Source organism: Bacillus sp. FJAT-27445, from assembly GCF_001510665.1.
Taxonomy (GTDB): Bacteria; Bacillota; Bacilli; order Bacillales; family Cytobacillaceae; genus Bacillus_D.
Map to the genome: position 1 here is coordinate 57,384 of NZ_LMTI01000006.1, position 92,450 is coordinate 149,833.

Below are 92,450 nucleotides of genomic sequence, written 5' to 3' on the forward strand. Positions count from 1 at the left end.
GAACTCTTTCTTGTTGAAGGGGCCTGTTTCCGAGGAGGTGCCACAGCTTAAGGCAGAAGGGAAGAACCTAGTCGTTAACGGCGGTCCCGGCCTCGGTTCCACCCTGGCACAACTAGGCTTGGTCGATGAGTATCACTTCCTGGTACAGCCAATCGTTGCCGGACGTGGCCCCCGATTATTGGGGGGAGTTCGTGATCGACTGAATCTGAAGCTGAGCGGGACCAAATCCTTCGACTCCGGCGTCGTGCTGCTCCGCTATACGCCCGTTCGTTGACTGCTTGGCTGACTGCCAGACGAATACGTACGAGCTCGAGACGAAGCCGGCAAACATTTGTCGGCTGCTTCGTCTATGCTCATTGCGTTGATACAAGATTTAACGCTTTTATGTTGTATCCCGCCAAGACAAAGAGGAAAAGACAAGTTATTTAATAGAGATATAAAAATGAGGGAATAATTTTCAGTGGGCTTATCCAATAAGGATTAAACCCACTTTTTCTTACTCGATCGGAATCCGGATTAAGGTTCTGTGTACCTTGAGACCTACGTGCAATTTCCACGTAAAATGCTATAGAGGCCTCTCTGATAGAAAGGATACATATCATTCAGCTCCATAATATGAGTTTGAATTGGGACACCATACATTAAAGCAAGTAATTGAACGACAACGTCAGTGTATCTGGAGGAGTGGATGGACGGTATCTCCGAAAGATAGTAGGTAAATACCTCTTGTAAGTTCAGGGGCTTGACCTTTTGCTCGAATGCTTTTGCATTAAATAAGTAATATTCATAAGATGAAAGCTCAATAGCGGCAGGTTTCTCGGTGAGCTTACTATAATAATGGATGAGGGAAACCATGATTTTTTTGCCAGGTACAAAATCTTCGCAAATCGATTGAAAAACGTGATACAAACCTTCCTCTCCCGAATAACGTTTGCAGTGGATTTCAAAGCTTCTGTCATAAAGCCATTTTCGTACAAAATAGTCCAGCACTTGTTCCTTGTAATGGAAGTAGTTAAAAAACGTCACTTTGGTCGTATTGACGTTCGTACACAATTCATCAACGGTAATATCATTTAGATTTTTATATTCCAGAAGCCTTAGCATTTCTTCAAGTATCGAAACTTTCAAAAGTGCAGCCTTTTTTTCCCTAACCCCGAAATGTTCCACGAATAGATTCCTTCTTTCTTCGTTTTCTTATCCAGGACACACAGCTTATGATGAAAATTATGATGGTCAGAGTATAAAAAAGTGAAGTAGCCATGCTCTTCGTAATCGTAAAGGCACTTCCCGCATATACAATACCTCTGGGAACCGCCGATTGATAGGTAAGCATTACAAATATCAAGATGTTTTCCAGGTAATCACAGATCATGGCAATCAAAGGGAGGGACAATACAATTTTTGAAAAAGAGGAATGGATGGTTGGAGCTGAATTCCCGGTCAACTTATGGGAAAAGCGGATAAGCAAACCGAACAAACACAATCCGGCCAGGCAGTTTAGCAACGGAAAGAAAAAATCCAGCGGTAATTGCACATGCGTATACACGTTATACCCTTCCTCAGACAGCCGGGATAGAAATTTAACCGCATACGTAAAACTATAGCCCAACGGCTTAACATCAAATATCATTAAGCCGCCAGCTTCCTTAACAATCCTAGGGATGGAATGCGTCTGCATGACCAGGAAAATGGCTTGTGAACTAATTAAAAACATAAGCCACATCTTAATAGTTACGCCTTCAAGTTTACGGATCAAGGAAGTACCTCCTCAACATATTTTTACCCAAGTAAATTAATTAACTGGAGTTAATTAAATTTTACGCTGAGGTTAATTCCCTGTCACCATATTCTGTTCGGCAAATACCGACAAAAGAGGTTTTACTATTGAAAGGGGTCCTGATTTTAGAAAAGTGCCCTGATGGTTCAGGACACCTTCCATTCATGACAAGCATTGCTTTTCCCCGGTCAGGGAGAAGTGTCTGTATACAATATTTGAAAAAGAATAGGGATAAAAGAACTTTCAAAGATTATTCACAGGCAGTTAAGTGTATTGCAAATATAATGGGTTTAAAAGTGGTGAATGTGGTAAAAATGATGAAAAAAACTTCCGGTATTGTATCAAGGAAAAGAATATTTTTTTGGTGGTTAAGTAAGAATTTGGATATAGCGAGTGATTCCACAAAAGGCTTGATAAACAAATTTGAATTAGTTTATATTTCCGAATTGACATTACTATTTGATGTATCCGAAGAGAATTGTTCAACAACTAAGAATCAATACGCATAATTTACAAACCGATGGTCGGTATGTTAAGGTGAATGTATTCAAAATAAAACTGATTTTACTACTCCGGAGGGTTGATATTGAAACAAGATGAACGAAGACTGCAAACAACTAGGCTTCTGCTTGAAACGACTAAAGAGCTGATACGGGAAAAAGGATGCAATTCAATTACTATGAAGGACATCATGAACAGATCGGGTTTGTCAAAGGGGGCTATTTTCCACTATGTGAAGAGCAAAGACGAACTTTTTGTGTGGGTATTGCAGGAGCGCTTGGAAGAGACGAACCAACATTTTATGAACGAAGTGGAGCAAGGACGCCGATCATTTGATGAGCCATATCAAAAAATATTTGAAAGTATTTCGGCTTATGCAAATGCGGACGTGACGAACAAAGCGCTGATGTATTTACTTGGAAAGGAGGACCAGCCGGTTATTGCGGAAGCACTCAAGCAGTATTATGAACGAGCTGTATTCTTATCCAGACAGTGGATCGAGACCGGTCAAAGTCATGGTGTTATTTCAGATTTGGTCGATGCAGGCAAAACAGCAGAAATGTTCGTTCTTCTAACAATCGGTTTGCGTGTCCAATCCACGATTCCATCCGTTACTTCTGTTTTTAGGGCCCAAGAATTCTCGTCGTTTATTATCGATATTTTAAAATCCCGGTAAAGGGAGCAGAAGGGATGATAGTATGAGCTTGTGGTTAACGTTGCATCTGATTGGAGTGTTATTATTCGTTGGAAATATCATTACAGCAGCCTTTTGGAAGATAAGGGCGGATTTGACCAAAGATTCGGTTGTAATTCATAGTGCAGTCAAAAACGTCCTGCTGGCCGATTATATATTTACGATTCCGGGTCTTGCCCTCATCATCGTCTCGGGCATTTTAATGGCTACACGGGCGGGAATGCCAATGGCGGGATTTAATTGGCTTATGTTGTCGCTCATATTATTCGCTATAACCGGGATCATCTGGGCCGTTATTCTTATACCGATGCAGCTTAAAATGATACGATACAGTGCGGAATGCATCGAAAGCGGCACAATCTCCAAGGACTATCAGGATGCTTCTCGCACGTGGACCGTCTTCGGCATCGCCGCTACGCTGTTGCCGCTCGTCATATTATACCTTATGGTAACAAAAGGTTTCTAAAAGGGAGAGATTGAGGTGGTACCATTTTATGTGCTTGTCGCCGCTTTTCTTATGTTCAAGGCCATTGGCTTGATTGGAGTACCCTATTTCGAAGGCTGGCATACCTCGCTTCAAGGAGCAGTAGCCTTGATGTTGCTGCTTACCGCATCCGCTCATTGGGGGCCAAGGCGCAATGATTTAATTAGTATGGTTCCGCCGGCGTTTCCTAGACCGGATTGGATAGTTACAGCTACGGGACTATTTGAAATTGCAGGAGCTATCGGTATAATGTTTCAGCCTACCTCCAAGGTAGCGTCTTTAGGATTGGCGGTGTTGCTGCTAGTAATGTTTCCAGCAAATATACGGGCGGCCAGAGAAAAATTAACGATCGGAGGGCGGCCTGTACCTAAACTGATCCCCCGAACTATACTTCAAATTGTTTTTCTTACAGCCGTCCTTTTGGCAGGTTGAACTTACGGTTTCATTCGGAAACCCGTTAAAAAAAGACTATTTGGTTTGTTTTTTCAAAATACTGAAGTAACTAAGGAGGGAATTACATGCTTATATTATTTTTGGCTGGTTTCATTTTTATAGTTTCGTTAGTTGCAATTGTTTGGAAACTCACTACAAAAAGCCAAACTCCTAAAAAATATCCGGTGGATATCACACCAGATTTCCCTTATGAGAATGTAAGTTTTAAAAGTGGTAAGGATCAAGTAACGGGGTGGTTTATCCCAGCAAAATCGAGTGAACAAAAAAGCCCTCTAATTATTTTGGTTCATGGGTGGGGGTCTAACCGGGCAAAAATGAAGCGATATGTAAAGCCTCTTTACGAACAGGGATACGCCTTATTGCTATTTGATGTAAGAAGTCATGGAGAAAGCGATAATGTTAAGGCCCCTACAGTGAAAATTTTCCGGGATGACGTCATCGCTGCGGTCCATTATGCTAAATCAAGAAATGAAATTGATCCTAATCTGATTGGCATTTTAGCTCATTCGTTTGGTGGTTTTGGTAGTGTATTAGCAATAAAAGATGACATTGGAATAAAAGCAGTGGTGGCTGATTCTATTCCTGTCCAATTCAGTACGATCATGAAGGCAGCATTAAAGAGCTATAAGCTGCCCTATTACCCATTAGGACCAATAATAGCTAAAATAATGTTTTTTAGAGCGGGAATAACAAGAAAGGAGATAAAGGAGTTTGATGTACCTCAAGCTCTCAAAAGTACAAAATCAGCTGTTCTTCTGATTCACTCGAGTAAGGATGACTATATTCCTTCTTCTGAATTAGATTATATTGTGAGACATGTAGATGTTCCGCATATTTATGTGGAAAGTCAAGGTCATCGAAACTCAGAAACAGATCCACAATATTGGAAGCAGTTACTACCATTCTTTAAGGAGAACTTAATGGTTTAACAAGATTGAAAAGAATCCTATATAACGAATTAATATGTACTACAAATCGTCGAAGAATACATTACTTATTCTAACAATATACGTATTCAAACGAAACTAAACAGTCAATGGCCGAATGGTGTTATATGCCATACATAAGGCTTTTTGTGGAGTCATAGGATCGGTCAATCAATTATTTTGCAATATGTTGCGGAAGCCGATTTTCGTGTTATTATTAATCTATGAATATTCCAATTTTATCCACTAAACTGTATTTCCCTATGCCACGGACTAATGTTATCCTCAGACCGCGCCTAATCGAGCGATTGAATGAGGGTCTGGACCGCAAGCTGACCCTCATCTCTGCCTCAGCTGGCTTTGGCAAGACTACGCTGGTCAGTCAATGGATCACCGGTTGTGAGCGAACTGTTGCATGGCTGTCGCTTGACGAAGGGGATGAAGACTCTACGCGCTTCTTAACTCACATTGTCGCTGCATTGCAGACGATTGCGGAGAATATTGGAAAGGGCGTAGTTAGTTCCCTCAACTCGACGCAGCAACCGTCAACGGAATCGATTCTGACGGCACTGCTTAATGAAATCACAACCATCCCGTACAAATTTGTGCTTGTTCTTGACGACTATCATGTTATTGATTCCAAACGAATAGATGATTGCCTAAACTTCCTACTTGAGCATCTCCCGCCACAGATGCACCTGGTCATCACTACCCGTGAAGATCCGCAGTTTCACCTAGGCCGGTTACGTGCCCGGGGTCACTTGACCGAGTTGCGTGCAACCGATTTACGCTTTACTCCCAATGAAGCGGCCACGTTCCTCAATCAGTTGATGGACCTAAAACTTTCAACCGAAGAAATTACTGCGCTGGAAACCCGTACAGAAGGCTGGATTACTGGTCTTCAGTTGGCAGCACTCTCGATGCAGGGGCGCAAGGACATACCAGCATTCATACGGGCATTCGCTGGAGACAATCGGTATATATTGGACTATCTAGTCGAAGAGGTTCTACAACGGCAGCCTAATCATGTTCGGAGTTTTTTACTACAGACCTCCATTCTCAACCGGTTAAATGGTCCTTTGTGCGATGCCGTTACTGGGCAAAAAGAAGGTAACACAATGTTGGAGACTCTGCTAAGAGGTAATTTTTTTGTCGTTCCTCTGGATGACAGTCGTCACTGGTATCGCTATCATCATCTCTTTGCCGAAGTTCTCATTGCACATTTGAGAGAGGAGCAGCCTGGTATAGTAGCTACGCTGCATCGGCGCGCAAGTTCGTGGTATGAGCAACATGGCTCGGTAGCCGATGCAATCCGCCACGCACTGGCCGCTGAGGATTTCGCTCGGGCGGCGGACCTAGTTGAGCTAGCATGGCCAGAAATGCGCAGGAGTAAACAGATTGGAACGTTGCGAAGCTGGATGAAGGCATTACCCGAAGATCTGTTCCGCTTCAGGCCTGTACTCAGTGTTGCATATGCGTGGGCGTTACTGGCTTGCGGTGAGTTAGAGGCCGTTGAGGGCCGACTGCAATCTGCAGAACTCTGGTTGGAAACGACAACGGACATCCTTGAGGGAAGGGAAGCCCCATTGGCAGAGGTGGTCTTTATGGACGAAGAGGAATTTCGTGGTCTGCCAGGTACAATTGCCGTGCTGCGTGCAGGACTTGCTCAGGTGTTGGGTGATGTAACCGGCGCTATAAAATACGCCCAACAGGTGCTCGACCTAGTACCGGAGGATGACCAACTTCGCCGTGGTGCGGCAACTGCGATCCTGGGACTCACCTCTTGGACGAACGGGGATCTCGAAACAGCGTACCGGATGTTTGCTGGTGGGATGGTAAGAGTACAGCAGAGCGGGAACATCTCTGACGTTATCGGGGGCACAATCGCTCTGGCTGATATACGGGTTGCACAAGGTCGGCTCCTTCAGGCGATGAGTATCTATGAGCGGGGCTTGCAACTCGCTATGAAACAGGGTAATCCCGTACTTCGGGGAATGGCAGACATGTACGTGGGAATGAGTGAGCTCTACTATGAGCATAACGATTTACATGAAGCTACGCAGTATCTACTTAAAAGTAAGGAGCAGGGCGAGCAGACTGGATTCCAGCAAAACGGGTTTCGCTGGTGCGTCGCAATGGCACGAATACGGGAAGCTCAAGGAGATCTGGACGATGCGCTCGATCTGCTTCATAAGGCAGAGAACCTGTATATGAGTGATTTTTTCCCAAATGTGCGTCCTGTAGCAGCGTTGAAAGCACGGGTGTGGGTGGCGCAGGGTAGATTGGATAAAGCCCTCGACTGGGCGCGGGAACAGGGCCTGACCGTAGAGGATGAGCTTTACTACCTGCGTGAATTCGAGCACATTACTTTGGCTAGAATGCTCCTGGCCAGATATAAGAGCGACAGGCAAGACCCTTCCATATTTGAGGCCTTAGGATTCCTGGAACGCCTCCTCCATGCAGCGGAAGAGGGAGGGAGGATGGGGAGCGCCATTGAAATCCTTATTTTGCAGGCACTTACGCTGCATTATCAAGGCAATCTTCCTGCAGCGCTTTTACCACTTGAACGGGTACTAACTCTTGCCGAGCCAGAGGGCTACGTCCGCATCTTTTTGGATGAAGGTAAACCGATGGCCGCATTGCTGGAAGCTGCGGCGAAACATGGGATCGCTCTGAACTATGTCCGTAGCCTCCTAACAACGCTTGGCGTGGATGAGAGTAAAACGCATGCCGAACAGGTTATGAATGAACCGCTGAGTGAACGTGAACGTGAAGTACTTAGGCTGCTCAGAACCGACCTGAGTGGTCCAGACATTGCCCGTGAACTCATAGTGTCTCTCAATACTTTACGAACCCACACTAAGAACATATATAGCAAGCTTGAGGTGAACAACCGGCGGGCAGCAGTCCGCCGCGCTGAGGAACTCAATTTATTCTAGTAAGCTCAATTATCGCCCCTGGCCCTATCACGAACCACGTGATAGGGCTTTTTTCTTTTCTAACAGCCTCCTGGTGAAAAATCACCACATAAATCACCACATGTAGTGATGCTTTCTCACCACATCAACATGTATCTTTTGGTTAAGAAAGTAATGGGATACATCCACAGAAATGAAATGAAGGAGGATTGAAATGAGTGAAACACGCGAATTATTGCAATATCGAGAGCCTGGAATGTACGAAATTCGCCTCAAGGGACACCTCGATTCCCGGTGGTCTCACAAGTTTGAAAGCATGAGCTTTACCCACAAAACCGATGGAACAACCGTTCTCTCTGGACCGTTGGCCGATCAATCCGAATTACATGGCTTGTTGAGGAAATTGCGTGATCTTGGCCTGTCATTAATTTCAATCAATCAAATGGATTCCAATCAGGCGATCGGGTCAGATGGCAATGCAGGCAAAACAAATTGATAAAAAAAGGAGAGAAACTGATGAAAACAGATCCCAGGACATCAATCATTGAAGGGAACAAGCACAATTACACCAACCAGGGCTTCGAGGCCAGGTTGGAGAACAAAATGAAGGTAACATCGGCGAATCTTATCCGCTGGTCAGGCTTAGCAGCTATGGTGGCAGGTATCCTTTATATTGGCATTCAGCTGATCCATCCACCTGACAATCTTTCGTCAGTGATTACGGGGGCTGGGGCAATGGCATCCTACTTGACCATCGCCATGGCCCTATTGGCTCTTATCGGTACGCTGGGAATCTACGCAAGACAAGTGAGCGAAGCAGGTTGGATTGGTTTAATTGGCTTATTCCTTTTTAGTCTTTTTTGGATAGCCACGACAGTCTTTACATTCGCTGAAGCCTTTATCTTACCATTGGTGGCAGCAGACGCACCAAAGTTTGTGGAGGGCTTCTTGGGGATTTTCAGTGGGTACGAAAGCGAGGTTAACCTTGGATTCCTCCCAGCATTTGGGCGGTTAGGAGCTTTACTGTATATTCTTGGCGGCCTACTGTTTAGTATTGCTACGCTCCGCGCCGGCATCCTGCCTCGATGGGCGGCTGGCGTGCTTGCCTTCGGGGCCTTAGCGCCATTGACAGCATCGTTACTCGGACACCCGCTTGATCGGATATTGGCGGTACCGATGGGACTGGCTCTAATTTTTCTAGGATATGCGCTCTTGTTTGAAAAGCGAAAGAAAATCTAGGCTTCCATCCAGTCACGCCAAACAGAAGTTAAATTAAGTTCGTTGGAAAGTGGAAGAATTGAACAAGTGGCTATACCGCCGCTCATTGCTTCTAGATAGCACTCTATCAATAAACAATGTAACCCGTTCTCTTAAACAAAGCACCACGCAAATTCTTTCAAGGAGTTGAATTTAATAGTGAGTGTCTACGATAAAGATCAAGCCCCCAATGTGCCTGAGCGCAAAGAGCTAGGGAAACCTACATCTCAGAAAATAAAAGCACCTGCAAAAGAAGTTTCGGCAAAGTGGCTCGTCGCTGCACTCCTCTTTCTGAGTGCACCTCCGCTCGCTGCTGGAGTATTCCGCCTATCAGTGCTGGCTAGTGGAGCTGAAATAACGCTGACCAACGAACGGTTCTTTGCGGTGACTTTACCGGTAGTGCTGCATATCTTGTGCTCCATCGTGTATGCGATATTGGGTGCATTCCAATTCGCAACTGGTTTCAGGCGACGTAGGCCTGGTTGGCATCGCGCTACTGGTTTGCTCTTGGTTTTATGCGGACTAATGGTTGGGATTTCAGGACTGTGGATGACCCTGTTCTATCCCCGTGTGGACGGTACTGGTGAGCTGCTGCTTTATATTTTCCGGCTCATGTTTGGGTCGGCCATGGTCGTGTCTATCCTTCTCGGCTTTGCCGCAATCCGGCGAGGGCAGGTGGTTCAGCACGGCGCATGGATGATACGTGGCTATGCGATCGGGCTTGGTGCGGGTACACAGGTGTTGACACTATTGGCTGGGGAAATAATTGCTGGCCCGCCAAGTGAGCTCAGCGAAGCCCTACTGATGGGTGCAGGATGGGTAATTAACCTCATCGTTGCCGAATGGGCAATCCGCAAGAGGTCAGCCCACGAGCTCGCACGACATCAACCGATTCTTCCTATCAGTAAAAAAACTGAAGGAAGCTACTAAAGAGTGAGTTGTTTTCAATTTATTCAATTCATTCGCATGAAACTAATGGAAAATCACGAATTGGAGGAACAATAATGAAGGCGATTGTGTACACAAAGTATGGTCCCCCCGAGGTTCTTCAACTAAAAGAAGTTGAAAAACCTGTTCCTAAAGAAAATGAAATACTGGTTAAGGTAAAGGCGACAACAGTTTCAGTAGCAGATATTCGAACACGTGCTTTTGTAGTTCCACCAGGATTTTGGCTACCTGCTCGAATCGCATTAGGTTTTAGAAAACCGAAAAAAGAAATTTTGGGGATGGAATTAGCAGGTGTAGTCGAATCAGTAGGAAAAGCTGTCAAACTGTTTAAAAAAGGTGATCTTGTTTTTGCAGCATCCCTAGTGGGTTTTGGTGCTTATGCCGAGTATAAGTGTCTACCTGAAGAAGGGCCAGTAACTCTTATACCTTCTAATATATCTTATGAGGAAGCCGCTGCTATCCCAATTGGGGCACGTGCAGCATTATTTCATCTTAGAAAAGCGAACATTGAGAGTGGTCAAAAAGTTCTTATCTATGGTGCTTCAGGAAGTGTAGGAAGTTATGCTGTACAGATTGCCAAACATCTCGGAGCAAAAGTTACAGGGGTTTGCAGTACCACGAATACGGCATTGGTAAAATCTATTGGAGCCGACAAAGTAATTGATTACACGAAGGAAGACTTTTCAAATAAAGGTGAGAGTTACGATGTTATCTTTGACACAGTAGGTAAGAGTTCGTTTTCAGCTTGTATGAGATCGCTAAAAAAGGATGGAACCTATATAAATATTGCTGTAGTATTACCAAATGTTCGAATGCTTTGGACTAAATTGACAAGCAGCAAGAAATTCATTTTTGGTCAAAATTCACCTGAAACTCCAGAAGCACTGGAATACCTAAAAGAACTTGTAGAAACTGGTCAGTTAAAAGTGGTCATTGATAGATACTTTCAGTTTGAGGAGATAGTTGAAGCTCATAGATATGTTGAGAAGGGACATAAGAGGGGAAATGTAGTCATAAAATTTGGGACAAAACAACAATCTTAATACACATAACAAATAATTTGCAAAAAGTATTCTATGATAATGCATCCTGTTTGTTGGGTGGTCATTAATGGAAAAATATATTTTCACATATTCCCTTGAAGAAGGGAGTAAAAATAGCATTTTTTCTAAATTAAGATGGCTGAAATTTGTGAATAACTTTGTCTGGCTGGTTCATTGGTAGGAGAAATCTAGATAGTAGATTTAGGGGGATTATTAGCATGCGTAGACTTGTGAGAAAAAAGATTGTTTCAATTGTTTTGAGTTTGATAGTATTGGTTTCTATTTTTTTTTCATGGCCCGTAACTTCATGGGCTGCGAAGGCACCAATCTCTAAATCGGAAAATACGACCCCTTCAGGAATTCCGATCTCTGGCCTGGAAGGTTTTGTTGACAATTATATGAAAGACTATATTGGAAAAACAACAATAGGGGCCGCAATTGTCATTTTAAAAGATAATCAAATTGTTTTGTCTAAGGGTTATGGGGATGCTGATATTGAAAAAAATATCCCTGTTGATCCCCAGAAAACTGTGTTTGAATGGGGGTCAATCAGTAAACTGTTTGTCTGGACATCTGTTATGCAGCTGGTGGAGCAAGGGAAAATCGATTTAAATGAAGATATTCGCAACTATTTGCCAGAGGGATTTTTGACAAAGCTGAAATATGATTCTCCTATTACAATGTTAGACTTGATGCATCATACTGCTGGATTCGAGGATTATATCTTTGAGTTAGGCTATTCATCACCGGATAAGGTCAAGCCCTTAGAAGAAGGATTAAAGCTGGCCGAACCGGTACAGGTGTATAAACCTGGTGATGTTGTAGCGTATTCTAACTTTGGTGCCTCTCTTGCAGCATATATAGTTGAGCGTCTCACCGGACAGGACTTCTATCAATATGCTTCGGAACATATTTTTTCAAAAATAGGTAGCCGAAATGCCTCAATACATCCGAAGCTTAGTGACAATATGAAGCTCTTAGAGAACAAGGCTACAGGGTACAAACCGAGGGGGCCATCACAATTTAATGAATCCAATCCGTTATATATCTCAATGTATCCCAGTGGTGCAATAAATGGCACTGCGGAAGATTTAGCTAAATTTGCCTCAGCGTTAATGCTGAAGGAAGGGGATTCATCCCCACTTTTTCAAAAAAAAGAGACTTTGGATGAATTCTTAACACAAAGCTACAGTGCTAATAAAAACATTCCCGGTAATGCCCACGGATTTTGGGAATACGCGGGCCAAAAGAGGGGCCTTACACACAGAGGGAATACAGAGGCTTTCTCTAGCAACTTCCATATTGTTCCAGAAGAAAACTTTGCTGTGATTATACTGACAAATCAAACAGGAGAAGTGGATATTCGCTACGGCTTAACGAATGAATTGGTTGGGGAGGAGCCTGTCTCAGTTGCGGTTTCAAATGAAAACATGCCAGATGCCTCAGAACTTGAAGGAACGTATACGCCTGCCCAAAGAACGTATCATGGTTTTCTAAACTTCTATTATGAATTGCTTTCATTAAAAATTACCGCTGTTAGTGATCATGAAATCCAACTGGACGCGTTAGGATCAAGCGCCAATTATATTCAAACAAGTCCTTATGTATATAAAAAAATAAAAGGTCATACGTTATTTTCTACTATTGGGCCCATATACTTTCATGTGAAAAATGGGAAAGTAACGCAAATTTCCGCCTCTACTTCAGATTATTTGCCGGTATCTACAGGGAAATCAACGCCATTTCTGATTATTCATTTAATTTTAGCGATTCTTTGTGTGGTGTATTTAATCATTTCGCCTTTTGTTTTGCTTTTCCAGGAAATCCAGCGGAGAAAAAAGAAACATCCTGCATCACCTCTGCAAAGGTGGAATAGCATTTTAATTTTAACAGGGACAGCAATCGTCATAAACAATTTCGTATTGGTAGCTAGAATGCTTATGGTTAGTTTACGGGGTTATTCGGAAATTGTAGGACATATTATGATAAATTATGGATTAACTGCTCTAGGTGTCGTATCGATTGTCTTTATGCTGGTAAAAGGACAAAAAACGGAGTTAACTAAATCACAAAAATTCTACTATATATTATCAGTGGCCATGTTCCTTATTCTCATCTTCCTGTTGATTGTTTGGCAGTTTTATAGATAGACTTGTTTAATTTGATTGTGAAGGACCTTTACAGTATGCGTGTACGGAGTTATTCATACGGATAATATAAGTGCTTGCAAAGTCGAACCGGAGGATAGTTTTTGATGATTGATAAAATATTTAGTGATTTTCCGAGCTTAGAAACCGCAAGGCTAAAACTTAGAAAGATAACTTTAGATGATGTAGAAGATATGTATTCATACTGTTCTGATGAGGAAGTACCAAAGTATGCTTCTTGGAATGCTCACAGTTCTTTAGCAGAAACAAAGGAGAAAATTGAACGGGTAATAAATCAATGGGAAAATAAGAATTTGGTTCATTGGGGTATCGAATATAAAGAAAACAGAAAATTGATTGGTACCATTGAATTTGTCACATGGGATGCACAACATAAAGTTGCAGAAATCGGATATGCTCTATCTCAGGATTATTGGGGAAAGGGAATCGCCACAGAAGCCGCAAGTGAAGTAATAAAGTTCGGCTTTAACAATATGAACTTAGTTCGTATTCAAGCAAGATGTTACTTAGAAAATATCGGTTCGGCACGCGTAATGGAAAAGGCAAAGATGTCCTTTGAAGGAGTCATTAGAAAAGGGCTGTACGTCAAAGGAAAACATCAAGATTTAAAAATGTATTCAATAATAAGCGAAGAGTTTTTCCTCCTGAATAAAAGATAGTTATATCGAATCAATGATTTGTAAGAGCCGTAGTAAAGAGGGGGATATCCTGACTTACTCCACGGGGTGAGCCCCGTGGGTTCCCACATAAGAAAAATTAATAATTGCTTTTTATACTATAGGGGGGTATAGTAATTTTAAGGAGGGTTAATAAATGCTCAAATATAATGTAGGTATCCTGTTATTTGATTATGTAGATGCTTTAGATTTTACTGGTCCTTATGAAGTTTTTAACTTAACTACTTATAATGATAATGATGTAAAAAAACTCTTCTCTAACAATTTAGAGGATAAACCTTTTATGGTAAGTACAGTTTCTCATGATGGAAAGCAAATAACGGTACATAACGGGTTAAAAGTAAAGCCTGATTATAGTTTTTCTGATGCACCAACATTTGACATCATTATTGTTCCTGGTGGTCCATTAAAAGCATTAAAGTTAGTAGAGAGTAATAAAGAAATAATAACTTGGATTGAAAATTATAAAGACAAAATAGTAGCATCTGTGTGTACTGGAGCATTTTTCTTAGCCCAAGCTGGAATTCTTAACGGAAAAAAAGCGACTACAAATCGGGTAGCTTTAAATTTGTTAGAAAGAAGTTTCCCAGAAGTAGAAGTTATTAAAGGAGTTAAGTATGTAGACGAAGGAAATGTTATTACTTCAGCAGGTATATCCGCAGGAATTCAAATGGCGTTACATGTGGTTAGCAAATTATTTGGCGAAGAGACGGCAAAACGAACTGCTCATACAATTGAATTAGATTAAGTTGAAAATATAAGGGGTTCAATAAGAGATTGATGGGAAAAAGAGTGATTCGTATAATTCATATTAACGCTTTAATATACTTGGTGATAAAAACGTCTAAACCCTTGGTACATATGGGTTTGGACGTTTTTTTATTATATGATAATTAAGGTTAAGAAGGATTAACGCTTTTTGTGTGGTATTTAACAAGATAAGAAAAATATGGATTATCGAATAAACGGAAATAAAGCGTTCTTCTGCTGTAAAAAAAGGACTCAAAAAGATAGGGGGAGTTTAATGTTAAATCGTGTCATTCAACAGTTTGGGCTGCAAATACAATCAATTAACGAGGTTGAGGATTCCCATAGTTCTAATGTCTATAAATGCACTTTGTCTAATGGTGAAAATGTTTTTGTGAAAATTCCATATACCAAGTTGAAATTTCAGCGGGAGTTAGAGGCTTATGAAATATTAAAGGGAAGGGTCTCCATTCCTGAATTGTTGGAGTATTGGCCTGGTGATGAGGAGTGTCCGGGTGCTTTTTTATTAACTGAATTAAAAGGAAAACCGTTGACCCCTGAGACTTCGCACACAGTAGCTTATCAAGTTGGGGTCCTTCAAGCTGGGATGCATTCGATTCAGCCGCCTGCCGGGCAAGAATTAACCGGCATAAAAAATGAATTTGCGAACTGGTCTAATTTTGTTGAACGCCAATTTTATAGTTTTGCTGAAGATGTAAAGTTGGTATTAGATCCGCGACTATACGAACTAGCCATTAAAAAATTCGAGAAAATGAAAAACCAGCTCCCCTCTCCAGATGGACCGAGTTTTGTACATATGGATTTCCGTCCTGCAAATATCATTGTTGATGGCGATAAAGTTTCCGGAATCATAGATTTTGAGAGTGTGCGGTTTGGTTCAACAGAAATTGATTTCACCAAACTGTATCGTGATTATTTAAGTTTCGATACTGCATTGTATAATTCCTATCGAGAAGGTTATAACAGTATCAGACCATTAATTGATCTGGAAACTGTGTTGCCTTTTTATCAGTTTACAGATTCCTTCAATAGTATCGGGTGGTGCAAACGCCGGGGAATTGAGAAGAATGCTTTGTTTTTTGAGAAAAATGTAGCGATTTTAAAGGATTTTTTACTATAAAATCTAGGGTAATTATGCACACTACTCATATTAAAGTAAGATACATACACTCACCGATTTACGGCCTTTTTTATTGAAATTACATTGAGCAGATAGGCATGAAAAACAAAAGTTAGAAAAGAGACATATTTCTTCACAAAATTACCTCCCCTAAAGGATTATAATTTGTTTAAAATTTCCTTTTGAAAAGGGGCGGAAAAATGAATGAAATCGAGGCTTGGTACGATACTGCTTACGACGAGTGGCAAAGGTTAGAGCGTCATAAAATTGAATTTGATATTACCAAACGGTTCCTTGATGATTTTATTAAAGGGGATAATTTAAGCGTTTTTGATATTGGCGGCGGTCCAGGAAGATATGCAATGTATTTGGCGGAAAAGGGTCATAAAGTAACTCTTTTGGATTTATCAAGTAAAAATATTGAAGTTGCAAAAAGGAAATCCTTTGAAAAAGGCATATTTTTAGAAGGGTATATACATGGGAATGCATTAGAATTGGATGAATATCAGGATTCATTCGATCTCATTCTTCTGATGGGACCACTTTATCATTTGACAAAGGAAGCCGACAGGAGAAAGGCTGTAGAAGGGGCTTTGAGACTATTAAAGCCAAACGGGATAATAATTGCCTCATTTATATCGAGTTATGCTCCTATTCAAGATTCACTTTCACACTTATATCCAATTGAATCCGTTCAAGGGTTGCTTGGTTACTTACACTCCGGAGAAAATAAGGATGGAGAAGGCTTTACAACTGCATATTTCATCAATCCTGGGGAAGCTAAAGAATTTATGAAAAGCCATGGTTTGAAGGAGTTAATATTTGCAGGGATTGAGAATATTTTAGGATGTAAGGAAAAAGAAATGAATTTATTGGATGAAAGTGAGTACAGGAAGTGGTTAGAAATTGGTTATCATCTAAGCAGGGATGAAAATCTAATTGGTACAAGCCTGCATCTTTTGTATATTGGACGAAAAGAAATAGTGTAGTGCTAAAACCTATGGGTGAATTACTCCTAGCAGGATGACCGCCCTTTTTATTTCCTTCCTTAGTAAACCAGGTTTAGTTAATTAAGATAGTAACCCCAAAAAAGAGACCCCTTGATTTCTAAAAAATCAAAGGGTCTTATTTAATAGGATTCTAATTATGAGCCTTCTCCAAAGCTAGTTTTGTACCAAAGCCGATCAATATGGTGCCTGTGATTCCTTCAATAATAGTTTGCGTTTTAGGTTTTTTCATAAAAGCACTGATATGATTAATTAAGGAGACGTAAAGCAAAAACCATACGGCGGTCAGGACAGTATATGTGATGCCCATGATTAAAAACGGGACAAAGGTATTGCTGCCAGCATGAACGAATTGAGGCAAAAGGGTCAGAAACATGACAGCCACTTTTGGATTGAGGATATCAGTAAGGAACCCTTGTTTGAAACAAGATGAGTTTTGAAAGCGGCTGTTTGTGTCCATCTCAACACTAGCTGCTTCATCCTTTTTCCTTAAAGACCATAAGGCTTTAACACCCAGATAAATTAGATAAACCGCACCAACGTATTTAAAGGCAGAAAACAACAAGGCCGATTTCACAATGATTGCTGAAATTCCTAATATAGCAGCGGAAGTATGGATAAGAAGGGCAACACAAGTACCGAAAGCTGTTTTAAGGCCACCGATTTTTCCGGCTGAAATGGTGTTTTTGGTAACAATGGCAATATCGGGACCGGGCAAAACAATCAAAAACACACACAGCATCAAAAACATAAAAAAATTATCCATGAAATCAACCCCGATCCAATATAAAATTCTTACTCCGTATTATATAGGAATCGCGTATAGAGTGGAAGCCTGAAACAGGGGACGTACCCACCGTTTCACACCATAGTATTCACTTCAGACTGGGCATTCCTAAACAAGTAAATCCACTTCCAAATACCCAAAACAATATATAATATTCTAATTGAAGGATTAATATGGGTTCGTTAAAAAGGAGTAAGAAGATGCAGCAACTAAAAGTTCATTTTCCAAGTAAGGGTATCATTTTCATGCTTTTCTTCTTGATTGTTCCCGTTGTATTAACAGGGACTAGTGATCAGGCTTTGGAAAATAAGAATGTAATAGATGATATTTTGGTAAAGAAAATACCGGATCTTAATAAAACCGAAATAATATATGTTCAGGCTGATAAAAGTGCGGCTAAAAATGATATGACAGAACAACTACAAAAGGCTCTAAAGCTTGGAGCTGGAAAAGTTATCGTTTTGCCTTATGGCAGCTCATTTAAAATCAGCCGCTTAGTCGTACCCGACAATACCACGATAGTTGGGTATGGATCAAAACTATACAACGATAAAAAACATCAAACGCTTTTGAAAATTGGCAATGGAGTAAAGCTATATGGCATTGAGCTCCAGGGTGCAGGCAATAAAAAAGCAGATGCGAAGGGAGTCGGAATATCGATTCGGGGGGTAAATGCAGCTAATTATGTCCAAAATATTGTTATAGAAGATTGCTTTATTCATGATGTTGGTTTTTATGGTGTTAAGGCTGAATTTGCAGATAATGTACGTATTTCAAATACGGTTATCCGTGATGTTGGATTTGCTGGAGTAGGCGGATTGTCTGTCCGTAATATGCATATTAACAAGAGTCATATAAAATCAATCTCACCAGGAAACAAAGGCAATGCATACGGAGTCTTTTATTCGCGAAAGGGTGCTGAGAGTAACTTAAAGGCACACCCCAGGAGCACAAATAGTTCGGTTACTAACAGCATCATTGAGGACATTCCGTTGTGGGAGGCCCTTGACACCCATGGCGGAGAAAATATTACGTTTAACAATAATACAATACGAAATACAAAGGTTGGAATTGCATTTGTAAACGCGACTGGAAACGGCAAGAAGGAACTGTTTGGTTCCCAGAAATGTACAGCGAAAGGCAATCGGATTGAAGGAACCGGCAAGGGATATGGGATTGTAGTGGCTGGAACACCATCTGATTATAGTAGCGGCTGCACCATCGAAGGAAACCATTTAAAAGAGGCTGGCAAGCAGGGAAATAGTAACTCTGGTGCAATCCAGGCTTCCTATACGAGGGATTTGGTTATAAAAAATAATACATTGGTAAATTCCTACGCAAATGGCATCCACCTTTATACTCATAATAAGCAGTTTTCAATTACTGAAAACAGAGTGGAGGATGTCCAAGATTCCTTGTATAAGGCGCCTTCCGCCATTGCCTTCCGTTCTGGCAATAATGCCGGTACGATTGCTGGAAATAGTCTTATCAAAAAAAATGCAAAATTAAATCGCTACGTATCTATTCGTGGAATCAATATAACCACAAACACAAATATGAACCTGGTCATAGGCAAGAACACGAATAACTATGTTCTTCCTATAGCAGGAGGAACAGGTGACCATGTAAAGTACATTTCAAAATAAACCTCTTACCAGGTTACATTTATAAGCCAGTCTATATAGGGAGTTACCGTAAAAAGGTAGCTACTTTTCTATTGTTATTTTAATTCCAGTAAGTAAGTGTTACATGCGGTTTATTCCTCTTTTTGTTCTTTCCAGATAACACTAGGAGGATAGTTTAAACTAAATATCGAATACTTCTCTATAGGATATATTTAAAGCCGGATTGAAAAGAGAGGTAGCAATGAATAGGTATATCGAAATTAAGGAGGCCATCAACTATATCCAAACGCATCTGTATGATCAAATAACACTCGACAAATTGGCCAGCCATGTATCCTATAGCCCTTATCATTTTAGCAGGATTTTTAAAGAAGAAACTGGCCTTCCGCCTCTATATTTTGTTTCCTCGATGCGTTTGCAGCGGGCAAAGGAGTTATTGCTAAACACTAATATGAACGTCAGGGATATTAGTTTGGAAATCGGACAGCAAAGTTTAGGGACCTTTACGACCAGGTTTACGAAAAGTGTCGGCGTGACTCCCGCCAATTTCCGGAATACCCAGAAGGAAGCGAAAAGCCTGCTGAACACCCTTGAGCGGCTGGATGGAAAAATGAAATTTCAACAACGTGTTGATAGCTCCTTAACCGTAAAAGGCACTGTCACAACAAATGAGGAGTTTGAAGGAGTAATTTTGGTCGGTTTATTTCCAAAGCCCATCCCTGAAGGACTTCCGCTTTATGGTACACTTCTTTTTTCGCTTGGTGAATTTCAGTTTCATAATGTAAAACCCGGACTTTATTATTTGTTCGCAACCTCGGTTCCATGGGGAATGGACGCGCAGTCCTTCCTGATTCCCCATACGACATTAAGGTATAAGCCAACAGGTCCCATATTGGTTAACGGGAATGATCAAGTCCCACACCAGGATTTTCACCTCCGCGCAGCCCAACTAGACGATCCCCCAATACTAATCTCGATTCCCAGATTAATGATCAACTTCCTTCAACGTGTAAAAGACAGCAATCGAAAAGAAATAAGAACATTCTGACGGTGTTAATATGGGTATATAATTGCTCCAACTTTAAATTGAAAGGTGGGTAGAGGTAGACGAAACCCGGAGTCTAATAATGAAGGTAGATTTTTTACTCTAGTGAAGCAAACTCGAAACAGTATAAACACTGTAATGAAGGAGGTTGGAATAATGTTTAACATAGTTGGGCAAATTATGCTTTATGTAAATGACCAGGACGGGGCAGTGAAATTCTGGACGGAAAAGGCTGGATTTGTCGTAAAATCGGACGAGAATAACGGCCAGGGAATGAGGTGGATTGAAATCGCCCCGGCTAATGATGTAGAAACAACCATTGTCCTCCACAACAAGGAACTAATTGCTAAAATGGAGCCTGAAATGAATCTTGGCACCCCTTCATTAATGTTCTTTACTGATAATCTAGACAATTTATATGAGGGCTTATCATCGAAGAACGTTACCGTCGGGGAAATCGTAAATATGCCTTCAGGCAGGGTGTTCAACTTTGCAGATGATGAAAGCAATTATTTCGCTGTAATGGAGAAAACGAAGTAAGCCCAATTTTTGAAAATAATGGAGGGATAAACAGTGGGAGCACAATCAAACCAAATTTTTGTTAACCTGCCAGTGAAAGACCTAAACAAATCGATGGAGTTTTACAAGCAAATTGGTTATGAATTCAACCCTCAATTCACCGATGAAAATGCAGCCTGTATGATTATCGGCGAGAATATCTTTGCAATGTTACTTGTCCATCCCTTCTTCCAATCGTTTACGAAAAGGGAGCTGCCTGATGCAAACGAAACGACGGGAGTGATTATCGCCCTTTCCGCTGAAAACAGGGAACAAGTGAACGAAATAGTCGATAAGGCTATAGCAGCCGGAGGCAAAGAGGCAAGCGAGCCACATGACCAAGGTTTCATGTACTACAGGAGCTATCAGGATCCTGATGGACATTATTGGGAGATCATGTACATGGATCACAATGCCGTTAATGGTTAAGAAGGTTAAAATGAGGAGTGAGGCAGAGGATACGTCCCCTGCTTCATTGCTTTTCTTAAAAAATGAAAGAATCCCCACGACTGCTGGAGATTCTTTTTTATTTATTTAAACTTATCCGGAAATTGCTTCACAACTCCTGCAGATATAGTGTCCGCCATTAGAATAATATGTGAGACCCCGTCGTCAATTGAAACAATTCGTGCGTTCCAATCTTTTACTAAGCTTGCCGATAAATCATTAGTCACGAATTGCAGATGCTTATACAGTAGATTTTTTAGGTCTTGATTTTTCAAGTAGGGGTTGGCGCCGCTAAGGAATGCCGCAATTTGATCAGCATTTCTATACCATACTTTGTTAAGCTGATTCACCAAGGCTTGATTTCCAGTTTTAGCCGCATCTACAATCTTTCCGGCAATAATGATGTGCTCCTTTAGCAAAGTTGTAAGTTTGTTCCCGGCTTCCGTTCCGTATATCGGCTTTATAGCATTGCCGATATCCTCCTGATTCTTCAGAAGCCTGGCCAGTACCTGCTGTTGATCCACTGCTCCTCTTGTTGTGGCGCTAGAAATATAATTGCTTGTCCACAAGACATGATCAATCCAAAGTCTCCTGAATTGATTTTCAAACTCTACTTGGGATTGGCTTATGGTATGTGCCTGCGGTTCAGCGTATGTGCTGATTGGTCCAACCGCCATGTTTAGAGGAAATAACAAAATAGTTACCATCAACAATAATTTCTTCATCAAACCTTCTCCTTCCAGTGTAAAAAAAGTACCCTCTTTATTATTCCTAAATAAGTTCTACTTATCCTGAACCCTGGATTAGTAGGGTAGACTGAATGGAGATTGTTGCTTTGCTATATATGGCTTTGTTCGTGAATGCTGATAAACCGCTTATTACCGCTGATAAAATAGTTCCGTTTGCTGATAAAGTCCTCGCAAATGCTGATAAATGAGCCGCAACCGCTGATAAACAGGTAAAATCCGCTGATAAACAGACCACACCCGCTGATACGCAGCCAGGGTTCCTCTTCGGAGCTTAGCATCCGACCGGGCCTTTTGGTTACCCAACTGCCAGCAAGGCTGAACGGCAAGGCCACTTCCGGGCTTCACCCCGCCAAAGACCCCAAAAACCACAAAAAAACCCTACTTCAACAAACCTCGTTAAAGTAGGGTTTTCTCATTAATAATTACATTCCAGTTGGTGGTGCCTGCATATCATCAATCTCAATCCCGCGCGAGTGCTTTGTCGGGTTCCAGCTCTTATTCTTAAACGTCAACAAGCTCCACACAAACAATGGAATATAGCTCAAGTTAAACAGGAACATGCTGATAAAGCTCCACACAAAGTTGACCTTTTGCAGTGAATCCTTCGAAATCGTAAACGCAACATAGAACAATTGGAACCCGAGCATTGTCACCCAAATATACCACGGCACAATTGGGTTGAACCAGCCTGCATCCATAAAGATGGACAAATATATCACAATACCAGTCAATGTATTAAGCACGATCTTACCAGGGTTCAGCAAGTACAGTACCCCGTCAAACGCCTTAATATCCAACCGGGACACACTTCTCCAAAGCAGCTTCGGCGTATACTTGAAGCACACATCCCAGTGGCCGCGCGCCCAACGTAGACGCTGTACACACGAAGCAACAAAGCTTTGCGGCTTTTCATCAAATACCCGAGCGAAGTGGCACCAATGCGCTTTTACCCCGCGAAGCAGGCATTGCATTGTAAACTCAAGGTCTTCCGTCAACGAACGTGCAGACCAGCCGACTTCATTAAAAAGCTTCGTTTCGACAACGAAACCAGTCCCGCCGACCGCATTCCCAAGACCGATGTGGCTCTTTGCCAGCTGCCAAGCCCTGTTCATGTAAAAATAACTTGCCGCATATGACAGGCTGACCCAGTTGTCGTTCGGGTTTTTCGAATCCAGGTAGCATTGAATCAAGCGGTGGCCCGCATGCAAATGATTGTTCATTTCAGTCAAAAAGTTCGGGGAAACAAGGTTATCCGCGTCAAAAAACGAAATTCCGTCAAAATCCGTTACCAAGCGGTCGCCATACGCATCCACCGCATACTTAATCGCATACGGCTTCCCTTTTGGCTCGCCAGGAAGATAAGTGTGCTCAAGCACATTTGCGCCCAATTCGCGCGCAATCTTCGCGGTATTGTCATCACAGTTATCCGCGATGACGCAAATTTCATACAGCTCTTTCGGATAGTCCAGCGACTTCAGGTTTTTCACAAGCTGCCCAATCACGCTTTCCTCATTATGGGCCGCAACCAATAGAAGGAACCGTTTCGATGGCGCGAATTCCTTTAACTTGTTTGGCTTTTTGAACCCCCAGAAGCTGATTACAAGCCAGTACGTCCAGAAAAATAACAGGATATATTGTAAAGTATCAATGATGTAAGATACCGATGTTGTCATTGTGAACTCCTCTCAACCGTCTTTTCATGTATTTTGCGGGCATTCGCCTTGAACAGTTCGCTTTCCCACCTGTGAAACAAGATTTTCCAGGGAATGACAGGCACTGTTCGCTTTTTTTGCATTGCTGCCGTGAGCACCTTCCAACCAAATGAAAAAAGGTGCAGTGTTTTTTTTATTCGTAAAGGATTTACTAGAATCCGGTAAGCCCATTCCAGGCCCGTTTTTTGAAAAAATAACGGAGCCCGCTTTTCGTTTCCGGAAATCACGTCAAAGCTTCCGCCGACGCCCATCACGACTTTTGCATTCAGCCGGGGCTTATAGGCATGGATGAACGCATCCTGGCTCGGAAAGCCCATGCCGACGAAAAGGAGATCGGGTGCGAAATCATTGATTCGCCGTACAATCCCGTCCTCTTCCTCTTCGGAAAAATAGCCATGATGATAGGCAAACGAAAACTCCGGGAAGCCAGCTGCCAGCTTGCTTGCCGCGGAGTGGACGGTTCGTTCACGGGAACCAAGCAGGAAAACCCGCATTGGTTTGCCCTTATTCGCTTTTAATAGCGACCAAAGCAAATCATAGCCTGTCACACGCTCTTTAAGCGGCGTACCAGCAAGTTTGCTTGCCACCAGAATGCCTGCGCCGTCTGGTGTTAAAAGGTCCGCCTCATTTGCTAAGTGTTTCAACTGTGGATCTCGCAGGACCTTGCCAGCAATTTCAGCATTCACAGTCATCACATGGAAGGGACCAGTGCCGGGGGCCGCCAGTCTTTTGGAAATAAACTCAGTTGTCTCCGAAAAATCCTTGTCGGAAATCTCTAATGAAAAAATCCACGTCAATCGAACGACCCCCTTTACAATCTATTTTTGTTTTGAAAATTCAAACGAATTAGGTCTATTGGACGATGAATAACAAATTACATTATATTACGATATCAAAATAAAAAACAATGGATTTGTTTCCACTCAGGGTAATTACTGTAAAATAAAGCGTTTTCATAATATTTTCCGTAAATTTTCTGTTACAAGGTTGTAAATTTTGTTATACTTAAAAAATAATGTAATGGGAAAGAATGCTCATACACCTCCCGGCAACATGTCTGGGTGGAAAGTATGAATTGCAAGGGTTCAGTTGAAACTAAACCGGAATGCGGGCTACCGTACTGGGGAAAATTTCATTGAGTGGAGAGATGGAGTTGTCAAAAGAGAAGCTGAAGATTATGACTGTTTTCGGAACAAGGCCGGAAGCGATTAAAATGGCGCCACTGGTAAAAGAACTGGAAAGCAATGCGGACATCGAATCAATCGTGACCGTAACGGCGCAACACCGCCAAATGCTCGACCAGGTAATGGACATTTTCAAAATAACCCCGAACCATGACCTTAATATAATGAAGGAACGCCAAACTCTGGCCGGCGTCACGGTGCGCGCATTGGAAGGATTGGATTCCGTTTTTCGGGAAACAAAGCCGGATATGGTGCTTGTCCATGGCGATACATCGACAACATTCGTCGCAAGCCTCGCCGCTTTTTACAATCAAATCCCGATTGGCCATGTCGAAGCGGGCCTAAGGACGTGGGACAAATATTCCCCGTACCCGGAGGAAATGAACAGGCAGCTGACCGGCATGATGGCGGATTTGCACTTTTCGCCGACCCTCCAGTCAAGAAAAAACCTGACAGATGAAAACAAGAATACAGATTACATCTTCGTCACCGGCAATACAGCCATTGATGCATTGAAAACGACTGTAAAAGAATCATACACCCACCCGGTCCTAGAAAAACTGGGTTCCGACAAACTTGTCCTGATGACCGCCCACCGGCGTGAAAATCTTGGCGAACCGATGGAAAACATGTTCCGTGCAATCAGCAGGCTGGTTGCCGAGCATAACGATATCCAGGTCGTCTACCCTATCCATATGAATCCGGTTGTCCGGGAAATCGCGAACAGGATCTTGGGGGACAATCCCCGCATTCATTTAATCGAGCCGCTCGATGTCATTGATTTTCATAATCTTGCGGCGCGGGCGTACCTCATCTTGACTGATTCCGGCGGGGTGCAGGAGGAGGCACCTTCATTGGGAGTGCCAGTCCTCGTGCTGCGTGATACGACCGAGAGGCCTGAAGGAGTGAAGGCAGGCACATTAAAGCTCGCCGGAACGGACGAACTCACTATCTACCGCCTCGCGAATGAATTGCTGTCGGATGAAGAACTCCATCAGCAAATGGCCAAAGCCTCGAACCCGTATGGAGATGGACACGCCTCTGCACGGATCGTCGAAGCGATTCTTTATTATTTCAAGCTAAGGGACCAACGGCCGGAAGACTTTTTTGTAAAAAATGCACAAGCTCAGCCTTTGTAAATTTGCCTGTTGATTTCCGCTCCCGGCGCATGCTGGCGAGCGGGCGAATCCTGGAGCCACGGTGCCATAAGTGCCCTAACCGAATCTGGCTGGGAACTAGCGCCTACCGCTCCAAATCAACAGTCGTATGAAATAAATAAAGCGCTACTAGAGAGAAACAATCTTGCTTCTATGGGGAGAGCATAATTTAATGAAGAAACTACTTATTATCCTTTTAAGTCTCTCTGTGCTTGGCGGGGGTGCGTACTGGTTCGATTCGCAACCGGATAAAGACAGGCACGTCCAGGTAGAAACAAAGCCAGCTGCCGGCCAACCGAAGAAAGAGAAGCCGTATGTGGAGGAGTTTACCGGAGGGGATTTTTATGTCCTTTGGAAAAATGAACAGAAAAGCAAAACGCTCTATCCGGATAATGTAAGCGGTCTAGCTGTGAACGAAACAACCGCCACCTATAAAAACAATTGGAACGGCTACCAGTTCAATTTCCCGAAAGAATGGGAAGTCGACCGGAGGCAGGCTCCCCATTTTACAAGGCTGTTCACAAAGGATTTCCGGATTGACCTGACCGTGCAAAATGTCGACAAAGCCTGGACCTCGCCGCAAGGGTATATTGCAAAAACAATTGAAACGCTAAAGCCGAACATCACCGCCGACCGAAGTTGGTGGCAGCAAGGCTTTGCGGCACGGCAAATCGATTACTCAAGGCCGATCATCACCGGAATCGACCATGACATGAATCAGTACAGCTATTTGTTTTTAACTAGAGGGAACCGCGTGTTTACCTTTCAGTTAAAAACAGACCAGCAAAATTTCGAGGCGATGAAGACGCAGCTGAAAGAAGTCGCCTCCACCCTGAAAATCTATTCTCCTATCCAGATGGACCTGAACACGGCAATCAAAGCGAATCCACCCAATCCGGAGATTCGCCTGAAGCATAAAAAGGATTCGCTCATCATCCCGAAGAATCACTTCGTCATGGGCGCATACTTGCCGAAAACGAGGGATATCGACGGGTTAAATGGCTACCTGCAAAACCCATTGGGGGCGCAAATGTTTTATAAGCCGATTGACAGCGGTTACGATGAATACACGGAAGAGCTGTTGCAGAATGACCGGCTGCCGATTGTCACCCTTTTATATGAAAAAGCAAATTCAAAGGCAAACGCGGATGTCACTGAAGGTATACTGAATGGCTCTTTTGATCAAAATCTGCTCACTTGGGCCAAGGCAGTTAAGAAGCTCCATGGCCCTGTCCTTTTCAGGGTAGGCAATGAAATGAATGGCAGCTGGACGGATTGGTCCCACAAAAACACCTACAATGACCCGGACTTGTATAAGCTGACATTCAGGCATATTGTTGAGTTGTTTAAAAAGAACGGTACAAACAATGCCTACTTCGTCTGGAACCCGAACCATGTCTCATCCCCGTATTTCGAATGGAACGAGGCGCACATGTATTACCCCGGCGACAACTTTGTCGATTTCGTCGGCATGACATCGTATAACTTCGGTAAAACCCAGTGGAACAATTACCAGAGCGTAAAGACGCTATACGATGACCTGTACTGGGAATATTCTCGTTCTTATTATGGAAAGCCGCTGATGATAGGTGAGTTCGGAGCCGTCGAAACAGGCGGCAACAGAGCCGAATGGATCAAATCCGCATTCGAGGCAATCCCACGCTCCTATCCGAATATCAAAATAGCAGTCTGGTTCGACCAGGCACATGGCGAATTTGATTTCCGAATCCGCACCACACCTGCAAGTGCTGAAGCGTTTAAAAATGGGATGGCGCAGCCGGCGGTTGTGAAGGGGTTGAATTATAAGGAACAATAGATAACGAACCACTTCTTTTTCTTTCTGGCTTTTTTCCGCAACCCAATCCTTTAACATAGCCTTCTGTTCAAAAACTCCACTTTGCCAGTCCTGTAAAAGTGGGGTTTTTGAATATCGCAAACTTGTTATGAACTAGAACTAACAGCCAAGGAAAAACAGCGGACAGAAGAACAATGGCTGTCTCTACCGTGCATGGAGACCGATAAACGGCATTTATCCGCTGATAAAAATCAAACTACCGCTGATACGCTGTCTGGCTTTTGCTGCGAAGCATAGCTTTCGAAACTGCCAGCAAGGTGATTGCCTAGCCTGCTGGGCCAATGGGCTTTTATCCGTCAGAAAATTTACCGAATCCAGTTAAACCGGAAACCTCTCGGTTACACCCGAATAAAATACCGTTGGACCGAATCCTTGTACTGTTCGACCGAATCCTGCGAGTGTTAGACCGAAAACTCCGCCTGTTGTTCAAAATATAGAACAAAAGCACCCTCATTAAAGTGGATTTGATCCGCTGGCCAATACCCAGCCATCAATTATCCGGTTATAAACCCTGAAATCAGTTCAAAAAATTAACAAAAATGGTTCCTGAAAGGTAGTATTTGCTAGTAATCCCCTGGTAAAATACCCCTATTGTTAGACAACCGACAGAACTTACTGTACTTACCAAAAGGCTGAACATAAAAATAAAATATAAATGTGAATATAGATTTAACAAGTCCTGAATAAGGAAGAGGAAAACCAAATAGCATTCAAATTGACGGAAAATTCGACACCTTGATTGGACAAGCTTTTCATTTGTGGTCCTTTATACTAAACGAAAACATATAAGGTCGGTGGTCTCAATGGAGAACCCTTCTTTTGCAAAAGGATGTTTTTTTGGAATTTTATTCTCCATACCACTATGGTTAATCGTCATTTTCATCATTTATTGGATAGTCTAAATGAAAAGGAGCAGTCGGATTATCACCGACTGCTCCTTTCATATATACGTTACTTCCCCGTAAAATAATCAATCAAATACTCGCCCCAAAGTGTATGCCCTGCTGCAGTGGGTAGGCTTGTCCGCTGGTCAATGTACGTTTTAATTTCTTCGCTGTTTGGATCCGGCCATTCTTCCCAGTGGTTTAGGTAATCCCACCCTTTTTCTTCAGCAAAGCTTTTCAGTGTTTCAACCTGGGTGAGATAGTATTTTGGTTTAAATATTGGGTTCCCCGGCTGCAGGATGAACGCTGTATCAGGATTTTCCGCCTTTACATCCTCTATAATCTTCGTAATATTGGTTAGCGATTCCTCAATAAAAACTTCGCCATTGTCATTCAGTAGAAGCGGCTCCAGAACGACCATGTCAGGCGCAGCGCTGCTTAGCTCACTCTGCCAATCGGCTGCTAGCGCCTTCCTCGTGCTCGTATTATTTTCAATTACTGTTACTTCAAGATTTTTCTCACCAAAAGTGCTGAGCAATTCGTTTTTAAGCAAAAATGCCCATCCATTCGGATCTTTACCCAATGCATCTGATCCGGCCAGCACGATTTTGAATGGCCTTTTGTCTTCCATCGCATTTCTAAAGCTTTCCCTGCTTTCCGCCGGCCAGTTGATAGTAGCTTTTTCAAACTCCCATACAGCAGATTCAGGCTGTTTGGAAGCAGCGGTATTTTTAGGAGGCTTTACGGCGACGACATTGTTATTACTCTCATCCTCTGTCCCTAAACTATTCCAACGAACATTCCCTGCTATTAAAATAGCAAAGCAGGCGATAGCTAAAAGTGTAACCAAGAAATTTTTCATAAACTTCCCCCGCTAAAATCTATTTGTTTACCCTCTTTTAGGCCGCTTAAACCTATGGAAAATTTACCAATTTTAAAAATATCTTTCTTTTTTCTTAAATAATTGTTAAATTAACATAGTATGGAAAGATAAATTCTGCCAATTTATATTAAAGTATGACAAGAAATGATAAATTTTACAACAAAAAATTTCGAGCTGGGGGAGCAAGATGGAAGAAACAATCAGTTTAAGAGAATTAATGGAGACATTGAAAAAACGCATAAGGCTGATCCTAGGCATCACATTTGCGGCAGTATTCATCAGCGCGCTTGTGAGCTATTTTGTTTTGACGCCAATTTATCAGGCATCGACGCAGATTCTAGTCAATCAGGCCAAAACCGAACAGAATATGTACAATTACAACGAAATTCAAACTAATTTGCAGCTGATCAATACGTACAATGTGATCATTACAACTCCTGCGATCCTTGACTTGGTTGTGAAGGAGCTTAATGGGGAATACACGACGGGCCAGTTGAGTTCCAAAATCAGTGTTGCGAGTGAAAAGCAGTCACAGATTGTCAATATTACAGTCCAGGATGAAAATCCAAAGACAGCCGCGAAAATAGCAAACACAATCGCTATGGTATTCCAGGAACAAATCATTTCAATCATGAATGTCGACAACGTCACCATCCTGTCACCCGCGACGGTAACGGACGGGCAGGCTCCTGTAAAACCAAAACCTTTGCTGAATGTAGCAATCGCACTGATTGTCGGGCTCATGCTTGGTATAGGCTTGGCATTCTTGCTGGAGTACTTTGATAACACAATTAAATCAGAACAGGATGTTGAAAAAGTCCTGGAAATGCCTGTATTAGGGGCAGTCGCCGTCATGGGCGATACAAGGGATCTAGATAGTCGAACAGAACGAAAATTACGGGCTTGAGGTGCTGACTAGTGTTTACGAAAAAAAATAAAAAATCAATGTTTGAGAATAAAAGAAAGCTTGTTACGAAGTTCGATCCCAAATCGCCAATTTCTGAACAGTACCGGACAATCAGGACGAATATCCAATTTTCCTCGGTGGACCAGCAAATCCATACCTTGATGGTGACTTCTTCCGCGCCTGGGGAAGGAAAATCAACAACGATTGCGAATTTGGCGGTGACATTTGCCCAGCAAGGAAAACAAGTGCTCTTAATCGATGCGGATATGCGTAAGCCGACAATGCACTATACGTTTAACGTCTCAAATACAGTCGGATTGACCTCAGTGCTAAGCGGACAGGAAAACCTGAACAAGGCATTGAGGCCATCCGATATTGAAAATCTATACATTTTAACAAGTGGACCAATTCCCCCAAACCCGTCAGAGCTACTAGGGTCTAAAGCTATGAAAGCCTTTTTGGAAAAAGCCAAGGAAGAGTTCGATATGGTCTTATTCGATACTCCACCTGTCCTGGCTGTGACAGATGCGCAAATCTTGTCGAACCAATGCGATGGGACCATTTTGGTGGTTAACAGCGAAAAGACTGAAATAGAGAAAGCTACAAAATCAAAAGAACTGTTGTTAGCAGCCAAGGCAAACTTGCTTGGAGTGGTTTTAAACAACAAAAAATTAGATTCGAAAAACCAATATTATTATTACGGAGCGAAATGACAGGTTTCGACAAATTCCACCCCTTTACTATGTTAATATTTGCAAGTACTATGAAAATATAGGTATTTTTGTAACATAATTGGAAAATAAAACGGGAGGTGTTTTCAATGATTGACATTCATTGTCATATTCTGCCTGGGGTTGACGACGGAGCGAAGTCGATAAGGGAAAGCCTGGAAATGGCGCGAACTGCAGTCAGTGAAGGAATAAAGACAATCGTTGCAACACCTCACCATAAGAACAATCGCTATACAAATCCAAAGCAATCCATTCTTGAACAGGTAAGTGATTTGAACAATCATCTGCAGATGGCTCAGATACCACTAACCGTCCTGCCCGGCCAGGAAGTCAGGGTGTATGGGGAGCTTGTTGAGGACTATGAAAAAAATGAGATTCTAACTCTAGCAGAAACGCACTATCTGTTCTTAGAACTCCCTTCGGATCAAGTCCCAAGATACACGGAAAAACTCGTGTACAACCTGCAAATGGGAGGCCTGACCCCGATCATTGTGCACCCTGAACGGAACCACGAAATCATCGAGCGCCCGGGAATTCTGTATACTCTTGTGAAAAACGGAGTGCTAACGCAGATTACGGCTTCATCCGTTTGTGGGTACTTTGGGAAAAAGATCAAGAATTTCTCCTTCCAATTAATTGAGTCGAATCTGACCCATTTCATTGCATCGGATGCACACAATACCCATTCCCGTGGCTTCAAAATGCAGGAAGCTTATGAGGTGGCAGAAAACAGGTATGGGAAAGAACTGTCCTATATGTTTAAGGAAAACGCTGAATTGCTCCTGCTTGATAAAAACATTTACAAAGAAATTCCCGAGCCAATCAAGAAAAAGAAGATATTCGGCATTTTTTAATCGACATCCAGAATCTACGTAACTTTCAGTATTTGCTGAACGGTGATGCCTCCTGCCCGTTATCCTCGGAGGCACTCGATTATGCAGTGGGAGGCTTTCCTCCTTAGACGCCCGTCGTCGAATGCATGGTGTGAGGACGGGTTAGATGCCCAACTATTTTTATTTATCGGTAGATATCTAATGAAAGAATAGTGTTATGAAAATTACTATTTTTTCATTAGGTATTTATTTTTTTATTTGTATATTAAAAATGCAATAACAAGAAAATGTAATTTTATCTTTACTATAGTATGACAGAATTTGACTTATAAAGAATGAAAGAAGGGTAGCGGGTTGGATAATACGGCTAAATCAAATTCAATTTATTTTGAACAAATGAAGGGTTCAAAAATTGAAATTAATAATGGAACACTCTATAAAATATTAAAAAGAATGATAGATGTAACTGGCGCTATTGTTGGCCTTTCACTACTCAGCATCGTACTTCTGGCAGTAGCTATTTTAATTAAAGTGGAAGATCCTAAAGGTAAGGTTTTCTTTATCCAAAGACGAGTGGGGTTACATGGAACGGAATTTAATATGTATAAATTCCGTTCAATGTGTTCAAATGCTGAAGAAAAGTTAGAGGGGCTTATGAAATACAATGAAATTAGCGGAGCTATGTTTAAAATGAAAAATGATCCTCGTATTACGAAGGTTGGAAGGTTTATTCGAAAGACAAGTATTGACGAACTTCCTCAACTTTTAAATGTACTAAAGGGGGAAATGAGTTTGGTTGGGCCTAGACCCCCACTACCAAGGGAAGTAGCCCAATACGCAGAATATCATATGCAAAGATTGATGGTAATACCAGGTTGTACAGGTCTTTGGCAGATAAGTGGAAGAAATTCCCTTAATTTTGATCAGATGGTTGAACTGGATTTATTTTATATAAAAAAACGCAACACTCTTTTTGATTTGAAAATAATAATAAAGACAATGGGTTCCTTATTAAACACAAAAAATACTTTTTAACGTTTTAGCTTATTTAATTTAAAAATAACGTTTATAGTTTTTTAATATACCCCTCCATCTAATAATACATAAGGGTATAAATTACTAGATAGGTATTTTAAATTAATCCCGTGAAGTTAATTAAAGGAGGAAACGAAATGGGGTATAATATTCTCTTTTTTCCTTGGCGAGACTGGAACAGTATTAAAAGAGAGGGATTTAGAACGCGTGAAGCAAATATCTTAAAAACTCTCATGGATCGACCAGAAGTAGATAAAATATTATGTGTCAATCGGTCTGGAATACCAAAGATTGGTGAATATATATTTAATTTAAAAGATAAGAATAGATATTTTTATGGAAATAAGAAGGAATATTATTATACAGAGGAAGTAATAAGCTCTTCATTCTTCTCGAAGTTAAAAAGAATGGACAATAAGTTATACGTTTTAGAGATGAATTTTCATTTACCTAATCCAAAAGGGAATAAACTAGAAAGGTTTCCCTTTTTCCAAAAGATTCTTCATAAACAAATTAAAGAAGCATTAGTAAAAATAAATATTCATAATTATTGGGTTTGGAATGTAGATTTAACAAGAATCTATACAGCTTCAACATTTAAAAAGGATTTATTAGTGTTCGATGCTATTGATAATTTATTAGAACATGACCAAAAGTCAGAAGAGACGTCTTTTTTAAATCAATGTTATGATATGGTGAACAAAAGAGCTGACATTATTTTTACTGTTTCAAGTGAATTAAAAGAAACACTATTTCTTGAAAGGAAAAATAGTACCTATCATATTCCTAATGGTATAGATCTAAGTATGTATAGCCAAAAATGTGAAAATAAACCTTTTGACCTACCAGACAATAACTCACCTATTATAGGTTATGTTGGGTTGTTACAAGAGCGTTTGGATTTAACTATTTTAGAAAAAATTATAAATGATTTTCCAAACTGTAATTTCGTATTTGTAGGACCAATATTGTCTCCTAAATACTTTAAAGGTTTAAAGCGCTTTACAAATGTCTATTTCCTAGGTCCCAAAAGGCATGAAGAAATAAAAAGTTATCTCCAGTTTTTTGATATCTCTATAATTCCTCATAAAGTAAATAAATTTACAAAATCTATGAACCCCTTAAAATTATATGAATATCTCGCTTCAGGTAACCAAGTAATTACTACCCCAGTTCCTCCTAGTGAGGAGTTTAAAGATGTGATTTATATTGCAAAAAATCCTGCAGAGTTTTCAAGGACAATAAAAAATTGCTTAGAGAAGCCTTTAAGTAATACTTCGAAAAAAAATATACACCGAGTAATTAAAATGCACGACTGGCAGGATAGGGTGGAAAAAATGATGTTAATATTGGAACAGTTTAACAAAATACGTTAGGAAGATAAATATGAATAATAATTCTGTTTGTGTAGTTACAGTAACTTATGGGGAAAGATGGGGGTTGTTGGACAAAATATTAAAAAAATTACAAAATAATAATATGGTGAAAAAGGTTGTTGTTGTTGATAATGGTTCAAAAACTGATATAAAAAAAGCTTGCGAATTAAAAGGTTATAAAAAGGTATTGGTTTTGGAGCTGGGTGAAAACAAAGGTTCTGCATATGGTTTTAAAAAGGGTATTGAAGAAGCCATTATGGTTAAAGAGTGTGAGTTAGTCTGGCTATTAGATGATGATAATATGCCTCATGAAAATACACTTGAAGTATTAATTAACAATTACTTAACTCTAAAGAAAAATCATAATATATTTGCACTTGCTTCTCTAAGAGAAGATCGAAAAGATTATAAGAGTGCAGCGGAAAAAGGTAATACTGCAAACATTTTTCCTAGAAAAAATAGCTTTTATGGCTTTCATATAACAGATATATTTAAAAAAACTTTAAGGAAAATTATTAAACTTAAATCTAAACAACCAGTAAAATGTCCTACTCCTATTATTGATGTCCCTTATGCTCCTTATGGTGGCTTGTTTTTTGAAAAGAGATTAATCAATAAAATTGGATTACCTAATGAGGACTTTTACCTTTACGGTGATGATTACGAGTTTACTTATCGTATTAATAAATTTGGTGGCAACTTATATTTAGTATCAAACAGTACAATTGAAGATATTGATAAATCTTGGTATCTGGAAAAAAGGGGTAATTTTTTACTTTCATTATTATTCAATCCCTCAGATAATAAAATTTATTATAACTTTAGAAACAGAATATTTTTTGAGAAAAAAGACCTGGTAAATAACGGTATAATTTATAATTTGAATAAATTCACTCTTTTGATAATTTTATGTTTTATTTGTTTATTAACTCTAAATAAAAAAAGATATCTCCTAATTAAAAGAGCAATAAGTGATGGAGAAAAAGGTTTTTTAGGCAAAATTTGATGATGAATTAGAAATACACAGAACATATACAGACTTTTTAATAACAAGGGGATCCTTGAAAAATGGTTAATAAATTTTATTTAAATAAAAACATACTTTTTTTAATAGCTGTTTTTTTAGGTTTTATTGGTGGAATCTTGTCAATAAATAATTTTATTTCTATTTTATTGGCAGCTATTTTTATTAGCTTTATTGTTATATTTAGATATCCTGTTGTCGGATTTGTAATGTTTTTATTCTCAATCAACTTGATTCCAGGATATATATATGATTCTTATACTGTTTCCGTAACAAATAATATTAGATTAAATTATTTACCGCTATTATTAGTTCCAATAATCTTTATATTTCTAATTAAGAAAAAAAATGTAGGGATTTTACTCAAAAACAAAGTAGATCTTTATATGATTATTTTTATATTTCTGCTTTCATTAAATGCTTTGTTTAGTGTAGATACTATAAACTCCATAGAATTAGCTATAAATTGGATTTTGGAAATGATTACAGTGTATTTTGGAATAAGAATACTAATTAATGTTAGGAAGGATTTACCGATTATTGCAAATTCAACCATATGGATAAGTTTAGTAGTTTCCAGTTATGGAATTGCAGAATATGTTATTACAGAAAATCCTTTATTCCACAATTACCTGATAGATATGAATTATTTTGATACATTGTATACACCTGGTCTTTCAGAAAGTTACAGAATTTCTTCATTTATGGGTCATCCAGTAGTACTAGGCTTGTTTTTAGTAATATATATTCCTTTTATTTTGCATAAATTAATAAAAACGAAACGAAACTTTAACAGGTGTTTATATGTTTTGGTTTTATTAATTAACCTACTGGCCATATTTTTAACCTATTCAAGATTTTCTTTATTTGTGGCCATATTTATTATATGTGTTTTTTTTATTAATAAAAATAAAAAAATTTTAATAGGAATCCTTTGTCTTTTTATATTTGTTTTTTCTTATGTTCCTGTCGACATAGTTGATAAGGCTTTAGAACGGGTGAGTATTCAAAATATCCTAACATCGGGCTCGTACTTACATCGTTTGTATGCCTATAGTACATCTTTAAGTGCAATGGTTGATAGACCTATATTAGGATATGGATTAGGTCAATATGCGCATGCCTATGAAGATCATAAACAACCTGGGGATGTCTTTTTTCCAGTACCAGATAATACTTATTTACTAATACTGGTTGAATTAGGGATATTTAGTCTTATGTTTTTTGTTGCAATTTGTATTAACGCCATAAAAGCTTTATGGCGTTATAACGAGGAAGATGAAGAATACAGTTGGACCCTGTTCTGTGTTTTAATAGCATTTTTAATGAATGGAATATCATTTGATACTTTTAATTTTCCGGGATTAAGGATTTGGTTTTTTGTAATATTGGCATTGAGTATTAATAATAGTGAATTCAAAAAAAATAAAAGGAAGGTTGTTAATGTTGTATAACCCTAAAGTCAGTATAATAACCCCTACGTATAATCAAGAAAAGCTTATTGGTGATTGTATTAAAAGCGTAATAAATCAAACTTATATTTATTGGGAAATGATTATTATAGATGATGGTTCTACAGATAATACTAAGGGTGTAATTGAACAATATTTGTATGATCCTAGAATAAAATATATTTATCAAGATAATAAAGGTCCAAATTTCTTAGCTGAAAATTATAATAAAGCCTTAAATTGTGCTAGCGGAGAATTAATTGCCATTCTTGAAGGAGATGATTATTGGCCAAAAGAAAAACTTGAGAAGCAGGTTCCAGCTTTTCAAAATAACGAAATTGTCTTAAGTTATGGTGATTATATTATTACTGATATAAAAGGAAAATTAGAACTGCCACACAGATTAGGCCATTTACCAGAAAACATTCGTCACAATACCCCTGTAGGAACAGCCTCTTTGTTTATGTTAAGAGGCGAAGGTGCAACATTTACTTATCCCGTAACAGTTGTTATTCGAAAGGAAACATTACTGGAAATAGGTGGTTTCCTTCAGTGTACTTATGCCCCACTCGTCGATTACTCAACATTTTTGCATTTGGGTTTAAAAGGAAAGTTTCATTATGCAGAGGGCGTAGTTGGTTTTTGGAGAAGGCGTATTACTTCTATTACAAGTACAAAACGCTTATTTATTTACGAAGGAGTAAGACGTTATGGAAAAGAATTTTTTGATTTAAATAAAGAACTTTCCTTATTCAAGAACAGTAATTGGAATGATATTGAAAAATCCTGGAAGAAAGGGATTAATAGAGCTTATATTGAAAAGGGAAGAATGGAATTGTTAAAAGGTGATTGGGATTCCGCAAGAAAAAGTTTTACAAAATTATTAAATTCTCCAAGGACCTTTTTAAAAGGAATAATAGGTATTATAGCCGCCATATTAAAAAAAGACGTTGAACGGATTTTTAAAATGAAGAATGGTTATAGTCTACTTGATTTTAAAGAAGATTAAGGTGAAAAATGATTAAATTCATTAATAATTCAATATGGCTGTTTTTTTCTCAAACAATAGTGAAAATTTCAGCATTTGCTTATGGTATCTACTTAGCTAGAGAACTGAGTATTGAGGATTTTGGAAGATATGCTTTAGCGGTAACTGTATTTTCAATTTTAAACTTAATAATTGATTGTGGAATGTCAGTGTTTACCGTAAGAGAAGTTTCTAAAAGACCAGAATTAGCAAAATCTTTATATAATCAAACATTAAAAATTAGGCTATTTTTAGCTGTATTTATTATTGTGTTAGAAGCTTTGACTTATTTCATCTTCTTTCGGGGGATGGAGAAATATTGGTATATTTTGTTGTACTCTATGTGTCTAATACCATCCGCTTTTAGCCTTACTTCTGCCTCTATATTTAATTCGTTTCAAAAAATGGGGAACGTAGCTAGAATTACTTCCCTAGTAAGTATAATTGAGGTCGGAGTTGGGATTTTTCTCCTGAAAAAAGGTTATGGAATATCCATTGTAATTATGATTTCGTTTTTATCTTTAGTAATTCAGGCTTTATACTTAAGGATTAAAGTAACGAAATTTTTCCCTGAAGATGAGGTAAAAGAACCAAAAAAATGGTACTTTCTATTGCGTAGTAGCCTCCCTTTAATGTCATTATTTGTAATAAATATATTGTATTTTAAAGTGGATATATTAATGATCTCCTTTTATAAAGATGAATCAGCAGTTGGGCTATATAATGCAGTCTACAAAATAATTAATGCATTAATAATAATACCTCAAGTACTAAGTAATTCTTTTTTTCCTTACATTACGTCATTAATTAATAAAAATCCAGACGAATACAAAAGAGCCGTGATAACTTGTTTAAGAATCGTGGTACTGATTGTACTTCCTGTATCAGTGGGTATTCTTTTTGAGTCGCAAAAAATTGTATATTTACTTTTTGGTGAGAAATTTGCTCCTGCTACGAATACCCTAGTTTTATTAGGAGTAGGAATGGTTTTTTTATCAATTAATACAATTATTGGTACTATATTATTGTCTCGGAATTCAAATAGCATAATGATAAAAATTTCAATAATTTCCCTCATCTTAAATGTATTATTAAATGCTAGTTTAATACCTAAATTAGCTATTGAAGGAGCTGCCATTGCAACTTTAACAACGGAAATTTTAAGTACTTTCCTATTTTTATATTTATTAAGAGATTTAAAAATTAAATGGATATTTGAGTTCAAATCGTTATTAATTTCATCGGTGGTATTAGGATTGTTTTTAGTATTTGTAAAATTGCAATCTTTAATATATACCATTGTAATTTCAGCGATTCTTTATGTAGTAACTTTACAAATACTTGGTGAGACCAAGTCGATAATTAATTTTATTTCAAAAAAGGGAAAAACTACTTGATATAAGAGTTAATGATACATTTTATTTAAGGAAGTGGAAATACTTGAAAAATATCTTCATCATAGGATCAAAAGGAATTCCTGCAAAATATGGAGGTTTTGAAACTTTTGTAGATTTCCTAACAAATAAAAAGATAAATAAAGAAATAATGTATCATGTTTCGTGTTTAGGATCTAGTAGAAATGTTTACTATCATAATAATGCTCGCTGCTTTACAGTAAAAGTGCCTAAACTAGGAAGTGCAAGTGCGGTTTTGTATGATTTATTAAGCTTAATAGAATGTATGAATTATATAAAAAAAAATAAATTGAAGGACTGTATTATCTATATATTAGCATGTAGAATAGGACCTTTTTTCTTCTGCTTCACCCATCAATTGAAAAAATTAGGGATAAAAGTATATGTTAACCCGGATGGTCAGGAGTGGAATAGAAGTAAGTGGAATAAAATGATTAAGTTGTATTGGAAGATATCAGAAAAACTTATGATTAAGTATGCGGATTTGATTATATGTGATTCAAAGGGAATTGAAACACATATTAAAAAAAAATATAAAATATACAACCCTAAAACCAAGTATATTGCATATGGAGCAGAATTGGAAAAATCTCCTTTGACAGATAATAATCCAAAGGTAGTAGAGTGGTACCAAAAACATAAAATTTATTTTAATAATTACTATTTAATTGTAGGAAGGTTTGTACCGGAAAATAACTATGAGTTAATAATAAATGAATTCATCAAATCTAAATCTACCAAAGACTTGGTGATAATTTCAAATATAGAAGAAAATAAATTTTATAGTGAACTAGTTTCTCGTACAAAATTTATAAATGATAAAAGAATTAAATTTGTGGGAACTGTTTACGATAAAGAACTAATTAAAAAGATACGAGAAAAAGCATATTGCTATCTTCATGGCCATGAGGTAGGGGGTACTAACCCATCGTTGTTAGAGGCACTGGCTTCAACAAATTTCAACTTGTTATTAAACGTTATTTTTAATAAAGAGGTGGGCAAAGAAGGAGCACTTTATTTCACAAAAGAAGAAGGCTCCTTAGCAAACCTAATAAATACTATTGAAAATTTTTCTACAAGAAAATTTATTAACATTGGAAACAAGGCAAAAAATAGGATAAAACAAAATTATTCTTGGGGGAAAATTATCAAAGATTATGAAAATCTTTTTATGAGATAAATTTACAACGTTATGTAAAGGCAATAAAATAATAGGGAGGTTTTAATATTGAGAGGAATAGTTCTAGCAGGCGGTAGTGGGACCAGACTTTACCCCCTTACTATGGTCACGAGCAAACAATTATTACCTGTTTATGATAAGCCGATGATATATTATCCACTATCAACTTTAATGCTAGCAGGTATTAGAGAAATCTTAATTATTTCTACACCAGAGGATACTCCTCGATTTAAATCATTATTTGGAGATGGCTCACAATTTGGTATAAAACTTGAATATAAAATTCAGCAAAGCCCGGACGGTTTAGCCCAGGCTTTTTTAATTGGCGAAGAATTTATAGGTAATGATTCTGTGGCCATGATTTTGGGGGATAACATTTACTATGGAAGTGGAATGAGAAAAATCCTTCAACGAGCAGCACAGAAAGAAAACGGTGCTACAGTTTTTGGATATCATGTTCAAGATCCAGAGCGCTTTGGGGTTGTTGAATTTGATGAAACAGGAAAGGTTCTGAGTGTGGAGGAAAAACCCGAAATTCCAAAATCTAATTATGCAATTACTGGTTTATACTTTTATGATAGTAAGATTGTGGAGATAGCGAAATCTATTAAACCTTCTACACGAGGAGAGCTAGAAATCACTTCAATTAATGAAGCCTATTTACAATTGGGGGAACTAGAAGTTGAATTACTAGGTAGAGGGTTTACATGGTTAGATACAGGTACCCATCATAGTTTGGTCGAAGCAACTAATTTTGTAAAAACAGTTGAAGAGCATCAGGGAGTAAAAATAGCTGCACTTGAAGAAATAGCATATATTAATGGATGGATTGGGCTTAATGATATACTTGTGTCTGGCGAAAAATTTGCAAAAACAGGATATGGTCAATATTTATTAAAGGTAGCAAATGGAGATATAAAGTATTAATTGGGGGATTAGAGATGAAAGTAACAAATACTTCTTTAACTGGAGTAAAGGTAGTTGAACCTTCTGTTTTCGGAGATCATCGTGGCTGGTTTATGGAAACGTTCAATAATGAAAAATTTAAAGAGGTTGGTATCAATATAAAATTTATTCAGGATAATCAATCGTATTCTGCTGCAAAAGGGACTTTAAGAGGATTGCATTACCAACTAAATCCTAAAGCTCAAACAAAACTTGTTAGATGTATAAGAGGTTCTATTTTTGACGTTGCGGTTGATATTAGGAAAGGTAGCCCCTCATTTGGAAAATGGTTCGGACTAGAATTGAGCGCAGAAAATAAAAAACAATTACTAGTACCCAAAGGTTTTGCCCATGGTTTCATTACCCTGGCTGATGATGTTGAGGTTCAATATAAGGTAGACGAGGTATACGCTCCAGAGTGTGACCGAGGTATTATTTGGAATGATTCAACTATTGGAATCGAGTGGCCGACAGAAATTACTCCGATCCTGTCAGCGAAAGATGAAAATGCTCTAACCCTCAAACAAGCCGCAAATAATTTTACCTATGGAGAGTAGTAAATGAAGATTTTAGTAACGGGTTATACAGGACAATTAGGATATGATGTTGTACGTGAAGGCCTTAATCGAGGGCTGGATATGATTGGTGTAGGCTCAAGGGATTTAGATATAACTGATTGCAAGGCTGTGGAACGGTACATTGAACAAGTCAAACCCAATGCAATTATCCACTGTGCTGCTTATACTGCCGTAGATAAAGCGGAGGATGACAGGGAAAATTGTTGGAATGTGAACGTTAATGGTACAAAGAATCTTTCCCAAGCTGCCAAAAATTCAGATGCAAAGTTTATATATATTAGTACAGATTATGTTTTTAATGGTAAAGGAGAAGAACCTTTTACAGAATCTAATCAACCATATCCCACTGGATTTTATGGACTGACTAAATATGAGGGTGAAAAAATTGTACAGTCTCTTTTATCAGAATGGTTTATTGTAAGGGTCTCCTGGGTTTATGGCTTAAATGGAAATAATTTTGTTAAAACAATGCTAAGGATAGCAGAATCAAGGAAGGAAATAAATGTCGTTGGAGATCAAATAGGTTCACCTACTTATACTATTGATTTATCAAGGTTATTAATTGATATGATTCAAACCAATAAGTTTGGAGTATACCATGCTTCAAATGAAGGATTCTGCAATTGGGCAGAATTCGCCAAGGAAATTTTCCGTCAAACCGGATTACAAGTTAAAGTTAATTCTATTTCAACTGAAGAATATCCTACTAGGGCAGTCAGGCCTAAAAATTCTAGAATGTCCAAATTGAAAATTATTGAAAATGGATTTAAGCCATTGCCAAGGTGGCAGGACTCTCTAAATCATTATTTAAAGCAATTATTAAACGAGGTGAAATGAAGTAATGGCAAAAAAGAAAATATTAGTTACCGGTGGTGCTGGGTTTATTGGAGGTAACTTTGTACAATATATGGTTAATAAATATCCTGAGTATGATATTTATAATCTTGATTTATTAACTTATGCAGGCGATTTAGCAAAGCATAAAGATATCGAGAATAAAGAAAATTATCATTTTGTAAAAGCTGATATTGCAGACAGACAGACAATCATGGCTCTATTTGAAAAAGAGAAGTTTGACTATGTTGCTCACTTCGCTGCTGAAAGCCATGTCGATAGATCAATAATTGATCCGGGAATTTTCGTCAAAACGAATGTACTTGGAACCCAAGTATTGCTAGATGCAGCAAAACTCATCGATGTAACTAAATTTATCCATGTTTCAACCGATGAAGTATATGGTGAACTTGATTTTGATCCAACAACTTACTTTACTGAAGAAACTCCACTACAACCAAACAGTCCTTACAGTGCAAGTAAAGCATCATCAGATTTTTTGGTGAGAGCTTATCATGAAACATTCAACTTGCCAATTAACATTACCCGTTGCTCTAATAACTATGGCCCATTCCACTTCCCGGAAAAGTTGATACCATTAACGATATCTCGTGTTTTAAATGATGAAAAAGTTCCAGTTTACGGTGATGGCAAGAACATTCGTGATTGGCTCCATGTGATTGATCACTGTGCTGCGATTGACATTGTTTTACACGAAGGGGCAAATGGAGAAGTTTATAATGTAGGCGGTAAAAACGAAAGGACAAATTTGGAAGTAGTTAAAACTATTATTAATGCTCTTGGCAAGACAGAAGATTTAATTGAATTTGTTAATGACAGATTAGGTCACGATAAGAGATATGCAATAGATCCCACTAAATTAGAGAATTTAGGTTGGAAACCAACTTTTAATTTTGAAACCGGAATTACTCAAACTATTAATTGGTATATACGTAATAAGTGGTGGTGGGAGCAGATTATTAGTGGAGAATATCAAAAATATTTTGAAAAACAATATACCTTAAGTAATTCCTATTAACCCCTACAAATAAATGATATATGAATACAGTGTTTTATATTGAATAGCTATTTATACTAATGGACTTCATATATTTAGAGGTAAATAGTTAAAATATAAACAAAGTCAATTTGAATGATTTATTTTTTTAAAACTGATAATGGGTTGAGGGTGGAAAAATTGTGAAAATAGCTGTTGCAGGAACTGGATATGTAGGGCTAGTCACAGGTGTTTGTCTTGCTGAACATGGACATCATGTTGAGTGTGTTGATATTGATGGGAATAAAGTTGCGCTTATGAAATCAGGCGTTTCCCCGATTTATGAGCCTGGCCTGGAAGAATTGATGAACAAAAACAGGGAACGATTAACTTTTACTACCAACTATAAAGAGGCATACAGAAAAGCGGATGTCGTTTTTATTGGGGTTGGAACTCCTGAAAAACAGGACGGATCTGCTAATTTAAAGTATGTGTACGAAGTTGCTGAACAAATTGCTCAAAGTGTTGAGCAAGATTGTATCGTTGTAGTGAAGTCAACCGTTCCTATCGGAACAAATGATAAGATAGAGGATTTAATAATAAACAAATTGGATAGAAATGTTCGGGTTTCTGTGGTATCCAATCCTGAATTTTTGTCACAAGGAACGGCTGTTAGGGATACAATGCATGCCTCCCGTATTGTTATAGGCGTGGAAGATGAGTATGCCGGTGAAGTTTTAAAAGAAGTGTATAAGGATTTTAATGTGCCGGTTGTCATTACAAACAGGAAAAGCGCCGAAATGATCAAGTATGCTTCCAATGACTTTTTGGCATTAAAAATATCTTTTATCAATGAAATTGCAAACCTTTGCGAGAGTGTTGGCGCTAATATTGAAGATGTTGCGCTTGGAATGGGCTTGGATAGCAGGATAGGGAATCAATTTCTAAAAGCCGGCATAGGCTATGGAGGTTCTTGTTTCCCTAAGGATACCAAAGCACTGCATTGGCTTGCCAGTTTTCATGATCATGAAATCAAAACCATTAAGGCTGCAATCGACGTAAATGAAAACCAAAAATTAAAACTTGTTAAAAAATCACGAAAGTATTATGACAGTCTAAATGGACTGAATGTTGCTGTTTTAGGCCTTACATTCAAACCAGGTACAGATGATCTACGTGAGGCTCCGACCCTGGTTAATATCCCCTTAATGCTTGAAGATGGGGCGAAAATAAGAGCATGGGATCCAGTAGGTGTTAATAACTTTAAGAAACTTTATCCTGATGAAATCACCTACTGTGATTCCATAGAAGATACTGTGAAAGATGCAGAGATTTGTTTTATTTTTACTGAATGGGATGAAGTGAAGGATTTTAATTTAAATAAATTCGGCCAACTTATGAAACATCCTATTATTCTTGATGGACGAAATTGCTATGACTTAGCCAGTGTCAGGAAATCAAATTTAATTTATGATTCCATTGGAAGGGAAACAATATATAACCTTACAAAAGTTTTGGTTTGATACGTGATTCCATAGTGTTATGACCCTTGTACAAGAGAAAAAAATGTACATGTAATAAATGAAGAAGTGTTCTTGTAAAACTAAAGAATGGTTATTTATTTAAACAAGGGGAAAGGAATCTGCTTCTAAGAAAGGCGATTGTTTTTTCCTTACTTATGGGTTTTATGAATTTATGCTTTCTTGAAAGGCTAGATTAAGATAGTTATCCTTTTTGAGTAATGTAAAGAGAGAATATTAACAAATAATATTATTGACAGGAATACATTGTATAAGATGCGGGTACATTTATAGTAGAAACTTAAAATTGGGTGCCGGAGATATGGTGATGTTTTAAATTGATCTTTTTTATTGGTTTTCTTGCAACCATCTCCACAATGAGTTTGAAGATTGCCGCCAAAAAAGGTGACGCAAGATTGGGATATTATTCAAATAATAAAAAATAGCAGTCCTTTTATGGGCTGCTTTTATTAGACCTTTGTGTTATTTTGCTATAAATACTTTTCATCCTCGGCCCTTGCCCTAACTTTTCTGGCTGGCGTACCATAGGCAACAGAATAAGAATCGATATTTTTAAGAACAGTAGATCCGGCACCTATAACCGTATGCTCACCAATTGTAATATTGTGGATTACATTCGCTCCTAGTGAACCAGTCGAATAGTTCCCCAATGTAACACCACCAGCTAGCGTTGCCCCTGGCGCGATGCTGACAAAGTTCCCAAGCTTGCAATCGTGATCGATGGAGGACTTTGTATTGATTATACAATGGTCGCCAATAGTTGTGTCACTGTTGATGACAGTGTTGGCCATTACGGCAGTTCCTCTGCCAATAGAAACATATTTTCCGATGGCAGCGGAAGGATGGATAGCTCGGATAAATTTAAAGTTTTTATCGATTTTTAAAATATCATTCACCATTTGCCGGCGGGCTCCGTTATCCGCTAAAGCAACAATTCCTCCGATAATGGCATGCGGGTACGTTTTTAACACCGGTAAATCGCCAACAACGTTATAACCCATTACTTCTTCACCAATTTCACGGGCACCATCAACGATGCCGATAATGCGGTAACTGCCCATCCTTTCAAGAATATCAATAATAACCTTACAATGTTTACCTGAACCAAAAACAACAACATTCTTTAATTCTTTTCATTCCTTTTGTAAGATAGATAATTATATCTATAATCTACCAGAGTTGCATAAAAAAGGATAACCATTTTAAGAGAATTTGATTAATTCTTTAGATTTTCCTTGCCCGAAAGTTTAATTAATGTTCTTGTAATTGGCTAGTAATTTGATAAAATAACCAGTAGAAGATACCTAGGTAAAAAGCACTAAATACATACCACATAATTCGTACGAAACGGCAAACCCATTGAAAAATGGCGGCGCAAAGCTATAGGGGCTAAAGTGTGAAAACTATGCCAGCCAGCTTCCGAATATGAATACCTTCCTGCGAATTATGAACTAATGGAGGATCACTATGTGGTTATTAGTTACAGGCATTCTGTGTGGAACTTTCTCAGTCGTTGTCATTATGAGTCTAATGGCAGCCGCTAAAAGAGCCGACTGTCGATACGAACTCTTTCATCAAGAAAAGGGAAATTAAGCAATCCTGATTTGGGGTTGCTTTTTTGTTTCATAATAAAAAGACAGGTGCTAAATAACACCTGTCTTAAATGTTAATTCAATTTGAAGTGTTGCCTTAAAGTTTTAATTGGGTCTTTAGTTCGTTTTGAATAGATTGTCTGACTTCATTAGGAACAATGTAATAATAAATTTTATTGATTTTTGTGCCAGATCCTTTCAACTCCAATTGCTGAACATCTTTACCTGCTGCTTTGTAATTTTTTTGGATTTCGACCATTTCTTCAAATGTAAGGTTGGTTCGTACATTTTTACCTAATGCGCCAAAAATATCTCCGAAGTTCGTTATGCTTTGGAAGGATGCTCCTCTATTAATGACAGCCTGGATGATTTGCCGTTGCCTTGTTTGCCGGCCGAAGTCCCCTCGTGGGTCCTCGTATCTCATTCGAGAAAATTTTAAGGCTGTTTCACCATTTAAATTAATTTCTCCCTTTGGAAAATGTTCACCCTCATAAGTAAAATCCAGTGTGTTGGTTACTTTTACTCCACCGACTGCGTCTACAATATCCTTAAACCCTTCCATATTGATTTGGACGTAATAATCAATCGGGATATCGAGAAAGTGCTCAACGGTATTCATGGCCATTTCAACGCCGCCAAAGGCGTAGGCATGGTTGATTTTGTCCTCTTTTCCTCGGCCAACAATTTCAGTTCGTGTGTCCCTCGGGATGCTGAGCATTTTAACAGATTTGTTGTTCGGGTTAACCGTCAGAACGATCATCGAGTCGGAACGCCCTCTGTCACCTTTCCGTTCATCCACGCCAAGCATAAGGACGGAAAACGGCTGCTGCTTTTTCAAAGTCACCTTTTCATCGCGCTTTTCTGATTTGTCACGATCCAGGGGCTGATGCATCTTATCCACAGTACTTGTTAGTGATCTATACACAGTAAAGGCGTACGTGCCCACTGCTAAAAACAAAATTAATAGACTGATAAATACAATTTTAATCCAACTTTTCTTTTTCTTTTTTTCTGCTCTCATTTTACCCTCCGATGTAAGTTAAGCCTTCTTACAGAATAGCAAAAAATTGGTGCTTTATCTATGAGAATTTCAATTAATTTACAAGGTTCGGCAAATTTTAGCAAAGTGAGGGTTTAGGCTATTAGGATTTGCTAGCTTGCCCTAATCTTATATCTTTTAGATAAGCAGATAGTAGTTAACTGTATTGATGAACCATCCTTAACGAAAGTCCGGGTATTGACGGAATAATTATCTAGGTGTTCGTAGATGTAAAATACCTGCATAACTATCCCAACAGTCTAGTGGTTGGCATCACCTAAAATAATTGAACCCGTGGGACAGACCTGTTCTTTTATTTACTGGTGGAACCATCGGGCACTGATTGCAGCGCGGTGGAAGGAAGGCTCCAGGCCAGCTGATTTCAAAAAAGTCACCGATAAAAAAGCGGAGGAATGGCGTTCTTTTTTCAATCTATGATACATTATAGATTAGCAAAAGGATGGGAGTTTTTTTCAATGACAGAACAGAACAATGCTTTGCCGCCAAAAACGTGTGAGATTGAGCGTCTTATCACAATGGAAAATGACATCAAAAAAGTGCTGGAAGGCAAGAAAACGGCTACGCGCCGTAACGGCCGTTATGCAGATGTAGGCGAAATCATGGAGTTAAAAGGAAAGAAATTCGTTGTGGACAGTGTCTACTCCCAATCACTGGGAGAATTGACAGATGCAGATGCCGAGCGCGAAGGCTTTGAAAATGTAGAAGCGTACAAGCAGTCGATCCTATCTTATCACCCGGGAATGCCATGGCTTCCGCAAATGCGCGTCTGGGTGCATGAATTCAGTCCTGTTGAAGAATAAGAAATGGATTTATTGTACCGAATCATTATTTATCTTCACGTCGCAAGCGTGATTGCGTCAATTGGGCCTTTCTTCATTTTGATGCCCATTGTGAAAAAACTTCCTGATGCTGTGGAGAAAGAGCTGGAGGCCTATTTGGCTTTGTTGAAGTCAGTCGTGCGGCTGTCTAAGCACGCCGGCCATGTACTAATTGGAACAGGAGTGCTGCTCGTCATCCTCGGCCCCTGGACATGGAAAACGCCGTGGATTGTCGGAACCCTGGCGCTGCTGTTCGCCTCCCTCTTTTTCCTGGCACGGGCATTCTCGCCAACACTTCGGGAATTTGCCGAAGAAGATGCAAATAAACTAGCACTTGCCGCAAAACTGAAGCGCACCATCTGGACCTACATCATTTTATTGATGGGGATGCTATGGTTCATGGTCGTGAAGCCGAATTTGTGGTGAAGATGTTGAAAAGCCCGGGCGGGGATTGATGCTCGGGCTTTTACTATTGCTGGAAATGGGGCATTGGTGTCAGATGCCTGAAATAAACGAATGTATATAGGTTGAACGTAATAATTACACTATTTTAATTGAATAAGCTGGTTGATTGAAGCTCAGGCATGTAGACTCCTCGAAAATGCTATCGCATTTCCTTCGTGCAAAGCCCATTCGAGGGAGCTATTTGTCCTGCGGGATTGAGCGACAAGGTTGAGACCCCACAGGCGCATGCGCCGAGGAGGCTCAACTGGCGCCCCGCGGAAAGAGAAATGCCCGGAGAGGAAATCAACCACCCCGTTCACGTTGGATACCAATTTTTATTTCAATTCAACCTATATATGTAATTTGTCCACAGCAGGGCCTGACACTTTTTTTCCTAAAGCTATGACACAAGATCGGCAACTCTCCCGTCTAATCTTACAGGAGGGATAAACATGAAAAAATGGATCATTTTAGGCGGGATTTCGCTGCTGTTTATTGCCGGTCTTTCTTACTTCTTTTCAACGCAATTCAAGGTGGTCAATGCGTGGGAAGGAGAAGGAGAGGCCATTGTCATGGCCAATAAGGTTTGGAGCATTCAGTTTACCGAAAAAGTCGCGAAAGAAAGTCTTCATTCTGATTCAATCTATGTTTTGGATGATCAAGGCAAGAAAATCAAAACAAAACTGTCTCTTAGCGATGATCAAAAAACCATCTATCTTGACCCTCCTAGAGACGGGTATCCTCTTGACGCAAGATTTTACACACTAATTTTTAATAAAGACCTCGAATCTTCGGCAGGGAGAAGCTTGGGAGGGGTTAAATCCTGGAAGTTTGTTGTAAAAGAACGCCTTCCTGTCATAGGATCGAAGGAAAAGTTGAATGGCTATTTTAAAAATCTATTAAAGCAGGAAAAAACTTTGCGCGGCTGGCGGTTTTCGAGAGATACAATGGAGTCGTCCATGAGTGACGCAAAATCATCGGCGGATTCAGCTAATCAGGCAGCCTACTCCGAAACGAACAATCAAGTCCAGGGAGTCGACGAAGCGGACCTTGTCAAATCAGACGGAAAGCATATTTTTCAGACGGAAGAAAATGAAGTTCGCATCATTCAGGCTGCGCCCGAAGAGGATATGAAGCTTTTGTCGAGGATTTCCTATAACGGAGAGTTTATGCCGTACCAGCTTTTTTTACACGAAGAGAAATTGGTCGTCATCGGCCATCAGTATCACACTTTTGCGAAACCATATGAACAAGTGGTTAAGGATTCTAAGATTGCCCCAATGATGCAATCAGCAAAAGTAATCATCTATGATGTGAAAAATCCGGCAAAACCAGTCCAGGTACGGCAGGTTGAGCTGGAGGGAAGCTATGTGTCGGCGCGGAAAGTGGAAGGGATTGTGTATCTGGTCACCAAGCACCATCCTGATTACTGGCTGCTACGCGAAAACGAAGCCATTGATATTCGTCCGAAGTATTCGGATACAGCAACAAAGCCAGCGGAAAAAATCGTCAGTTATGATGAAATCAATTATTTCCCGGAATCCAAAGAGCCTAATTATACAATGATTGCAGCGATCGACCTCAATCATCATGGTAAAAAAGCCGCTGTCACCACCTACCTTGGAAGCGGGGAACAAATGTACATGTCAAAGGAAAATCTCTATCTCGCGATTGCGAATTGGGCCGAGCGTCCGCGGGGGAATTGGACTCAGGTGACGGCACCAGATACAACTATCCATAAGTTTTCGGTCAAAGGGATGGACGTGGAATTTCAGGGGTCGGCATTAGTCCAGGGCACCGTGCTCAATCAGTTTTCAATGGACGAACATGATGGCTATTTCCGGATTGTGACGACAAAGGGATATGCATGGGATGAAAGCAGGCCATCCTCCAATGCTCTCTATATCTTGGATGAAAATCTGAAGCCGGCGGGAAAGCTTGAGTCACTGGCGCGGGGTGAGCGGATTTATTCTGCGAGATTCATGGGCGAGCGCATCTATATGGTTACCTTCAAGGAAACGGACCCGCTTTTCGTCATTGAGGCAAGCAATCCGGCAAAACCAAAAGTGCTGGGAGAACTGAAGATTCCAGGGTTCAGTAACTACCTGCACCCTTATGATGAAAATCATTTGATCGGATTCGGGCATGATACGAAAATCATCGCGGCAAAAGAAGCGGGTGCTCAGCCGCGCATCCTGACTGACGGCGTCAAAATTTCGCTGTTCGATGTTAGTGACATGAGCCATCCAAAAGAGAAATTCACAGAAATCATCGGCGGGAGAGGTACGTATTCACCGCTGAATCATGACCATAAAGCACTGCTGTTCAACAAAGATAAGGGTTTGTTTGCCTTCCCGATTTCCGTTTATCAAAACAGCAAGGCAAATGAATACGATCAAATTTTTGAGTACCAGGGAGCTTATGTATACAGTATCGATCCGGAAAAAGGATTCACGCTTCAGTCGAAAATTACCCATATCAACAGCGAGAAGCCATCTATTTATGAGGAATACGATACAGGGATCAAGCGGCTCTTGTATATCGGTGATACCCTGTTCGCCCTGTCACCGGAAAAAATCACAAGCCATGACCTGAAATCGTACAGAAAGATCGGAACTCTCGGGTTGAGATAATCATGCCATGGGGTTGCCGATTGTTTCTTGGTGATCTCATTATAAAAAATCCATAAAGATTGAATGATTACCCCCTCGTTATAACCGCAGCCGCGGTTATAACGAGGGCTGTTTTTTTGTAGGACGGCGAATGGCGGGTATTTTCTGTTTGGTGTCAAAGGCGGTCATGGTGTATGGGCCAATTTTTCCCCAAAAAGGCAGTTTGATTGGAATGTTGAAAATTGTTGTTGTATGCAGAATTATCCACTTTTTGTATAATGTGATTAGTTCATATTAGAGAATATTGCAATGAATTTAGGGGGAGAAACATGGAAGGTATTACGATTAAAGATGGATTTATAAATATGGATTTTGAGAAGGTTACTGAAATGCTTTCACATGCATTTTGGTGTAAGGGAATAAAAGCTGACGAAGTAATAAAAGGTGCTGAGAATTCCGCATTAGTTGTAGGAGTGTTTGTTGACGATAATCAGATAGGTTATGCGAGAGTGATTTCTGATAAAACAAGATTTGCCTATATTCTTGATGTGTATGTTGATGAAAACTTTAGAAGAAATGGACTTGGCCAAAAAATGATTCATTATATTCTTAGTCACGAAGAATTAAAGGACGTATATCAATGGCTATTAATTACTAAGGATGCTCATGGTGTTTATAGTAAAGTTGGTTTTGATCCTATTTCACGTCCTTTGGATTGGATGGAGATAAGAAAGGACAGACCGATTTAATAGGTCTCTTTGCTGTTTCACATATTATTTTAGGAAGTCACACTTATGGGTAAGGGATCTATTGTGGTTAAAGCGTTCTTGGTTTTACTATTGTTAATATGAAAGTGGGGGAATTATGCAAATTGATTTTAGCCCTTTGAAGCCTTTTATGAATGAATTGCTTCTGAATCTTTTACTAGTACTGTTTCTTCCTTTTCTCCTTGCTCTTTTCTTAAAATTACTACTAATAAAGATGAGAGTACCGAGAAGGGCTTCGGGTACAATTGCCAGTCTTGCAATGCTATATGGAATTTATAGAATGTTTATGTTTGTAACATAGAAGTGATTTATGTGAAAGTAGAAGGGCATTCCCAATTCCGGTATCTTCATATAATTTGAGTATGGGGAGACGGCGAATAGCGGGTATTTTCGTACTAGCTGTCAAAGGCTTGCATGGTGTATGGGCCAATTTTTCCGAAAGACTGAGAGGCCATTATGATATCTCCAAAGATTTCTTATATGATTTACTGTTTATTTCCGGGTAAATTACCGTGTTTCTTCATTACGAAGGGTACAGATTGGTTTAAGCTTGCTTCTTTACCCTAATGCGGATCCATTGAACCTGATTCCTTTGTATGAAATTCATAATTTACAACTAAACTGTTCCTCCTATTTCGAACGTCAAAATATGTAAAATAATTAGAGATTCCAGTCTATTAAAGTTCCTTCGTAAAACTAGTAAACTTATATTGTCTGATATTTCAGACAAATAAATAGTTTTGGAGGGATTCGATGAAGATTAAGAAGAAGGTTCTAGCTATTTCATTATCAGGGCTGATGGCTTTTGGCGGAATTACTGCGGTTGGCCTGCCGGCTAGCGCAGTGGGCAATGGCCCGAGTGCTGGGAATGGGTCCATCCAGACATCGATTTTACATACTTATGACAGTATGGTTTCGTACCTGAAAACCCAGGACGCAAAGCAGGCTGCAATGGAACTTGAAATCATCGGCAAAACGGTGAAGGGCCGGGATATTTACATGGCGAAATATGTTTCCAACCCTGCTAATCCGACCATCCTGTTCCTGACGCAGCAGCATGGCAATGAATAGCTTACAACCGAAGGAGCGTTGGAATTTATCAAGCATTTGGGGACAGGGAAAACAAAGGACGTGCTGAAAAATGTAAACGTTCTCATTATCCCGATGCTGAATGCGGATGGCGCAATGGGCGATGTGAATTTCTCATTAGATAATTACCTTGCAGACGGCGGCCGCCACTTAACCCGTTACAATGCCAATGAAGTGGACTTAAACCGGGAGCATGACAAAGCGATATCTGCAATGGAACCTGAAGTGCGCGCGCTCCATGAAAATGTTTTCCAAAAGTACAAAATTGATTATATGATTGACCTGCACCACCAGGGTACGAGGAGTGAAACGGAAGGAGAACTTGTTTCCGGCTCCATCCTCTATCCGACGAACTCAAATGTCAAACCTGAGGTTCTTGAAAAATCCAAGAAGCTTGGGGCCATTGTCTATAATAAACTTGAAAGCAAGGGCTGGGGACATATCGGCAAATATGTTGGAGGCTCCGAGGAAAGAATCGGACGAAATGGAGCTGCTGTTCGTTACGGTATTTCAACACTCCTTTTTGAAATGCGCGGGATGTCCGACCATTACATTGAATCCTATGCCCTCGGCCAAAAGAGCAATGGCTATCTCATCAAACAAACGGTCGAAACCTTGGATGCAACCGTAAACGCAATAGCCGACGGGTCTATTGAAACAACAGACACAAGCTTCTGGGACACCCTCCCTGAACAAAAGAATAGGGCGTCTGAAGAAGAAGCGGACGAATAGGGAATACAAGGACACGGAACTGTTAAGGATACACAAAGTAAACCCAAACTCACCAACTGGCGGGTTTGGGTTTTTTGATTGTGAAATGAAAACCCAGGGCAGGCCCGCGAAGGCAGAGAGGGGGGTATTGTTTGTTCATTAAATTAGGGGAAGGCGGCTTGGGGGCCGCCTATGTTTGTACCAAATTACTTTTGAAGAAAAGATTGGGTGTTTGTCCGAACAAAGATCATAGCTCCAACAAAAATTTGAATTAATGCCGAAACCAGAGAGTGTATTGCTCGAACAACGCTGCCTGCATTTATTAGTATAGGCCTCAATTATTAAGATTGTTTTAACATGTTATGAAATTTTCTTGTAAAAATGATTAATAAATTCAGGCTTATTTTATGAGTTGCGACTTTTCAGGACTTCCTGGAGGCGGTCAGGGAAGTTGGTGAACATGCCTGTTACGCCCCAGTCCAATAGTTTTTCCATATCGGCTGTTTCGTTAACTGTATATGGATGGATCAGAAGGCCGCTGTCTCGGACCTTTTGTACATAGGCTTCATCAATTTTGCCATAATTCATGCCAAGTCCGATGCTATAAGATTTGTACTCTTCCAGCTCTTCATCTGTCAAAGTCGCTGGCTCTTCGTACCAGAGCAGTTGGACCAATGGAATGGTTGGATCCATTTCGCGGACCATTTTCAGGCTGTCCGCGCTGAATGATTGAACGATGACTTTGCTGGAAGGCACATTTTTCCCTGTCAATTTATACTCGTTCAGGATTTCCACTAGTTTTTCTTCCATGCCAGGGTAAACTTCGGGAGATTTTGTTTCAATGTAATAGCGGGCGCCTGTACCGAATGTTTCAATGACTTCCTGAATGTCGGAACTTTAAGGCCGAAGTACTCAGGCTTAGCATACTCCGGATATTTCTCATTGAACCAGGAACCAGCATCAAGCTGTTTGATTTCCGCGAGCGTAAAGTCTTTTACATGACCGGTTCCGTTGGTTGTACGCTCCAACGTTTCATCATGCATGGCAATCAGTTCGCCATCTTTTGTCATTTGGAGGTCAATTTCTATGTAGTCACCTTTCATTTGCTGGCCGAGCTTGTAGGCAAGAAGCGTATGCTCAGGAGCATTGCCCGATGCACCGCGATGCGCAACATTCAGGATTTTGTTGGGATTAAGAGAAGGCTTAATCAATTCCGCCGCCTGTACCTGGCTCACTACTCCAGTTCCAATACCGATAACTGCCGCAGACATCATGACATTTCTAAAAAAACTTTTCATCAACATTTAAAATCCCTCCATTCATTAGTCACTTAAAGCTTAATAAACGTAAATGAATAGAGTGTGAAGGGGGAATAACAATATCGTTACAAAATTGTAAATAGTGAAAATGTTATTTGTATGCACTGATGTTGGCTGCCTTGGTGTATGGCCAATTTTCTCTCAAAAGGGGGATTAAAAGTCGAACCCGTAAGAACCGCTGCCATGCTTCAATAAGAAGTAAACGCGAATATTTTCCAGTTGCCATCCTCTTTTATCATGGCAAGTTCCGCATCTCTTTGTTCTCCTGAACTAAATATGAGAGTAGCATATATGGTTATCATGTCATTTTCGGCTTTTACTTCTTGCCTTCGGTTGTCAGAAATCATAGCTTATTCTGACAGCCCAACCTGATTTTCGCCTTCGGTTGTCAGAAATCCGGGCTTATTCTGACAACCCACCCTAATTTTCGGCTTCGGTTGTCAGAAATCATGGCTTATTCTGACAGCCCAACCTGATTTTCACCTTCGGTTGTCAGAAATCCGGGCTTATTCTGACAACCCAACCTGATTTTCGGCTTGGGTTGTCAGGAAACATGGCTTATTCTGACAACCCACCCTGATTTTTCGCCTTCTGTTGTCAGAAATCATGGCTTATTCTGACAACCCAACCTGATTTTTGCCTTCGGTTGTCAGAAATCGGGGCTTATTCTGACAACCCAACCTGATTTTCGCAATGGGTTGTCAGGAAACATGGCCTATTCTGACAACGCAACTTGATTTTCGCCCTCGGTTGTCAGGAATCATGGCTTATTCTGACAACCCAACCTGATTTTCGCCTTCGGTTGTCAGAAATCATGGCTTTTTCTGACAACCCAACCTGGTTTTTCGCCTTGGGTTGTCAGAAATCCGGTCTTATTCTGACAACCCAACTTGATTTTCGCCTTCGGTTGTCAGGAAACATGGCTTATTCTGACAACCTAACCTGGTTTTTCGCCTTCGGTTGTCAGAAATCATATCCTCTGGGTATTTACAGTCTGGCTGTTGGGTGGGGAGCCCGGTGTATGGGCCAATTTTTCCAAAAAAAAGCTTTAGTGTAGAAAATGCAGTGGCTTTTGGCCGAAAATAAACAAGAAGGAGTGGGGAATTATATCCTGGCTCCTTCTTTAGTATGGTTTTCTTGTATTAACGCACTTTTCAAAAAACGGTGAATCTAGTATTGTTGGGATATGGGGATGGGTGAAGACTATGCTAAATCTTAGTACACAGAAGAGATTGTTTATCATGTTTTTGGTTGTGGCGTTGATTCCGATGCTGACGCTAGGGGCCATTTCCTATTATCAGTCTTCAAGAGTGGTGAATGGCAAGCTATCAAACTACAATCATTTTGCCGGCGAAAAGATTAAAACGCAGCTTGATCAAATTTTGGAAGATATGTATTTTAGCGCAGCGGAAATCAAGCAGTATTTAGCGGATAATACGTCTGTTAATTTACAGCATGAGGAGCCGCGAACGTATGAGGACTTTAAAGAAGTGGATAATTTGCAGAGGCTTCTGCAGGCGCATAAAAAGTCGAACATCCGCGGTATCTATATCATTACTTCGTCAGGCTATTTCTACGGTGATTACGATTTTAAAATGAAAGAATTTAAGATGCAGGATATTTGGAAAAGGACAATTTGGAGCGGCGACTCGGAAATCGGGATTTATCAGCCGAACCATCTTAAAGATAATCAGGTTGATCATATCCTTGGCTTAATTGTGCCATTGAAGTTTTCCTACGGCGTATTAAATAACAGCTATCTATTAATCGAAACGGATATTGACGATGTATTTCACTTGATGGAGGTGCTAGAGGAGGATCTCCAATCCAGGATAACGATTCGAAATGAGATGGGCCAGCCGCTTTATCATTCAAAAAGTGCGGAGGCAGACACGGTCGACGATATTCTATGGAAAGAGAATACAAACATTAATAATTGGGAGGTTGAGATCCGCGTACCCCGCGACAAGTTTTATGAATCTTCCCAAGTTATATTAAAAATAGTATTTATAGGAGTTTTGATCGCTACTATCCTGGCCCTCATTCTTTCTTATGTCTTTTCCAATCAGTTTTCAAAACGGATTTTTATGCTGAAATGGGCGATTGATGAAGTAAGTAAAGGAATCTTCGACACAAAGTTATTGTCTGACGATAAGAAGGATGAAATTGGAAAACTAGGCAGCCATTTTAACCGGATGGTTGAGAAAATCAAGCAATTGATGGAAGAGGTAAGGGAGAAAGAATCAACCAAGCGCGAAGCTGAAATGAAAGCGATTCATTATCAAATTAATCCGCATCTTCTTTTTAACACGTTAAATACGATCCAATGGAAAGCCCGGATGGATGGGAATGTGGAAATCGGAAAGATGCTCATCCATCTGACGAAAGTGCTGGAAGAAAACTTGAATTCTACGATTGATTTAATTCCGTTAAAAGAAGAGTTAAAGACGCTTCAGCATTTCTTTGCCATTCAAGAATTACGATATGGGAAAAACTTTACCTTTTCATTGAAAATGGACGAGCAGTTTGAAAAAGGGCTGATTCCAAGAATGACCTTGCAGCCGATGCTCGAAAATATTTTTTTCCATGCATTTGAGGATGGGACGGGGACGATTGGCCTCGAGTTTTTAGAGACTCTTTCTTATTTTCGGCTCGTTTTAAAGGACAATGGAAAAGGGATTCCTCCGGAAAAGCTGAGTGCATTATTTACACGGCCAAATGAGAAAAAGCGCGGAGGGATCGGCTTATATAATGTGAAGCAAAAGTTTTATATCCATTATGGGACTGATTTTCACATAAATACGGATTCTGTGGCTGGCGACGGAACCACGATTACGATAACTTGGCCAAAGAGGTGGGTGGATGAGGATGAATACAGCAGCCATAAAAGTATTAATTGTTGATGATGATACGATTGTGCGCCGGGGATTAGCGGCCACGGTCGATTGGGAAAGGTTTGGGATGACTGTGGTCGGCGATGCCCCGAATGGAAAACGGGGCTGGGAGGAATTTTTGCGCCACGAACCGGATGTTGTCATTACCGATATCGTCATGCCGGAGGAGAATGGACTGGAGTTCTCACAGAAAATAAAAGTCAGCAGGCCGCAGACGAAAATTCTGCTGCTCAGCTGCCATAAGGATTTTGATTATGCCCAAGCGGGCTTAAAGCTGGGCGCATCAGGCTATTTATTAAAAACAGCCTTCGATGATGAAGAGCTAAACCAATTTCTGGCCGCTTTTCAAAGCGAACTGTCAGAACCCGCCTCAAAGGAAGAACCAGATTTTTCAGGCCATCCAAAGGTTATTCAACAAGCGATTGAGTATATTGCCAGGAATTTATCAAACCCGATGACCGTAGAAGGCATTGCCGATGACGTAGGAATGAGTAGAAGCCATTTAAGCACGTTATTTAAGAAAAATTTGGGCTGCGGCATCCATTCCTTTATTGAAGAAAAACGTCTCCAGCTTGCAAAACAGCTATTAAAGGGATCTGACATTAATATTCAAGAGGTTGGAGAGCAAATTGGCATTCAGGACGCTAAATATTTCAGCAAATGGTTTAAACGGTGCACCGGCATCCCGCCATCTGATTACCGAATCAAACAAAAAGACGGGAATTAGCTAACAAAAAGACGAATTTTAATAAAACCGGAGAAAATTGCACGAAAATTCAAACAAATAGAAGTGTTTAACCGCTTTCAGGAAAGATACAATGAAAGCGGTTACTTTTTTAATAGTCAAAAAATTAGAAAAGAGGGGTCGTATGAAGAAAAGGAATTTATGTTTTACTCTGCTAATCGCAATCGCTCTCTTGTTGAGCGCGTGCAGTTCGAACACTTCGTCCGGAGCGGAGAAAAAGGACAAAAAAACAGTTTTGCGCTTTGCCACTTGGGATGCAGGGAATACACTGAAAATCCAGGAGGATATCGCAAAAGCTTTTGAAAAAGAAAATAAAGATGTAAAGGTGCAGGTTGAGGCTTACGGAGATGGGTTTGATCAAAAGATTGCCGCCTCATTCGGGGCAAAAAATCCCCCAGATGTGATGTATATGTGGGATTTTACGACATACCACCAATCGCTTGAACCGCTTGATGGATATACAGAGGAAGATTCCGATCTCAACATGGACGATTTTTACGAGGGTCTGTTCAACTATTCAAAAGTGGACGGAAAACTATATGGAATGCCGGCCGGCTTCTCCACAATGGTTGTCTATTATAATAAAAAGCTGTATGACGAGGCGGGGATTTCTTATCCTCAGGATGGCTGGACATGGGACGATTTTCAAGAGAATGCCAAGAAGCTAACGGATAAAAGCAAGAAACAATATGGCTTTGCTGTAACGTCCGAGCCGGATCCGTACGATTTGCAAGGTTTGGTTTGGAGCAACGGCGGCAGCTTTATCTCGGATGACGGCAAGAATATTGATGGAATTATGAATAGTAAAGAAACGGTTGATGCGCTGCAAATGTACGGTGATATGGTGAAGGAGGGAATCGCTGTTTCGACGGGCGGGGCAAATCAACAAAGCGCCAGCGAGATTTTCAAAGCGAACAAACTCGGAATGCTTATCAATGGCGTTTGGTCAGTACAAGGTTATAAAGATGCAAAGGTAGACTTTGGAACGGTGATGATGCCCGCGTTTGGTTCCAAGCCTGTAAAAGGATTGATTAACTCGTCGTCGATTTCAATCGCGAAAGATTCAAAGCAAAAAGAGTTGGCCTGGAAGTTTGTAAAATTCTTCTCTTCCGAAGAGGCAATCAAGATGAGAACAGCAGACCTGCCTGTCCGCAAAAGTGTTGTTGAAGAAACAAAAGTAACGGAAGATCCATTGTATAAGCCATTCTACACCATGCTGGAAAAAGCGGATAATTCACCGGCATTCCTATTAAATAAAAATTGGAACGAGGTTAACCGCAACCTGTCCGCCGCCATAAATGCGGCCATGATTGGACAGGATACAAAGCCATTGCTCGATAAAGCCGTGAAGGATTCGGAGAAATATTTATCTAAATAAATTGGCAAAGGCTCCACAACCACCAAAGTGTTGTGGAGCCTTAAAAAAAGCAGGAGGAGGCATTCGATGAAATCCGGCTTAAGTATTGGCACAGCACCCCCGGCACTTCAGCATAAGAAGAAAATAAAATGGGGCCAATTGGTCCCCTATCTGTTTATTGCACCGTGGATCATTGGCTTTGTTGTGTTTACCATTGGACCGTTATTGTTTTCACTTGTGATTAGTTTTTTTGATTGGCCGATTGTCGGGGAAGTCACATTTGTTGGCCTTTCGAACTACATAACGATGTTTACTGATGACCCGCTGTTTTGGCATTCCTTATGGATCACAGTGAAATATGCGATGATTTTCGTCCCATTGAATATTACTTTGGCCTTATTGTTGGCTGTTTTACTGAATCAAAAGGTAAAGGGCAGCTCGCTTTTTCGGACGTTTTTCTATGTTCCCTCCGTTATTTCCGGCGTTGCGCTGGCGATGATCTGGCGGACGGTTTTTGATGGCGAATACGGTATATTGAACTACTTGCTTTCGTTAATTGGCATTGAGGGGCCAGGATGGCTGAGTGACGCAAAGTGGGCACTCAGTGCGATGGTCATCGCCAGTTTATGGGGCCAGGGGACGATGATGTTGATTTTCCTGGCGGGTTTGAAAAATATTCCCCAGGATTTATACGAGGCAGCAGAAATTGATGGGGCCGGAAAGCTCTATAAATTTTTCAAGATTACCGTTCCCTTGTTATCGCCGACGATTCTTTTCAATTTGATTATGACGATTATCGGAGCGTTTCAAACTTTGACGCTTGCACTTGTATTGACAGGCGGCGGCCCGATGCAGTCGACCTATTTCTATGCAATGTATGTGTACGAGAATGCGTTCAAATATTACAAAATGGGCTATTCATCAGCCAATGCGTGGATCATGTTCCTTATTGTACTGACTTTAACGATGCTGGTCTTTAAATCATCGAGTATGTGGGTGTTTTACGAAAGTGAAGTAAAAAATAAAGAAAAGTAAGGAGGTGCCGATTCCGGATGAAAGGGAAAATGCGTATCCAGAAAATCATTGTATATGGTTTGTTGATTGCCCTGTCGCTCTTATTCCTTTTGCCGTTTTTTTGGATGGTGATGACCGCGCTGAAAGGCCCGGTAGAGCTTGCACAATATCCGCCAAAATTCATTCCTTCCACATGGCATTTCGAGAACTTTGCCAAAGCATGGAACAGCCAGCCATTTAATACTTTCCTGGTGAATAGTTTAATCGTCACGGGGATGACGACCATTGGACAGATTATTTCATCCACCCTTGTCGCGTACGGTTTTGCACGGTTTCAATTTAAAGGGCGGGATACGCTGTTCATTATTTTGCTTGCGACAATGATGATTCCATGGGAAGTAACGATGATCCCGCAATATATGGAATTTAATATGTTTGGCTGGATCAACACGCTGAAGGCATTGATTGTTCCTTCCTGGTTCGGTTCCGCGTTTTATATATTCCTGCTACGGCAATTCATTATGTCGATTCCGAAAGAATTGGATGAAGCGGCAAAAATAGACGGGGCGAATGTGTTCCAAATCTATTACAAAATCTATTTGCCGCTCGTATGGCCCGTCATCGTGCTGATTGCCGTGTTCAATATATTGGGCAGCTGGAATGACTATTTAGGCCCGCTGATTTTCCTGAATGACCAGAGCAAATATACGTTGACGCTTGGTCTGGCGCAGTTTAAAGGAGTTTATGATGTGGATACGAACGGCCTTATGGCGGTTACGTTCCTGATCAGTCTTTTCCCGCTAATTTTGTTCTTTTTTGCACAAAAGAAAATTGTTGAAGGTGTGCAGACTACTGGGTTGAAATAAGTCATTTTTTACAACCTTGAGAAGGAAATGAGGAGTTAATAATGTTGATTTCCGCTCCACTTAGGAAAGCTTCCATGAATAAGCATCGCAGGGACAGGCGTTCTTTGCCTGTCACGAGGCACACGCTTTCCGCGGGGCGTCAGTGGAGCCTCCTCGGCTCAAGCGCCTGTGGGGTCTCCACCTTGCCGCTGCATCCCGCAGGAGTCGGTGCCTTCCGCTCCAATCTAATCGTCAATGGACTGTATTTGCTAGAAAATGCGAACGGAAATTCACTAGTTATCCGCAAAGTTCACTAGTGGGCGTCTGACACCTACTACTTATTGCGAATTTAATAGTAAAGAATCACTAGTCCCTGTCTTAAAATTTGGCGAAAAATTCACTAGTTATTCGCAAAATTCACTAGTGAGGGTCTGACCCCTACTATTTTTTGTAAATTTTAATAGTGAAAAATCACTAGTCCCCGTCTGGCGATTTGGCGGGAAACTTACTAGTTATTCGCAAAATTCACTAGTGAGGGTCTGACCCCTACTATTTTTTGCAAATTTTAATAGTGAAAAATCACTAGTCTCCGTCTGGCAATTTGGCGGGAAACTTACTAGTTAGTCGTAAAATTCACTAGTGAGGGTCTGACCCCTACTATTTTTTGCAAATTTTAATAGCAAAATATCACTAGTCCTCGTCTTAAAATTTGGCGGAAGATTCACTAGTTATTCGCAAAATTCACTAGTGGGCGTCAGACACCTACTACTTATTGCGAATCTTAATAGCAAAATATCACTAGTCAGCTTTGTTAATCCAATCGATTGATTTTGAATGTTAAGAAGGACGTGACTGCATGTTTGATGTAAATAAAATCCCTTTCAGCCGTTATGGTTCTTTTATAACGATTTCACCGAGGCATCGAAGGGACGGTGGTGGGGCGCTTTATATTCGGAATATCCGGAACGGGGACAATGATTTTGGCGAGGTGTTCCGGGTTGATTTGATTCGGGATGGCGAGCCTCTTTCCTATCAGTCTCAAATGTATCCGAGTTTTCTGCGCCTTGAAGCGGACGGCGGCTTTGCGGAATTTTGTATTACGGAAGCGCGGGTTTTGCAAATAAGGAGCGAGGGGGTCGGTGTCAGGCTGACGGGGATTACCGGCGCCTATGATTATGCGGCCCTTGTTGGCGAGAATCGCTGGGAGGTCAATCATTCTTCTCAGGAAATGCGTTATATGCTTACCGCGGTAAAGGGGCGCATTGATATGGATGCCCCGTTCAAGGAGCAGCGCTGTGAAAAAATCATCGTGAATCTTCTTCCGGGACCGTCGGCGGAGATGGAATGTGTGATGGAAGAGTATACGACTGTGTATCGGCCGAGATCCTATGTTTCTTTTTCAAAAGGGCAAGAGATCGTTGAAAAGGAATACGATTCATGGATTCAGGGTGTTCTTCCGGTGCCTGATGAGCATGCGGGTGGACGGGAGCTGGCTGGCTATATTACGTGGTCATGTGTCGTCCCTCCTGAAGGGATGCTGACGAGGCCCGCGATGTACATGTCGAAAAACTGGATGACGAACATTTGGAGCTGGGACCATTGTTTCAATGCGATGGCGCTCGCGAAAAATTCGCCAGAGCTTGCCTGGGAACAGTTCATGATTTTCTTTGACCTGCAGGATGAATCGGGGATGCTTCCGGATTTCGTCAACAATCGCTTTGCATTGTGGAACTTTACGAAGCCTCCGATCCATGGCTGGACATTAAGGCGGATGTACACTCAAAGCGATTATGTGAATGCGGAGAAATTGCAGGAGGTATACGAGCCGCTGGCCAAATGGACGAGTTGGTGGATGACGTATCAGGATAGTGATGGGGATGGCATTCCGCAATACAATCACGGGAATGACAGTGGCTGGGATAACAGCACGATTTTTCGAATGGGACCTCCGGTGGAAAGTCCCGACCTGTCTTCATTCTTAGTATTGCAAATGGAAGTGCTGGCGGAAATCGCAGAGAAACTGGGCCTGGATGTCGAAGCTGAAAGGTGGAGGCAGGAATCCGAGGAACTTTTAACGAGACTGATTGATCATTTCTGGAATGGCGAGCGGTTTGTGGCGAAGAAATCGGGGACCCATGAAGTGATTGAATCAGATAGCCTTGTTCTCTATATCCCTATTATTCTTGGAAAAAGGCTGCCGGCCGGGATTCTGGGAAAATTGGTCGACGGAATCAAAAACAAAGGCTTTTTAACTGAGAATGGCCTGGCGACAGAGCTGCCGTCCAGTCCGTTTTATAAAGAAGATGGCTACTGGCGAGGGCCGATTTGGGCGCCAACGACGATGCTGGTGGTGGATGGACTGCTCTCGGCAGGTGAAAAAGAGCTGGCGCTTGAGATTGCACGGAGATTCTGCAGGATGGCTTCAAAATCCGGGATGGCGGAAAACTATGATGCGTTAACAGGCGCAGGTTTGCGAGACCCGGCATTTACATGGACGTCCAGTGTATTCCTCATGCTCGGCCATCTATTGCAGGAAAATGAGGGAGCTTAGTCAAGGATAAGAGTGGACGATCGTATAACAAAGTCTTACTTGCTGATAAAAGGGTCTCACTTACTGATAAAAGAGTCTCACTTACTGATAAAAGAGTCTTATTTGCTGATAAAAGAGCTGACTTGCTGATAAAACTTACTGATAAAAGAGACTTACTTCATCGGGGTTATTAAGACAGTTTGGAGCACATACACGTCCTGAAACTGTCTTCATCGGGGTTATGAAGACAGTTTGGAGGCCATTTACACTTCGAAACTGTCTTCATCGAGGTTATGAAGACAGTTTGGAGGGCATTTACACTTCGAAACTGACTTCATCGAGGTTATGAAGACAGTTTGGAGCCCATTCACACTTCGAAACTGTCTTACTGCTAAAAGAGCCTCACTTACTGATAAGAGAGCCTTATTTACTGATAAGCCGATTTTACCATCAGAACGCGTTTTTCAATCGAACCAAATTTTGAAGGGGTGGGAAAGCAGTGAATTATGAACAACTATTGGGAATCAAAGATAAGGTGGCGGTGATTACCGGCGGTGCTTCCGGAATCGGGCTGGCGACTGCTGAGCTGTTTGCCGAGGCGGGAGCTGCCGTCGCGGTGCTCGATATTAATGAAGAGCGCGGCGGCCAGGCTGCCAAGGAATTGCGTGACAGAGGGTATAAAGCGGAGTTCTTCAAATGTGATGTCACCTCGGCGGCGGATTGTGAAAGGGCGGCCACCGAGATTGAACAGCAATTTGGCAGAATTGACATTTTGTTCAATAATGCCGGTATAATTCGCAGAAAAACTGTCGTTGAACACACGGAGGAAGATTGGGATTTGGTTCTCAATGTTTCTTTGAAAGGAACGTTTTTACTATCAAAATATGTGATTCCAATTATGGCGAAAAACGGCGGGGGCAGCATCGCCAACACAGGATCTGGCTGGGGCTTAAAGGGCGGTGATCAGGCAGCATCCTATTGCGCGGCAAAAGCCGCTGTTGTGAATTTGACCAAAGCAATGGCCATCGACCATGGAAAACAAAATATCCGTGTGAACTGCGTTTGCCCAGGTGATACGGACACGCCTCTTTTACGGGACGAAGCAAAACAATTGAAATTCGATGAAGCTTCATTCCTTGCTTCTTCTGCAGTTGGGCGGCCACTGGAGAGAATCGGCACACCGCGCGATATTGCAAAAGGGGTGTTATTTTTGGCAAGCGATATGGCTTCCTGGGTGACAGGGACCGTATTAACAGTTGACGGCGGCGGCCTGGCATAAATCAAATGGTAAAGGAGAGAACATGATGAAAAAGGTAGCCCATCCATACATACCGAATACCGTTCCTGAAGTGCAGGAGGAAATGCTAAAGGAGATCGGGGTCCAAACGATTGAGGAGCTCTTTGTCGGAATACCGGAGGAACTGCGTTTTAAAGGGGAATTGACTATTCCCGAAGCGCTCCCGGAATACGAGCTTAAAAAATATGTGGAAGGAATTTTAAACAAAAATAAAACAACCGAGGAGTATCTGAATTTCCTTGGCGCAGGATGCTGGAACCATTTTGTTCCTGCAGTTTGCGACCAGGTGAACACGCGCGCCGAATTTGTGACCGGCTATGCGGGGGATCCGTACGAGGACCACGGCAGGTTCCAGGCATTATTTGAATATCAAAGTTTAATGGCTGAATTGGTTGATATGGATGTAGTGAATGTCCCGACTTTTGATTGGGCGCAGGCCGCGGCGACTTCGATCCGGATGGCCCACCGCATTACTGGAAGGTCCGAAGTGTTGCTGCCGAAAACGATTTCACCTGACCGGTTGAAAATTATTGAAAATTACTGCTCACCCCATATTGCATGCATTCTCGTAGATTACGAAGAAGATTCCGGACAAATCAGCTTAAGCGACCTGGAAGGGAAGCTTTCAGAAAATACCGCGGCGGTCTATTTTGAAAATCCATCGTACCTAGGCTTTATCGAAACGAAGGGCCAGAAGATTAGTAATCTGGCTAAAAGCACCGGGGCGATTACGATTGTCGGCGTCGACCCAAGTTCGCTCGGCGTCCTTGAACCGCCAAGCCATTATGGCGCTGATATCGTCTGCGGCGACCTGCAGCCGCTTGGCATGCATATGAATTATGGCGGAGGCCAGGCCGGCTTTATTGCCACACATGATGATCTAACATTCATTAAGGAATATCCATCGCGGTTATTTGGAATTGCGCCAACCGTTGTAGATGGCGAGTATGGTTTTGGCGATGTGTTTTACGACCGCACATCCTTTGCCCAAAGGGAAAAAGGGAAGGAATCCGTCGGGACACAAACAGCACTTTGGGGGATTACAGCTGGGGTTTACCTGGCGCTTCTTGGCCCGGATGGCATGTATGAGCTTGGAAAATCGATTATGCAAAAATCCCACTATGCGATGGGCGAAATCGGGAACATCCCGAATGTCGCAGCATCCCGTTTTGAATCGGCCAATTTTAAAGAGTTCGTGGTCGATTTTAACCAGACGGGAAAAACAGTCAAAGAAATCAATCAGCATTTACTGGACAATGGAATTTTTGGCGGAAAAGATTTATCGGAAGAATTCCCGGAATTTGGCCAGTGCGCGCTGTTCTGTATCACTGAAATTCATACACAGGCCGATATCGACCGCTTAGTCCAGACAATGAAAGACTTCTTGTAATCTAACCGCAAGTCATAAGCGGAAAAGAAAGGGATGGTGTACGTGGAAAGGATTAAAAGAGGCAAAGTCAGGCAATTCCATCAGGCAAAATGGGATGAGCCCGTTATTTTTGAACTTCATCAAAGCGGCGAACGGGGCGTTTCATTGCCAAGGGTTGAAAGCGGAATTGAAGAAAAAGTAGGGGACGGGGTGTCTAACATTCCTGGGGAAATGGCCAGGAAAAGAAAACCGAATCTTCCGGAAATTTCCCAAAACCGGGTATTGCGCCACTATTTGCGGTTATCGCAGGAAGTGCTGGGCTCAGCGTTCAACGTGGAAATTGGCCAAGGTACATGTACGATTAAATACTCGCCGGAAATTAATGAAGCATTAGGTTCATCCACGAAAATGACAGAGCTCCATCCATTGCAGGATGTCAGTACGGTCCAGGGCGTTCTCGAAATTACCCATAAATTGGACCTCGCCTTAAGAGAGGTTACGGGGATGGACTATTTCTCCTTTCAACCGGGGAGCGGCACCCAGGCATTATTCGCGATGGCATCGATCGTCCGGGCGTACCACGAAGCGAATGGGGAAGCGGACCAGCGCGATGAAATCATCACAACGATCTTTTCCCATCCTTCGCAGGCAGCCACCGCAGCTGTAAAGGGCTATAAAATTATTACGCTTTATCCGGACGAGGACGGGTTTCCGGATCTCGAGAAACTGAAAGCGGCCGTTTCCGAACGAACAGCGGGATTTGTTGTCGCAAACCCTGAAGATACCGGAATTTACAACCCAAGGATTAAAGAGTTTACAAGGATTGTCCATGAAGCGGGCGGGATTTGCTACTATGACCAGGCGAATGCCAATGGACTGCTGGGGATTACAAGGGCAAAGGAAGCTGGGTTTGATATGTGCTTCCTGAACCTTCACAAAACCTTTTCCACGCCGCATGCTTGCGGTGGCCCGGCTACAGGAGCGTTGGGTGTGGTCGACAGGCTGAAAGAATTCTTGCCAGGGCCGATTGTGGAAAAAGACGGCGATGAGTATGTGCTTAATGATCAGCTGAAGCACAGCATCGGTAAGGTCCGTTCCTTCCAGGGCGTTCCGCAGCACGTCCTTCGCGCCTATGCCTGGATTCGCGCGCTTGGGCCGGATGGGCTGAAGGATGTGGCGAAGGTTGCCGTGCTTAACAATAACTATTTGTACCATAAAGTCTTGAAAATTCGAGGTGCCAGCGCGCCATATATCAAAGGGCAAAGATTGGAGCAGGTCCGCTACAGCTGGGAACAACTAACAAAAGACACCGGTGTGGATACCGATGATATCTCCCGCCGGATGGCTGATTTCGCCCATCATTATTGGACGAGCCACCATCCTTATGTGGTGCCGGAGCCGTTCACACTTGAACCGACGGAAACTCCATCAAAGGCCGATTTGGATGAATATATCGCATCATTGACCCATATTGCCGAGGAAGCCTATTCCAATCCGGAGTACGTAAAGTCCGCGCCGCATAACAGCACGACTCATCTTATCAAGGATAATGATGATTTTGATAATCCTGAAAAATGGGCCATCACCTGGCGTTCTTATTTGAAAAAAGCGAAGGCATCGGAGAAGGTTGGTTTTTAAAGTAGATTCAAAAAAATGGTTCTTCACCATAAGTGCTGGTTTTTTTATGAAACTTTTTTATAAGAAGATTGGAGCGGAAGGCACGAAGACTCGTTCGAAAATGCTACGCATTTTCTCCTGCGGTGCATTTTCAAGGAAGAATATTCAACGTCCTGGCGGGAAAAGCTGGCCAGGGGAGACCCCGCAGGCAAGGGTTTCGCCGAGGAGGCTCCCGGACTGCCCGCGGAAAGCGAAGTGCCTGGAGCGCAAATCAACACAAATTCATGATAACCAATTTTTTGTGGTGAAGAACCAAAAAATTGAACCGAAAATGGGGAATGAAACATGAAAAAATCCATGTCCATTATGCTAGTCCTGCTTCTGCTTTTGCTCGCGGCCTGTTCCAATAAATCCGGCGGCGATGAAACGGCATCCGCCGACAGCAAAAATCCAAAAGGCACCATTACGGTTTGGGGTTGGGACGTTGCCGCGGCGACTCTGGAAGCATCGGTTAGAAGCTTTCAGGACAAATACCCCGATGTAAAAGTGAAAGTAGAGGATTTTAACAGCGATGATCTCTACTCCAAGTTGACGGTGGGCCTGGCGGCGCGCGGTTCCGGTCTTCCGGATGTTGTATTAATGGAGGATGAGCGGATTCCGGGGTATATTCATCAGTTTCCGCAAGGATTTCTCAATTTAAGTGAGCTTGGCTACGACAAACATAAAGATTTATTTAATGAGGCGAAGATTGCGGCTGTCCAGGATCCTGATGGAAACATCATTGCCGCCCCGTGGGATATCGGCCCGGCCGGCGTGTTCTATCGTGTTGATCTTTTCAAACAGGCGAATGTCGATCCAAATTCGATCGAAACTTGGGAGGACTATATTGCCGCTGGCGAAAAAATTAAAGCCGCAACCGGTGTAGAGCTGCTTCCAATCGATGTTCCAAATTATGATGGCGTATTTGCGATGATGATGCAGCAGCAGGGAAAGTCCTATTTTAACGAAGATAATAAAGTCAACTTGCAATCCCCTGAGGCGATTAGGTCAATGAAGCTTATCAAGGAAATGTATGACAAAGGATTAGTCCTGCAAAACAATGGCTGGGATGGCATTGTCACGGCAACTGTAAACGGATCGGTCGCGACTGTTCCATACGGGGTCTGGTATGCCGGAACCATCATGGACCAGGCGCCGGAATTGAAAGGGCAGTGGGATGTATTTTATCTTCCAGGCTTTGAGGAAGGCGGAACCCGGTATGCAAACGTAGGGGGTTCCTCATTATTGATTCCCGCATCAACCAAAAACCAATCTGCCGCCTATGCGTTTGTGGATTTCTTTACAACTGACAAAGACGCGCAGCTTTTGGGATTTGAAAAATACGGGCTGTTCCCATCTTTGAAGGACACGTATGACGCGCCGCAATTCACGGATAATAGCGAGTACTTCAATAACAGTCCGATTTTCAAAAAATTTGCTGATATTGTAGACCAGGTGCCAACCGTTTATGTGAACGAAAATCTTGCTAAGGCAAGCAAAGTGACAAGCGATGCCCAGGCAGCCATATTGCTTGAAAATAAATCAGTTGAAGACGCTTTGAAAAATGCCCAAAAACAATTAGAAAACGAAATTAGATAATCAGAATGTTTAGAAATGAGAGAGGGATGTTTCTTCTCTCATTTCCAATCTTTTTAGGAAGGGGACCCTGGGGGATGAAATTACCGATAGTAAAGTCCGTGAAAACAGACGCAGCTCTACAGGCGAAACCAAGAAAGAAATTTATCACTCCTAAAAGTGCCCCATATATTTTTATTGGTCCTGCGTTTCTCTTAACGTTGATATTCACGGTTTATCCGATCATCTCGTCGTTCATTTTAAGCTTTCAAGAAGTACGCGGAGTGGAAAAAACGTTTGTTGGATTTGCAAACTACACCAGGCTTTTCCATGATCCGATTTTTTATAAAGCTTTGACCAATACAGCGCAAATTTTGATTATCCAGGTTCCAATCATGCTATTTACTTCCTTGTTAATCGCTGTCGGACTCCATTCCTCCATGGTTAAGGCAAAGGCGTTTTTCCGAATCTCCTATTTCATGCCGTCAATTACCGCGCTTGTTGCAGCATCGATTGTCTTCATGATTTTGCTGGACGAGCGTTTTGGATTGGTCAACTATGCCCTGTCATTTTTGGGGATTGAGTCCATTCCCTGGCTGACATCGCCTCTTTGGGCCAAGATTTCCGTCATTCTTGTTATGACATGGAGATGGACCGGTTATAATATGGTCATTTTTCTTGCCGGCCTGCAAAACATCCCCGGTGAATTATATGAAGCAGCCAGTATAGACGGCGCCGGGAAGGTAAGACAATTCTTTATGATTACGATTCCTCAGTTAAAGCCAGTATTTATTTTTACGGTCGTAATGTCCACGATTGGCACTTTGCAGCTTTTCGATGAGCCGTTTATTTTGACAAATGGCGGCCCTAACAGCGCCACGATGACGATTACCCTTTATTTATATAACGTCGGCTTTAAATATTTTGAATTTGGATATGCCTCAGCCATCGCCTATGTTCTTGTGCTCATTACCGCGATTATTTCTCTGATTCAGATGAAATTGGTAGGTGACTTCAAAGAATGATCCATTCAAAAAACAATCCGAAAAAAGTTGTCATTTATCTTTTGCTGTTGATTGGCGTGATTTTATCGATTGCTCCATTCTATTGGATGGTGATTGGTTCAACGGTTCAGTCTGGAGAGATTTTTCGTTTTCCGCCTAAACTGGTACCCGGTGATTATCTTTTGAAGAACTTTCAATCGCTGAACAATTCCCTCGGGATTGGACGAATTTTTTGGAACTCTCTATTTATTGCCCTTGTGTACACATTCGCGAGTACGCTGATCAGTGCAATGGCAGGTTATGCATTCGCGAAATTCCAATTTAAAGGAAAGAACGCGTTCTTTTTTGTTATTTTTTGCTCACTGATGATTCCAGGGCAAGTGACACTGATTCCGATGTTTGAAATGATGGTGTCGCTTGATTGGCTAAATACTTATCAGGCAATCATCTTGCCTGGCCTTGCCGCGCCTTTTTCCATTTACTTAATGAGGCAGAATATGAGAGCGGTGCCAAGTTCCCTAATTGAGGCAGCCAGGGTGGATGGCGCTGGGGAACTGAAAATCTTTTTTAGCGTTATTTTACCCGTTACACGGCCAGCGTTGGCAGCGGTCGCCATTTTCCAATTCATGTCGCAATGGAACAGTTTATTATGGCCGCTGATTACCTTAAATTCAAAAGAAATGTTTACGTTGCCTGTCGCCCTTTCAAGCATAATTGGGATGGCGCGTATTGACTATGGACAGTTGATGCTCGGAACAACTTTATCAACGATTCCGATTATGATTTTCTTTCTAATTCTGCAAAAACAATTTATTTCCGGCATCCTTGGCGGGTCCGTAAAAGAATAGCCTTTGAAAGGAGAAAAGAATGAAAAATTTAAAGAGATGGGAAGACATTAAGACTGATGGAATCAACCGGCTGCTTGCCCGGGCACATTTCTTCAGTTATCCGAATATGGAAGCAGCTGTTGCGAATGAACCGGAATCAAGCCGTTTTTATCAGAAGTTGAACGGTACGTGGAGGTTCTTATTCCTGGAGGCGCCTGAATATTCTCCGGAAGGTTTCTTTTTGGATGAATTTGATGCAAGTGCCTGGGATGAGATAGCTGTTCCCGGCAATTGGCAGCTGCAAGGGTATGGGAAGATGCATTATTCCGATCTATGGTATAATTTCCCGATTATTCCGCCGCGTGTGCCAACGGAAAACCCGACCGGAATTTACCGCCGGGAGTTCGAGGTACCTACGGATTTGAACGGGGAACAACTCATTCTCCGCTTCCATGGGGTCGATTCCGCCTATGAAGTGTATGTAAACGGTGAGTTTGCCGGATACAGCAAGGGGGCAAGGGTTCAGGCGGAATTCGATGTCACGGATCTTTGCCGCGCCGGGAGCAACAGTATAGCGGTCCGGGTGTTTCAGTGGTCGGACGGAACGTATTTAGAAGACCAGGATATGTGGTGGCTAAGCGGGATTTTCCGCGATGTTGAACTTTATGCGCGGCCAACTGCGGGAATTTATGATTTTTCCGTAAACACCGAATTGGACGGCGACAATCAGGATGCGGTTTTGTCTGTTTCTGTTAAACTTTCGGAGCATAGTGGCCAGACGATATCGTATGAACTGATCGATTCCGCCGGCGAGCGGGTATTTTTGGAAGAGAAAAAGGGGGATGAAGCTTTCAGCCGTTTGGTTGAAGCCCCGTTAAAGTGGAGTGCGGAAATACCAAACCTTTACCATCTATATATGACGGTAAGGGACCGGGCCGGCGAGACGATTGAGGTGATCCGCCAGCAAGTCGGCTTTCGTTCAATTGTGGTTTCCGGGGAAACATTCCTCGTCAATGGGGTTGCAATTAAGCTCAAGGGTGTCAATCGCCATGATTATAACCCGAAGACGGGCCGGGTTGTGGTAAAAGAAGAAATTGAGCGTGATATTATCACGATGAAGCGCCACAATATTAATGCGATTCGGACGGCCCATTACCCAAACGCTTATTATCTGTATGATCTTTGTGACCAATACGGTATGTATGTAATCGATGAGACCGATCTGGAATGCCATGGCTTTGAATTGACTGGGAAATATGACTGGATCAGCGATGATCCAGAGTGGGAATTGGCTCATGTGTCGCGGATGGAACGGATGATTGCGCGCGACAAAAACCATCCTTGCATTATCATGTGGTCGCTCGGAAATGAATCATCTTTTGGGCATAACTTTCGGGCGATGGCAAAGTTGGCGAAGGAAATGGATCCAACCCGCCTTGTCCATTATGAAGGAGACCGTGAAGCGGAAGTCACCGATGTTTATAGCACCATGTATACATGGCTGGAACGAAACGATGACAGGCTGACGATGGATAAAATCATCGAGAAATCGAAGAAGCCGCATATTCTCTGTGAGTACGCCCATGCGATGGGGAACGGTCCCGGCAATTTAAAGGAATATCAGGATTTGTTTTATAAACACGAGAAGCTTCAAGGCGGATTTATTTGGGAATGGTTTGATCATGGAATTGAAACGGTTGCGGATGATGGCTCTGTGTACTATCGTTACGGAGGCGATTTTGGCGATGATCCAACCAACGGAAATTTCTGCATTGACGGGCTGATTATGCCGGATGGAACGCCATCACCAAGCCTGCTTGAGTATAAAAAGGTGATTGAACCGGTTCAGACGGAGTGTGTGGATATTGAAAAAGGGCTGTTCCGCCTGATTAACCGGTATGATTTCATTGCATTGAATTATTTGGAGTTAACCTGCTCGGTGTTTGAGGATGATAGACTTCTAGACTCATTTGCAGTGGAGCTTCCGGAGGCTGGCGGGCGTGAAAGCGCGGAAATCCGTCTCTCTTTACTGAAGGAATTTGAAAAAATCAACGGTGCAAAGTATTATGTGGTCTTTTCTTACAAACTTAAAGCGGATACACCATGGGCGCCAAAAGGACATGAGCTGGCGAATGCCTCGTTTGAGCTTCCGGGGAAAAACAAGCTTCCCAAGGTGCATGCAGGCGGTGGCTCAGGCCTCCACGTGAATAGGGAAGGCGCGTTCGTAACCGTAAGCGGCAATGGCTTTTCCGTAACCTTTGATCATGTAAAAGGGACCCTCAAAGAGGTTGTCCGCAATGGAAAGGTTCAGCTTGAAAGAGGGCCGCAATTCCAGTTCTGGCGCGCGCCTATTGATAACGATATGTATTTGCTGCCAGATTACCGAACGAAATACTTTATGCATTTGGGCCATGAAATCGTCGAAGAGGTCCATTACGGGTTAAAGGACGGCGTATTCGAGTGGCAGACGGATGCTCTGTTCGGGACAACAAACAGTGCTTGGCATTATAAACTTCACTATTGCTACAGAATTCATGCGGACGGCGATATTGAATTCCGAATTAATGGGATTGCTTCCGGTATGAAAGAAAATGCTCCAGCCATGATTCCACGGCTCGGCGTAAAAATGGTCTTAAATAAGGATTTTGCCTTTGCACAGTGGCGCGGCAGAGGACCGGGAGAAAGCTATGCCGATTCCAAAGAAGCGAATCAATTTGGCGTTTATCAAAAAACGGTAGATGAGCTGTTCACCAATTATGTAAAGCCGCAGGAAAACGGCAACCGCTCTGACTGTGATTGGGTAAGCTTTACCGGCCAAAATAAGAACGGGGTTATTTTCACCACCAATGATAAATTTGATTTCAGTGCATCACGGTATGAAATCAGCGACCTTGAGCATGCGAAACATACGATTGATTTGAAGCCCCGCGATTATGTCGTCCTAAATCTCGACTACAAGCAAAACGGTTTAGGCAGCAACTCCTGCGGCCAAAACCAGCTAAAAAAATACCAGTGCACATTCGAAGACTTCACGCTAGCATTCCGAATGACATTATTCAATGAAGAAGAAATCACGGCCGTCGAACTCGGGCGGTTGGGGTGATTGGAGTGGGTGAAGTGAAGCAGTGAAGCAGGGGACGTGTCCATTGCCTCACTTTGTAAGTGAAGCAGGGGACGTATCCGTTGCCTCACTTTGTAAGTAGCGCGAGTTTCTTCTATTATAATGTGTTTCTATTGGAGCAGGGGAAGGATCTATTGTTCCAATTTGATAAGTAGGGAAACATCGAACAGTTTTCAATAATTCGTGCCTAAATGATTGAGCCCCCGTTACAATCGCTGCCGCGGTTGTAACGGGGGCTTCTTTGTTTTTCTTTTGGTCGGCGAGGGATAGCGAATGGTGGGGTATTTGGTGTCAGTTTGCCGAAAGGCGGGCCTGGTGTATGGGCCGATTTTCCCGAAAAAACCTGCCTGTGAAAAAACAAAAGGCACAACACGGAGGATTTCCGCTTGTGCTTTTTGATTGTGCAATACTTCCGATTTAGCCGAGTAGGCGAAAATCCGGTTTGGTTGTCAGATAAAGCGGAACCGTCCCCTGCTTCTATCTTTTATGGGACTTTTTCTTTTTCTTTTTGCTGGGGAGTTGATGGATTTTTTTGGGCTTGATCTGCCGCAGTTGTTTCCCCATGTATAGTTCTGCAAGAGGATAGAAGGTTTCGAGTTGGTCGATTTCCAAGTCGAAATCTAAATCTCTTTGTTTCTTGGATGTTTCCTCATTTGAGGTGTCGCCGATGTATTCGTTTCGCAATTGAGCGGGAGGGAGCATTGGCACTTCGTCATTTGTGTGCAATGAAATGAGTGCTAATTTATTCAGAGCTGCTGCCAGGATATCCCGCAAAGTGCGTGCTTCTAATTTAGTGTAATCCCTTGCAGCTAATAAAGCGCGATGAAGATGGGCGGCACCTTCCTGAACAAATCCCGCTTCGGTAAGGATGTCTCCCAGTGAGTAATGCGATTCCATTTGGTGGGGATCGATTTCTAGAGACAGTTCGTAGGCACATACTGCCAAATCAGGCCTGTTTCCTTTGTAGTATAGATTCCCGAGCCTGTTCCATAAATAGCTGTCTTCTTTATGCAGGATTTTATTTAGCAAATATTCCTCGCTGTCAGTTGCATATTGGTGGGAACTTCCATCAAAAAGCCTATTTTCTGCAAAAAGATAATCCTTGTTATCGCCTCCCAGTGCCGCGGCTAACCCGAAAGTCATCCTCATCTTGAAAGTATCGGAATAATCCCATGGTCCTCCTGAATTGCACTGGATGCAGCGAAAGTAGCCGGTTAATTGGACAAAATCCAGATTATCTTTCTCTTCAGGTCTATATTTCTTCAGGTTGAATGCCATTGTGCCAATATCGTATTTTGCTTTTTTGCCACAGTTTCGGCAGATTAATGCTTCAATATTTTTTGACAGGAGCGGCTGTATCTCATTCGAGTTTTTTGCAATTAAAGCTGCAGATTCACCTGGAAGTTCTGAAATATTAGGGGTTTGGGAAATCGCCTCCAATTTTCTGCCTGTAGCCACACTAACCAGTAACGGATTGATCATTAATTTAGCCATCGCCTTCACCTTCCATATCTATTTGATATAGTCCAAGTTTAGCATAGTCGGTAAAAGGGAGGAACACGGATGGAGTCTCACGATCAAAGGTCTTCTGGAAGGAATCGCTAGGTGAACTGATAGGGCAGGGAACGGTTCTGCTACTTCTTTCGGGAGTCAGAAACGTCCCCTGCCTCGCTGCTTCCAGAAGGAGACGGCTTATCCCCCTGTATTCGAATGTCGCAAAGTGTTCAATTTTTTACAGCTTACATTGGCTGTGACCGGGAAAGATAGAAATATAGTACAATCTTTGGGGGAATTGGGATGATTCGCGAGTTGGAAGAAGCTGAGGTAAGTTCTGTTATATTTATGCGTGATTATTTACAGTTTTTCTTTGAGGGGGATCGGGGCAGCGGTATGCTTACCGCCTATGTTATGCCGCAACTTTTTGTGACCGGACAGAGAGTTGACAGTACGGTTCCGGGTTACCGGGATTCGTTATGCTCATTTATTAACCGAAAGGTGAAACGGTCCGAACTGGAGGAGTGGAAAATCAAGTTGGTTTTCGATAATGATGACAGGCTTGAGATACCTCTGCAGGAAGCTGATTCAATGGGAATGGAAGCGGCGATGTTACGCTTTGATAATGAGATTTTGATATGGTAGTGGACCATGGGGGTGGGCCATGGGGACGGTTCGGATGGCTTATAAATGCCAGAAGAACCGTCCCGGTGGGTTTAATCGCCACGTGGCGGGAGCAGAGAATTCTTTCAACGGCCGGTTTCGACTTTTTTGATTTTTTCAGTTGTCCAGAGGGCGAGCTGGAGTGTAAGGGCGTCATGAAAGATTTTTGGGTCAAAGCCTGTTTCTTCCTGGATCCTGGAAAGCCTGTAGATGAGCGTGTTCCGGTGGAGGAACATAGCTTCAGCGGTTGCCTGTATATTCAGGTTGTGTTCAAAAAAGGCTTGAAGGGTATCGGCGTATTTTTCTAATGGCTTGCTCATCAGCCTTTTGGAAAATTTATCAGCCTCCGCCAGTTCTGTCTTAAAAATCAGGGCTTTTGATTCCACTTTCGAAAAAGGGATGATTTTTTCTCCTTTGCTGGAAATGTCAAGAGCCAGGTCGCAGTCAAGATAAGCGGTATTGAACTCTGTTAAGTTTTGGAAGGGAGTGCTGTAAGACAATCGGCAAGAAACTTCCATATTCTCCAGTTCAGCTGTAATTTTCTCCACCTTCCGTTCTATATCGGCAGTGGACACTTTCTGAAAGGCAATGAACATGCGATTGATATTGATAAAGCTTATAATTCCCTCTTGATCACTTATTAAGTGTTCAGCTCTTTTGAGAAGTGCCTTGTTTGAAATATTGCGTTCGTTTATTTCGATGACACAGGCTGTAAACGGGGGTTCAAAATGAATCCCAAGCAAAGCCAGTCCGCGATCCACATGGGCAAGGGAAGGGGGGATTTTCAACAACTCCTCGATGATCCTCTCTTTTGTCCGCTGCTTCCACTCCAATTGTGAGGATATAAATTCCTGCTTAATCAGCAGCTCAGTCGTCATTTTGACCAGTCCAGCAAATTCCTGTAGTTCTTCTGGACTCCCCGTTATCCCAATAACTCCGACTACACGCTCCTGAAATTGGATTGGTATATTGATACCCGGCTGGGCTCCTTTCCAGTTTTCTATCTCTTCCTTAGTAAGAGAAACAGTTTCGCCTGTCCGCAGAACGGCAAGGGCACCTTCATGAATATCACCAACCCGAGAACTGGTCCCGGAGGCAATTATCACCCCATTGTCATCCATGATATTGATGTTCCTGTTTAATCGGACGGATGTTTCTTTTACGATTATCGACGCAATTTCTTTGGTTAACATGGGTCCTCCTAAGAAAATTTAGTTGTTCTACACAAAAATTAAGTGAAAATTTAGTTAATTCTTAGCTGTTACAAACGATGTTTCTTGTCGAATGACGCAGTATAATAATAGTAAGAATATTGAAAACGCTTACCACGGAGGATGCTATGAAAATTGTTATTGCGCCAGATTCATTCAAAGGAAGCATGAGTTCAGTAGAAGCTGCGAAAGCAATTGAAGCAGGTCTTTTGCGGGCGTTTCCCGAGGCGGAAACAATTAAACTTCCTGTCGCCGATGGCGGAGAGGGAACGCTGGAAACCCTGATTGCTGCAACAGATGGAACTATTGTCCCAGTGAATGTGACAGGACCATTGGGTGCCGAAGTGGCAGGGGAGTACGGCGTGCTTGGAAATGGGCAAACCTGCGTAATTGAGATGGCTAAAGCATCTGGCCTTTCGCTGGTCCCAGAGCCAGAATTGAATCCTTTGAAAGCGACGACGTACGGGACAGGCCAATTGATAAAGCAGGCGCTCGATGACGGATATAAATCATTCATCCTTGCGTTGGGAGGCTCGGCAACTAATGATGGTGGGGCAGGCATGCTCCAGGCGCTCGGGCTGAAACTGCTCGACAGGAATGGGCAGGAGGTCGGACACGGGGGGACTGAACTCATTAGAGTTGCTACTATTGATTCTACCGGGTTCGATTCCAGAATACAAGAATGCGAGTTTTTGATTGCCTCCGATGTGCAGAACCCTTTCACTGGTCCGGAGGGGGCATCCTATGTTTTTGGCCCGCAAAAGGGTGCAGCGCCAGCCGATGTGGAACTTCTCGATAATTGCCTGCGCAACTTCGCCAATGTCGTCGAAAGGACAACAGGCGTTCAACTTCATGACATGCCGGGAGCTGGGGCTGCCGGAGGTATTGGGGGAGCGTTTCTGGCTTTTTTTCCTGCCAGGATGAAGCGCGGCATTGATGTCGTCATTGAGTATACAGGGCTCACTGAAAGGGTGAAAGGGGCAGATCTTGTCATTACAGGGGAAGGGAGAGTCGATTTTCAGACAGTTTCAGGAAAAACCCCAATGGGAGTGGCCCAGGCCGCTACCTTGCAGGGAGTCCCGACTATCATCCTCGCAGGGTCGGTCGGGACCGGAATTGAAGAGCTATATGAGTATGGAGTTGTGAGTGTCCACAGTATTATAACAAGGCCATTGGAATTACAAGAGGCAATACAATCAGCCAGGGAATTGACAGAATTTGCTTCAGAGCAAGTAGTCCGGTCATTTTTTTATCGTTCATCAAAAACAAATTAAAAGTGGGGGAAAAACGATGAAAATCAAGAAAACGATTGAAAAGGTTCCTGGTGGGTTAATGGTTGTGCCGTTGATGCTAGGGGCATTCCTGAACACGATTGACCAGCTTCATATACCGTTAATCATGGACTTCCTGAAAGGCCTAGGGGTAGCTCAGACAGCTGATGGCAATTATGAATTTCTTCGCATCGGCGGCTTTTCGGAGCAGTTGTTTAAAAATGGCGCTCTGACCCTGATTGCCTTGTTCCTATTTTGTGCGGGGAGCCAGATGAATTTCCATGTCGGCGGGAAGGCACTTAAAAAAGGTGCTATTTTAACGACCTCCAAGTACTTGACTGGTCTAATCATTGGGTTGTTGTTCGGTTATTTCTTCGATCCGTTTAATGGCTTCCTAGGATTGTCGACTATGGCCATCATTGCCGCGATGACGAACGGGAACGGCGGGATGTACGCTGCCTTGACCGGGCAGTATGGGAACCGTTCAGATGTCGGCGCCGTTGCAGTTTTGTCCTTAAATGACGGTCCGTTTTTTACGCTAATGTCACTTGGGCTAATGGGTTCGCAATTCCCAGTCATCGCCTTCATCGCTGTTCTGCTGCCAATTGCAATTGGGATGATTCTGGGGAATCTCGATTCCGATATTCGTGAATTCCTGAAACCAGGTGAAATTCTACCTGTACCATTTTTTGCTTTCGCCCTTGGAGCGGGCATGAACTTTGCAAACTTCTTCAACCCATCCGTAGTCGCTGCCGGCCTGACGCTAGGCATTTTGACAACTATCCTGACAGGTGGAACTGGAATGCTTGTGTTCAAACTTTTCAAAGAAAAAAGTCATATTGCCCCGTGGGCTGAGGCATCGACAGCCGGCAATGCGGTAGGCACACCTGCTGCGATTGCCGCTGCAGCAGCGGTTGCTGCGAGTTCCGGCATGATGAGCGCAGCAGAGGCGGCGAAATTTGCGAGCATCGCGAACATGGCAACCGCTCAGATTTCCATCGCGGTCCTCACCACAGCAATTCTTTGTCCAATTGCAGTCATCATGATTGACCGCTACCAACGAAGACGCGGCATAAATGGGCAGCTCGAAGATTCAGTAGAAAGTTCAGGTGCAGAAAAGGTAATTGCATAACAAGATTGATAGATTTAAAACTGTCCCCTGGGAGCAATCCCAGGGGTTGTCTCATAACCATTCTGTTATAATGTGGTAGAAATGGGTGAGACGGTATGAACTTATCTGTGGCCAAAAGTCTTTTACACTTAAAAAGTGAGGGATTGAAATGAATACGACGTTGTTGTACGGGCAGAGTGGACTGGAAATCGAGGTGCCAGACCATTCTTTTATTGTCGAACCGAATGACCTCCCGGCTTTGGAAGATTACGAGGAGGCTTTAAGGAATGCGATGCGTAACCCAATTGGTTCGCCATCCTTGAAAGAAAGTGTCAAATCTACCGATAAGGTTGCAATTGTCATTAGCGATATTACAAGGCCGACCCCAAATCATATCCTCGTACCCTTCTTGATTGAGGAATTGAACCATGTACCGCTCGAAAACTTTGTGGTTATTAATGGAACTGGAACGCACCGAGATCAGACTAGGGAAGAGTTTGTCCAAATGCTGGGCGAATGGGTCGTTGAGAACATCCGGATCATTAATAATAACTGCCATGATAAGGAGACTCTCGTAAAAGTTGGCCACAGTCGGTTCGGCTGTGATGTTTATTTGAATAAGGACTATGTGGAAGCCGATTTCAGAATTGTTACCGGTTTCATCGAACCTCACTTCTTTGCCGGATTTTCGGGCGGGCCTAAAGGGATTATGCCAGGGATTGCCGGCATTGAAACAATCATGACCTTCCATAACGCCAGGATGATTGGGGATCCTCAATCCACGTGGGGAAATATGGTGAACAACCCTGTTCAGGATATGACGAGAGAAATCAATACCATGTGTAAGCCTCATTTTATGCTGAACGTGACACTAAACAAGGAAAAGGCGATTACCAACGTATTTGCCGGTGAATTGTACGAGGCCCATGACCAGGGCTGCGCCTTTGTAAAAGAGCATGCGATGGTCCGCTGTGAAGAAAGATTCGATGTTGTCATAACCTCTAATTCCGGCTACCCACTCGACCAGAATATGTACCAGGCCGTTAAGGGGATGAGCGCGGCACAGAAAATCGTAAAAAAGGGCGGGGCAATTATCGTCGCTTCCGAATGTTCTGATGGCCTGCCGGACCACGGAAATTATTCGAAAATCTTCGGACTGGCGGACAGCCCGCAAGGATTACTTGATTTAATCAGCGATCCCGAGTTCAAAATGTTCGACCAGTGGCAGGTACAAAAGCAGGCTGTCATCCAGGTATGGGCAGATGTGTATGTGTATTCCACATTGACTGACGAGCAAGTAAAGGGCGCCATGCTAAAGCCGACAAAAAACATCGAGCAGACACTTGAGGAATTGAAGCAACTCCACGGTAGAGACATCACTGTCGCTGTCCTTCCGCTTGGTCCGCTTACAATTCCGTATGTGGAAGAATGATTGGTGATAATCCATGAACAAAATTGTACTCATTGCAGATGACCTTACCGGAGCATGCGATTCTGGGGTCCAATTTACCCAAAAGGGCCTCAAGTCGGTTGTCAGCCTGGATGGGACCATACCGACCGGCATGCAATCCGAAGTGATCATTTTCGATACTAACAGCAGGGCCTTGCCGAAAGACGAAGCATACCAATCTGTTGATCGGATAGCAGAACAAATTGAGTCCGTCCCGTACACACTTCTTTATAAAAAGATCGATTCAACGCTCCGCGGCAATATTGGCAGCGAAGTAGACGCGCTGATGGATAGGCTCCAATTAGACATTGCTGTTATCGCACCTGCCTTTCCTGAGCTTGGGCGGACTACTGAGAAAGGTATCCATTATTTAAACGGGGTACCCGTTAATGATACAGAAATTGCGAATGATCCAAAAACCCCGGTAAAAGAAGCAAACATTATCAAGCTTCTCTCTAGCCAGTCTAAAAGGGACGCTGCACTTTTTCCAACTGGAGTTTTTGCGGAAGGTCCGGGAGCGGTTGAAGCCGTCATCAATGAGTTTGTCGCAGAAAATAAGTTGCTCCTTGTCTTTGATGCGGCCAGTAGTGATGACTTGCGTGAAGTAGTAAGGAATCTTAAGGACCTGCCGTTTAGGGTGGCTTGGGTTGGGTCTGCGGGCCTTGCGGAAGCATTATCTTCTGGAGGCAGACAATCAATGGCCCTGTCTACCATGCTGGAATCTTCCGGGAAGGGTCCTATCTTCGTTGTGTGCGGCAGCCGTTCCGGTGTAGCCAAACGCCAAGTGGAGCATATCCTGGACTTTTCTAATACGGTATCAGTCCTGCTTGTGCCGGAAGCATTGCTTGATGAGGGAAGCCGGATAGCTGAAATTGCCCGTTGCCGGTCAGAGCTTCAAGCCTTTCTTTCAAAAGGGAAGGATGTAGTGCTCCATGTCGAAACCGGTGTAGGAGTACCCGTTTCCAGGTCGGCCGACATCCCATACATCATTGCCGACGCGCTTGGGGAGATTGCTTCCGCTGCCATCCAAACCCACAGCCTTGGTGGCGTGGTCATGACGGGCGGGGACACGGCAAAAGCAATCGCCAAAAAACTGGGTGTTCAGGGGATGGAACTGTTTGGTGAAGCCGAGCGTGGGCTTCCTGTCTCAAGGTTGTTGGGTGCGTTCGGACTCCCTGCCGTAACCAAAGCAGGTGCCTTTGGCTCGGACCAATCGCTCCTCAGCGCGTTAAAGCTTCTGAAAGGGGATGAGGAAACGTGAAGCCAGTCGTAGCCATCACAATGGGCGATGCTGCCGGAATCGGACCGGAAATTATTTTGAAGGCCCTTGGCCGTAAGGAAACCTATGAAATTAGCCGTCCTCTTGTTATTGGAGATACATCAATTTTGGAAAGGGCCGCCGGTTTTATTGGGTCTGATGTTAAAGTGAATTCGATTGCGGATCCTGTTGAAGCCGCCTTTCAGCACGGTACGGTCGATTGTATAGATTTACACCTGTTGCATGCGGACATTCCCGTTGGAAAAGTATCCAAGGAAGCAGGTAATGCTGCGTTCAGATATTTGGAAAAAGGGATATCCCTAGCAAAGCAGGACAAAATTGATGCAATTTGCACTGCCCCATTGAATAAGGAGGCGCTCCATCTGGGCGGCCATCTTTTTCCCGGGCATACTGAAATCCTTGCTGAATTGACCGGTACAAAAGACTTTGCGATGATGCTGACTGCCCCGAATTTAAGGGTTATTCACGTAACGACGCATGTCGGGCTACTAAAAGCGGTTGAGCTCATTAACCCCGAAAGAGTATTCAAAGTTATTAAACTGGCGCATGAAACGCTTAAGAAGGCGGGAATTATCAATCCTAAAATTGCGGTCTGCGGCATCAATCCGCATGCGGGAGAGAATGGTTTGTTTGGGAATGGTGAGGAAGAGGATAAGATTGTCCCGGCGGTTGACAAGGCTGTTCGGGAAGGAATCGAAGTCTTCGGGCCACTGCCTGCCGATACGCTTTTTTTCAGAGCGACACGAGGCGATTTTGACATCATCGTTGCAATGTACCATGACCAGGGCCATGCTCCGATTAAGGTCCTCGGGCTTGAAGCGGGTGTCAACATTACAGTTGGGCTGCCGATTATACGTACCAGTGTCGATCACGGAACTGCCTTTGATATTGCGGGAAAAGGGATTGCGAGCGAGGATAGCCTAATGGAAGCGCTCCGGCAAGCGGTCGCTCTTGCCCCAAAACGAACATAATGAGGTGTACAAAGTGTTGCTTGAGAAAAAGTACAAAAAACTCCAGTCGATTTTAACTGAAATGGAGACAATCGTCATTGCCTTTTCTGGTGGTGTGGACAGCACGTTCCTTTTAAAAGCTGCACTTGATACACTGGGGCCGGAAAAGGTCCTTGCGGTGATTGCTGACAGTGAGACTTATCCATTCGAGGAGCTTGAGGAGGCGCAAAGGCTGGCCAGGTTGCTAGGTGCCCGCCATGAAGTAATCCATACTTCGGAGCTGGCAATTCCGGGTTATGCCGAAAACACCCCGAACAGATGTTATTTTTGCAAAAAAAGCCTCTTTGAGCATATCCTGCCGATTATGAAGGAGCAAAACTATAAAAATATTGCATTCGGCCTAATTGCCGACGATATGGGAGACCACAGGCCAGGCATTAAGGCTGCGAGGGAATACAATGTCCGCGGGCCGCTGCAGGAAGCCGACTTATATAAGGAAGAAATCCGCGAACTTTCCCAGGAATTCGGGCTCCCGACTTGGAATAAGCCTTCGTTTGCCTGCTTGTCCTCCAGGATTGCTTACGGGGAACAGATAACAATCGAGAAACTGACGAGAATTGACCAATCGGAACAGGCAATCCGAAAGCTTGGTATCCGACAGGTAAGGGTTCGTACCCATGGGGAGATTGCAAGGATTGAAGTAGAATTGCAGGACATGCCTGTTCTGTTGGAACATCATGGCCATATTACTGCAAAGCTTAGGGAACTTGGATATATGTATGTGACCCTGGATTTAGCTGGTTATAAAAGCGGCAGCATGAATAAGGTCCTGGCCAAGTCTGAAAAATAGGTTGGCGGACATACCAACAAGCCTTCTAATAAAAAGGCATCTACATATTGGGGAACTGGCAGGTGACGGTATGGAAAGTTTCGAAGATTTGGGTTTTAGTAAAGTAGATATCGACAGGGAGAACCGGACAGGTTTCCCGGAAGTAATTTTTGGTGAGGGGAAAACGTCAGCCCAAATCCAGGCAATCCTGGACAGGCTGATCCAAAACCATGGGAAAGGTATGGTGACAAGGCTGTCGCAGGAAAAGGCGAATGACTTGCTGCCACTATTTCCTGAAGCAACGTATGATCCTGTCTCAAAAATCATGCTCTATGGGTCGACTTCCCGTCGATTTGAAGGAGAACTAATGATCCTGTGCGCCGGAACATCGGATTTGCCTGTTGCGGAAGAAGCTGCACTTACGGCTGAATGGATGGGGTGTAGCGTTACTCGCCTCTATGATGTCGGCGTTGCGGGGCTCGACAGGCTCCTTGCCTATCGTGAACAAATCACCGGGGCGAGCGTGTTAATTGTTGTCGCCGGCATGGAGGGTGCCTTGCCGAGCGTAGTTGGAGGACTGGTAAGCCGACCGGTCATTGCCGTACCTACTTCGATTGGATACGGTGCCCATCTGCAGGGGCTGACACCGCTTTTGGGCATGTTGACCTCATGTGCATCGGGGATGAGTGTTGTCAACATCGACAATGGTTTCGGGGCTGCCTACCAGGCCGCTCTAATTTTAAAGCTTGCTTCCGACACTAAGGGGGTGAGGGAATGAAGATCCTATATTTGGATTGCGGCTATGGCATTTCCGGTGACATGACATTGTCCGCCCTGATTGACCTGGGGGCGGATGTGGACTATATAGTTGCCCACCTGAAAAAACTCCCTATTGATGAGTTTGAAATGAATGTCAGGCAGGTGAACAAAAACGGCATTTCTGCTAAACTGCTAGATCTCCGGTTTGCACATGGGAATGAAGTGGGCCATGGGCATAATAAAGAACATGGAAATGAACACGATTCTGAACACGGGCTGGACCATCATGGACATAAACACAGCCACAATCATGAGCATGAACACAGCCACAATCATGAACATGAACACAGCCACAATCATGAATATGGACACAGCCATAATCATGAACATAAACACAGCCACAGCCATGAACATGAACAAAACCATAAACATGAACACAACCACAATCATGAACATGAACTTTTGCACGATCATGGGCATGGGCATTCGCATGACCACAACCACGCCCATTCGCACCATCACGATGAAGCAAGTTCACACGGGCATTTCCACCGGAAGGCTTCGTCTATTCTTGAGATGATTCAGGAAAGCACCCTGCCACAGCGGGTTAAGGACAGAAGCACCGCGGTTTTCCAAGTGATTGCCGAAGCAGAGGGGAAAATCCATGGGATGAGTCCGGAGGATGTACATTTTCATGAGGTCGGAGCAATGGACTCAATCATTGACATCATTGGCGTCTGCTTGGCGCTCGAGAGCCTTGGCATAGATAAAGTCATTGCGGCTCCGGTTCCAACCGGGTATGGAAAAATCATGATTGCCCACGGTCTCTACCCCGTTCCGGCACCGGCGACATCAGAGATTTTGACGGATATCCCGCTATCTGATTTCCAGGCTAAAGGAGAGCTGACAACACCGACAGGGGCCGGATTCCTGAAGGCTCTTGCCAGCGAATTTGGCCACCTTCCAGGACTTCCAGTGAGAAAAATTGGCTATGGGGCAGGGAAAAAGAATTTTGCTCACCCCAATGTCCTACGGGCTTTCCTTTTTGATGCGGAAACTAGCACCCAAAGGGAAACGATCGTTGTCCTCGAATGCCAGGTCGATGATATGACAGGGGAAATGCTTGGGTTTACGATGGATAGGCTATTGGCGAATGGGGCTTTGGATGTGTTTTTTACGCCTGTGACGATGAAAAAGAGCCGGCCAGGTGTCTTGCTTACAGTTTTAGCCAAACCCTTAGATTCCGAAAAAATAGAGGGGCTTCTCCTCCGGGAAACCAGTACATTCGGTGTGCGAAAGAAAGAATGGATGAGAAGCATTTTGCAGCGCCGTTTCCAGACTGTCGAAACTCCTTATGGAAGCCTAAAGGTTAAAATCGGCTTCTCGGGTAAGGAAATTTACAAAGCCGTCCCTGAATATGAGGAGGTTAGGAAAGTGGCAATTGCGTGTGGCATAGGATTTATGGAAGTGTATCGTGCCGCCCAGACAGCCGCATTTATGCAGGCTAACAAGATTGATAACTGAACTATAATGGGATTGGATCGAAAAAAACGACAATGGAGGATTAATTAAAGAGACAAAGGCCGGCAGCCAGTGGGTTTCACGAAAACTGCCGGCCTTTTCCATGACTATTGAATTAATTGGGACGGAGTGGATTGTTATCACTAATTTATTTCAATTTTATACTGCGAACCATATTGTCTGTGGAGCGTATTCCCTTGAGAAGCTTTCAGAGAACCTTCATCTTATCGGGAAAAAAATCGAAACTGCACTTATTATTGCCCAGCCATCTCTTATAAGATTAGGTTTTATCGATAAAGTAGAAAGCCAATTATCGGCTAAAGGAATCAAGACTTTTACAATAAATTCCGTTATGCCAGAGCCAACTGTCCAAAATATTGAGGATATCTATGAAGAAATAGCTGAACAGGAGTTTGATTTAATCATTGGGATTGGCGGTGGCAGTGCACTGGATGCCACAAAACTTCTCTCTGTTTTAAAAACAAACGATGCTTCAGTTCGTGGCCTTTTGAGTGGGACTCAAATTGAAAAAGAGGGGATTCCGACAATCCTAATCCCTTCTACTTCAGGAACGGGTTCAGAGGTCACCCCTAATTCCATCGTAACTGTGCCTGAAGAAGAGTTGAAAGTGGGGATCGTAAGTAAGTTTTTTCTTCCTAAGCTTGTTATACTTGATCCAATTTTAACCTTAAGCCTTCCGAAGAAGATTACTGCAGCAACAGGAATGGATGCATTTACCCATTCTCTTGAATCCTTTATCTCAAATAAGGCAAATCCACTGAGTGATATGTTTGCCCTTGAATCAATAAGGCTTATATCTTCAAGTATAGTAGAAGCTTATCATAATGGTTCATCTATAGAAGCGAGACAAAAAATGCTCTTGGGATCAATGTATGGCGGCATGGCATTAACCAGTGCGGGAACAGCTGCTGTGCACGCTTTGGCTTATCCACTGGGCGGAAAGTTTAATATTCCACATGGTGAGGCAAATTCAATGTTATTGCCACATGTTATGGAATTTAATATGGATGCGATTACCGACAAGCTAGTTGAAGTAAGTAAAGCTATGGGAATTTACAGTGTCCAGGAATCACGGGAAAAACTTGCCGAGAAAGTTGTAGAACAAATCATTGTATGGACAAATGTATTGAATATTCCTCAAGATTTAAATGCATATGGGATCAAGGAAGATGATATTTCCCAATTGGCCGAGTCTGCATCAAAGGTAACCCGGTTGTTAAACAATAATCCCAAGTCGTTAACTATTAGTGAAATAGAAGATATTTATCGGAAATTGCTTAGGTAAATTCGCCAGGGGTTCAAGCCTCTATCTTTAATGTTTCTCAGTTGATGGAGTTCTTTCCTGCATGCAAAAAAAGGCACAACACGGAGTTGTAAAAATATCTCCGGTTGCGCCTTTTGATTGTGCAAAACTTCAGATTCACTTGCTTTATGCTTAAGTGGTTATTTCCTCAATCTCCTGGAGTTCGTTCTCGAGGGCTTTTTTCATATCCCTGTATTTGTTTGAGATGCTGCCGGCAGAAGTTCCAAAAGTTTCAGCCAGTTGCTTTTGAGAAATTGAAACAGAAGCCTGACTCTGTGACAGAATCAAATAAATGAGCGCGGCTGTATAGATTTGAGGGTTCCGAATCGTAGGTTTTTCCTTATTACTGTATTGGGACCAAAGTGTTAGGCCAAGGTTAACCAACGTCTTTGAACCATCATGTTCTTCCATGTATTCCTGGTATGCTTCCGCAACTTCACGATGCTTTTGCGAAGGCCAATCCCAACCGTCCATAAGGGTGACAGATTCCGGAAACATAAAGCAATCAAGGGCGACAAGAAAGGAATCTTGCATGAAGGATTTTGGATTCCCATTTCCGGTGTCTTCATATAATGCGAGTATTTCTCTTTCAACTTCCTCCCCAAAGGCTGCAGGGATGTTGAAAAAGGTCCCAAAAAAGACTGCCGGCTCTGAAAGAAGGACAGTTGCAAGAATGAGGTCCCCTTGTTCCGGTACATAGTCCTGATCGAGTAATTTTACCTCGGAAGTTTCTTTTGTAAAAATATCTTCAACTGTTAGGGACTTGCCATTCTCCAAGCTGACTGCCCGGAAGACAGAAAGGTAACTGTTTTTCCAAGCCTCGGCCATCATTTTTACCTTTGGCCTAGTGATGGTTTTTGAATAAGAGTCTATGTATTCATCCATGACCGTTTTTCCATTTTTGGAAAGGGACGTGGCAAACCAGGTAAGGGCACAAAATTCAAACACCTCGACCGCTTCGTCCGGAACCGGGTGGTTATCGTAATGCTCCTGTAAATAATCTTCAATTTCGTTTTCATAGCGATCCCATGTATATCTAATCATATCGGCTTGGATCTCTTTCAATTCCCTGTCGAGCAGCTCGTCCAATTGCACAACCGCTCCCTTGGCGCAGCATTTCTTGTACTTCTTGCCACTCCCGCATGGGCACTTTTCATTTCGGCCTATCGTTGACACTACTTGCTCATCCTTTCACTTGCTTTGTAACTAATCTATCATATCATAAAGGAAATATAGGATGGGCAGTTCCCGGCTGGCAATCATTGGAGTATGTTTCTTAGTCTGGTGTTTTTTAAGTCTGCGGGTTTTTTATTTTAAAAAGAACAACGAGAATGTTAACGGATTATTCACATTCATTTGGTTGTTCCATAATGGGATTCTGTAAAATTGAGGTTAGAAAACGTGAAAGGAAGTGGAATTTTATGATACTGAAAGAACGAACGGAATCAGCGGATCTGCGTTGCATGCGCTATTTGAATGCGCGCATGGACCTGTCTGAAAGTGAAAAGTTTTATTTGTCGAATCTGGAAGCGGGGTTCGAGGGGGAGGTGGCGTTCGACAAGCTTTCGGCAAAACTTAAGGAAGAAAGGTATATTTTGAATGATTTGTTGCTCGAGGCGAACCGCTCTAATTTTCAAATCGATTCGACTATTATTTCCGAGGGGATCATTGACGCGATTGATGTGAAGTATTACAAGGGCGATTATGTATGGAAGGATGGCGAAATTTATACGAGGCAGACAGGCCATAAATGCAAGAATCCTTTCGAGCAGCTTAACAGAAGCAATAATCTTTTCAATCAATACCTCCGCGAGAACAAGATGAATTTCCTCGTTCGATCCACTCTGGTCTTCAGCCATCCTGAATTCACCTTATACAATGCTCCCGAAGACACATCTATTATTCTTCCGACCCAAGTAAACCGGTTCATGGCCGAATTGGATAGCCGGCCCTCCAAATTGCATGATGGCCATAAGAAACTGGCTAATATCCTTCTAACATCTAACAAAGATGGCAGCCGATACTCCAAATTGCCGGCGTTCACGTATGAAGGGATAAAGAAAGGGATATTTTGTGGAATTTGCCTTTCTAGAATGACTACTTTCAATAAGGAATTTTTGATTTGCGGTAATTGCGGCTGCCAGGAAAAGATTGAGACTGCGATTGTAAGGAGTACTAAAGAGTTTAGTTTGCTCTTTCCTGAACGAATAATGACTACCCGGAGCATTATGGACTGGTGCCAGGTTGACTTCAGCAGCCGTACTTATTTAAGGGCGCTGCAAAGGCACTTTAATGCAGTGGGGAAAACTAAGAATACTTACTATGTATAATAGGAAGGCGGGCACACCGATGGCGCTTAATATGATAGCCCTTTATTTATGACAAGCAAAGGGTAAAATCGAGTTGGGTTGTCAGAATAAGCCAGGATATGTGACAAGCAA

At 42.0% G+C, this 92,450-nt stretch carries 79 protein-coding genes, 3 pseudogenes and 1 riboswitch; of the genes and pseudogenes, 69 read left to right on the forward strand and 13 right to left on the reverse strand.

Annotation, left to right across the window (positions count from 1 at the left end; all coding sequences use genetic code 11):
• On the forward strand, window positions 1-274 hold a 274-nt coding region (locus AR337_RS23855; protein ID WP_253701911.1), incomplete at its 5' end, for a dihydrofolate reductase family protein.
• A 266-nt stretch (window positions 275-540) separates the two neighbouring features.
• Here the strand turns inward: AR337_RS23855 and AR337_RS17770 are convergent.
• On the reverse strand, window positions 541-1,167 hold the full coding sequence (locus AR337_RS17770) for a TetR/AcrR family transcriptional regulator (protein ID WP_059173383.1): 627 nt from the start codon (window positions 1,165-1,167) through the stop codon (window positions 541-543).
• Window positions 1,148-1,756 (reverse strand): hypothetical protein, encoded by a 609-nt coding sequence (locus tag AR337_RS17775; RefSeq protein WP_059173384.1) that lies wholly within the window; start codon window positions 1,754-1,756, stop codon window positions 1,148-1,150. Before AR337_RS17775 ends, AR337_RS17770 begins: the two co-directional genes overlap by 20 nt.
• Before the next feature lie 128 nt (window positions 1,757-1,884).
• On the opposite strand from AR337_RS17775, the gene AR337_RS17780 reads away from it, so the two are divergent.
• The 15 genes from AR337_RS17780 (at window position 1,885) to AR337_RS17850 (ending at window position 16,723) form a co-directional block, all read left to right on the forward strand.
• A complete protein-coding gene (locus AR337_RS17780) occupies window positions 1,885-2,286 on the forward strand; it encodes a hypothetical protein (RefSeq protein WP_059173385.1) in 402 nt (133 codons plus the stop codon).
• 77 nt (window positions 2,287-2,363) lie between these two features.
• Window positions 2,364-2,954: a TetR/AcrR family transcriptional regulator gene (locus AR337_RS17785; protein WP_059173386.1), complete on the forward strand. Its 591-nt coding sequence runs from the start codon at window positions 2,364-2,366 to the stop codon at window positions 2,952-2,954.
• Window positions 2,955-2,976: 22 nt separating this feature from the next.
• Window positions 2,977-3,438, forward strand: coding sequence for a DUF2269 family protein (locus AR337_RS17790; protein WP_059173387.1), 462 nt, complete (start codon window positions 2,977-2,979; stop codon window positions 3,436-3,438).
• Between the two features lie 15 nt (window positions 3,439-3,453).
• Window positions 3,454-3,888, forward strand: coding sequence for a DoxX family protein (locus AR337_RS17795; protein WP_059173388.1), 435 nt, complete (start codon window positions 3,454-3,456; stop codon window positions 3,886-3,888).
• 86 nt (window positions 3,889-3,974) lie between these two features.
• Window positions 3,975-4,838 carry an alpha/beta hydrolase gene (locus AR337_RS17800; RefSeq protein WP_059173389.1) on the forward strand — a complete coding sequence of 288 codons (864 nt, stop codon included), beginning with the start codon at window positions 3,975-3,977 and terminating at the stop codon, window positions 4,836-4,838.
• Between the two features lie 221 nt (window positions 4,839-5,059).
• The gene (locus AR337_RS17805) at window positions 5,060-7,774 is read left to right on the forward strand and encodes a LuxR C-terminal-related transcriptional regulator (RefSeq protein WP_059173390.1); all 2,715 of its coding nucleotides are present in this window, start codon (window positions 5,060-5,062) and stop codon (window positions 7,772-7,774) included.
• 193 nt (window positions 7,775-7,967) lie between these two features.
• Window positions 7,968-8,249: a hypothetical protein gene (locus tag AR337_RS17810; RefSeq protein WP_216637393.1), complete on the forward strand. Its 282-nt coding sequence runs from the start codon at window positions 7,968-7,970 to the stop codon at window positions 8,247-8,249.
• Window positions 8,250-8,269: 20 nt separating this feature from the next.
• Complete coding sequence (locus AR337_RS17815) at window positions 8,270-8,992, forward strand: hypothetical protein (protein ID WP_253701914.1); 723 nt, start codon at window positions 8,270-8,272, stop codon at window positions 8,990-8,992.
• Between the two features lie 417 nt (window positions 8,993-9,409).
• Window positions 9,410-9,940, forward strand: a complete 531-nt coding sequence (locus AR337_RS17820) for a DUF2306 domain-containing protein (protein WP_216637394.1) — start codon at window positions 9,410-9,412, stop codon at window positions 9,938-9,940.
• Window positions 9,941-10,014: 74 nt separating this feature from the next.
• Window positions 10,015-11,001, forward strand: a complete 987-nt coding sequence (locus tag AR337_RS17825) for an NAD(P)-dependent alcohol dehydrogenase (protein WP_059173391.1) — start codon at window positions 10,015-10,017, stop codon at window positions 10,999-11,001.
• Between the two features lie 218 nt (window positions 11,002-11,219).
• Window positions 11,220-13,151 carry a serine hydrolase gene (locus AR337_RS17830; protein WP_059173392.1) on the forward strand — a complete coding sequence of 644 codons (1,932 nt, stop codon included), beginning with the start codon at window positions 11,220-11,222 and terminating at the stop codon, window positions 13,149-13,151.
• A 104-nt stretch (window positions 13,152-13,255) separates the two neighbouring features.
• Complete coding sequence (locus AR337_RS17835; RefSeq protein WP_059173393.1) at window positions 13,256-13,828, forward strand: GNAT family N-acetyltransferase; 573 nt, start codon at window positions 13,256-13,258, stop codon at window positions 13,826-13,828.
• A gap of 154 nt (window positions 13,829-13,982) precedes the next feature.
• Entirely contained in the window at window positions 13,983-14,594 is a 612-nt protein-coding gene (locus tag AR337_RS17840; protein ID WP_059173394.1) for a DJ-1/PfpI family protein, read from the forward strand.
• A 276-nt stretch (window positions 14,595-14,870) separates the two neighbouring features.
• Window positions 14,871-15,734, forward strand: a complete 864-nt coding sequence (locus tag AR337_RS17845; protein WP_059173395.1) for a phosphotransferase family protein — start codon at window positions 14,871-14,873, stop codon at window positions 15,732-15,734.
• Window positions 15,735-15,934: 200 nt separating this feature from the next.
• Window positions 15,935-16,723, forward strand: coding sequence for a bifunctional 2-polyprenyl-6-hydroxyphenol methylase/3-demethylubiquinol 3-O-methyltransferase UbiG (locus AR337_RS17850; RefSeq protein WP_059173396.1), 789 nt, complete (start codon window positions 15,935-15,937; stop codon window positions 16,721-16,723).
• A 151-nt stretch (window positions 16,724-16,874) separates the two neighbouring features.
• Here AR337_RS17850 and AR337_RS17855 read toward each other — a convergent pair whose 3' ends face one another.
• Window positions 16,875-17,507 (reverse strand): LysE family translocator, encoded by a 633-nt coding sequence (locus AR337_RS17855; RefSeq protein ID WP_059173397.1) that lies wholly within the window; start codon window positions 17,505-17,507, stop codon window positions 16,875-16,877.
• A gap of 221 nt (window positions 17,508-17,728) precedes the next feature.
• Between AR337_RS17855 and AR337_RS17860 the strand changes: the two genes are divergently transcribed.
• From AR337_RS17860 to AR337_RS17875, 4 genes are all read left to right on the forward strand, one after another.
• Window positions 17,729-19,174 carry a right-handed parallel beta-helix repeat-containing protein gene (locus AR337_RS17860; RefSeq protein ID WP_059173398.1) on the forward strand — a complete coding sequence of 482 codons (1,446 nt, stop codon included), beginning with the start codon at window positions 17,729-17,731 and terminating at the stop codon, window positions 19,172-19,174.
• Between the two features lie 220 nt (window positions 19,175-19,394).
• Complete coding sequence (locus AR337_RS17865; protein ID WP_059173399.1) at window positions 19,395-20,201, forward strand: helix-turn-helix transcriptional regulator; 807 nt, start codon at window positions 19,395-19,397, stop codon at window positions 20,199-20,201.
• 153 nt (window positions 20,202-20,354) lie between these two features.
• Window positions 20,355-20,738 carry a VOC family protein gene (locus AR337_RS17870; protein ID WP_059173400.1) on the forward strand — a complete coding sequence of 128 codons (384 nt, stop codon included), beginning with the start codon at window positions 20,355-20,357 and terminating at the stop codon, window positions 20,736-20,738.
• A gap of 33 nt (window positions 20,739-20,771) precedes the next feature.
• Window positions 20,772-21,185 (forward strand): VOC family protein, encoded by a 414-nt coding sequence (locus AR337_RS17875; protein WP_059173401.1) that lies wholly within the window; start codon window positions 20,772-20,774, stop codon window positions 21,183-21,185.
• A 101-nt stretch (window positions 21,186-21,286) separates the two neighbouring features.
• On the opposite strand, the gene AR337_RS17880 is transcribed toward AR337_RS17875, so the two are convergent.
• From AR337_RS17880 to AR337_RS17890, 3 genes are all read right to left on the reverse strand, one after another.
• Window positions 21,287-21,928: a hypothetical protein gene (locus AR337_RS17880; RefSeq protein ID WP_059173402.1), complete on the reverse strand. Its 642-nt coding sequence runs from the start codon at window positions 21,926-21,928 to the stop codon at window positions 21,287-21,289.
• A gap of 446 nt (window positions 21,929-22,374) precedes the next feature.
• On the reverse strand, window positions 22,375-23,625 hold the full coding sequence (locus tag AR337_RS17885; protein ID WP_059173403.1) for a glycosyltransferase family 2 protein: 1,251 nt from the start codon (window positions 23,623-23,625) through the stop codon (window positions 22,375-22,377).
• Window positions 23,622-24,461: a WecB/TagA/CpsF family glycosyltransferase gene (locus AR337_RS17890; RefSeq protein WP_059173404.1), complete on the reverse strand. Its 840-nt coding sequence runs from the start codon at window positions 24,459-24,461 to the stop codon at window positions 23,622-23,624. Before AR337_RS17890 ends, AR337_RS17885 begins: the two co-directional genes overlap by 4 nt.
• A 350-nt stretch (window positions 24,462-24,811) precedes the next feature.
• Here AR337_RS17890 and wecB point away from each other — a divergent pair, with 350 nt between their 5' ends.
• Window positions 24,812-25,987 (forward strand): non-hydrolyzing UDP-N-acetylglucosamine 2-epimerase, encoded by a 1,176-nt coding sequence (gene wecB / locus AR337_RS17895; RefSeq protein ID WP_059173689.1) that lies wholly within the window; start codon window positions 24,812-24,814, stop codon window positions 25,985-25,987.
• A gap of 190 nt (window positions 25,988-26,177) precedes the next feature.
• Window positions 26,178-27,821: a glycoside hydrolase family 26 protein gene (locus AR337_RS17900; protein ID WP_059173405.1), complete on the forward strand. Its 1,644-nt coding sequence runs from the start codon at window positions 26,178-26,180 to the stop codon at window positions 27,819-27,821.
• A 990-nt stretch (window positions 27,822-28,811) separates the two neighbouring features.
• On the opposite strand, the gene AR337_RS17905 is transcribed toward AR337_RS17900, so the two are convergent.
• Window positions 28,812-29,606 (reverse strand): SGNH/GDSL hydrolase family protein, encoded by a 795-nt coding sequence (locus AR337_RS17905; RefSeq protein ID WP_059173406.1) that lies wholly within the window; start codon window positions 29,604-29,606, stop codon window positions 28,812-28,814.
• A 208-nt stretch (window positions 29,607-29,814) separates the two neighbouring features.
• Here AR337_RS17905 and AR337_RS17910 point away from each other — a divergent pair, with 208 nt between their 5' ends.
• From AR337_RS17910 to AR337_RS17980, 15 genes are all read left to right on the forward strand, one after another.
• A complete protein-coding gene (locus AR337_RS17910; protein ID WP_059173407.1) occupies window positions 29,815-30,534 on the forward strand; it encodes a YveK family protein in 720 nt (239 codons plus the stop codon).
• Between the two features lie 38 nt (window positions 30,535-30,572).
• Window positions 30,573-31,247 carry a CpsD/CapB family tyrosine-protein kinase gene (locus AR337_RS17915; protein ID WP_059173690.1) on the forward strand — a complete coding sequence of 225 codons (675 nt, stop codon included), beginning with the start codon at window positions 30,573-30,575 and terminating at the stop codon, window positions 31,245-31,247.
• 107 nt (window positions 31,248-31,354) lie between these two features.
• Entirely contained in the window at window positions 31,355-32,119 is a 765-nt protein-coding gene (locus tag AR337_RS17920) for a tyrosine-protein phosphatase (RefSeq protein WP_059173408.1), read from the forward strand.
• A gap of 375 nt (window positions 32,120-32,494) precedes the next feature.
• Complete coding sequence (locus AR337_RS17925; RefSeq protein ID WP_059173691.1) at window positions 32,495-33,133, forward strand: sugar transferase; 639 nt, start codon at window positions 32,495-32,497, stop codon at window positions 33,131-33,133.
• Window positions 33,134-33,270: 137 nt separating this feature from the next.
• Window positions 33,271-34,509 carry a glycosyltransferase gene (locus tag AR337_RS17930; protein WP_059173409.1) on the forward strand — a complete coding sequence of 413 codons (1,239 nt, stop codon included), beginning with the start codon at window positions 33,271-33,273 and terminating at the stop codon, window positions 34,507-34,509.
• 10 nt (window positions 34,510-34,519) lie between these two features.
• Window positions 34,520-35,515 (forward strand): glycosyltransferase, encoded by a 996-nt coding sequence (locus AR337_RS17935; protein WP_059173410.1) that lies wholly within the window; start codon window positions 34,520-34,522, stop codon window positions 35,513-35,515.
• Window positions 35,516-35,577: 62 nt separating this feature from the next.
• Window positions 35,578-36,987, forward strand: a complete 1,410-nt coding sequence (locus AR337_RS17940; protein WP_059173411.1) for an O-antigen ligase — start codon at window positions 35,578-35,580, stop codon at window positions 36,985-36,987.
• On the forward strand, window positions 36,977-37,993 hold the full coding sequence (locus AR337_RS17945; protein ID WP_059173412.1) for a glycosyltransferase family 2 protein: 1,017 nt from the start codon (window positions 36,977-36,979) through the stop codon (window positions 37,991-37,993). The genes AR337_RS17940 and AR337_RS17945 overlap by 11 nt, the downstream gene beginning before the upstream one ends.
• An 8-nt stretch (window positions 37,994-38,001) precedes the next feature.
• Window positions 38,002-39,408 carry a flippase gene (locus AR337_RS17950; protein WP_059173413.1) on the forward strand — a complete coding sequence of 469 codons (1,407 nt, stop codon included), beginning with the start codon at window positions 38,002-38,004 and terminating at the stop codon, window positions 39,406-39,408.
• 43 nt (window positions 39,409-39,451) lie between these two features.
• Window positions 39,452-40,606 carry a beta 1-4 rhamnosyltransferase Cps2T gene (gene cps2T, locus AR337_RS17955; RefSeq protein ID WP_059173414.1) on the forward strand — a complete coding sequence of 385 codons (1,155 nt, stop codon included), beginning with the start codon at window positions 39,452-39,454 and terminating at the stop codon, window positions 40,604-40,606.
• Window positions 40,607-40,654: 48 nt separating this feature from the next.
• A complete protein-coding gene (gene rfbA / locus AR337_RS17960) occupies window positions 40,655-41,533 on the forward strand; it encodes a glucose-1-phosphate thymidylyltransferase RfbA (RefSeq protein WP_059173415.1) in 879 nt (292 codons plus the stop codon).
• A 14-nt stretch (window positions 41,534-41,547) separates the two neighbouring features.
• On the forward strand, window positions 41,548-42,108 hold the full coding sequence (rfbC, locus tag AR337_RS17965; RefSeq protein WP_059173416.1) for a dTDP-4-dehydrorhamnose 3,5-epimerase: 561 nt from the start codon (window positions 41,548-41,550) through the stop codon (window positions 42,106-42,108).
• 3 nt (window positions 42,109-42,111) lie between these two features.
• Window positions 42,112-42,966: a dTDP-4-dehydrorhamnose reductase gene (gene rfbD / locus AR337_RS17970; RefSeq protein ID WP_059173417.1), complete on the forward strand. Its 855-nt coding sequence runs from the start codon at window positions 42,112-42,114 to the stop codon at window positions 42,964-42,966.
• A 4-nt stretch (window positions 42,967-42,970) separates the two neighbouring features.
• A complete protein-coding gene (rfbB, locus tag AR337_RS17975; RefSeq protein ID WP_059173418.1) occupies window positions 42,971-44,002 on the forward strand; it encodes a dTDP-glucose 4,6-dehydratase in 1,032 nt (343 codons plus the stop codon).
• 161 nt (window positions 44,003-44,163) lie between these two features.
• Entirely contained in the window at window positions 44,164-45,483 is a 1,320-nt protein-coding gene (locus AR337_RS17980; protein ID WP_059173419.1) for a UDP-glucose/GDP-mannose dehydrogenase family protein, read from the forward strand.
• A 488-nt stretch (window positions 45,484-45,971) separates the two neighbouring features.
• On the opposite strand, the pseudogene AR337_RS17985 reads toward AR337_RS17980, so the two are convergent.
• Window positions 45,972-46,610: pseudogene (locus tag AR337_RS17985) on the reverse strand (acetyltransferase); the annotation flags it as partial.
• A 230-nt stretch (window positions 46,611-46,840) separates the two neighbouring features.
• Window positions 46,841-46,925, forward strand: a riboswitch (cyclic di-GMP riboswitch).
• A gap of 265 nt (window positions 46,926-47,190) precedes the next feature.
• Entirely contained in the window at window positions 47,191-48,114 is a 924-nt protein-coding gene (locus tag AR337_RS17990) for a LytR family transcriptional regulator (RefSeq protein WP_059173421.1), read from the reverse strand.
• A 312-nt stretch (window positions 48,115-48,426) separates the two neighbouring features.
• Here AR337_RS17990 and AR337_RS24105 point away from each other — a divergent pair, with 312 nt between their 5' ends.
• The 6 genes and pseudogenes from AR337_RS24105 to AR337_RS18020 all read left to right on the forward strand — a co-directional run bounded on the left by AR337_RS24105 (window position 48,427) and on the right by AR337_RS18020 (window position 54,615).
• On the forward strand, window positions 48,427-48,570 hold the full coding sequence (locus AR337_RS24105; RefSeq protein ID WP_367576269.1) for a conserved phage C-terminal domain-containing protein: 144 nt from the start codon (window positions 48,427-48,429) through the stop codon (window positions 48,568-48,570).
• 38 nt (window positions 48,571-48,608) lie between these two features.
• Window positions 48,609-48,953 carry an ASCH domain-containing protein gene (locus tag AR337_RS17995; protein ID WP_059173422.1) on the forward strand — a complete coding sequence of 115 codons (345 nt, stop codon included), beginning with the start codon at window positions 48,609-48,611 and terminating at the stop codon, window positions 48,951-48,953.
• Window positions 48,954-48,956: 3 nt separating this feature from the next.
• Complete coding sequence (locus AR337_RS18000) at window positions 48,957-49,397, forward strand: hypothetical protein (RefSeq protein ID WP_059173423.1); 441 nt, start codon at window positions 48,957-48,959, stop codon at window positions 49,395-49,397.
• Between the two features lie 470 nt (window positions 49,398-49,867).
• The gene (locus AR337_RS18005) at window positions 49,868-52,048 is read left to right on the forward strand and encodes a beta-propeller domain-containing protein (protein WP_059173424.1); all 2,181 of its coding nucleotides are present in this window, start codon (window positions 49,868-49,870) and stop codon (window positions 52,046-52,048) included.
• 308 nt (window positions 52,049-52,356) lie between these two features.
• A complete protein-coding gene (locus AR337_RS18010) occupies window positions 52,357-52,776 on the forward strand; it encodes a GNAT family N-acetyltransferase (RefSeq protein WP_059173425.1) in 420 nt (139 codons plus the stop codon).
• Between the two features lie 771 nt (window positions 52,777-53,547).
• Window positions 53,548-54,615, forward strand: a pseudogene (locus tag AR337_RS18020) (M14 family zinc carboxypeptidase).
• 384 nt (window positions 54,616-54,999) lie between these two features.
• Here AR337_RS18020 and AR337_RS18025 read toward each other — a convergent pair.
• Window positions 55,000-55,898, reverse strand: a pseudogene (locus AR337_RS18025) (glycerophosphodiester phosphodiesterase).
• Window positions 55,899-57,154: 1,256 nt separating this feature from the next.
• On the opposite strand from AR337_RS18025, the gene AR337_RS18030 reads away from it, so the two are divergent.
• The 15 genes from AR337_RS18030 to ebgA all read left to right on the forward strand — a co-directional run bounded on the left by AR337_RS18030 (window position 57,155) and on the right by ebgA (window position 76,129).
• A complete protein-coding gene (locus AR337_RS18030) occupies window positions 57,155-58,816 on the forward strand; it encodes a sensor histidine kinase (RefSeq protein WP_059173427.1) in 1,662 nt (553 codons plus the stop codon).
• Window positions 58,782-59,534: a response regulator gene (locus tag AR337_RS18035; protein ID WP_082687073.1), complete on the forward strand. Its 753-nt coding sequence runs from the start codon at window positions 58,782-58,784 to the stop codon at window positions 59,532-59,534. Before AR337_RS18030 ends, AR337_RS18035 begins: the two co-directional genes overlap by 35 nt.
• 142 nt (window positions 59,535-59,676) lie before the next feature.
• Window positions 59,677-60,930: a sugar ABC transporter substrate-binding protein gene (locus AR337_RS18040; protein ID WP_059173429.1), complete on the forward strand. Its 1,254-nt coding sequence runs from the start codon at window positions 59,677-59,679 to the stop codon at window positions 60,928-60,930.
• Window positions 60,931-60,996: 66 nt separating this feature from the next.
• Window positions 60,997-61,944, forward strand: a complete 948-nt coding sequence (locus AR337_RS18045) for a carbohydrate ABC transporter permease (protein WP_059173430.1) — start codon at window positions 60,997-60,999, stop codon at window positions 61,942-61,944.
• Window positions 61,945-61,961: 17 nt separating this feature from the next.
• Window positions 61,962-62,789: a carbohydrate ABC transporter permease gene (locus AR337_RS18050; RefSeq protein ID WP_059173431.1), complete on the forward strand. Its 828-nt coding sequence runs from the start codon at window positions 61,962-61,964 to the stop codon at window positions 62,787-62,789.
• A gap of 41 nt (window positions 62,790-62,830) precedes the next feature.
• Window positions 62,831-63,085 (forward strand): hypothetical protein, encoded by a 255-nt coding sequence (locus AR337_RS18055; protein WP_059173432.1) that lies wholly within the window; start codon window positions 62,831-62,833, stop codon window positions 63,083-63,085.
• 539 nt (window positions 63,086-63,624) lie between these two features.
• Window positions 63,625-65,319, forward strand: coding sequence for an amylo-alpha-1,6-glucosidase (locus AR337_RS18060; protein ID WP_059173433.1), 1,695 nt, complete (start codon window positions 63,625-63,627; stop codon window positions 65,317-65,319).
• 478 nt (window positions 65,320-65,797) lie between these two features.
• The gene (locus tag AR337_RS18065; protein WP_059173434.1) at window positions 65,798-66,577 is read left to right on the forward strand and encodes an SDR family NAD(P)-dependent oxidoreductase; all 780 of its coding nucleotides are present in this window, start codon (window positions 65,798-65,800) and stop codon (window positions 66,575-66,577) included.
• Window positions 66,578-66,602: 25 nt separating this feature from the next.
• Window positions 66,603-67,985, forward strand: coding sequence for an aminomethyl-transferring glycine dehydrogenase subunit GcvPA (gene gcvPA / locus AR337_RS18070; protein WP_059173435.1), 1,383 nt, complete (start codon window positions 66,603-66,605; stop codon window positions 67,983-67,985).
• Between the two features lie 42 nt (window positions 67,986-68,027).
• The gene (gene gcvPB, locus AR337_RS18075) at window positions 68,028-69,602 is read left to right on the forward strand and encodes an aminomethyl-transferring glycine dehydrogenase subunit GcvPB (protein ID WP_253701920.1); all 1,575 of its coding nucleotides are present in this window, start codon (window positions 68,028-68,030) and stop codon (window positions 69,600-69,602) included.
• Between the two features lie 46 nt (window positions 69,603-69,648).
• Window positions 69,649-69,930, forward strand: a complete 282-nt coding sequence (locus AR337_RS23650; RefSeq protein WP_216637395.1) for a hypothetical protein — start codon at window positions 69,649-69,651, stop codon at window positions 69,928-69,930.
• The gene (locus tag AR337_RS18085) at window positions 69,927-71,219 is read left to right on the forward strand and encodes an ABC transporter substrate-binding protein (RefSeq protein ID WP_059173438.1); all 1,293 of its coding nucleotides are present in this window, start codon (window positions 69,927-69,929) and stop codon (window positions 71,217-71,219) included. The genes AR337_RS23650 and AR337_RS18085 overlap by 4 nt, the downstream gene beginning before the upstream one ends.
• 74 nt (window positions 71,220-71,293) lie before the next feature.
• Window positions 71,294-72,220, forward strand: coding sequence for a carbohydrate ABC transporter permease (locus tag AR337_RS18090; RefSeq protein ID WP_082687057.1), 927 nt, complete (start codon window positions 71,294-71,296; stop codon window positions 72,218-72,220).
• Window positions 72,217-73,047 carry a carbohydrate ABC transporter permease gene (locus AR337_RS18095; RefSeq protein ID WP_059173439.1) on the forward strand — a complete coding sequence of 277 codons (831 nt, stop codon included), beginning with the start codon at window positions 72,217-72,219 and terminating at the stop codon, window positions 73,045-73,047. Before AR337_RS18090 ends, AR337_RS18095 begins: the two co-directional genes overlap by 4 nt.
• Before the next feature lie 19 nt (window positions 73,048-73,066).
• A complete protein-coding gene (gene ebgA / locus AR337_RS18100) occupies window positions 73,067-76,129 on the forward strand; it encodes a beta-galactosidase subunit alpha (RefSeq protein ID WP_059173440.1) in 3,063 nt (1,020 codons plus the stop codon).
• A gap of 495 nt (window positions 76,130-76,624) precedes the next feature.
• Here ebgA and AR337_RS18105 read toward each other — a convergent pair whose 3' ends face one another.
• Window positions 76,625-77,641, reverse strand: a complete 1,017-nt coding sequence (locus AR337_RS18105) for a hypothetical protein (RefSeq protein ID WP_059173441.1) — start codon at window positions 77,639-77,641, stop codon at window positions 76,625-76,627.
• Between the two features lie 303 nt (window positions 77,642-77,944).
• On the opposite strand from AR337_RS18105, the gene AR337_RS18110 reads away from it, so the two are divergent.
• Complete coding sequence (locus AR337_RS18110; protein ID WP_059173442.1) at window positions 77,945-78,286, forward strand: hypothetical protein; 342 nt, start codon at window positions 77,945-77,947, stop codon at window positions 78,284-78,286.
• Window positions 78,287-78,390: 104 nt separating this feature from the next.
• On the opposite strand, the gene AR337_RS18115 is transcribed toward AR337_RS18110, so the two are convergent.
• A complete protein-coding gene (locus tag AR337_RS18115; protein WP_059173443.1) occupies window positions 78,391-79,497 on the reverse strand; it encodes a sugar diacid recognition domain-containing protein in 1,107 nt (368 codons plus the stop codon).
• A 146-nt stretch (window positions 79,498-79,643) separates the two neighbouring features.
• On the opposite strand from AR337_RS18115, the gene AR337_RS18120 reads away from it, so the two are divergent.
• From AR337_RS18120 to AR337_RS18160, 9 genes are all read left to right on the forward strand, one after another.
• Window positions 79,644-80,789: a glycerate kinase gene (locus AR337_RS18120; RefSeq protein WP_059173444.1), complete on the forward strand. Its 1,146-nt coding sequence runs from the start codon at window positions 79,644-79,646 to the stop codon at window positions 80,787-80,789.
• Between the two features lie 16 nt (window positions 80,790-80,805).
• Entirely contained in the window at window positions 80,806-81,918 is a 1,113-nt protein-coding gene (locus AR337_RS18125) for a 2-keto-3-deoxygluconate permease (RefSeq protein WP_059173445.1), read from the forward strand.
• A 148-nt stretch (window positions 81,919-82,066) separates the two neighbouring features.
• Entirely contained in the window at window positions 82,067-83,329 is a 1,263-nt protein-coding gene (gene larA, locus AR337_RS18130; protein ID WP_059173446.1) for a nickel-dependent lactate racemase, read from the forward strand.
• A gap of 13 nt (window positions 83,330-83,342) precedes the next feature.
• Window positions 83,343-84,608, forward strand: a complete 1,266-nt coding sequence (locus AR337_RS18135) for a four-carbon acid sugar kinase family protein (RefSeq protein ID WP_059173447.1) — start codon at window positions 83,343-83,345, stop codon at window positions 84,606-84,608.
• A gap of 20 nt (window positions 84,609-84,628) precedes the next feature.
• Entirely contained in the window at window positions 84,629-85,597 is a 969-nt protein-coding gene (gene pdxA / locus AR337_RS18140) for a 4-hydroxythreonine-4-phosphate dehydrogenase PdxA (RefSeq protein WP_059173693.1), read from the forward strand.
• Window positions 85,598-85,613: 16 nt separating this feature from the next.
• Complete coding sequence (gene larE / locus AR337_RS18145) at window positions 85,614-86,426, forward strand: ATP-dependent sacrificial sulfur transferase LarE (protein WP_059173694.1); 813 nt, start codon at window positions 85,614-85,616, stop codon at window positions 86,424-86,426.
• A gap of 70 nt (window positions 86,427-86,496) precedes the next feature.
• Window positions 86,497-87,183, forward strand: a complete 687-nt coding sequence (larB, locus tag AR337_RS18150) for a nickel pincer cofactor biosynthesis protein LarB (protein ID WP_059173448.1) — start codon at window positions 86,497-86,499, stop codon at window positions 87,181-87,183.
• Entirely contained in the window at window positions 87,180-88,688 is a 1,509-nt protein-coding gene (larC, locus tag AR337_RS18155; RefSeq protein ID WP_059173449.1) for a nickel pincer cofactor biosynthesis protein LarC, read from the forward strand. The genes larB and larC overlap by 4 nt, the downstream gene beginning before the upstream one ends.
• Before the next feature lie 136 nt (window positions 88,689-88,824).
• Window positions 88,825-89,991 carry an iron-containing alcohol dehydrogenase gene (locus AR337_RS18160; RefSeq protein WP_156424470.1) on the forward strand — a complete coding sequence of 389 codons (1,167 nt, stop codon included), beginning with the start codon at window positions 88,825-88,827 and terminating at the stop codon, window positions 89,989-89,991.
• Window positions 89,992-90,141: 150 nt separating this feature from the next.
• Here AR337_RS18160 and AR337_RS18165 read toward each other — a convergent pair whose 3' ends face one another.
• Window positions 90,142-91,185 carry an SEC-C domain-containing protein gene (locus AR337_RS18165; RefSeq protein WP_059173451.1) on the reverse strand — a complete coding sequence of 348 codons (1,044 nt, stop codon included), beginning with the start codon at window positions 91,183-91,185 and terminating at the stop codon, window positions 90,142-90,144.
• 245 nt (window positions 91,186-91,430) lie between these two features.
• Between AR337_RS18165 and AR337_RS18170 the strand changes: the two genes are divergently transcribed.
• Entirely contained in the window at window positions 91,431-92,339 is a 909-nt protein-coding gene (locus AR337_RS18170; RefSeq protein WP_059173452.1) for a nuclease-related domain-containing protein, read from the forward strand.
• Window positions 92,340-92,450 lie beyond the last annotated feature (111 nt).

Bases quoted from the DNA above. Each gene is read 5' to 3' on its own strand.
- rfbC (WP_059173416.1), top strand. From the start codon at position 41,548: ATGAAAGTAACAAATACTTCTTTAACTGGAGTAAAGGTAGTTGAACCT.
- ebgA (WP_059173440.1), top strand. From the start codon at position 73,067: ATGAAAAATTTAAAGAGATGGGAAGACATTAAGACTGATGGAATCAAC.
- larC (WP_059173449.1), top strand. From the start codon at position 87,180: ATGAAGATCCTATATTTGGATTGCGGCTATGGCATTTCCGGTGACATG.
- wecB (WP_059173689.1), top strand. From the start codon at position 24,812: ATGGAGTTGTCAAAAGAGAAGCTGAAGATTATGACTGTTTTCGGAACA.
- AR337_RS18120 (WP_059173444.1), top strand. From the start codon at position 79,644: ATGAAAATTGTTATTGCGCCAGATTCATTCAAAGGAAGCATGAGTTCA.
- AR337_RS17850 (WP_059173396.1), top strand. From the start codon at position 15,935: ATGAATGAAATCGAGGCTTGGTACGATACTGCTTACGACGAGTGGCAA.
- AR337_RS18090 (WP_082687057.1), top strand. From the start codon at position 71,294: ATGAAATTACCGATAGTAAAGTCCGTGAAAACAGACGCAGCTCTACAG.
- gcvPA (WP_059173435.1), top strand. From the start codon at position 66,603: ATGAAAAAGGTAGCCCATCCATACATACCGAATACCGTTCCTGAAGTG.
- pdxA (WP_059173693.1), top strand. From the start codon at position 84,629: ATGGGCGATGCTGCCGGAATCGGACCGGAAATTATTTTGAAGGCCCTT.
- AR337_RS18030 (WP_059173427.1), top strand. From the start codon at position 57,155: ATGTTTTTGGTTGTGGCGTTGATTCCGATGCTGACGCTAGGGGCCATT.
- AR337_RS18050 (WP_059173431.1), top strand. From the start codon at position 61,962: ATGAAAGGGAAAATGCGTATCCAGAAAATCATTGTATATGGTTTGTTG.
- AR337_RS17830 (WP_059173392.1), top strand. From the start codon at position 11,220: ATGCGTAGACTTGTGAGAAAAAAGATTGTTTCAATTGTTTTGAGTTTG.
- AR337_RS18095 (WP_059173439.1), top strand. From the start codon at position 72,217: ATGATCCATTCAAAAAACAATCCGAAAAAAGTTGTCATTTATCTTTTG.
- AR337_RS17815 (WP_253701914.1), top strand. From the start codon at position 8,270: ATGAAAACAGATCCCAGGACATCAATCATTGAAGGGAACAAGCACAAT.
- AR337_RS17915 (WP_059173690.1), top strand. From the start codon at position 30,573: ATGTTTGAGAATAAAAGAAAGCTTGTTACGAAGTTCGATCCCAAATCG.
- AR337_RS17880 (WP_059173402.1), bottom strand. From the start codon at position 21,928: ATGAAGAAATTATTGTTGATGGTAACTATTTTGTTATTTCCTCTAAAC.
- rfbB (WP_059173418.1), top strand. From the start codon at position 42,971: ATGGCAAAAAAGAAAATATTAGTTACCGGTGGTGCTGGGTTTATTGGA.
- AR337_RS17950 (WP_059173413.1), top strand. From the start codon at position 38,002: ATGATTAAATTCATTAATAATTCAATATGGCTGTTTTTTTCTCAAACA.
- AR337_RS18055 (WP_059173432.1), top strand. From the start codon at position 62,831: ATGTTGATTTCCGCTCCACTTAGGAAAGCTTCCATGAATAAGCATCGC.
- AR337_RS17885 (WP_059173403.1), bottom strand. From the start codon at position 23,625: ATGACAACATCGGTATCTTACATCATTGATACTTTACAATATATCCTG.
- AR337_RS17995 (WP_059173422.1), top strand. From the start codon at position 48,609: ATGACAGAACAGAACAATGCTTTGCCGCCAAAAACGTGTGAGATTGAG.
- AR337_RS23650 (WP_216637395.1), top strand. From the start codon at position 69,649: ATGAAACTTTTTTATAAGAAGATTGGAGCGGAAGGCACGAAGACTCGT.
- AR337_RS17870 (WP_059173400.1), top strand. From the start codon at position 20,355: ATGTTTAACATAGTTGGGCAAATTATGCTTTATGTAAATGACCAGGAC.
- AR337_RS17920 (WP_059173408.1), top strand. From the start codon at position 31,355: ATGATTGACATTCATTGTCATATTCTGCCTGGGGTTGACGACGGAGCG.
- AR337_RS17805 (WP_059173390.1), top strand. From the start codon at position 5,060: ATGAATATTCCAATTTTATCCACTAAACTGTATTTCCCTATGCCACGG.
- AR337_RS17800 (WP_059173389.1), top strand. From the start codon at position 3,975: ATGCTTATATTATTTTTGGCTGGTTTCATTTTTATAGTTTCGTTAGTT.
- AR337_RS18045 (WP_059173430.1), top strand. From the start codon at position 60,997: ATGAAATCCGGCTTAAGTATTGGCACAGCACCCCCGGCACTTCAGCAT.
- AR337_RS17925 (WP_059173691.1), top strand. From the start codon at position 32,495: ATGAAGGGTTCAAAAATTGAAATTAATAATGGAACACTCTATAAAATA.
- AR337_RS17945 (WP_059173412.1), top strand. From the start codon at position 36,977: ATGTTGTATAACCCTAAAGTCAGTATAATAACCCCTACGTATAATCAA.
- AR337_RS17825 (WP_059173391.1), top strand. From the start codon at position 10,015: ATGAAGGCGATTGTGTACACAAAGTATGGTCCCCCCGAGGTTCTTCAA.
- AR337_RS17900 (WP_059173405.1), top strand. From the start codon at position 26,178: ATGAAGAAACTACTTATTATCCTTTTAAGTCTCTCTGTGCTTGGCGGG.
- AR337_RS18105 (WP_059173441.1), bottom strand. From the start codon at position 77,641: ATGGCTAAATTAATGATCAATCCGTTACTGGTTAGTGTGGCTACAGGC.
- AR337_RS18035 (WP_082687073.1), top strand. From the start codon at position 58,782: ATGAATACAGCAGCCATAAAAGTATTAATTGTTGATGATGATACGATT.
- AR337_RS18000 (WP_059173423.1), top strand. From the start codon at position 48,957: ATGGATTTATTGTACCGAATCATTATTTATCTTCACGTCGCAAGCGTG.
- AR337_RS17790 (WP_059173387.1), top strand. From the start codon at position 2,977: ATGAGCTTGTGGTTAACGTTGCATCTGATTGGAGTGTTATTATTCGTT.
- AR337_RS17860 (WP_059173398.1), top strand. From the start codon at position 17,729: ATGCAGCAACTAAAAGTTCATTTTCCAAGTAAGGGTATCATTTTCATG.
- AR337_RS18125 (WP_059173445.1), top strand. From the start codon at position 80,806: ATGAAAATCAAGAAAACGATTGAAAAGGTTCCTGGTGGGTTAATGGTT.
- larA (WP_059173446.1), top strand. From the start codon at position 82,067: ATGAATACGACGTTGTTGTACGGGCAGAGTGGACTGGAAATCGAGGTG.
- AR337_RS18110 (WP_059173442.1), top strand. From the start codon at position 77,945: ATGATTCGCGAGTTGGAAGAAGCTGAGGTAAGTTCTGTTATATTTATG.
- AR337_RS18005 (WP_059173424.1), top strand. From the start codon at position 49,868: ATGAAAAAATGGATCATTTTAGGCGGGATTTCGCTGCTGTTTATTGCC.
- AR337_RS18115 (WP_059173443.1), bottom strand. From the start codon at position 79,497: ATGTTAACCAAAGAAATTGCGTCGATAATCGTAAAAGAAACATCCGTC.
- AR337_RS17835 (WP_059173393.1), top strand. From the start codon at position 13,256: ATGATTGATAAAATATTTAGTGATTTTCCGAGCTTAGAAACCGCAAGG.
- AR337_RS18170 (WP_059173452.1), top strand. From the start codon at position 91,431: ATGATACTGAAAGAACGAACGGAATCAGCGGATCTGCGTTGCATGCGC.
- AR337_RS18135 (WP_059173447.1), top strand. From the start codon at position 83,343: ATGAACAAAATTGTACTCATTGCAGATGACCTTACCGGAGCATGCGAT.
- AR337_RS17855 (WP_059173397.1), bottom strand. From the start codon at position 17,507: ATGGATAATTTTTTTATGTTTTTGATGCTGTGTGTGTTTTTGATTGTT.
- AR337_RS17845 (WP_059173395.1), top strand. From the start codon at position 14,871: ATGTTAAATCGTGTCATTCAACAGTTTGGGCTGCAAATACAATCAATT.
- AR337_RS18085 (WP_059173438.1), top strand. From the start codon at position 69,927: ATGAAAAAATCCATGTCCATTATGCTAGTCCTGCTTCTGCTTTTGCTC.
- AR337_RS17935 (WP_059173410.1), top strand. From the start codon at position 34,520: ATGAATAATAATTCTGTTTGTGTAGTTACAGTAACTTATGGGGAAAGA.
- AR337_RS17940 (WP_059173411.1), top strand. From the start codon at position 35,578: ATGGTTAATAAATTTTATTTAAATAAAAACATACTTTTTTTAATAGCT.
- rfbD (WP_059173417.1), top strand. From the start codon at position 42,112: ATGAAGATTTTAGTAACGGGTTATACAGGACAATTAGGATATGATGTT.
- AR337_RS18040 (WP_059173429.1), top strand. From the start codon at position 59,677: ATGAAGAAAAGGAATTTATGTTTTACTCTGCTAATCGCAATCGCTCTC.
- AR337_RS17905 (WP_059173406.1), bottom strand. From the start codon at position 29,606: ATGAAAAATTTCTTGGTTACACTTTTAGCTATCGCCTGCTTTGCTATT.
- AR337_RS17990 (WP_059173421.1), bottom strand. From the start codon at position 48,114: ATGAGAGCAGAAAAAAAGAAAAAGAAAAGTTGGATTAAAATTGTATTT.
- AR337_RS17840 (WP_059173394.1), top strand. From the start codon at position 13,983: ATGCTCAAATATAATGTAGGTATCCTGTTATTTGATTATGTAGATGCT.
- AR337_RS17810 (WP_216637393.1), top strand. From the start codon at position 7,968: ATGAGTGAAACACGCGAATTATTGCAATATCGAGAGCCTGGAATGTAC.
- larB (WP_059173448.1), top strand. From the start codon at position 86,497: ATGGAAAGTTTCGAAGATTTGGGTTTTAGTAAAGTAGATATCGACAGG.
- AR337_RS17865 (WP_059173399.1), top strand. From the start codon at position 19,395: ATGAATAGGTATATCGAAATTAAGGAGGCCATCAACTATATCCAAACG.
- AR337_RS18010 (WP_059173425.1), top strand. From the start codon at position 52,357: ATGGAAGGTATTACGATTAAAGATGGATTTATAAATATGGATTTTGAG.
- AR337_RS18060 (WP_059173433.1), top strand. From the start codon at position 63,625: ATGTTTGATGTAAATAAAATCCCTTTCAGCCGTTATGGTTCTTTTATA.
- AR337_RS17930 (WP_059173409.1), top strand. From the start codon at position 33,271: ATGGGGTATAATATTCTCTTTTTTCCTTGGCGAGACTGGAACAGTATT.
- AR337_RS17910 (WP_059173407.1), top strand. From the start codon at position 29,815: ATGGAAGAAACAATCAGTTTAAGAGAATTAATGGAGACATTGAAAAAA.